Origin of the sequence: Metasolibacillus sp. FSL K6-0083 (genome assembly GCF_038630865.1) — a bacterium.
GTDB classification, from domain to species: Bacteria; Bacillota; Bacilli; order Bacillales_A; family Planococcaceae; genus Metasolibacillus; species Metasolibacillus fluoroglycofenilyticus.
This window is the reverse complement of record NZ_CP152046.1, coordinates 2,485,343-2,600,685: the sequence shown is the minus strand read 5'-3', so window position 1 is coordinate 2,600,685 and position 115,343 is coordinate 2,485,343. Positions and strand designations below refer to the sequence as shown.

Below are 115,343 nucleotides of genomic sequence, written 5' to 3'. Positions count from 1 at the left end.
GCTTCTCGTTCATTGATGACAAGCCCTGTATTTTTGCGTTTTTTATTCTCCCCTTCGATCTCAACTACATCATAACCAAGCACATGACCACCATTCCACCTCCCTTCTTTGGCACGAGCTAACATACCCATTTTCACATTTTCTGCTATGTTATTGCGCTCATATTCAGCGATGGCTGCCAGCATTTGAAATTGTAATTTTCCAGCAGGTGTTTCTGTTTCATAGTTCTCTGTATATGAACGAAAGACGATGTTTTTGCGGTTAAACACCTCGACCATATTCATGAGGTCTACACTGTTTCTTGCTAAACGATTCATTTTCCATACAAGAACAAGGTCAAACTTCTTTTCGTCTGCATCCTGTAACAATTGTTGTATGGCTGGTCTACCTTTAATGTTTTTACCACTGATACCTCTATCTACGTATTCATCAAAAATAACGTAGCCTTCTCGCTTACAATATTCACGTAACACTCGAATTTGTTCATCAATACTGTATCCCTCATCTGCTTGTTCAGTTGTTGAAACACGGGCGTAAATTGCAGCATATTTAGTTTGAGTCATTATCATTTGAACTCCCTTCTTTTCCATCTAAAATATAGGCTTCACACATTTCTGCAAGTATTAATACGACTTCGTTTGTAGCTTCCATCATTGCCACTCCTTTTATTTTGAAAGTAATGGATTGGATAGGCTACACTAAGTTAGACAGAAGAAATGAGGGGTTGTAAACTTAGACTATTAAATAAAGGGAGCGTGCTTTTATGACACGTCAACGTCGAACATTTACACCTGAATTTAAACTGCAAATGGTGAAGCTTTATGAAAACGGAAAGTCACGTGCAGATATTGTCCGTGAATACGATTTAACTGCGTCAGCCTTAGATAAATGGATTAAAAATCACCAAGCAACCGGTTCTTTCGCTGCAAAGGATAACCGTACAGAAGAAGAAAATGAACTGGATCGCTTACGAAAAGAAAATCAACGCTTACTGATGGAAAACGATATTTTAAAGCAAGCGGCGCTGATCATGGGACGAAAATAAATGTGATTCGTCATAACGCTCACAAGTATTCGGTATCAGCAATGTGTGCCGTCCTCGAGATTAAAAGAAGCACGTATTACTACCATGCAGATTTATCGGGTGAACGTGCGAAAAAAGCAGAAGATGCGGCTCTTTCAAAAGAAATTGAACGTATTTTCAAAGCCAGTCGAAATAACTATGGTACACGCAAAATCAAAAAAGAACTAATGAAATTAGCAGAGCCAAAACAAGTTTCAAAACGCCGAATTGGCCGTTTAATGCGTGAAATCGGCTTGGTTTCAAACTACACAGTAGCGCAATTTAAGCCACATAAATCAAACTGTAATGAAGCACCAGTAAAGAATGAATTACAACGAAAATTCAAACAGGACAAGCAATTAGCTGTCGTTGTTAGTGATTTAACATACGTCCGTGTCGGAAAAAAGTGGCACTATGTATGCTTATTTATTGATCTTTTCAATCGAGAAATCATTGGTCATAGTGTTGGAGAAAACAAAACAGCAGACCTTGTGTATAAAGCATTAGCAAGTATGAAAACGAACCTAAATGAAGTGAACATGTTTCACACCGATCGAGGGAAGGAATTCGATAACAAGCTGATTTCTGAAGCACTTGAAACGTTTGGTATCCAGCGTTCGTTAAGTATGAAGGGTTGCCCTTATGATAACGCCGTGGCCGAAGCGACATTTAAGGTATTTAAAACTGAATTCGCCAACCAAGCCCACTTCTCTTCCCTTAAACAGCTCGCTCTTGAACTGGATGATTATGTTCACTGGTTTAATAACATCCGTATCCATGGAACTTTGGGCTATTTAACGCCGATGGAATTCAAGCTACAGCCCACATAATTTTTGTCTAGTTTAGTGTTGACATTCCAACTTAATTCATTGGTTGGCTGACCAAGATTGTATTGTAACATTGTAAATTCCTCCTACATTTCTTCATTTGTTTTAATCATTGAAATAATAGCAACTCTACTTGTTCCTTCACCTTGATACTGCACTTGGTAAAATGTTTGTGATACATTGCCCTCAAATTTAAGGTCATAAAGCACAGTAATCTCGTTTACAAGTTCACTTGAATAAATAACAGATTTGGCCTTCTGTGTTTTCAATGTAAAGAAATTGTCATTATCAGGGATGTCTGCACCAATTGCAATTGCATCTGAACCATATGAAATTTGTACTTCCTCTGGTTCATTCAACTCCGCCATTAATTCTTTGGAGAGAACGACACGTTTGCCATTTCTTTTAGAATTTACAATGGTTAGTACACCTGCTGTAGAAGTGGCTTTACTTATCCCTTTACAGTTTGAAGGAATAAAATCAGCTAAGTTTACTTGTTGCTCTTGTTTTTCAGCATCTACTTGATTCATTGAACTAACTCCCTTCTTTTTTCATATCCATAAAAATAATAGTTAAATATGGATATACAAAATTCATTGCTACGAAGCAAATTATCTAAGTGCAATTATTTTGATAGATTGTATAATACAAATTAGATTCCTATTTGTCCAAACAGTAATTATTACTATTAATAATGCAAAATGATTGAAAAATATTAATTAATGAACAAATAAGCGAATTTATATCATTTTTAATGTTACTGCTATAGCAGGGGCGATTTTAGGTGTCAGGCTACGCTCATTCCAAAAAACCAAAAATGAATGTGGAAAAATATCACAATAGGTAAAAAGTAACAATTTTAAAATTTAAATAGAATATTTTTTGCACACAATCAATTAATCCCCCTTATCCCCCAATAATTAAAGAGTAAGAAGGTTTTTTACGGTGTTTTTGATTGGAAAACAAACTGACTTTCTACAAAAAAAATTGATTCAGAGATGTTTTTGTTTCTCACAAAAAACATTGGGGGACTTGGTGGATTTTCAAATACTCATTTGTTTTCAGTACAGAATCAGGGTGTTTTCCCCACCATTTCTATTCAAAAAAATAGAGGGAACGGCAATCACCACTCCCTCTACTTGTTAGTATCCTAGCACTTCATTTTGCTTTTCAATTAATAAATAATCAATTACTGCTGTTACTATTGCAATAATTATTACTTTCAATAACTCCCCTAGCATTTTTCCACCTCCTTCACCATTGAAATATTATATTTTCATGATGATGATTTAAAATAGCTGCACATGCGTTTTATGTTTTCTACTTCACTAGCAGTCATTTATACTCTCGTACCATACATTGCATAATCATAAAAATCCCTCATTAATTGGCGGTCGAGGTGATTTGGAATGCCATTGATAATAGTCTTGATACGTTGACTTTGAAATACATACTCTTTCTCTATGATTTCGTTTACTATTTTCTCCATTAGGATTTCATAAAATACATCATTGCTAATTGGCTTTCCTAATTCGTTATTTACTCCAACTTCTCTGTAATAGATATTGTTATCTATACTAACTTCCACATATCGCTTATTAAATACACTCATAGCTCTATCCCTTCTAAAAAGTTTGTCATCAGCTTGTCATTGACCAACCATACTTCATATGGTGTTTCATCTCCTGTTTCTACTAACATCAAGGTGTAATAATTTCCTTCAATATCCGTATAGTTAGCACTATGACAAAGAATTGGTGCTTCTACAAAGGCTATCATGTATGGTGGTACAAGTTCCTCATCTATTTCCTCATGTGTAAAGCTCATTGTTTCGTAGCCTACTTCTTGAAGTGGAATCTCCTTCCCTAGCTTTTGTTGTAATACCCCTGTTAATCGTTGAATGGCTTTCATTATCATTTTCCTCCTTATTTTTGCGAATATAAAAAGCCCTAACATCCATTTCAGATGTTAGAGCCTATTTATCACTAAAAGCTTTATTCATTTTCAAAATATCCACTCTCTTTCATTGAAACATAGCTATCATCGCCCAGCACAATATGATCGAGCATTTCCACACCAACAATTAAACCAGCCTCAATTAAACGTTTGGTAACGTCAACATCCTCTGGACTCGGTGTTGGGTCACCTGACGGATGTGGATGGCAACAGATGATGGAAGCCGCATTGCTTAAGATGGCTGTTTTCAGTACCTCCCTTGGATGAACGATGGAAAGATTCAAACTCCCTATATGTGCAACAGTAATGTTCGTTGGCTGATTTTTTACATCAAGGCACATGACGATAAAATACTCTCGGTCTACTTCACCTAAAAATTCCTTAAACAACTCGTAGCAATCTTGTGGACTACGAATGCGCCGATTTTTGTACAACATACTTGCTTCCTTCACTAATTTGACAGATACAATATCTACTCGCTTTGCTGGTGACATATTATTTCCTCCTAAAATGTATTCAAGGAAATAATATATGTCCATATTTTCAATTGAAACGCTTAATCTGTTTGTTCTACAGGTGGTACTTCATACGGGACTAACTTCCAGCCATTTTTTACTGCTGGGTAGAGGGGATGAAAGCCCCTTCTACCCTTAGGGCATTCAATTTGAAGAATATTCGCTTTCTTATCAAGCAAAATAGCCACAATCATATGCAGTCGCTTTTGTGCGCCTTTGTTGGTTTCAATGCCTGTGCCAGTTGCAATAATGACATCCTCTATTTTCGTCAGCTCTTCTTGAATACATTTCAAATTTTCAGTAGCTGATTCATTTGTATCCTTACCTTCGATAGATGGGAATAAATTCATAATAATGACTGAACCATAATCTAATTTGGCAAGGTTGTTCAAGACATACATGGTTGTCTGGTCTTGAACAACCTCATCTGCCTGCCCTGCATTTTTCATCAAGATAAGAGCTTTTCTTTTGGCTTTGTCCCACTCTTTCTTCACAATGTACTTATTCTTCATTTCGTCATCATATGTGATTTCTGTTTTTAAGATACCTTTTATCATTTTCATTTTGCCATACTCCCTTTTTTGTATTATTTACTGCATTAAAAAACACATGGAAAATCAATCCCATGTGTAAAACTTTATTTGCTTGTCCAAATATTATTCTTAGCTGATAAATCCCATCCATATCTTTCTTTATATTCATCATTTAAAATTTGTACCTCTAAAAGGTCTCCTATTTTAAAGTAATCATATAAATTACTAATAAATATATCATCCACTTCAGAAATATGAATCGAACCATTCTTTCTAATATCTTCCGTTTTTAGTTCAACATTAACAAAACTCTTAGATATACTTTTAATCACACATTGCACAATATTTCCACTTTGCAAAAAATAACTTTCATTTTTAGTATTGCTATATTTAGATGAAATGTCTAATAATACTTGAGTAAATTCTTTCGTTCTATGCAATGTTTGCACATCTAAATTATTATTTGTTCTTAATCCTTCATCTAAACAAGAAATTGCAGTTTGAATTAGATCATTTAATTTGTTATTATCTGTAATATATTCATCATAAAGTTTCTTTGCTTTAAGTTTAATTTGTTTACTTTTTCCATCATCAATCATTTGACCTACTACAATATTTTTCATAATACAAGCTATATGAAACTTAAAGCGTGAATATTTAGTTGGAAGATTTGAAGCTTTAATGTAATTGGTAATAGCATATGAAAAATATGCTGATATATAGTAAGGCTCAGAATGTGAACCTTGGATAAATAGCTTACTTTTATAAGCTCCTAAAAGTTCACCATAATATCTGTGTGTACTATGTGGTTCATTTAAGAATACAGCAATATAAGCATGTATCAATGATGGTAAACTTACAACTTTATTTTTATTTATTGTATCTGTTAATTCATATTGTTTAGAACGTCGTTCGTAGTAGAGCCTATAATCGATATCAATTGCATTGAAGTAATCCTCTAATGTTTTATGAAATGGCTTAGAAGATTCAAATGCTTCCGATTTTACTTCTGTTTGCCTATTAGTTGTATAGATTATCCTGTTCAAAATAGCCTCATTATTAACTTCAATTAACTTGGCTAAGATATACACATTCTCATTTAAGACTTGTTGATTATCAAATAGAACAAAACTTGTTTGACATCCATTAACTATCTGATAATCGAAAATTTCAATTTGGTCTCCTATAGGTTCAAGTTTTTTAGCTATTATCGTTATTCCATTATTTAAAACAGCAAAACATTCCTGTTCATTAGTATCTCCTACAGTAGTTTGTATTTCTAAATTAACAGCATTGTATCCTTGAAAAGACCTAACATTATCTTCAAAAATATTAGTAAGCATATTTCCATCATTATCTTTTAGAACTTCTATAAAGTCTCTTGCTTTAATTAATCCTGAATATGCTTGTTTAATCCCTTTCATACTAGGAAAGGAAAACTTTCTTTCCATATTAAATTTTTTAGAGATTTTCTTTTTTAGTTCTTTATATGAAGTTATTATATTATCAGAATCATATGGACGTAGCTTTACAAAATCAAAGTCTTGTGTTCGTTTAAATGAAGCCTCTTCACTTTCAATTCTATTTGTAAGATTATTCCCTTCATTCCACTTTCCACAACAAACATAAAACATCTCTAAACTTGGTTTTGAATAAAAATCTATACTTTTTTCATAGATTAAATCCTTAATCTTTATTAATGCCTCAATCTTTTCATTTGTTTTAGGGCGTTCATCAATAGGTTGAAAAAACGTCCGTACACCATAACAAAAATTTCCTATTTCGCCACCGTCAAACTTCTCACTTGTTTTTGATTGAATAAAAATAAATTTTACAGAAATATTAGTTGAAAGTTTTAAAGCTTCATTCAAGGAATCTTCATCAACTACAAGCATATTATTAACAATAATCCCTATCCCATCTAAACCAATTTCTGGTACTGTCAATATTATTGTGTAAATGACTTTTCAACTTCTCAAGGTAGATGATCACCTTCGTATTCAAATAGATTTGTTCGAAGTTTGGATTTGGGTGTCTAGGAAAGGGCTAGCCCTTTCCTAGACACCCAAATTTCGCGCTGGCACGTCCCGGTTAGTTTGTCGGTTCATGCAGCTGTTCAAACATTTCTTCTAGCTTGGCACGGGCCTGATTAAAGCCGATGTGGCAGCGTGTGGCGAAACGTTGATTGTAGTCCTCGAACTGCGTCACTAAAAAGCGTTCCAGTGATTCTTCATTCGGGAACTGTTCCTTGCGCTTTGTATATTTTTTGATTTGCTTATTGAACGACTCAATTAAATTGGTCGAGTAGATGCTTCGCCAAATTGCTTTTGGAAACTGATAAAACGTGAGTAAATACGGATTATCAAGTAAGCTCTGTGTAACTTTTTTATACGATTTGCTCCATTTCTCGCAGAACTGCCCAAGTGCTAGCGCAGCTGCTTCGGCGTCCTTGGCCTGGTGAATCGTTTTAAAATCTTCGCAGACTTCCTTGCGATCCTCTACGCGTACTTTATGCATGATATTGCGACCGACATGAACTAAACAGACTTGATATTTTGCCTTTGGAAACACATTGAAAACAGCGTCAGCCATGCCTTTTAAGCCGTCTGATACGAATAATAAGACGTCTTCTACACCACGGTCTTTCAGCTCTTCTAGTAGCTCTTGCCAGTTGTAAGCAGACTCGGTTGGGGCAATCGTGTAAGCGAGTACCTCTTTAGAGCCGTCTTCGCGAATACCAACAGCGATATAGACGGCTTCTTTAGACACCGTATCACGACGTACGGCAATATACGTCGCATCTAAATACACGCATACGTAACGATTATGCAACGAACGGTTGTTAAATGCATCGACTGTTTCTGAAACCGCTTTTGTCATATTCGAAATCGTTTGAGGCGTATAGTGATGGCCATACATTTTTTCGATTAACTGGGCAATTTCAGCCATCGTAATGCCTTTTTTAAACAGGTGAATCACCGTATCTTCAAGCGTATCATTCGAACGCTTATACGGAGCCACGGTCTGTTGTTTGAACTCACCATTGCGATCACGTGGAATTTGAATGGCTAAATCGCCGTACTCTGTGTGAAGCGTACGCGAATAAGACCCATTGCGTGAGTTGCCTGAATTAAAGCCCATACGGTCATATTTTTCATAATCTAGAAATTCCGTTAACTCTGTCACAAGTAGCGAGTTGATCGCCATTTCCAAGTGCGAACGAAAAACCTCGGTAATATCTTGTTTTTTTACTAGTGCATCGATAATTTCTGTTGTAAACTGATTCATAGGGAAGACCTCTTTTCTAGGATTGGTTGTGGTGACTTAATTCTACCAAGAAAAGGTCTTCCTTTTTACATGGAATTTTTCATTTACACAAAATATTTTATACTCTCCAATTTCTCCATCACCAGTCATTATATCATCTGGATTAAAACGTTCTAATGAATATTTATTAATTATTAATCTATTAACAAAGTGCTCGAATCGAGTTTCTTTTTTCATGTTTTCTAAGCCATATTCTTGTGTATGTGTATCCAAAAAACTTTCGATAATTTTATTCACAAAATCACCTCGACTATTTTATATAAATATAACACAAACTTAGATAAATTTACTTTAAAGAATAGTAGTAGTCATTTACTACTTTATCTTGTAATGCTTACTAATTAAAATATAAACCTCACTTACTTATGATAAGGTTCCCCGTGGCGATTTAAAGGTAATGGTTATAAAGAGAGATGTTTAATTTGATATTACATTTACAATATGGACAAGGGGCGAAATACCCTTGTCCATATTGGGATTAGTATAAAAACTATCTTAACCCTTTGGTGAGATCGTCAATTAATTTTTTATTATTTGCTTCTATAGCATCCGCTATACCATCCGAAATCAAATCGACTAATTCCTCTATATATTCATCCTCTATATAATAAAAAATATCGGGGTTGTTGTTTATTCTTTGTTTAATTATTCTTTTCACTTCATTACGTCTTAATCCATATCTCATGTAAGCACCTCGTTAATATTTCTCACTATGCTTCTCATACTTTATACTAATTAATTTGATTAGAGTCCTTAAAGTAGTAATCAATTCATCCTGCTTATCAAGCCATTTATTATAGGAAACTATTAGTCTTTTCACAGATTCCAACCGATGGCATTCTTCATAAACTAAATCATCAAGTTCTAATAGTTCATCATCTGTTATACTTTTTCTGGATTCTAATGCATACGGATCTATATAATCTTTTAAAAGCGTGCCTCTTGGTTTCTTTTTCAAAATAATATCCGAAATTACTGCACTGCCTAAGTTCTGTATTGTACATTTAGTGTTATGTTTTTCGAACAGTATTTCGTTAATTTTATCTTGAATATCTGTACAGGCATCTGAAAACCCATTAAGGTATTCATAAACGGCTTCATAAAGCTTTTCAAATCCATCTGCTAAATATTGAGGGGTTTGTATTAATCTACTATCATTTTTAATTCTTCCCCACGCCGAAAATTGCGGATGCGGTGTTAGGGTTTGCTGACCTTTTGAAAAGGTAACGTAGGTAGGATAGGGGTTCTTTTCTTTTAATATGTTTTTTATTTCGATTAATTCATCATATAAGGGTTTATATATAACATTTTTTCTAAAGATTGCTGACTTAGATTTCATTTGATTATTATGAACGTAAATAGAACCAAAAAGAGCTAAAACGCCAGCCACTATTGCACCTATAACTGCTCCAATGACACCTACCATAGATGGACTAACTTTTAAATTGACTCCTTTAAACAAGAAATATCCATAAATAATTAAGGAAACAAACAGCAGAATTGAAACTGTGTAAAATATAATCTTATGTCTTTCAAAAAAGTAATCAAACTTTACTTTCATCGGTTTTCTCAAAGGTGGCCCCCCTTTTTTTCAATTAATATTTGAAGTTAGTCACTGCATTTAACATTTTTATGAAATCTCACTTTTCAACTTGTAGTATGCATAAATAACACTTGTGTAATAATGCATCATCCACTCGTACCAAATACTTTTGTTATACTCTGTTAGCTGTTTCTCATTGTTGTGTCGAATATTAAAATCATTCACTATCCCGAAAATGATTTTGTCATGCTTATTTTTGTTAATTTCATATTCATTATTAAGTAGATTTTTTAACTCTTCTCGAAGAGGTTCTAATACATCCGCTAATATATTGATAGCCTTCTTCTGAGATTCTCCATTTGCATCATACCTATAAAACATTCGCATAGCTGTTTTTAATTGTTCAATTACTCCAGCCCCCATCTCTTTCGGAGGCTCTTCTTTTAATAAGGCAAACAATGAATCGTTTGGCTGTTCCATAATAAAACCATGCTTAACATCCAAGTAGTAGCCCCCTTTATAAAATCTTAATAGATTGTTCATATGGGTAGCGAACTCTTCTTTGGGATTGTTTTTATCGGATATTTTTTGCTTATAATCATATACACAAATATGATCGTACAAAATTTCAATAACAGTAAATAACTGTTCCTCATTGTAACTTTCATGATGATCCCAGATTGGGTACACCTCGTCACTTCTTAAATGATTAATAAAAAAAATGTCTGGCGAGGGTGACATTGACGGAGGAAGGATTTGAATTTCTTTAAAGTTTTCATATATCCATACTCCTTTATAAGCCACTTCGAAATAACTCTTTTCCTCAAAATATCTATAAGTCTGGTAAAAATACCTTTTTAAGTCTTCTAAGTCTATGGAAAAATTATCCGAAAGCTGGTTATTTCTCTCCGCAAAATATTTCATTTGCCGTTCCCCCTTTTAATATTCTTTAATAATGAGGTATTACAATGATTTTAGTTATAAACAATAAACACACAACTATAATAATAAAAACAAGGAGGTGTACCGATGAACAACAACAATTTTCCTACAATAAGTAGCAAGCAACGGGTAAAAATCGTCAATGACCTACTCAAAAAGGAAGGTTTTGATTTACAAAAGGTGGCGGATCATCTTGGCATGAAATACTCCACGTTTACTAAACTGATGCAGGAAGATGATTATGTTTATATCAAACGTGACAATCAATACTACAAGTTCGTTCGTGATGAGGGATTATTGACCGCTATGCCACAATCGGATGATGAAGAGATAACTTATATAAAATCCAACTTTGCTCTCTTAAAGTCATTGATTGAGCGACATAAAGACAATAATGACTTCATACTGGACAAGCGTATTTTTCACTCTTCCTCCAAAATTGCCACGAAAAACTTCCGTATTTCAGACGATCTCTACAAGCAGTTTGTAAAAACATGTGATGAGCATTTTCCCCACCTTAAAATCCAAGATATTATTGCCCAACTCCTGCTGGGTTTTGTAGACCAATATCCTTCCCAAACTAAATAACTATACAAAAAAGGCAGTCCTGTATTACAAAAATACATGTAGGAACTGCCTTTTGTTGTGTTTATCTGGTTGTTTTGACTCGGCTGCCTATAGCTCTTTTACAATCTCTTCGTCCAAAATCGCCTTTCGTTTTTCCCAGTCAGGCATAAGGGCATAGAGCATGTTGTAGAAGCTGTCGCTGTGGTTGTTGTATTTAAAGTGTATCATTTCGTGCAAGATGACGTATTCAATACAGTGTTTTGGAGCTTTAATTAGCTCCGAATTAAGTAAAATGGTGTTTGATTCGACTAAGGCGGAACCCCAACGTGCCTTCATAACTCGCATATCAATCATTGGCTTTTCAACGCCATACTTTTCAACAAGCGGGTACAACTTATCCAATAGTTGCTGAAATGTACGATTTGCCTTTTCACGATACCACTCGTCCATTAGTTTCGCTTTCCTGCTGACGTTATGTCGGTCTTTCACAATTAAGTAAATAAAACCCCTAAAATATTTTACTGCTTCCTCTTCTGCTTCCTGTACCTTTAAACGATACTGCTTGCCAAGATACTTAAATGACTCACCACTTACATATTCACGTTCACTTTGCTTGTATGGTTGAACCTCTTCAAATTGCTTTACCTGTTTCGTAATCCAAGGTCCCTTTCCTTTTACAAAATCATAGATAAAAGTAAGGGGAACAGCATCATTTGCAGATACAGTTATGGTCATATCTGGCTTGATATTAAGATTGACGTTCTTGACGTTTTTTCTTTCCAGTTCGAATTCTATCCACTTTGAACCATATTGGACTTGGTGCATTTCCATTAGTTGTTCACGTCCTTAATAACGTCTAAGTGCTACCGTTTTAATTTGCTCAATGATCTTATCTGCCTGATCCAAGTTAATATCTACTTGGTGTTCCTTGGAAAAGTCATACAATAAGTCGTCTAATTCCTGAGCAATCCGATTATGCACTTCTAAATTATCGTGCCAATCCCTCTTTGTATATTCACGAATGATCTCATCCATTTTCAAAGCCAGCTCACCCATTGTGTCATAGCTGACGGTATTTTCATGTACTTCACTGAGAATATCCTTTGTCACGCCATAAAACGCTTGTGCATTGCCATTTTCTTTAATAACACCAGGAAAATCATCAACAGGTTCCCCACGACGATATTCTTCCATAATAGCTTTCATCGAATTCAAATACTCAGCCTCAGAAATTCGCTGTTCCTTATAAGCTTGAATCGCTTCTTGAATTCGTTCAGAAAAACGTTTATAGTAAGCAGGGTTTTCATCCCATTTCGTATTGACACTTTTCGTCAAGCGTGTCCGAATGGCATCTGCTTTTGCACGTTTTGATCCAAGGCGTTCAATTTCTTCTTCAAACTGTTTTTCATTGAGAATATCAACGGGATTCGTAATACGGATAACCTCTTCTGCTGAAATATAGTTATCCATCAACTTTTGCATTTTCGCTTCGTATTCCTTATGGTCAATCGTATCGGAGTAACGAAGCTTGACACTTTTGCGAAGCTCTTGATAGAACTTCAAATCCTTTTTGTATGTTTGAAGCTCTTCAGGTGGAAGGGCGTTGTACACTTTCTCCGACTCCAATGCAATACCGACATTTCGTCCGAATTTACTAAGGACATCATAAAATGCATTTCGACGTTCTTCGTCCTCAAGGGATACTTCATATTCTTCAATATCCCTCTTGTTTCGAATAGACGTAAACATTTGTACTAAATCAGAATGTGTTTGACGGAGCTGACCGATGATACTAATTACATCATAAATTGCCCCTTTTAAATCATTCGGATCAAAGTTTTCAAGCCCCGCCCCCGAATACATTTCAAGTGCTTCATCCAACTTTTCAAGCAATCCACGATAGTCAATAATTAACCCGTAATCTTTTCCTTCATACAGGCGATTGACCCTTGCAATAGCTTGTAGAAGCGTGTGTTCCTTCATGGGCTTATCTATATACAAAACCGTGGCTCTTGGTGCGTCAAAGCCTGTTAGGAGCTTATCAACGACAATTAAAAGATCAATGTCATCTCCATGAATGAATTCTTCTTTAATGGCATCTTCATACGCTTCAGGTGTACCGTAACGATCCATCATCTTTTTCCAATAGGCCTGAATTTTGTCTTTCGACTCCCCGTCAACGGAATCATGTCCTTCCCGCTGATCGGGTGGTGAAATGACTACGGCACAGTTCAAGTCTTCGAGGTCTTCAAAAGCTTCTAAGTATCGTATGGCTTCAATTTTACTATTCGTTGCCAACATTCCTTTGAACTGGCTGCCTTGGGTCTTATAGTTATTCAAGAAGTGCTGATTGATATCAAAAGCAATCATGGTAATCCGCTGATTTGACGAGGCAATTCGCTCAAAATGGCTCCACTTTTTCATCACTTCTTGCTTTTGCTCATCATTCAAATGACGAGTAATCATTTCCAACCGATTATCAATTGCCTTTTGATTAACCGTTTGATCGACCATTTTCCCTTCATAAAGAAGCGGAACAATTGCTTTATCTTTAACGCCATCCGCAATTGTATAGGTATGGATAAGTTTTCCAAATTTGATCATCGTACTTTTTTCTTTTTTCATGAGAGGTGTCCCTGTAAATCCTAAATAGCATGCATTCGGGAACACTTTTTTCATTTTGATGTGAAGCTCACCGTACTGTGAGCGGTGCGATTCATCAACGAGAATGAAAATATCTTTTGATTCAATTGGTTTCTGTATCGTTGCGGCCATATCAAATTTGTGGACAAGCGTTGTGACAATATCAACATTTCCATCATTAATCAGTTCAACAAGGTGACTTCCCTTTGTCGCACGGCTTGCTTTAAGCCTTGTATGATTAAACGTACTATGGATTTGCTTGTCCAGCTCCACACGGTCAGTGACAACGATTACTTGAGGGTTAAATTCCTTTAACTCCGAAAGCACATACTTCGCAAGCATAACCATCGTTAAACTTTTCCCCGAACCTTGTGTATGCCAAATAACACCTGACTGCCGATTGCCATTTTCATCTCGGATCTCAATTGTTTTCAAAATTTCCTTTATAGCAAAGTATTGCTGGTAGCGTGTTACTTTCTTCACATCTTTATCAAATAGCGTGAAAAACTGTGTAAGTTCAAGCAAACGTTCAGGATGGAATAACGAGATAATGTTTTTATCCTGCATCGTCGGCAGGCGATCGTGAACCGTTTTATCCAACCATCCCTGCAACCAGTCTTCCTGTTCTTCTTTCCAAATTGACCAGAATTTTTTCGGCGTGTTGCATGTTGCATACTGGGTTGCATTTTTATTCGTTGACATGACAATCTGTACATACTTGAATAGCTGGGGGGCATAGTCTTTCCCTTGATTGCGGATCATTTGGCTAATGCCCTGTTGCATGGAGATAGAAGCCTTTTTGCACTCAATCACGCCAAAAGGAATCCCATTCACAAATAAAACAATATCAGGACGGATTGTTCCCTTCCCATCTTGCCTTTCGATCGAAAACTCCTCAACTATATTAAAATCATTGTTTTCGATGTTATCCCAATCGACAAACTGTATCGTAAACGATTTCTTAGAGCCATCAGGCAAAAATTCCGTATAGCTACGCCCTAACAGCAGTGTTTCAAAGATCTTCTCATTCGTCTTTACAAGCCCATCTGTTAATGCCTCATCTAAATCACGAATGGCTTGCTGGATATTCGTCTCACTAAATTGATAAGAGATTCCTTTATATTCGTAGCTGTTTAACTCTCGAAGTTTCTGTTCCAATACTGTTTTCAGCAGAACTTCATAGAGATTCCCCCGCATCGCTTCTGCTTGGACGGTATTCATGTATTGATAGCCTAACCCTTGCAAAACATCAATTGCTGGCTGTTGGCTTATCGTACGTTCATCAAATAACGTTTCCCTTGGCATTTCCCCACCTCCGTATCTGCCCTGAAAAAAGAAAAAATAGATTAGATATTTACTCGTACTTTTCCTGTTAATAAGTTCTGCATAAGACCCTTTTTCTGTACTTTTAGTAATTGCATCTCTTGTCTCAATAGCACAATTTCCTCATCCATCTTCGTGAGTATTTGTGCTATTTCTTTCTGTATTTGATAACTTGGAACTAAAACTCGAATACTTCCAATGGTTGATGCACTTAGACTCGGAACACCAGAAGCTTCATTATATTTTTTCCATGGTATCCGAGTAAACAGATAATAAATATATTTCGGATGAAACCCATCGTTAATCTCTGTATAAAATAATGTATCCACAGTCCAGAATGGTTTGTCCATATAGAAGGGTCTATCAATAGTACCTTTTCTCCCAATTAGCACGGATTCTTTATTATAAAGAAATTGATCAGTTCTTCCTATTTGCCCACCCGTGCCAAGAATTGGATAGCGACCATTTTCATTTTCTACCTTCTTCTGGTCTTTTCCATGACGTATCTTTAATATTTGATTTAGTTTAAAAAGGTTAAAGTCTTCATCAAACCCAGACAACCGCACTTCACCTGTCAGCAACTTCTGCATAAGCCCTTTTTTCTGCTCTTTCTTCTGCTCAATTAACTTTTCCTTCAGCCCAATTGCCTTGTCCCAGGTAGAGAGGATGGAGGCGATTTTTTGTTGCTCTTTAATATCATCTGGTATCGAGACCATTAAGTCATGGACATCGTTTCTATTTAAAGTTGGCACGCCTGTCCCAGCGTTATATTTCTTCAAATCCAAATGCTGATAGAAATAATAAACAAATTTCTCGTCATTACCATTAAAATCGGTGACCCAAAGTGTTGTATTATGTGGCCAAAAATCCTCGTTTACGAAAAAAACATTTCCAATAGTTCCAGACCTACCAGTAAAAACTCCTGGTCCCTTAACTTTAAATTCATTATGAAAATTTACTATCCCATTTGAATAGCATACGGGGTGTTTTCCATTTTGAAGTTTAGTTGCTGGCAAATCGAACCCCCTTTGTAAAGGAGCAATATCTTTAACTTTTTTTTGTGACCACATAGTTTGTTTTCCCTGTAATAATTCACCCAATTCGTTTATCCCTCCTACTATTCGACTAATTTATCCTTGTGAGTTTCTTAGACTGATAATTGCTTTCTTCGTTTTTCATTCCTCAATTCTCTTCTGTTCTTGCTTCTCAATCTGCTTAATACTCTTCTCAGGAGTAGGCAAGTCCTCTGGCATAGTCCCGCCAAGTTCTTCTATCGTTTGTCGTACTTTTGCTCCGACTTCGAAATGCGTTTTGTATGCATTTGTTTTGCCTTGAACATTGTCCCGTCGTAGTTTTTCATCTGTCTGTGTAGCACGGAACAAATTCGCGGCCAATTCTGTACTTCCCATATAATCCAAGATTTGATGACTCTTTTTCAAACCCTTTTTGGCATGGATCGCATTTCGATCTAAACCACCGTATAATCCTTTATAGCCATGATTTTGAAAGATAGCATATTCTACAGGTGTTTCCACTCCAGCATTTTGGGCCGCTTCTGCCAGCGATTTGTTATGTTCCTTTAATTCATTTCGAATGGCTAATCGCTTTTTATCTTCATCGAGCGATTCAAACTCCTCTTGCAACTCTTGCTTGCGTGTTTGCACTGCGAAGTAAGTTTGTCCTAACGCAACCACTTCTTTCTTTGGATCGCCATTTTGGACGATTAGGTAACATGCGTAACGTGAAAGCATGATATCCTCCACTTCCCTCTGTGATCCTGAACCGAGATGGACCATTTTGTTGACGTCAACAAAATGGTCTGAAACATCATTACCACTGGTTTTACAAGCAGATTTTGCTTTATCAATAACCTTAATAAAGTTTCTCCATTCTGTGTACTGGAGAACGACTTGCAAATCCCTTGCAAACCAAAAATCCTCTCCAAACTCATTGACATGCTTGTATTCCTCAAAGGTATGTTCACTATATTTTTCAATGTCTGCCATTTAAAATCCCCCTTTACACTTAATTCCCAATGAACTTGTAAGTAATTCTTACAAGTTCAAGTTGGAAACTGAAAAAACCATCTGTTGAACACTTCGGTTATCCCGAATAGTTAAATGCAAGACTTTTTTGTCGTCAAGTGATACTTGACAACCGCCTTGCAATCAAAGTCCCAATTCCTGCAAATACTTCTCCATCTGTTCTTCCACTTCCGTAAGCTCTTGCTTGATATTTTGAATATTTTCCTTTACTTGTGCCATATCAACAGGCTCTTCTTCTTCGAATGTATCGACATAGCGTGGGATGTTCAGGTTGTAGTCGTTTTCTTTGATTTCTTCAAGTGTAGCCACATAGGAATACTTATCTTCCGCTTTATAGTTCTCATATGTCTCTACAATTTTTACAAGATCTTGTTCACGCAACTTGTTCTGGTTTTTGCCCTTTTCGTAATGTTCTTCTCCCGATGCATCAATAAAAAGAACATCTTTTCGTTTACGATCTCTCTTCATCACAAGGATACAAGCAGGAATACTTGTTCCATAAAATAGACCTTCAGGCAAGCCAATCACAGCGTCCAACAAGTTCATGTCGATAATTTGCTTACGAATTTTTGCTTCGCTGGAACCTCGGAATAATACCCCGTGTGGAAGGATTGTTGCCATTCGACCATTTTCCGCCAACGAATAAAGCATATGCTGCACAAAGGCTAAGTCGCCCCTTGAAGTTGGCGGTACACCCCATTCAAAGCGGCGGTGTGGGTCAAGACTTGCCTCCATTTTGAATTTGCTGTCCGTATTGCCTTCCCCCGCAAAGCCCATTGCCCATTTATCTAATGAAAATGGGGGATTAGCGACGATTGCCTGGAACTTCATGAGTTTTCCGTCTTCTAAGTGAAGTGGATTCGCCAATGTGTCCCCCCACTCAATTTTGGCATCGTCAATACCATGAAGATACATATTCATTAGAGCCAGTGAATGCGTTGCACCATTTCGTTCTTGTCCATAGATAGCAACCTTCTTATTCGGCACTTGATTGGCTACCTTTATCAATAAAGACCCAGACCCACAAGTTGGGTCGTAAATACGATCGTTTTCTTGTGGCTTTACAAGGCGGGCAAGTAGTTCAGATGCCATTGTTGGTGTGTAAAATTCGCCGCCCTTTTTCCCAGCGTCAGACGCAAAACGCTCAATCATAAATTGATAGGCATCACCAATGACATCTTCGTTGCCGACGACGGATGGCTTCAATGTCAGCTTATTGAAATCCTCCAATAATGCCCGCAGCATTGCATTACGTTCTTTCGTTTTCCCAAATGTCGCCTCGCTGTTAAAATCAATATTGCGGAATACCCCCCGAAGCTTGGCTGTATTCTCATCCTCCAAATGCTCCAATGCTTTGTTTATGATTTGTCCAATTTCTGCATCATTTCGGTTACTGTAAAGGTAATCGAATGTAGAATGTTCATCCAATACGAAACGTTCCCTTGATAAAGCCCGCTTGATACGTTGCTCATCGCCTTCATAACGTTTCGTATATTCTTCCAAATGCTCTTTGTATGCATCACTTAAATATTTGATGAAAAGCATCGTCAAAATATAATCCTTATATGTACTGGAGTCTATTTTCCCCCGAAACGTATCGGCGGCTTCCCATAAAACCTGGTTAATCTGTTGTTGTGTCACTTGTTCACTCATACTGTTTCCTCCTCTAATGTCCCATTAATAATGAAATTCGATATTCCTTTAAACCATTGTTCTTTTTCTTTTATTAACTGCTGATACAATGTTTTCTCCCGCAAATGAAGTTTCCACATGTCAACCAATGCCTTTTGTTTATCTAACGATAATTTAGCAATAGGCAATCCATTCATTACGTTTTGGTTCATACTTGGTATACGACTTCCCGCTTGGGAACGTTCCAATTCTTTCTTCACTTTATCTGAATTCAAATACCAAGCAACATATTGAGGTAGGAAATCACTGTGGTGAACCTTTAGTATTGCAAAGTAAGAGGGAATTAATAGTCCACTCTTTTCTTCGTCAATGTATACTGCCATATTCGGCTGACTAAGACGCATCAGTACATCGCCTTTACTGGTGAAGTAATGATCATCTAAAATGTCATTACTTTTGAACTGGTCAAAGGAATCAGTTTGAATAACGCCATCTTCTGTTATGTTTTTTAACGTTAGAAGATCGTATGTTGCTTGTACTTCATAATCTACTTCCGCTTTCTTTCGGCTTAACACGAGCCCTGTTTTTACCTCTGCAATTTCACCAAGTAACATTTTACACCTCCGATTGAAATTTAAATATGATATTTGAATTAATTATGTTAAATACATCATATGACTTTCAAACACCTGCGTCAACTAATAATATTGCTTTTAGTGAAAAAAGATAATCGACATTGAATAAAAATAAAATGAAAAACTAACTACGATACTCTTGATATAATTTAATTGCTTCAAATACTGTCTTATAGCACAGGGAGGTGGAGGAAGAAATCTCCTCTGCCTTTCCGTACGTCAGACTTTATTTCCCCAAAAGAAAAAAGCCCCCACTTAATTTAAGTGAAGAGCCTACATACCTCATGCTCCCTTTTGGTTGTAGATCATTGGAGCTGTTATCGTAATAATTTCTCCAAACAACTGAACAGTTGCTTGAATCTTTTCAATCATATTCAAGGAGTTTGGCAAAAATAATATTACTTCATTTTTCTTACTTACAATTGAATCGCACTTAACCTTTTGGACAATTGCTTTTTTCATTTTATCGTAAAGTGACCAATGCTTATCATTTGAAATTCTCAACTTAATGAAGCAGTTACCTTGCAAATCATCTAAACATACTACAAAGTCCAGTCCTGCCCGCCCTGCCCCGAAAACAATTTGGCGATTCGTTAAGTTCGCTTTTGAACGATGTACATTCAAGTAAAAAGGGACTTTATGTTTTAAACACTGCAAAAAGTATTTGTTGGCCCCTTTAATCGTTGTTACAGCATCCGCTGCATCACTCTCGTTTACGCCTTGATAGGTAGGCGGTATGATTTCAATTGCACGGTGCAGATCCATGACGGGTAGTAGAATTTGCTGTGTACTTATTTTGTTCCAAATTTCTATTTGAGGTCTCTGGTCTAACTGGTCGATATAAGGCAGGTAACTTTCATTAAAAGTGACAGTGAGCAAGTTAATTGGTTTTGCCATACGGAAATGAAGCAGATTATAAAGTTTCTCTACATGTTCTTCATTAAATTCTGGTGCAATCCAAATGACAATCCCTTCATTAATCGTTTCAATAATTCTTTTCACCTTTTCTAAATGTGATGGATCTGAAGAAGTTAGCTGGGTTTCAACATAAATAGGTACGTTGTTTTTCTCTTGCCATCCGTACATATCAATGTACATTTGCTGGTAGTATTGTTCTAATTCAATAAATTGATATTCACCATTGATATAGAGTGACAGTAAGGATGGGTTTTTCATTAATATCAAGTTGAAGATAAATTCCTTTATCGAACCATTTTTACTCACATTAAATTCCCCCTATATAGATAAGAAAGGAAGAGGCTGTTCACGCCCCTTCCTTTAACCTTTCCTCTTCCAGAATCTCATGAAATCTCCGAATCATTTCTGCCACCTGCAACAAATCCTTAAAATCACAATTCTTGTCCATTTTATTTACGATGTAGTCAACGATGTCTATAAAACAGGCTCTTGCATCTATTGACACTTCTTTTACATCCTTGAGGGAGTAATTACTTTGAATAAGAACATTTTCAACAGGTTTAATATCCGAATTTTCCCCTTGAATTGCTACTTGTAACATGTCCCAAATATTGATTTCCAATGCCTCAGCGAGCAACACGAATAGAGAAATAGATGGATTTCTTTTCTCATACTTTTCAAGCCGATGAATATAACTTGCCGACGAGTCAATCATTTCCGCAAGCTGAGCATAACTATAGCCTTTTTTCAGTCGTTCTTGTCTGATCAAAACAGCAAACTTGGATGAAACAGCCCGCTCTTTTTTATTGACTGGTAATCCTTCTTTTTCTTTCTTCAAATACCCTCACCCTTTCTTTCTACATCGACATTGCGACCCCTGTTTTTTTGTTGACTACAGTATTGTAGATTTTTCCCTGCCTTGTTATAACTTTGTTGGCGGTCGTCACTATACTGCGTGTACTTTTAGATTACAAACCGTCAATCATTGCCTTTATGCTAACAAACATTCGTTCCAATAAATTCAATTTGCTTTTAGTGTGGAATTATATTTATTTCCCTTTAAGCAATGGCTAAATATTATTTTGCATTCATTTTCCAAGGGAATTTATCAAGAGGGTTTTTCATTGCAGAAGGAGCGTTCGGATAGTTTTTGGGAATTGAAACGGGGTTTATGCCAAGTTCTTTCAGAAGTTCTAATCGTCGCTTTCTTGTAGATTTAGTCATCGTTTTAAGGGGAGTATCCAGGTCAAATGATGATACCGATTTAAGGAAGTTGATTAGTTTTTCTTTATTTGATGAGGATAAAGCGGATTGACGGATAATACTTCTTGATTCGTCTAATTTATAAAAGTCGCAAGGATGATAAATGGAGGAGAAGTATTTTGTAAAGTATTCAATGAATATATCTTCTTTCAGATAAGCCCACAATTTCTTTGGACGGTTATTTTGGGTGGTTTCTTTAGACATATAATTCAAGTGTCCATTCAGCACTCTCGCTTCATATCTAACTACGTTTTTTTCGTGTTCTTCTGGCTCAATGCCTTTTGCTTCCCTCTCTTCATCCTTTAGGTATACCACAGCCTGGGTTGACTTAGAAGAATGGTAGACAGTTGTTTCGTAGGCATTGAACTTTTCACCTTTTTTTGCTATCCCCAGATACCTCTTTTGATGACGATGAGATCTTGTCAGTTTTCTGTATAGGGCTATAAGCAAATGTCGCTCCGCTGCATTTGCCATAACTACATCGTATCGGTAATCAATTCTTGTTAGGATATGCTCCTTGTAATAAGCGGAGTGCCCAAGTATTTGAAACATAATTTCTTTAAGTTCTTGTTCAAGCATAGGATAGTCAGCTTCAGTAATATTCGACTTCTCCAATAACTTGATAGCATCGACGACAAATGATAAACGCCAATCACCACTTCCCGCATTAATAATAACAATAGACACGCCTGGATAAGCTCCTTCAAAATATTCACTGACAGTGTTATACGTTATTCCAAATCGTCGTTGGATATTTTGTACTTCGCTGTGGTGAATCGGTACATACATTTTAAATGTGTGAATCATTTTTCATACCTCCTGTTTTTCTCTATCTAAGAGGGAAAGAGGTTGGGGAGAGACAAAACCTGTTGCACCAATACTTCATGGTAAGTTTCCTGTTCCCAACCCAAGTCATATTTATTCCCTTTCTTACCCCTACTATAATGATTGATCAACAGGTTGAAAACCGCTTTTTAGTTCGAGCATGTTCGAGCAAAAGAAAAACAGCTTCCCATTGTTGGAAAACTGTTCACACATTAGGCAAAGAGTGACTCATTCGCATCAACCACTTTATTTAATGCTTCTTCAATTTTGATCATATCGGTAATCCCCAAATTCAAACAGGCAAAAATGATTTTATCTTTGAGAGTTTTATTGAATTTATAACCCATTGTTTCTAAAAATTCGACTGTTTCATCCACATCTAATTTCATCGCAATCGCTATTTTCACCATTTTGTATTTCGATGGATTATGTCGCCCATTAATGATATTACTGATAACGCCTTTAGTTAGACCTGACCTATTTGCCACATCACTTTGGGTCATCTGCAATTCATAAAGCTTCTCATTAAGAAACTGTCCAATTGTTTTCGTACGACCCTCATCACTTTTCACCAATTCTTCTATTTGAAGTAACTCTTCTTTCTCCAATCCATACTTAAAGCCATCTTTTTCATTTTTTGTTGCATATAATTCGTCAATCCAAATATCTACCAAACCAATTTTAAGGTATTCCATAACCAACCCAATATCGTTCTCTTTCATAATTTTCCCTCCCTAAAAGAGTATTAAAATTTAATACCACTATCGAATCTTTGCTTCGTATACTATAGGCAACAAGGTCATTCACCCGCAGTATATCCTATACGTTATATGATAGGCGTGGACTTAGGAACTTTCAAATGTTCTTGAAACTTCGAGGTGAGTGCCCATAGTAAATTATTCAAGGAGGATTTCCACATGAAGTACACCACAACAATTCAAAACACAGATTATACCTTGATAAGCCGTCATCAAAATGGCAAAAGACCTGAATGGTCCCCTCATCCAGATCCATTGGATACAATTGCAAAACATATTTTTCAAGCGATTATTCGCAAAAACAATCAAAAACAATACAAGGAAGGTGCTTAATTATGAAAAACAACAAAATGACAATTGGAATTTATATTCGGGTTTCGACAGACAAGCAGGCTCAGGAAGGATATTCTTTGGATGCTCAACGTGAGGAAGGTACAAAAGAGGCATATAGATTGTTTGGAGAGAATATTGACATCAAATATTATGTTGATGAGGGTATCAGTGCGAAAAAAATTGCTGGTAGGAAAGACTTACTTCGAATGATGCAAGATGTTGAAAACGGGCATATTCAAGTTGTTATCACATATAAAGTTAGCAGATTAAGTCGGTCACTCCATGATTCATTGAAACTTGCTGATAAGATTACAAAAGCAAATGTCCGTTTCATTAGCATCAAAGAAGGCGAATACGGTACTGCACATTTAAACCTTCAATTTAATATCTTAGCCTCCGTAGCCCAATACCAACGGGAGGAATTAGCAGAGAACGTTCAATTGGGCATGTCGCAACGTGCAAGAGAAGGACATTGGAACGGTGGAATAGTCTTGGGCTATAAAAATGTTGAAAAGAAATTAGTTGTTGTTCCAGAAGAAGCAGAAATTATTCAATTGATCTTTGACAAATATGCCAATCAAGGTTGGGGGACAAAGAAAATAGCAAACTACCTTAACCAAATCGGTAAACGGACTAAAAAGGGAAAACATTTTTCTATTGTTTCAGTATCAACAATTTTGGACAACCCAGTTTATAAGGGATATATTCGATTCAATCAAGTCATTGACTGGGAAAACAAGAGGAGAAAGGGGAAGAACCCTGATTATATTCTTGCAAAAGGAATTCACGAAGCGATTGTCGACGAAGACACTTGGGAAAGAGCGAAAGCACTTCGCAAAATGCGTGCAACAGGCACACCACGACAATACTCAGGTAAATTCCCGCTCACAAGCCTTGCTAAATGTCCTGATTGTGGTTCCTACATGACCAGCGTATATGGAGCAAAAAGAAAAAATGGAACTAAAGCACGATATTATGCATGCGGCCAATACCACAACAAAGGTAAAACAGTATGCAATCCAAATCTAATCAATGCAGATTGGCTTGAAAAGGCTGTTTTTGAAAGACTTAAAAATGTACTATCATCGGATGTTATGATTGAACAAATCACTGAACGGATTAATGCACAAATGAAAAAACACCCTAACTTCACTGAACAATCAAAAGAAATGGAAACGTTCAAAAAACGCCTTGCGGAGCTTGAACTCCGTAAAAAGAGAATTCAAGAAGCATTTGAAATGGGGTCTGACCTTTTCACCCCCGAAGAAGCAAAGGAACGTATGGATGAAATTCGAACAGAAATTTCCGAGGCACAAAATGAATTATTCAAGCTTCAGCAGAATGAAACGAACAATCATACAGCAATGAAGCCCGTTTCACCTGAATTTATTAAAAATCAACTTGGGGAGTTTCTCGAATTAGCTGACCACTTAGAACCATTGGAGTTTCGTGATTTACTTGTAGCTTCCATCAAGAAGATTGAAGCAACTAAAAAGGAACTGAAGAATATACATTTCTCCTTCATAGCACACTTACCTGAAAATGCAAAGAATCCATTAACGGATTCTGCATTACATACCGCCTCGAAGTCACAATCGCTGTTACTTCGAGGCTTATATTTCACCTCAAACCATTACCTATTTATGATACGGTTCCCCCTTAATAATCCTAAAACTCCGATAAATCTGCTCAACTAGTACGAGCTTCATTAGCTGGTGGGGTAGGGTCATTTTGCCGAAGCAGAGCTTTTCGTCTGCGCGCTTTAGCACATCTGTGTGCAAGCCGAGTGACCCGCCAATTACAAAAGCGACCTTGCTTTTGCCGTATGTCATCAAAGCGTCGAGGTCGGTGGCCATTTCTTCGCTTGTTTTCATTTTGCCGTCGAGGGCGAGGGCGATTACGTGAGTGCCGTCTTGAATTTTTGAGAGGATGCGTTCGCCTTCCTTTTTTTTGACGAGCCCCATTTCGGCGTCTGATAGCTGTTCGGGGGCTTTTTCGTCAGGTACTTCGATGAAGTCGATTTTTGCGTAGCTGCTTAGGCGTTTAGCGTATTCGTCTATGCCCATTTTTAAGTATTTTTCTTTTAGCTTGCCTACAGAAATGATTGTTATATTCACAGCTTATCCACCTTTACAATTCATTTACAAACATCTTATCCACAAAAGTTATCCACATATCAACAAGTCATTTCAATATATTGTGTAAAGTTATTTACTTGATACAATATATATAGCTTGCTCTTCACAGTAGTCACATTTTGTGGATAACTTTTCGTTATTATTTAGTTTATCCATAATGGGAAAATCTTCACACTCTGCTACAAACATGTCTAAGGCATGATCTATATGAGTTTCACAGCTAAATTTTTTCATTTTTTGTCGCCTCCAATAATCTGAAATTTCCACAAACTTATACACATTCTCCACAATGTTATCCACAATCTATTGTAGCAAAGAAAAAACAAGTAGGAAAGAACGCACTTTCTTTCCTACTTGTTGTGTATGACGATGCTTGTAGTTATCCACAGTTATAGCGTTGCACTGTTGTTTAATGTTAATTGTAATTCTACAATTTCTCCTTGGCGATATACCTTTAGCTGTAATGTATCGCCAACTTCTTTTTCATTGTATAAATGCTTGCGTAGCTCGATGGCATTTTCAATTTTTTTGCCGTCCATTTCTACGATGACATCATATTGCTGCACACCTGCTGTTTCTGCTGCTGAGCCGCGCACTACGTCTGTTACAACTACACCAGTTGTGATTTCTTCTGGTATTTTTAATGTTTGTTGTTGATAGAAGGCTGGCACTTCCGTTAAATCAAGAAGTGATACCCCCATCGCTGGACGCTTTACTTCGCCATGTTGCTCTAATTCTTCGATAATTGGAATGGCTGAATTAATCGGAATTGAAAAGCCTAAGCCTTCGACAGAAGATTGTGCAATTTTCATTGAGTTAATGCCGACTAACTCACCCGCAATATTAATTAGAGCACCACCACTATTACCGGGATTGATAGCTGCGTCTGTTTGCAATACTTCCGTTTGCCAGTCTTCCTGACCGTCGTTGTTTAAATCAACTGGTACCGAGCGGTCTTTTCCGGATACGATTCCTCTCGTTACAGAGCCGTAAAATTCTAAGCCTAGTGGATTGCCGATTGCGATAACTGTTTCACCTTGCTTTAATGCGTCAGAGTCGCCGAATTTAGCAGTAGCAGTAACATTTTTGCTATCAATCGCAACAACTGCTAAATCTGTCCAAATATCGCTACCGACAAGCTGTGCCTCCTCTTTAGTACCGTCCGCTAAAGTTACTTCTAATTGCTGAGCGCCCTCAATGACATGATAATTCGTTACAATAAAGGCTTTATCTTCAGCAATTTTATAAATAACACCAGAGCCACTTCCTGCTTCTTGTGAAGAAACGGATTGGTTCCAAAAACTAGATACTTCTTGGATGTTTGTTATACCGACAACTGCTTCAGATACTTGCTCTACTGCGGTCGTCACATCCGATGATACTTCCGTTACAGTTTGCTGAATCTTTGTGTTACTTGAATCAGCTGTTTGATTTGCTGATTCTGTGCCAGGCAGTTGCCCTACAAGTGAGGGCAACATAAGCCATACGAGTAGCGCCCCGACAATAATACCGGATAGTCCACTCATAAAATAGCCTACTTTGCTTCCCCCATTGTTCTTTTTATTGCGCTTTTTCTGCGCCTCTAATTCTTCTCGACGTAAACGCTCTTGTAGCGGTGTTAGTTGTTCTTGTTCCGTGTTATGCTCATCGAAATTCGTCATCGAAATCTTCCTTTCGTTCATTTGTTATTATTAGCATACACATGAAACATTAAAATTAGATGAAAATTAATTAAAACTGCAATAAAAATGTTGCGTATAAAATGTCGTGCAGTGGCCGGCATTTTATACGCTTTCGGTGGTGTTTTTTTAAAATTTTACTTTGTGGAGAAGGGTTAGTGGATTTTTTTATAGTTTTAAACATTGACTTTAGCAGTATTATCTTTCAGCAAATGGGGTTTTTCGAAAGTTCAAAACATTGAATTCGGCGGTATCCTTTCCCTCTTACACCAAACAAAAACGTCAAAAAGGTCCGCTACTGCACGGCTTTTTGACGCTTCTCTTTATACAGTTACTAATTTCGTTGGCTCCTCTGCATCGGTGTCATGTAAGTGGACAAATTCACCTGTAATAATGCCACATGATTGCAATGTTTGTGAAACGCTCATGCGCGCTAAATCCTTCATATTATTGTCTTTACTTAAATGAGATAAATAAATTTGCGTTGGCTTTTCGAAAACAACCTCGCTCATTGCAACAGCTGCATCCTCATTTGAAACATGTCCCACATCGCTTAAAATCCGCCGTTTAATGCTCCATGGATAACGTCCCATTTGAAGCATACCGATATCATGATTGCTTTCAAAAACGAAAGCATCTGCTCCGCGAATATAGCCTTTCATACGGTCGCTCACATAGCCTGTATCTGTCATAACAGCTAGCTTGCGCCCTTCCTCATGGAAGACATAAAACATCGGGTCAGCGGCATCATGAGACACAGCAAATGACTGAATATCCAGTGTGCCGAATGATTTCATCGTCTCCATATCAAATTGGAAGCGTAAATCGGTTGGAATATTGCCTATGCTCATATCCATTGCTGCCCATGTTTTTTCATTGGCATAAATCGGCACATTATATTTTCGTGCGACAACCCCCAAACCTTTAATATGGTCGCTATGCTCATGAGTTACTAAAATACCTGATAGCTTTTTCATATCACGGTCAATTTTAGCGAAAAGCTGCTCCATTTTTTTGCCGCTTAGGCCGACATCTACTAAAAAGGCATGCTCATCATTTTCTACATAAATAGCATTACCTGTACTGCCGCTAGCTAAAACACTAAATCGCATCGTCAAAACCCCTTATTCTTCTTCCTCTACTGCTTTTACATCGAGCTGCATATCAACCACTTTTCCTTCAACCGCATTGACGAAAAATTCTTCACTTGTTCCTTCCTGCGTTTGAACACGTACTTCCCATGTCGGTGCGAATACTTGTGTTTGCGTAAATTGGAACAATGTTGAATAGCCTAGCTTCATGCTCGTAATATGTGAATTCGGCTTAATAAAATTGCGCGCATACAATACTTGAATAATTTGAATTGGTGGCAGCAAATTTTTTTGTTGCTCTAATTCTCCTAGCTGCTCAAGCATTGTTTGCTCATATTTATAAACCTCGCCTTGCTCGGTGAAATAAACTTTCACAAGACCTTTTAATGAATAGTAAAGGGTCCGGTCATTCATACGTTGAAAGTAAATTGCAGTTCCTTCCTCACGATTAATATCCCACAAGGTATAGGAAGCACCTGCATTTATATACTGTTGGATAAACTCTTGAAATCCTGATTGTTCCATATTACGTAGCTTAATAGGCTTTTGGAACGTCACAATGAGCGTATCCTCATCTTCTACTCGGTACATTTCATTTATTCCTTGCAGTGCATCTGCGGTGTTAAAAAGCTTTACTTTGCCAGATATATAGGCCGCTTTTTCGACGTTATTAGGCAAAGCTGCATACGTAATATTGTCATCCTTTAATTTCGCCTCTATATTTTTTTCCCCGAGTACCTCTACATTTTGATTTTCCTTGTAGTTCTTTACATACTGCGAATAGAGGAAAATATTCAAAATCAAAAAGACAAAGATGAATATAGATTTTGTTTTATTCCAATCCATATTCACTACCTCCTACTCGCTCCAACGTGAGACGTCCCCAGCCATTTGTCGTCAGCATAAACCAGCTTGGTTCTAACGTAAATAGTTGCGCGCCTGCATCATGCACTAAATAATAACCAATTACTAAATCCTCTATTTCCTTCAAATCCTTTTTTAAATTGGTTTGAATATGTTCAATCGTCCGTGGCCCCGATGCTAATTCTTTTGCAGCTTTGTCATCAGGAATAATCATATCAAGCACATAATAAGGTCTGCGATAACGGAAAATACGATTATCTCCCCATGTTGTAGAAATACGTGTTGTAGTCGTATCACTATAAACAGGAAGGTCTTTGAAAAACATTTGATAGTCGATTATATGCTTTTGATAATTCATTGCTGCAAAACGGTAATCGGCAGTAATTCCACCATGCTCATTAAGAAAATCTAAGCTGTCCTTTAGTAAAACAGATGCTGCAATTGGTGAGATGCTTTCAGCTGCAGGATAAACATAGTGAACTGATTGCGTTAGTGTATCTAATGTCATAAGTGACATGGCATCCGTATATTTTTCAGAGTATGCACTTTCTATATTGCGTTGCACGATATTTGGGTCTGTAAATAATATCTTTTTTAATCGCTCGGATGAAATTGATTCTACCAAATACGTGTATGGAACAATCTCTGTCGGATTCATTAAAACATATAATGATGTTGCGCCAGGGCGCTCTATTTCCATGTAGCTGTCCAATATTACTGCACGATCAATAATATTTCTCTTAAAGTTTATTTTATCAGGTACCCTCACAAAAGAGCGATGCAATGTACGATTGTCTGTGTTGATAAATAAAAACTGCAATTGATCTGTTATCGCAAGACTGCTCCAATCAATAATGACACGGTCAAAGGTCATTTCAGGTATGTCTTCTTTATCATGGAATGGCAAAATAGAAGCGAATGTAGGCATAGGTATATCCGCTTGGAAAAATAATGTCATGCGATTTGGAGCTCTTAGCATTTCATTTAGTTTTTCTTCTGCTAAATTATGATTAATTAACGTTAAATCATTTGCTTCCATCTGAGAAAGCTCGCTCATCAACGTATCAATCACTGCACTAGATGTAGTTCCTGTGAAATTTTCCTCACCTTTAAATAGTAAACGATATGGCTTTACTACTTTATTAAGTGCTTTTTGTTCTCCAAGAGTTACATGCTCAACCTGTATATCCTCTATTGTTTGATACTTCGGTTTATAGCTCCATGTTAAAAAAGTTAATGTCATACTAAGTGCGATGAGTAGGAATAGGATAACTGATTTTATATGCTCAATATATTTCACTCCCATTCCTCCTCTTCATTTAATTCACATGGTAGTGTGAAGAAAATAGTTGTACCCTTGCCTTCCTCGCTCTCTGCCCAAATTCTCCCGCCGTGTGCCGCTATCATATCCTTCGCAATAGCAAGCCCCAAGCCTGTGCCCCCCATTGAGCGAGCACGTGCACGGTCTACACGATAGAAGCGTTCAAAAATGCGCGTTAAATTTTCTTTGGGAATACCCATTCCATCGTCGGAAACCATAACTGTAAGTATATTATCATGCACGGTAAAACCAAAACGAATATTTCCGCCATCTGGAGAATACTTCAAAGCATTGGAAATAATATTATCAATTACTTGTGTTAATTTATCGGTGTCAATTTCTACAAAATAGCTTGTTTTCGGCAATAGGCGCACAAATGTAACGTTTTGAGATTTTGACATTTCAAAACGATCGATAATGCGATGTAAAAACTTATTAAACTCTACAAATTCCTTTTTTAAATCATAGTCTTGACTATCCATTCTAGAAAGCTGCAATAAATCATTGACTAAACGAATCATACGCTCTGTTTCCGTTTGCGTTACATTTAAAAATGTTGGTGCGATATTTTCATCGCGCCATGCACCGTCTGCAAGCGCCTCTAAATAGCTTCGCATCGTCGTCAATGGCGTGCGTAGTTCATGCGAAACATTCGATACAAATTCGCGTCGCTCCATATCTATTTTTTCTTGCTCCGTAATATCGTGTAATACGGTAATTAACCCGTTGACAAAGCCCGTTTCCTTTTGAATAACCGAGAAATTAGCACGCAAAATATAAGGTGCCTCCTGTGTGCTAAAATTTAGATTCAACGGCTCCTTCATATGAATTAAATCTTCAAAGCTGTAATTTTGGTCTAAGCCCAGCACTGACGCAATCGGTCGATTCAACATCGCCTCACTCGTAACATGTAATAAATTCAATGCCGGTTCATTAATTAAAATTACTTTCCCCTTACGATCTGTGGCAATAACACCATCTGTCATATTACTAAGTACGGTTGCAAGCTTACGACGTTCTGCCTCAGTTGTAGATTGCGCCTCCTGCAAGCGATTCGTTAAGTGATTGAAGGCAATAGCGAGCTGACCAATTTCATCCGTACCGTAAACACGAACTTTGCGCGAGAAATTCCCCTTCGCCATCGCCTGTGCCTGCTTACGCATATCAGAAATCGGGCGCGTAATTGTACGAGCAATTAAAATTCCCAATATAACTGTAATAATAAGGGACATTGCCGTTCCCGCTGCAAAAATACGATTAATATCACTCATTTGTTCAAACACTTTTTCAATATTTGATTCAATATAAATCATACCGATTACTTCGCCATCAGGTCCTACCGTATCTAAAACAGGCTTGGCTAACACCCAAATACGCTTACTTGTTTTGTTATCATAGTAAATCATATCTATCAATGTTTCGGCAGCCATTGCTTTACGTACAAGCTCGTCAGTGGAGGGTTGCCCAACAATCGATTGGTTATTGCTTTCAGATGTTGCTAATATTCGATTGCGATGGTCAATTACGCGAATTTCCTTAATATCGCGTGATGAAATATCACCAGTGGAAAATTCACGCAATAAGGAGCTTAAGCTTTCCTCTAATTGTGGTGATGTATCATTGCGTTCACGTAAAATTTCTTCACGAATGCTATATTGAACAAGGTCAATACGCTGAAAAATTGATTCCTGAAAGCTTGTTTTTAAGTTTTGCTCTAGCTCTCTTGAAAAGTACAGCCCGATAATTTGCAAAGCAATAATAATTAATAAAATATAAATTAAAACAAGCTTTACGTGAATAGATTTAAAAAAACCTACTTTTTGCATTTTTTTTACTCCTGTTCAGGATTTCGTAAATAATAGCCTACCCCTCGACGTGTCACAATCCATGTAGGATGGCTAGGATTGTCCTCAATTTTCTCACGTAGTCGGCGAATCGTTACATCCACTGTTCGCACATCTCCAAAATAATCATAGCCCCATACCGTTTGCAATAAATGCTCACGTGTCATTACTTGCCCAATATGCTTCGCTAAATAGTGAAGCAATTCAAATTCACGATGTGTTAACTCAATTGCTTCATCGCGCTTCAATACTAAGTAAGCATCTGGCTGAATCGTTAAAGAACCTACAACGATGTTGTTCGTTTCCTCTACAGATTCCTCCGCTTGTGCAATTACATTTAGACGTCGCATATTCGCTTTTACACGTGCAATTAGCTCTCTTGTGCTAAATGGCTTCGTCACATAATCATCCGCACCCATCTCAAGACCAAGCACTTTATCAATTTCCGAGCCTTTTGCTGTTAACATAATGATAGGGAAATTATATTTCTTTCGCACCTCTCGGCAAACTTCCATCCCATCACGCTTTGGTAGCATAATATCTAAAAGCATTAAATCCGGCTGCTCTTCCTCGACCTTTTGCAGCGCCTCATCACCATCATAGGCACAAATAACGCGGTACCCCTCTTTAATTAAGTTAAATTGCAAAATATCTGCAATCGGCTTTTCATCATCTACAACTAAAATTGTCTTTTCCATCTATATCGTCCTTTCACTTTTGGAATGTTCATTTATCCCGTATTAACAGGCTGTAAGACCCCCACTTCAAAACAGCAGGTAAAACCAAGGTGTTAAAGTGGGGAATCCAACAGCCTGTAAAAACCCGACTGGTGAAACTACCAATCAGTGGGGATAAGGCCCCCACTGATTGAAGACTCACTTTATCTATATTTACGATTCTAATATTCAAAATAGTATATAGGAAGGTTTCTAAAAAACTCCTTCATTTTACTGTACCATGCTTTGCGATTTCGCGCATTAAACAGATATTTCATTTTGAAAATTGCCCAAAATTATTTCCCGAGAAATAATTGATTTTGTCGAAAAATAATAGCATTGTAACTATAATAAAAAAACTGTAGGAATTTGATTTCCTACAGTTTTTTATTATTTTAAATATGATAATGGATTGACTACTGAGCCATTTTGATGCACTTCAAAATGCAAATGTGTGCCTGTTGAGTTACCTGTTGAGCCCATAATACCAATTGATGAGCCTTGTGCAACAACTTGTCCAACTGTTACATCAATTTGTGAAAGATGTGCATAAACTGTTTCATAGCCATTATTATGATTAATCACAATTTTATTGCCATATGTGCCGTCCCAGCCTGTAAATGTTACAACACCATTATCAGATGCTTTTATTGTATAGTTAGATGGGCGTGCGATATCAATACCACGGTGGAATTCCCCCCAACGACTGCCCATATGACTTGAAATATAGCCGCCGTTTGTAGGCCATGCAAATGTGCCTGTACCGCGTGATGGGATTACCTTTGTACCTACAACTACAACGCGACTCGAAGGCTCCGAAATAACGTTTTCATCTTTAACAGCGCGCTCTGTGCGTCTACCATTTTCCGTAGTAATTAAGTAGGTTACCTCTTTTTTACCATCTGCACCTTCTTGCTTCACTACTTTTTCACCTTTAAGCATTGTTTCATCTTCTTCAACAATTTTAGCATGGTCGATTGCTTCTACTTTGAATTTTTCTTCAACAATTTTTACTGTAACAAATGGCTTATTAACCGTCACATTTAATTCTTGACCAATTTGTAAAACAGTCGATGTATCAATTCCTGGATTAAGCTCCATTAGCTCAGCAATTGTTAGGCTGTGCTCCTTTGCAATAGAGCCTAATACATCACCCGACTCAATGACATATTTTTGTTCTTCAAGCATTCCTGTTTGTAAAAGCTGAACTGCTTCATCAACATTTAAAATTTCATTTGGTGTTACTTTCGTTTCCTCACCATTTATTTCAGCAGATAAAGAAATTTCTACTATACGTGTTTCATCATCCTGTAAAGCGGGTAATTGAGCAGTAGTAGGCTGATTAAGTGCTTCTAGCTCCCCTTCAGATACATATTGAAGCTTTAATTGCTTCTGTACTTGTTCAAGAGCTTCTGCACTTTCTACGTAAGCGATTGTTTCTCCATCAACAACCAATGAATGAGCGTCTGCTTCTACAACTAAAGCAGCCTCTAGCTTTGCTAATGTTTCTCCATCATTAGCATTTGCTTCAAACACCTGCTCTGGGATGATTTCAATATTGGAATGTGCATCAATCGCTATTCCAACATATTGTCTACTTGCTTGCTGTTCTTTTTTAGCAAGCAGCTCTTCAACTGCTTGAGGATTTGAGACAGCGCCTATGTAATCTTTATTTGCATATATATGATATATCTTACTAAATGTAGCATTTGCCTCTGCTTCTTTAATAAAACCAAAGGGTATCACTAATGTAGAAAGCAATAAAGCGGTTACTGCTACTTTTTTAATTTTTGTAGATGGTTTTTTTACTAGGCTATTTAGCTGTCTATGAGCGTCTTTTGCTGTATTCCATTTCGAACTCATCGTAAAGCCCCTTCCAAAATCTCTCCTAAATACATATAGGACTATTTTCAGTGTAAAATCACACTTTTACACTTTAACATACTTTTTAGTCCATTTGAACTGTTTAGTTATTTTGTAATGAAACTGTATTATTTCGAAAACTTTGTTACATTCCAATTATACGGAGTTGCCCCAAAATCAGGGCTCTACCTATTTTTTGGGGACATTATTAATAATGTTCGAGCAAAGATATCATTAGATAAAATAAGAGGAAGGAGTTGTCCGAAAAGTCCATTTTGTTTTGACACCGCATTGAAATAAATGTTTTTATCGCTTCCCTTTTACAGAGGGATAACACTGATAAAACCAATGTTTATCCCATTTTTAAAAGAGGCGTTTTCTGTTTATATGAATCAACATTTTGTGAAACATCATCGCTACTGTCCAAAATGCGGGCTATACACGGCTTTTTGGACAGCCCCATTGACTTTAGCAGACTTTATTTGAAGTTAAAGTAAGAAGTGAAAATCAAATTTTCAATGCACTTGTAGAGCGAGGTTGCTCTTGGAATAGGGCACAGAAAAAGCCGATTTGCTACAAAACTTTTGTGATACAAATCGACTTTTTAAATTGCTAAACTTTATAAAAAAGTAGGAGTTTCATAATATAAATTAGCAGGTGTATTGATTATCCTTTATTTTACAAAAACAACCTAGGAAATTTGTTGATTTCCGTTGTGGGGGACGCTTTCTGTAGGCACGGCTTCAACTAATTTATTTCGGTTGTCACCAAAATAAATGGATTTTCAGCGTGAGGCCAACAGGATGTTGGTCATAGAGGCGTTGCCGCAGGACGAGGCGGTTTTAGCCTCCCTATACTTTGTCCTGCTGGAAGGCTTTGCTTTGCGACGAGTAATCGCAGGAGCACTCGCCCTCTTCACTCCAATCAACAAGTAAATCCTTTATTAACAGTGTATTCTCTACCTTAAAACACACGCATTAATATTCAATATTTTCATAATCAACACGCCTGATAAATTAGTATTCTGGAGGTGCTTCATATTGCGACCAGTCCACATTGAGGAATTTATTGAATTCCTTTTTAAATGCTAGTGTCACCGTTCCAGTTGGACCGTTACGTTGCTTTGCGATAATAATTTCAATCATATTTTTACTTTCAGATTCTCGGTCATAGTAGTCGTCACGATAAAGGAATGCGACAATATCAGCGTCTTGCTCAATCGAACCAGATTCACGTAAGTCACTCATCATTGGTCGCTTATCTTGACGTTGCTCTACACCACGAGATAGCTGTGATAATGCAATGACAGGAACCTTTAATTCACGCGCAAGCCCCTTTAAAGAACGTGATATCTCCGATACTTCCTGTTGACGGTTTTCTCCTGGACGCCCACTACCTTGGATAAGCTGTAAATAGTCGATTAAAATCATACCAAGCCCATGCTCCTGAGCTAAACGGCGACATTTCGCACGAATTTCATTAATGCGTACACCCGGTGTATCATCAATAAAAATACCAGAGCTTGAAAGGCTACCCATCGCCATTGTAAGCTTACCCCAATCCTCTGCTGAAAGTGCACCTGTACGCAATGCCTGTGCATCGATATTTCCCTCTGCACAAAGCATACGCATAACGAGCTGATCTGCCCCCATCTCTAAGGAGAAGATTGCTACATTTTCGCGTGCCTGTACCGCGACACTTTGTGCGACATTTAATGCAAAGGCAGTTTTCCCTACAGATGGACGTGCCGCTACGATAATTAAGTCATTACGTTGGAATCCGGCTGTAATATTATCTAAATCACGGAAGCCTGTTGGGATACCTGTTACATCGCCTTGTCTTGACTGCAATTTCTCTATATTATCAAATGTGTCGACAAGAACGTCCTTTACATGTTTAAAGTCACCCGCATTTTTTCGGTTGGCTACTTCCATCATTTTTTTCTCAGCTTCAGCTAATAATGCTTCTACCTCATCTTCACGCGTATAGCCATCCTGCACGATTTTCGTTGCCACACTAATTAAACGACGCAACAATGCCTTCTCTTCTACGATTTTTGCATAATGTGCGATATTCGCAGCAGTTGGTACGGCATTCGCTAGCTCAGAAATATACGATAGACCACCGACATCCTCTAGCTCTTTTTTTACGGAAAGTTCCTCTGTAACAGTAACGACATCTATCGCCTTTCCTTGATCGCTTAATGTCAGCATTGTTTGGAAAATAATTTGATGTGCACGACGATAAAAATCTTCCGGTATTAAAATTTCGGATGCTGTAATCAGTGCTTGCGGCTCGAGAAATATCGCACCAATAACCGATTGCTCTGCCTCATGATTATGCGGCGGTACACGGTCTATCATAGATTCGTTCATCTAACTGCTCTCCTTATTCAGCAATAACATGTACTTTCAATGTAGCCTTTACTTCTTGGTGAAGCTTTACTGGTATATTCGTATAACCTAAAGAGCGAATACCGTCGTTGCACTCCATTTTTCGTTTATCAATTTTAATATTATGTGCTTTCTGCAATTCATCTGCAATTTGCTTTGTTGATACAGAACCGAAAAGGCGTCCGCCTTCTCCTGACTTCGCTTTAATTACTACTTCCAATGCTTCGATTTTATCTTTCAAATCTTTTGCTGCTTGTAGCTCCGCAGCTGCATTTTTTTCTTCCAATCTTTTTTGACCTTCTAATTGGCTTAATGCTTGATTGTTAGCCTCTACTGCATAACCATTTTTAATTAAAAAGTTTTGTGCATAGCCATCTGCTACATTTTTAATTTCACCTTTTTTTCCTTTACCTTTTACATCCTTTAAAAATACAACTTTCATTATTCATTACTCCCTTCCATTACTTCTGCAATAGCATCCATTAAATAATTTCTTACTTCATCTATTGAATGTGCCTCCACTTGCGCTGCCGCATTCGTTAAATGTCCTCCGCCACCAAGCTTTTCCATAACGAGCTGGACATTCGTTTCACCTAATGACCTAGCACTTATTCCGATTAAGCCATCTGCTCGGTGTGCAATCACAAAGGAAGCTGATACATCTTTCATTGTCAATAAAATATCTGCTGTTTGAGCGATAATTACCGAATCATAAACACGCCCATCTTCCCCGTTAGCAATTGCAATGCCTGGAAAGGCGAATTTAACTGTTTGCACGATTTTTGAGCGTTCGATATAGGTATCGACGTCCTCTTTTAATAGCTGCTGCACTAAAATAGTATCGGCTCCATGTGTCCTTAAATAAGAGGCCGCCTCAAATGTTCGTGCACCCGTTCGTAGCGTAAAGCTTTTCGTATCAACAATAATGCCAGATAATAACGCCGTTGCCTCTAATGGGGTAATCTTCTCGTTTTTTGGCTGGTACTCTAGCAGCTCTGTTACAAGCTCGGCTGTCGAAGATGCATATGGCTCCATGTAAACAAGTGTCGGATTCGTCACAAACTCCTCTCCTCGACGGTGATGGTCTATGACAATGACTTTATCTACTTTATTAAATAGGCGTTCATCAATAGTTAAGCTCGGCTTATGTGTGTCAACAATAACTAATAATGATTTTGGGGTCATTTTAGCTAATGCTTCCTCTGGCGAAATAAAATGTTGATAAAAATCAGACTTATCAGCGATTTCCGTCATGAGTCGCTGCACACTGCCATATAAATCATCAAAATTAACGACAATATAGCCATCAATTTTATTCATTTGCGCCATTTTACGTACACCAATTGCCGCACCAATTGCATCCATATCAGGTTGCTTATGTCCCATAATGAATACTTGGTCACTTTCTTGGATTAAATCCCTTAGCGCATGTGAAATAACACGAGCTCTTACACGTGTGCGCTTTTCAACAGGGTTCGTTTTCCCTCCATAGAAACGCAATTTTCCACTTGGCTGTTTGATTGCTACTTGGTCGCCACCTCGCCCTAATACTAAGTCTAAGCTAGATTGTGCTAGCTCTCCTAATTCGACCAATGAGGAGGAACCTGCACCAACACCAATACTAAGTGTTAGCGACATGTTTTTTTGCAAGGTACGCTCTCTAATCGTATCTAAAATCGCAAATTTCTTTACTTCAAGCTCAGATAAAATAGATTCATTTAGCACGGCTAAAAAACGATCAGAAGATACCCGTTTCACATAAATTCCATAGTTTGCTGCCCATTCATTAACAATCGATGTAACCATTGTATTTGTTAAGCTACGCGTTTGGTCATCCATTGCCTGTGTTAGCTCATCATAGTTGTCGATAAATAAAACAGCAATAACTGTGCGATCCGCAAAATATTGTGTTTCAATCTCTACTTGCTCTGTCACATCAAAGAAATACAATAGTTTTTCTGTTTCTTTATAGTAGGTTCGATATTTACGTTCATCAATTGTCACCGTCAGCTCTCGCTTCTCCTCTGGCTGCATAATGCTATACAGCTCCTCAGAAATCGTAAACAGCTCTTCCCCAATTAATGAATCTCTGTTCAAAATATTTAGCATAAATGGATTTGCCCATTCGATATTGTAATCCTTATTGATAAGTACAATCCCTATCGGCAATTCCAAAAAGGCTTCCTCTCCCACCTTTTTCATTCGAAAGGAAAGCTTTTCAATATGCTTTTCTGTCTCAATATACGCTGTCTTTTCCATTTTCCAAACGTAAAATAGTCCGCCTAGTGCTACTAAAATATAGGCAAGCGCTACCCACACATTCCATAAAAATAATAAGATAGCTGCCACTAGCACTAACAAAGATATAAGAAAAAGCGGATAGCGAATTAATCGTTTTCTAAACATATCCATTGTCAACAGCTCCTTATTTTTTCTGGATTTTGTCCTTCATATACTCACGTATATTAAAGCCCAAATCGATAATACCGAGCAAAATAATAAATGAATAGAGCGGCAATGCAATCAGCACAACTAGACCTTTTAAAAAGCCCGGCGATTTGTATTCATCTAATAGGAAAAAGATAAACGATAAACCTTGCAGCGTTAATAGTAACCACAGTACAACAGAGGCATTAAGTACAGCAACATATAAAAATGTTCCTACTTCTGGTTGCACAAATAAATTAATAGAAAGAACGATTAAGTAATACCACAGCACAGCTCTTGGCAAACGCATCATTTTAAAGGATGCAAATTTCGGTACATCAATCCCAAAGCGCTTTAATAGCGGCAGGTTGATGGAAATGAGTACAAAAGTTAAAGCAAAAACAGAAATGGTAATCGTAGATGGCATAGCCACCTCCATCATGCGGAACATTTCATCTAAACTTTCACGTGTAAATGCCTCCTGCATTGGAAATTGCTCAGCAACTTTAAGTGATTGTTCATAACTTGTTTTTGCAATGTCTAAGCCAAGCTTCACAAAATCTAGATTAAAAAAATTAACAAGTGCTACATATAAAAAGGCAAATGTAAATAAGAGTGCTATACCAGTTGACATAAATAGGAATAGTTTACTTTTATTCGTTCGTATTGCATCACCAACTACTACACCTACCACTGCAAAAATGACCGATGTCAACAACATAATAATGCCACCGTAAATAAATGTAATAGCGCTGGCAATAATAGCGATAGTAATTGCATTTGCCCTATTATGCGTTGCAGCAAGCCATGCAATTGGCAGAGGTGCAAACCCCATTGCTACTATACTGACAATCGGTACATAAAAGGCAATCAGCATAATAATTGTAAATAGAACAATTGCAATGCTACTTTGCACTAATTTTTTCGTTTGATTATTCGGCATGAAGAACCTTCCTTCTATCATCAAAACTTTTGCATATTAACTAAGTATGTAAGTAAAGACGCTAACTATTAGCGTTCCACTTTCTCATTATTCTATTGTATCATTTTTTTATGCTACAAACAAAGTACGAAAACGAACGTGTGATTGGTTTAAAAAGAAATATTAATGGAATATTCTAATTTTTATACACTAAATAGAGATGTGAAACTCCGTAATTAGAAGTAATAAAATGGCTAATTCTTTCGGAGATTTGTTGGTTGTTGTGAAGCAATACAAGCAGCGATTTGAAGTTATCTAGAAGATTTTATAAAGAATCAAAAGCATGTATAAACAGCAGCTGCCATTCTAATATAAAGTGGATTAACAAGTAGAGTTGAACCAAAAAACTCCGTCTCTTTTTGAGGCGAAGTTCTTTAATTTTTACATAGGGAGATTTAATCAAATGAAAGTCGAAAAAAATATGTACAAAATAGGAAAATTTACTTTATTAAATATCAGCTATATTAACAGCGATAAGCCAAGCATTCTATGCAAATTGTGTACAAGTAATCCACCCATTTTTATTTACAGACATTAGTTTTTTATAACGTCTGTATACTTTCAATGCTTTGCCTTTTAGCAAAATGTTACCTCTCAATGGCGACATGCATACAATGTAGCCATTGCTTCTATCATGATGGAAAAACACAGCCCACTTCCAACACCTATTGCTGCGGATAGCCTTTTCTCTCTTTTTGTTGTTCATTTTTGAAGCATCTGTAAAGCCTCCTTCATGGTTAATTACGATAAATCATACGCATATTCGTCATCGGCTTCGCTTCCACCGTGTCGTGCTTTGTAAAATAGTCCGCAAGTAACTCCGTCATATCCGTTTGGATATCTTTGACAACCGGACACGTTTTAAAATAATCAAAATTTCCTGCACCTGTCGCTCGGTAACTATTCATCACAACATGATAGTGTTGACTCAATTGCAGTGGCTGACCTTGGAAAAACACAGAAACAACACGTTGACCAGCAGGCTTTGTTAAATCAATTGTGTAGTCGATGCCACTCCACAAATCATAATTATATGGCTGCTCCTTAGGATATTTAAATGCTTCACTAATAGTAGGCTTGTCATTTTTCATTGTAAAATAAGTAGCGGATTGCTCTAATGCCGCGACGATATACCTGCCTTCAACGGATAATACCTTCAACGTATTTGGATAAATATAGTTTGTGACAATATCGCGCATCGTTACATCATTTTGAAAGCCTGCACATGTATCATTAAAAATCGAGGCGCAAGAAATCGAAGCACCCGTTACTTCCATTTGCACCCGATTAACCAATTCCACATAAGAGTGTCCCTTAAGACGCGCTTCAAATGTGTCATGGATAGCTAAACTCCCTGTGATTTTGCCAATGCGCTGATCCAGCCATTTCTCCGTTTTTTCATATAAAGGGGTAATGATATTTTCAATCTCTACATTTAATGGAATCGTTTCATCCAAATAAATTAGGCTAGGTGATGTGCGCTGTAAAATGCCTTCATTATTGAATAGCAACTCCACTTTGCCAAGGCAAATCCCTTTCGTTCCTGATTGTACAACAGCTTTTCCAAATAAATGTAACGCTAACTCCCTGTGCTGGTGTCCAGTAATGACAACATCTACTCCTTCTATTTCTTGACAAAGCTGATAGCCAACATTTTCTCGTGATTCCTCTAACCGTTCACCTGTCTGTAAATCTGCTTCAAAGCCACCATGATACGCGACAATCATCACATCTATTGCAAATTTTTCACGTAGATTAGCTATCTCCTGTTGAGCCGACGTAAAAGCATCCTCAAAAAGAAGCCCTGCAATATGTGCTGGTGCTTCCCAATAAGGCACAAATTGTGTCGTAATTCCAACAACAGCAATCTTTATCCCTTCAATCTCCTTAATCATAGAAGGCTGTGTAAAGTAATGTCCCCTCTCATCTTTAATATTTGCTGCAAGCCACGGAAATTGGGATTGCTCGATGATGGTCTTAACCGTATGTAAACCATAATTAAATTCATGATTGCCAAAAATTGCGGCATCATATTGCATTGCATTTGCTACTTTTATCATTTGGTTATGGTAATGTGGATCAACTTTTTGTTCATAATAAGTCATTGGACTGCCTTGTATAAAATCACCGTTATCAATTAATAATACCGCACTCCGTTTACGCTCCTCTTCGATAATTGTCATGAGCTTCCCTAGTCCCATTGGTAACACCGACTTGTTTGAAAAGTCTGTCGGCATCACATAACCATGAATATCACTTGTCACCAAAACAGAAATCTTTTTCATACAAACACCTCATTTCTTAATTAGCTACATTTTAATCTTATCTTCCACTTTTTGAAAATTTAAATCTTTGTAATTCCTTAATATCTTATTTACATTCATCTTTTATAATCGAGTGGCACAACAATTTTAGGAGGAAAATTTATGAAAAAAATGTTTTGGTTGGTATGTTTGCTCGCAATCAGTATGATACTTGTTGCTTGTAATGGCAATGAAGGGGATGAATCGTCTACAACAGATGATGCCAATACAAATGCTTCTTCAACAGATAATACACAGGCAACAGAAGCAACTGCAACAAAATTGGAAAAGCTATCAATTGCTTTCGTACCATCACGTGACCCACAAGAAATTATTACTGCTACAGAGCCGTTAAAAGAATTGTTAACAGCAGAGCTTGCTACATTAGGCTATGACGTTGATAAGGTAGACATTACAGTAGGTACAAATTATGAAGCTGTCGGAGAGGCATTATCTGCAGGTACAACAGATATTGGCTTAATTCCTGGTGGTACATATGTGCTGTATGATGATGGCGCTGAAGTCATTTTAACTGCAACACGCTCTGGCTTAAACAATAATTCGGACGATCCAACAGAGTGGAACAATAATAAGCCAACAACAGCAACAGCCGATCAAGCAACATCTTATCGCGCATTATTAATAGCTGGTCCATCAGCTAAAGGTCGAGAGCTAGCTACTAAAGTCAACAATGGTGAGGACTTAACATTCGAGGACTTAAATGGTGCAAATTGGAATGTCATGTCTTCCTCATCACCTGCTGGCTATATCTATCCAGCGCTATGGTTAAATGAAAAGTTTGAAAAGACCATTACGGATTTATCCAAAGTTGTACAAGCGGATTCTTATGGTAATGCCTTTGGTCGTCTAGCTGCTGGTCAAACAGATGTACTTGTCACATATGCAGATGCCCGTCGTGATTTTGAGGATGTATGGACAACGGACTTTGAACGTTCTACAAGCATTTGGGATGAGACAGATGTACTGGGTGTTATGCCGGCAATTTATAACGATACGATTAGCGTGAGTAAACATTCCAAAATTATGGATGACAAATTAAAGGCTGCGTTGCAACAAGCATTTATTAATATTGCTAACTCAGATGCTGGTAAAGAAGTTATCTCTATTTACAGTCATGAAGGCTATCAAATCGCAAAAGACACTGACTATGATAATGAACGTAAAGCACAGCAATTAGTCCAACAATTAAGCAATTAATGATGTCACAATAGCGGAGTTGTCCGAAAAGTCTATTTTTTTTGACACCGCATTGAAATAAATATTTTTATCGCTTCCCTTTTACTGAAGGATAACGCTGCTAAAGCCAATGTTCATCCCATTTTTAAAAGAGGCGTTCTCTGTTTATATGAATATTTTGCGAAACATCATCGCTACTGTCCAAAATGCTGGCTATGCACGGCTTTTTGGACAGCCCCATTTTTATATAAAGGTAGGTGTAACACAATGATTGAATTTCAATGTGTACATAAAAGTTATAATAACGGATTTGTCGCATTAAAAGATATTAATCTTAAAATTGAGCAAGGAGAATACGTAGCTGTCATTGGCTTATCTGGTGCTGGTAAATCGACACTGATTCGCTGCATTAATCGAATGCACGACATTACGGATGGTTCATTACAAGTCAATGGTGTAGAAGTATCCACATTGAAAGGACAAGAAATACGTACATTGCGCAGAGGCATCGGCATGATTTTTCAATCTTTTAATCTCGTATCGCGCATGTCGGCACTAAACAATGTCCTCGTATCATTTGTGCCAGACATGCCATTCTGGCGAAAAGCGCTTGGCATATTTACAAAGCAGCAAAAAATAGAAGCACTTGAAGCACTTGATCAAATGAAGATTTTAGATAAGTCATTTACGCGTGTTGATCAATTATCAGGTGGACAGCAGCAGCGTGTCGCCTTAGCACGTACGCTTGCACAGAAACCACAGATTATTTTGGCAGATGAACCTGTTGCCTCACTTGACCCAGTCACAGCGCAACAAGTGATGTCTGATTTTCAACGAATTAATGAAGAACTGAATATGACGATAATTATGAACATTCATCATGTAGAGTTAGCACTCGAATATGCAACAAGAGTTATTGGTATTCGCAATGGAGAAATTGTCTATGACGGCCCTGCAAGCGCTGTAACAGAAAACGTATTGAACCTCATTTATAACGGCAAATTGAAAGAGGAGCTGACGATGGTTTGAACATCATAAAGACAAAATCAATGACATTAGGCAATGGGAAAACAGTCACATTTAAACGCTCCAAAGCGCCATGGATTGTGCTTCTATTGCTTTTTTCCTTGTATTTTTCAATCCAAATTACAGGCTTTAGTATCATTGTTCTGATTGAACGTATCTATCAATTTTGGAAAATTGTTGGGGAGATGATACCACCGAACTGGTCTTATTTAGACCGATTATGGCAACCGTTATTTGACACCATTAAAATGTCCTTGCTTGGCTCACTTCTCGGAGCAGTCTGTGCATTACCAATCGCTTTTTTAGCCTCTTCCAATATGATAAAAAGCACATGGCTTGTCGTAGCCAGCAAGTTATTCTTAAGTCTATTACGCACCCTACCTACATTAGTAGCCGCTTTAATCGCCACATTCATTTTTGGTATTGGTACGATGGCAGGTACGGTCGCGATTTTTTTATTCACCGTCGCTTATGTTGGCAAACTTTTATATGAACAAATTGAAAATACAGATTTAAAGGCTTTTGAAGCAATGCATTCAATGGGGCACTCTACGTTTTCAGCATTCCGTTATGCAATATTACCTCAAATTTTGCCTAACTATATTTCAACCGCGCTGTTTTGCTTTGAAGGAAATGTACGCTATGCTGCCATTTTAGGTTATGTTGGGGCTGGTGGTATCGGCTTACTGCTAAATGAAAGCTTAGGCTGGCGCAACTATGCAAATGTCGGAATGATTTTGCTGCTGCTCGCAGTAACAGTCTTTTGTATTGAAACACTTAGTGAACATTTCAGAAAGAAATTAATGTAGGAGGTGACTGCTTTGCATGCAATTGAAAAACAGCTCATCAATGAACCAAAATATACAACGAAAAGCATCATCTCTATTATGATTTTAGCCGCGTTTCTACTATGGTCTTTATCCGCTATTAACTTTTCAAATATGACAGAAAACGGATTCTCGATTGCCAAAAATATTATGCTTGGAATTTTATCACCGAATACCGAGCTATTATTTACATGGAGCACAAACGGCATACCGTACTTGCTATTAGAAACAGTGGCGATTGCCTTTCTAGGAACAATTGTCGGTGCGATTTTAGCTATACCGCTTGCTTTTTTATCAGCATCCAACATCGTAGTAAAGCCAATTGCTTTTCTTGTTCGATTAATACTAATTGTTATCCGAACAGTCCCTGCAATTGTTTATGGTTTAATGTTTATTCGTGTAACAGGGCCTGGTCCTTTCGCAGGTGTGCTGACAATGGCTTTGGTATCAGTTGGTATGCTGTCTAAGTTATATGTCGATGTTATCGAGAATTTAGAAACTAGTATTTTAGAATCACTGGAATCAATGGGCTGCACTACTTATGAAAAAATTCGTTATGGTATTATTCCGCAGCTATCCGCTATGTTTATATCCATTGTCATTTATCGATTTGATATGAATTTACGAGATGCTGCCGTTTTAGGATTAGTTGGTGCTGGTGGCATTGGAGCGCCGCTTATTTTCGCTATGAATGGCTACAAATGGTCAGAAGTTGGTTCGATTTTAATTGGTTTGATGATACTCATCTTATTTATTGAGTTTTTATCAAATAAAATTCGCAACAAGCTTGTAAGGGGGTGATGCCGTACTTAGTATAGCTTTTTCGCAGTATCCATCTATAGCTAACAAGGAGGAGAAAAATGAAAAATTTTGTAAAGTCTTTACTCATTTTTACTGGATTGATTGTCTTTCTTTACGCAGATTTGAGCTATGTAACAGCAGAGGGACCAAATGACCCCGCCCCCATTATTTACCCAGCAAATCCAAATGGCATGAAAGTGCTATTTGACAACAGTCACGGACAAACGGCTGGGCAATCGGATTGGGTAATTGACGGCGCTTTTTCAGATTTTGCGAATGCGCTAGCGAATGAAGGGTATGTTGTAAAAGAGCATAGAAGCACGTCGCCATTAACATTGGCTGATTTAGATGATTACGATGTCTTCGTTATACCAGAGGCACAAATTCCATTTAAAGCAGCAGAACAACAAGCGATTGTCGATTTTGTTGAAGCAGGTGGTGGCGTATTCTTTATCTCCGATCACTATAATGCTGACCGCAATTTAAATCGTTGGGATTCAAGTGAAATCATGAATGGTTGGCGCCGTGGTGCATATAATACCCCTACATTAAATATGTCTCCATCTGAGATTAGTGCAATGGCTGGTGTCACAAGTTCACAATGGCTAAGCAATGAGTTCGGTGTAGAGTTTCGCTATAACGCGTTAGACCATACAAAAGCTAATGTAGTTGTTCCGTCATATGAATCATTCGATATTACGACAGGTGTATCGGCCGTATCAATTCATGCTGGCTCTACATTAGCGATTACCAATCCATCGCTTGCCAAAGGTATCGTTTATTTACCTACTGGCTTAACACCAACAGCAAATAGATGGAATAACGCGATTGACCAAGGCGTTTATGCCAACGGAGGCATTGCAGAAGGACCATTTGTTGCCATCAGTAAAAAATTAAATGGTAAAGCTGCATTTATTGGTGATTCTTCACCTGTGGAAGATATTACACCTAAATATCGCAATGAAGAAACAGGTGCTCTAAAAAGAACATATGACGGTTTTATCGCAGACGATAATGCTACATTACTTGTTAATATTATTCATTGGCTTGCTACCCAAGAAAGCTATCACACATTAGCAAATACAACTGTTACGCTTGATGCTGTCACACCATTATTACCAATGGAATTGCCAGCAAATTCTATAGAACCGGCTTTTGAGCCTTGGCGCTTACCAACATCGGGTTATCTATGGTACGACCAATCAACATTTGCTGCTGGTTCGTACGGCTCATCGATTAGTCCACCAGCAACTTTAACATATACTTTAGTTACACCTACTGTATTAGATACTACTGGCAATCCATTTGATGTAACGGTGGCTATCAGCGGCTTAGCACCTAATGAAACAGTAACAGGTTTAAGAATGCAAGTGTATCTAGCAGGCGGGACAGCTATTTCTCAAATTCAAAATCAAAATGGTTCTTGGCCTTCAGGCTACGGCTATCAGGAGATTGGAACGATTACGGCTAATCATAATGGCATCGCAACTACAACTGTCCATATGCGTCTCAATCCAAATGTTACAGAAACAAATGCAACTATTCGTTTACGAGCAACAGATGGAACGAATTTAATTACACAATCTGTATTACTTGGCACACCTGAAACACCTGTAGAACCTGAGCCATCAACTGGTGAAACACAAACACTGACAAATGGTAACTATAAATTCATTTTGCCAGCCATACTTCCGAAAAATGGTGAAGCATTTCCAGTACAAGTAGTGATACAGAAATTGGCAGCTAATACTACAATTACAAACGCACAAGTTCAATTTTATTTGAGCAATGGGACAGGCATTTCTCAAATTCAAAATGCCGATGGTTCTTGGCCATCTTCCTATGGCTACTTTAATGTAGCTAATTTAACGGCTGATAGCAGTGGGACAGCTACTAAAAAAATAATGATGCGGATTAATCCGACTGTCACAGCCTCAACAGCAAATATCAGATTACGTTTAGGTTCAGGCAATAATGTGTTAACAGCAACTATCCAGCTCCCTTAATCACTATCAGAAGCACAAGTTTTCTACATTGTTGAAAACACTTCTACCAATGAAATCCCTGTGAATTTCTGCAGGGGTTTTTTTGAATTATTCCAAAAGACCTTCTAGAATTATATATGAAATGAAGTTCAATCCACTTCTTACAACTTTGGAAGCATAAAAAAAGTACAACAAAGGCTTTGCAACCAATGCTGTACTTTTCATAATCTTATTTATCTTCTGCTACGAATGGAAGTAAAGCCATAATACGTGATACTTTGATAGCTGAAGTCAATTTACGTTGATACTTCGCGCTTGTACCAGTTACGCGACGTGGTAAAATTTTACCGCGCTCAGAGATGAATTTCTTTAAAAGATCAACATCTTTATAGTCGATGTGCGTAATATTATTAGCAGTGAAGTAACAAACTTTACGGCGTTTGCGGCCTCCGCGACGTTGTGCTGCCATTAGCGTTGTCCTCCTTTAGTTTATTTTTCTATTGGACGTGAAGCATTAGAACGGTAAATCGTCCTCTGAAACTTCGATTGGCCCTTTGCTATTTGCAAATGGGTCCTCATCCATACGTGTATAATTTTGCTGATTTTGTGGTGGCTGCTGCTGTTGATAAGAACCAAATGGATCTTGTGCAGGAGCACCGCCATATTGCTGGTTATTATAGTTTTGTTGCCCTCCACCATAATTGTTACCGCCATATGGCTGATTTTGCATACCTTGTGATGCGCCACCGCTACGTGGTTCTAAGAACTGTACTGCATCTGCTACAACATCTGTTGTATAAACACGTTTTCCGTCTTGTCCTTCATAGCTACCTGTTTGAATGCGACCTTCAACGCCAATTAAGCTCCCTTTACGCATAAAGTTTGCTAAATTTTCGGCTTGTTTACGCCACGCAATACAGCCAATGAAGTCAGCTTCACGCTCACCTTGTTGGTTCGAAAATGTTCGGTTTACAGCGACTGTAAAGCGAGCCATAGGAACTCCACTTGGCGTATAACGAAGCTCTGGATCTTTTGTCAGTCTGCCTACTAGTACGACACGGTTAATCATCGGTACACAGCCTCCTTTTCAGCATTATGGTTAAAAATTATTTATCTTCTTCGCGAACAGCGATATGACGGATAATGTCTTCGCTAATGTTAGCTAAACGAGTGTACTCATCGATTGCTTGAGAACCAGCGTTTACTTTCACGATTTGGTAGAAACCTTCGCGGAAGTCGTTGATTTCGTAAGCAAGACGGCGTTTACCCCAGTCTTTTGCTTCGATGATTTCAGCACCGTTTGAAGTTAAGATTTCGTTGAAACGCTCTACTAAAGCTTTCTTCGCTTCTTCTTCAATGTTTGGGCGTACGATGTACATTAATTCATACTTTCTCATCTTTGTTTTGCACCTCCTTATGGACTTGGGCTCTCCTACTAAATAGGGAGCAAGGAGCAAGTAACTTGTATTACTCACATCTGTGAATTATAGCATGTTTTAAATTTATGTGCAATATATTTTCAAACAACGATTGAGTCAAGTATTAGATGAGCTACTAGAATATACAATAAACTGAGAGTAGCGTATAGCTGCTCTTTTATTTTCAAAAAAATAAAAGTGACTTATAATAAGAGGGGTGGAAATTGTTTGTACGATTTATGCAGAGTTTGATATGACAAGCGTGTCAGTGGCAACCGAGTATTACCAAAAGTCAGATTACTAGGTAAGACGCTGACTGAAGTTCGACTACAAACTATTTAAAGGGGTTTATGCTGATGATGATACCAGATTCAATACAGCCATCAATTTTTTATGTTACATTTGCTTATTTTATTTTTTTATGCCTATTTGTTTTCTTTAGAGTTGTCGTTTTTAATTTCGCTTTAAAAACGATTAAACGCCCTCTAAGTATTGTTTACGATATTTCTCTTTTCGTTATTACAACAATTTGGTTCTTTTATCTACATTCACAAGACTTTATTTATTACAGTTATGATTCGCCGATATTATTATTTGTTAGTTTTGCTTATTTCGTTTCAATATTCGATTTCATATATAATTATTTTTTGTATAAAAAGGCAAACTCCACGAGTCACTGTTAATGTTGCCTCGTAAGGTAGAGTAGCTGACCACTGAATTTGTAATTTACGAGTCCCTGTTCCAAACCCTACTTGTATTGCTGTTAAACCGTAGTTTGCCATTTTATATTCCTCTTGTCTTTTTTATTTATTTTCAAAAGCAATTAAATTACCTAGGATGATTGCTTTCTATAATCTAAAGGGAGATAAATAATTGTTTTGACAACCTTAGTGAAAAATATTTTTATGTTTGATTTAAAGCTCGTTTTGAGCTAGTTTTTCAGTTTCTACTAATTCAAAGAACGAAGGTGCTTCTTTGAATTTTTTTGTTTGGATGGTTTGAATAATCATTAAGCAAATTTCTTGTTTGAGGTCATCACGTTCTTGTGGACGAGTATGACGTAAAACGGCATGAATTTTAGGTTGTAACATGTCTAAAATCTCTTGTTGGAATGATGTGTTATTAACTTTTGTATTGGGCAATTAGTTCCCTCCTTATAATCTGCTTCCCAGAATTGCCTAAGTTATATGTATACCAAGCGCGGCTATATGTTAGAATTTGATAAAACGAAAGGGGGCGTAACATGAAAAAAATACTGATTACTTTTATTATATTATTTATTTTAGTAGGGTGTTCAAATAAAGAGAACACTAGTCAACAATCAAGCAGTGACAATGAGGATAAATTGAATGTATTAACTAAACAAAATGAAGAGCTAAAAAAGCAGCTTGAAGAAAGACCGAATCTTACTTCCGACCAATTAAGAGAAACGATGAATCTTTCTTTGAAAATCATTCGAGCGATGGTGAATTCAGATTATAGTTATCTTGAAACAATTATAGATTCTAATGTGACAATTGATTTTGAGAAAAAAATTTTTATATTCGAAAATGGGCATGAACAAAATTTTTTGCAGTCTATTGATTACAACATTTTAGAATACCGATTCCATCATTTAGAAAATAATATTATAACAATCGGTTTTGGCCAAAATAATGCCGCCATTTATTTTGATTTTTCACAAAAAAATGGGGAGTATTTATTAAATTCATTTATCACCAATTAAATTCTAAATAATTATCAATATAGGAGTGGTCCTGTGACAGAGAAGCAACCTGTAATAATTGAATTAAATATGAAGAAAATTGCGAGGCTTAACTTTTGGCTAACGATTGGCTTTATCGTTTTCTTTACTATCATATATAAATTAATTTATGGACAAACGAATTTTTCACTTTTAGCAATGCTGGCAATGGCTGTTTTATATATTATTTTTATCGTTTTACACGAGGTATTTCATTTAATAGGCTTTATGATTTTTGGCGGAGCAAAGTTTAAGGAGCTTGATTACGGTATTAATTTAAAGCTTGGTATTGCCTATGCGACAACAATTAAGCCAATGACAAATAGTGCAATGAAAAAGGCTTTGCTTCTCCCTTTTTGGACAACGGGCATTTTGCCGACTGTTGCTGGTCTTTATATAGGAAGCTTCACACTCGTGATAACTGGTGTATTATTAATCGCGGGAGCTGTTGGCGATTTCGCCATGTACAAAGAGTTACGTCCATTTCCAAACGATGCACTTGTCAAGGATGACCCCGAGTTACCAAAGCTATATGTGTATGAAACGAGAGTATAATGGAGGGCTGTGAATGACTGCTGTTGTCTTTTGCTTTATATTATTTATTCCGATATATATTATTTTAATTTGGCAATATAAAAATCCGAAAGAAGCCATTTTATGGGGAAGAAGATGGATGTATAAAGAGCAAAATGAAGTCAGTGAGGCGGCTGTTAAATATTCAAGAATAGCTGCATTAATTGGCATCATATTTATTACCTTTCTGTTCTTTTTCCTTTTTCTCAATCAAATTTAACTATCATTTGGATTGCTTTTTATAAAAATAACAGCCCCACCATATTAAAATATACAGATACCCTAAAATAACATATACAGTCCAAATATCACCTTGTTGTAGTCTACTAATAAAATAATGAAGTTCATCTTCACCTAATTTACGTTCGATACTATGAATAAAAGATATTATTGGAACAGTTATCGCAAAAAATATTGTTAAGACAGATAAAACTATAAGTTTTCTTTGTTTAATACATAGTCGAGCAGTTATTATTGTTATAAATAAGAATAGGTAATAAATTATCCAAAACCAATTAGGAAGTGTTCCATACTGCATATTTTTCAATCTCCCTTCTAATTTTATTCATTATCAAAGTCAAAAAAGCGTTTAAAAAGCCGGTAGCTGCACGGCCTTTTGAACGCTTCTCTCAATTAAACATTAAAACGGAACAACATAATATCGCCATCTTGTACGATATATTCCTTACCTTCTAAACGTACTTTGCCTGCTTCTTTTGCTGCTGTCATTGAGCCTAGCTCAACTAAGTCGTCGTAGGCAACCGTCTCGGCACGGATGAAGCCGCGCTCAAAGTCGGTGTGAATCACACCCGCACATTGCGGTGCTTTCATGCCTTTGCGGAACGTCCACGCACGTACTTCTTGTACGCCAGCCGTAAAGTATGTAGCAAGTCCTAATAAGTCATATGAAGCACGGATTAATTGGTCTAAGCCCGACTCTTTAATGCCTAGTTCTTCTAAAAACATTGCTTTTTCCTCGTCGTCAAAGCCCGAAATTTCTTCTTCAATTTTCGCACAAATTGTAATGACCTGAGCACCTTCTGCTGCGGCGAATTCGCGTACCATCTGCACATATTTATTGCTATCTGCATCTGCTACTTCGTCCTCAGATACGTTAGCAACATAAAGCATCGGCTTGATTGTTAATAAGTGAAGCCCTTTAATAACCTTTAGCTCATCGTCTGAAAGCTCTGCTGCACGTGCGGGCTTTTCAGCTTCTAGCGCCTCTTTTATCTTCACTAAGATTGGCTCTTCGATAAGTGCTTCTTTATCTTTTTGCTTCGCCATTTTTGCAACGCGCTGCAAGCGTTTTTCAACAGATTCCATATCAGCTAAAATAAGCTCTAAATTGATGACTTCGATATCATCGATTGGATTGACTGTACCTGCTACGTGCGTAATGTTTTCGTCCTCAAAGCAGCGTACCACTTGGCAAATTGCATCTACTTCACGAATATGTGCTAAAAATTTGTTACCAAGCCCTTCACCTTTTGAAGCACCTTTTACGATCCCTGCAATGTCCGTAAATTCAAATGCTGTTGGTACAGTTTTTTTAGGCTCTACTAATTCTGTTAATTTATTTAAACGTGCGTCTGGTACTTCCACGATTCCTACGTTTGGGTCAATTGTTGCGAATGGGTAGTTAGCAGCAAGTGCGCCAGCCTTCGTAATCGCATTAAATAATGTTGATTTGCCGACGTTTGGTAAACCGACAATTCCAGCCGTTAATGCCATATAGGACACAACCTTTCTATGCTCAGTTCATTTTACTTATGTTAATAGCCTTTTCTATTATATTGATAATACGCCTAAAAGTCTAACCGCATTATTGTTCATCGACTTTTTTAATTACTTTTTTCATCTTCTTTTCAAATTCACGTCTAGGAATCATAACGCTATGCCCACAACCTTCACATTTAATGCGAATATCTGCACCTAAGCGAATAATTTTCCATGCATTTGTTCCACATGGATGCTGCTTTTTCATTTCTACAATATCATTTAATTCAAATGCCTTACCTTCCAATTTTATTCTCTCCCTTCAATTTCTCGTCCCATTACACGGTCATACAGCATCATTTTTGGGAATGGAGTGACTATACCATTTTGCTCTAGTAGCTCCTTCACGTCTTGACGAATTGTTCGAGCAATTGTCCATTGCTGTAATGGTAATGTTTCAGCTATAATGCGCACAGTTACTTCATTATCGGTCGCATTTTGAACGCCTAAAAAGGCAGGTATATTTGTTAATGCTGGATGCTGCTGTGGTAGCTTTTCTAAATAGGCAGTAATGAGTTTTTCTGCCTTTTCAATATCAGCATCTATATTTAACTCCATGTCAATCATAAACTTCGAGTGATTGATGGAATAGTTCGTTACATTCGTAATAGAACCGTTTGGAATAATAAATTGCTCACCTGTATTGCCCTTTACCTTCGTTGTACGTAAACCAATTTCCAGGACAGTTCCCTCTGCCCCGTTTATTTTTATATAATCGCCTACACCAAACTGATCCTCAAAAATAATAAAAAATCCTGTAATCACATCTTTTACTAAGCTTTGGGCACCAAAGCCAATTGCTAAGCCTGCAATACCAGCCCCCGCAAGTAGCCCTGCAATTTGAATATCAAGGGCAGATAAAACGCCCATAATGGCAGAAAAGTACACTAAATAAGATAAAACACTTTGCAATAATTTTAATATTGTTTTTTGACGACGTTCGGAGTGATTTAATGGAGAACGCATGCGTACAACAAAAATTTTCTCAATAATCTTCCTTCCAACACGAACAGCAATATAGGAAGCAGCCAAAATTGCAATCACTTTTATAGAGGCTATTAAAATAAAATCCCATAACGCTTCACTCGTAAGATAATCCCAAGTTTTTTGACTAATTCGTGTGAGCCCCCTTAGATTGACTGTTGCTGCTGCCGAATAATATAATTCCATTTTTTCACTCCCTGTATAAGAAATTAACAAATTGAGTATACTGCACAAATATAACGTACTTTTACTATTTTTAGAAAGTGAGTGAAACAAATGAATAATCATTCTATTCATTATGAAGCATCAAGTGCAGTATGGAAACTAAGCGATATTTTTTTACAAATGATTCCCTTTGAGCATAGCCAGCTAGTCTTTTGTTGTATTGGTACAGACCGCTCAACAGGCGATGCACTCGGTCCATTAATCGGTAGCCAGCTATTGAAAAGCTATGCATTTCCCTTTGATGTTATCGGGACGTTAGAGGAGCCGTTACATGCATTAAATTTACTAGAAACATTTAATAATTTACAAGCACAAGCCGAGCCACCATTTATTGTTGCAATCGATGCCTGCTTGAGTGAGAAAAACCGCATAGGAAATATTATAGTAGAGAATGGTCCACTGTTCCCTGGCAAGGCTGTAAAAAAACAACTACCCCCAATTGGTGACATTTCCATTAAAGGAATCGTCAATATTGGAGGTTTTATGGAAGCACAAGTATTGCAAAACACTCGTCTTCATTTGACATATAATATGAGTGAAAAAATTGCTCGTTCCTTACAGCTAGCTTGGCAACGCCATCTATTGAACAATAAACATAATAGCTACAATAATCGCCACACACAAAATACTTGGCAGCAAATTGGCTACTCGAATTTTCGTTAAACCGGTAATATTCAAACCAATTGCTAATATCATAATACCACCTGTAGCTGTCATTTCTTGAATAAATAAATCGAGCGCTTCCTGCGGAATATATTTGCTAATTGCCCCTGAACAAATGGCGATAAGTCCCTGATAGATAAAAACGGGTATAGCCGATAATAAAACTCCAATACCTAAAGTAGATGCTAAAATTATGGACGTAAAGCCATCAATAATACCTTTTGTAATTAAAATATTATGATCATTACGCAGACCACTATCAAGTGCACCAAGTATCGCCATAGAGCCAATAACAAATATCAGCGTTGCTGTTACAAAGCCTTCAGCAATCGAGCCACTACTATTTTTACCGAATAATGATTCTACCCATTTTCCCAAGCGGTTAAACCATTTGTCTAAATCGAGCCATTCACCAATCATCGTACCAACAACGAGGCTAACTATGACGATAATGAAATTACCACTCTCAAAGCCCATTGAAATTCCTAGGACAGCCACGGCTAACCCGATAATAGACATAACTGTTTCTTTCATTTTTTCTGGAATATTACGAAACAGTCTACCAATAAACGCACCAGCTATTATTAGCGCGGCATTTATTAATGAACCTAATAAAATCATATTTACCTTCTCTCTATTCAGTGCGCTCTAATTGTAAAATTTCTAAAATACGCTCTAAATCCTCATCTGAGTAAAATTCGATTTCTATTTTCCCTTTATCTTTCTGTTTTTTAATTTGTACGCTCGTTCCAAAATAATCTCGGAGCTGCGCCTCTGTAGCCTGTACAAAAATATCACGTGCGGGTGTTTTTGTTTCACGTGAAACATTTTCATTTAATGATTGAACGAGCGCTTCTAATTGGCGTACATTCAATTGCTGTGCAATTACCTTTTTTGCTACTTCTGCAATTTGTCTTTTATTTTTCAAACCGAGTAATGTACGACCATGTCCCATTGTTAATGAGCCGTCGTTTACTAATGCACGCACTTCCTCAGGTAGCTGTAGTAGGCGAATATGGTTGGCGATATGTGGTCTACTTTTTCCAAGACGATTTGCTAAGTCTTCCTGTGTGAAATTCAATTGCTCAATTAAACTACTATATGCCTCTGCTTCTTCAATTGGTGTTAAATCCTCGCGCTGTAGGTTTTCCAAAATAGCTACTTCCATCATTTGCTGCTCTGTCATTTCTTTGACAAGCACAGGTATTTCATCTAAACCAGCTAATTTTGCAGCACGCCAGCGACGTTCTCCAGCGATAATTTCAAACTTACGTCCCTTTTTACGTGCAAGTATAGGCTGAATAATGCCATGCTCTTTAATCGATTGTGCAAGCTCATCTAACGCTTCATCTTGAAAAAGCTTGCGTGGCTGAAATGGGTTTGCTACAAATTTGTCAATTGCCACCTGCTGCACATTGCCCTCCTGCTGTACTGCCTCCTCTGGAAATAGTGCGCCAATACCTTTTCCCAAACCTTTAACCATTTTTAATCACTTCCCTTGCTAGCTCTACATACATTTCTGCACCTCTTGATTTTGCATCATATAAAATAATTGGCTTACCATGGCTCGGTGCTTCTCCTAGGCGAATATTGCGAGGAATAATCGTTTTATATACTTTATCCTGAAAATACTTTTTTACTTCCTCTATTACTTGTAAACCTAAATTTGTCCGCGCATCAAGCATTGTTAAAAGAACACCTTCTATCATTAGCTGTGGGTTTAAATGCTTTTGCACAAGTCGAACTGTCGATAGTAACTGACTTAAGCCCTCTAATGCGTAATATTCGCATTGTACAGGAATAATAATTGAATCTGCCGCCGTTAATGCATTAATTGTTAATAAACCGAGTGATGGTGGACAATCAATAATTATGTAATCATAATCTTGTCTTATTGGTTGTAGTGCATTTTTTAATTTTCCTTCACGTGAAATAGCTGACACGAGCTCTATTTCTGCACCAGCTAACGAAATTGTTGCAGGCACAACAAATAAATTTTCTATTTTTGCTGGTAAAATTGTTGTTGTAATATCCTCGTCGTCAATAATGACATCATAAATACAGCCATGTACATCTGCTTTATTTATCCCAGTACCACTTGTTGCATTGCCTTGTGGATCAATATCAATTAACAGTACCTTTTTCCCTAAATAAGCTAAACAGGCGCTTAAATTTACAGAGGTTGTCGTTTTGCCGACTCCCCCCTTTTGATTAGCAATTGCGATAACTTTCCCCATAATCCCACCTACTTCCTACAATTCATTATCTTATATCGTAAATACGCTTTAAAGGTATTCTATCAAAATTTACGCGTAGTTCCTAAAGTTATCCTACTATTCTAATAAAAAAAGCTGTCTAAAAAGTTGGTTATCGTACCACTTTCCAGACAGCATTGTTATTTTTTTGAAGTATTGACCATAAAAAATGAAAGCTTTCTTTGAAAAGGGCGTGTCTGAAGGGCTTTTTTAGATATGACCTTTACGACAAGAATAGTTAACACTTTATTATAACTACCTTTCCTATACCTAAAGCGAGGCGACAGCTCCTGTTCTTCAATATCAAGCTTTATATAAATTTTTTAAATAGCTCTATATATTAAATGGTTTACTTCTTCTTCGGTATTTTAACAGTGATTTGGTAATATTCCTCTGTATCCTCTTCCTCTGTTTTCAATTGAATACCGCTTTTCGTTACCATTGTTAACGAGTGCTTAATTGTATTTAGGGCGATGCGCACATCTTTGCTAATTGCTTTGCGCTTTGGTTTTTCTTTCTTTACAGGCTCTTCCTCGGTAGATGGTGATAGCAACTGTTGAATTTGCTCTTCAAGCTGACGTACGTTCCAGTCGTATTCTTTAGCTGCTGTAATTAGCTGTAATTGTAATTGCTCATCTTTCACAGCGATCAGCGCACGTGCATGTCGCTCGGTAATTTCGCGCTTTAAAATGGCCTCTTGTATAAATTGAGGCAATTTCAATAAACGTAGCTTATTTGCTACAGTTGATTGGCTTTTTCCAAGACGCTGTGCAAGCGCCTCTTGCGTTAATGAATGTAATTCAAGTAATTGCTGATAGGCAAGTGCTTCTTCAATTGCTGTCAATTCTTCACGTTGTAGGTTTTCAATTAATGCAATTGATGCTGTTTCTTTATCACTTAGCTGTCGTACAATCGCCGGCACTTCCGCCCATTGTAGCTTTTTCATCGCACGATAGCGTCGCTCACCTGCAATGATTTCATAGCCATCATCGCTGCTACTCCTACGCACGACGATTGGCTGAATGACACCATGTATATGAATCGTTCTAGATAATTCTTCAATTTTTTCATCGTCAAATATAGTACGCGGTTGAAAACGATTCGGTATGATTTTTTCAATAGGAATTTTCACTACTTCTTCTGTAGCCTTTTTTTCTTCTATAGCTGCTACTTCACTTTTTACTTCAGACTCTTTTCCGCCTCCGAAAAAACGTGAAAAAGGACTTTTCATCCGAGTGGCACCACCTTTAAGAAACTTCTTACTCACTATAAATATTATTGATTATTCAAGCAGAAATGTACATAGTTTGGAATCAATCAATTATGAAACTTAGCATCTACGTATTCTATCATTAATTAATGCCTACTATCATTATGTATGCTTGAAAACGATAAAATATCTATCAAACATACAAATTACTTGTGAGATTTCAGTAGAACATACCAACCAATTATTACTAACTAGCTCTTGACCTGCTTTTATTGAATAGGTGTTTTGTTTGGAACACCAGGTTTACGTGGGTATTTCTTAGGTGTTGGCTTTACTTTATTAAATATATATAAAGTACGCTCACTTTCCTCTACTGGCAATTCAAATAAAAATTCCTCTTTCAGTGTTATACCAAGTGTTGTAATTGCTTTTTTCGCATCTGCTAATTCCTGCTTTCCAGCCGCTGCTTTTAATGCCACAAACTGACCACCTTCTTTGACAAGTGGCACACATAGCTCTGATAGAACAGAGAGTCTAGCTACTGCTCGAGCTGTTACAACATCGAATTTCTCGCGATATTTAGCATTTTGACCAAATTCCTCTGCTCTTGCATGAACAAATTCTACATTTTCTAAATGTAGCTCCTCGCTTAAATGATTTAAAAATGTAATTCGCTTATTTAATGAGTCGACAATCGTTATTTTTAAATGAGGGAAGCAGATTTTAATTGGTAAACTTGGGAAGCCTGCTCCTGCGCCAACATCACAAACAGATGTTATCTTTGTAAAATCGAAATAAAAGCTAGCGCTAATGGAATCATAAAAATGCTTTAAATAAACACCTTCTAGGTCAGTAATAGCCGTTAAATTCATTTTTTCATTCCACTCTACAAGTAGCTCAAAATATTTTTTAAATTGGGCAATTTGGGCAGCTGTCAGCTCAATGCCCTTCGCCTTTAATGCTTCAATAAATTGTTGCTCGTTCACTACAATCCTCCTTTAATTAAGGGGCTGTCCGAAAAGGATATATTTTCCGGACAGCCTCAGCTCTTTATCTACTTATTCATTTGATAAAACATCACCGAAAGTGTCTAAAAGCAGACAATGCACTACGCTCCCTTTTCAGACGGCTCTTATAATCTCGATGCGTCGATATGCTATTAACTAATCATTGGCTACACGGGCAATTTTCCCCTGCTCAATATAAACAAGTAAAATTGAAATATCTGCTGGATTTACCCCAGAAATACGAGAGGCTTGTGCAATTGATAACGGGCAAACAGATTTTAATTTTTGACGCGCCTCTGTCGCTAAGCCCGAAATAGCATCATAATCGATATTATCTGGAATTTTTTTATCTTCCATTTTGCGTAAACGCTCAACCTGCTGTAACGCCTTTTGAATATAGCCCTCATATTTTAATTGGATTTCAATTTGCTCTTTTACTTCCTCTGAAAATTCCTTTTCCGGAGGTGTTAAAGTTGCAACTAAGTCATAATGCATTTCAGGACGCTTTAATAAATCTGCTCCCCGAATACCGTCTTTTAATTCAGTTCCACCTACAGAGCGAATAGCCTCCTGTGTCTCTGCATTGGGCTTAACAATCACTTCGCGTAAACGCGCAATTTCTTGTTCAATTTGCTCACGCTTCGCTGTGAATTTAGCATAACGTTCCTCAGAAACCATTCCCACTTTATAGCCGACATCCATTAAGCGCATATCTGCATTATCGTGACGCAATAATAAACGATATTCAGCGCGTGACGTTAATAAACGATATGGCTCGCTTGTGCCCTTCGTTACTAAATCGTCGATTAGTACACCAATATACGCTTCTGAACGGCTTAAAATTGTTTCTTCTTTACCGAAAATTCTAGAGGCAGCATTAATACCTGCCATTAATCCCTGTGCCGCTGCTTCCTCATAACCTGATGTACCGTTAATTTGACCTGCTGTATATAGATTTTTAATACGCTTCGTTTCTAGCGTTGGCCATAATTGCGTTGGAATAACCGCATCATATTCAATCGCATAGCCAGCACGCATCATTTCTGCATTTTCCAATCCCGGCACAGATGCGATTAATCTTTTTTGCACATGCTCAGGTAGGCTTGTTGATAAGCCTTGAACATAAACCTCACGCGTATTACGTCCTTCTGGCTCTAAGAAGATTTGATGGCGTGGCTTATCGTTAAAGCGCACTACCTTGTCCTCAATCGATGGACAATAACGCGGACCTGTTCCTTTAATCATACCAGAGTACATCGGAGATAAATGCAAATTTTCTTCGATGATTTGGTGTGTCAACGGGCTTGTATATGTTAGCCAGCATGGTAGCTGATCCAAAATAAACTCTGTCGTTTCAAAGCTAAATGCACGTGGCACATCATCCCCCGGCTGAATTTCCGTTTTTGAATAATCGATTGTACGATTATTTACTCGAGGTGGTGTCCCCGTTTTAAAGCGAATAATATCAAAGCCAAGCTCCTTCAAATTGTCAGCTAGCTTAATAGACGGCTGCTGATTGTTTGGGCCACTTGAATATTTTAAATCGCCAAGAATAATTTCACCGCGCAGGAATGTCCCTGTCGTGATAATGACTGTTTTCGCACGATAAATCCCGCCGATTTGTGTGATGACACCCTTCACTTCATCATCTTCTACGATTAATTCTTCCACCATCGCTTGGTGAATTTGGAGATTTTCTTGTTCCTCTAATAAGCGTTTCATTTCTTGCTGGTAAAGCACTTTATCTGCCTGTGCACGCAATGCACGAACAGCCGGCCCTTTACCTGTATTTAACATACGCATTTGAATATGCGTTTTATCGATTACTTTTCCCATTAATCCGCCTAATGCATCAATTTCACGTACAACAATTCCCTTTGCTGGTCCACCAATTGATGGGTTGCATGGCATAAAGGCAATCATATCAAGATTAATTGTCAGCATTAGCGTTTTAGCGCCTAATTTTGCGGCAGCATAAGCTGCTTCAGCTCCTGCGTGTCCAGCACCGATAACAATGACGTCAAATGTACCTGCTTCATATTGTGTAGGCATGCTGTAACTTCCTTTCGTTTTTTATTTTCCTAAACAAAACTGTGAAAATAATTGATTGATTAAACTTTCCTGTACTGTATCACCGACAATTTCACCAAGAATCTCCCATGTACGTGTAACATCTATTTGTACCATATCAACAGGCACACCCATCTCTGCGGCGTTCAGTGCATCTTCGACTGTTTGCCTTGCTTGATGTAATAATGCAATATGACGTGCATTTGAAACATATGTCATATCTCCACCTTCAACTTGTCCCGCAAAGAAAATTGCAGCAATCGCCTCTTCAAGCTCAGCTACTCCTTCTTCCTTTAATAATGAAGTTGTAACGATGCGACGTTCGCCAGCTAATTCTTTGACACGCTGCAAGTCAATTTGTTGTTGTAAATCCGTTTTATTAACAACAACGATGTAATCCATATGTTTAATTGTTTCAAATAGGCGCTCATCTTCAACTGATAAGCTTTCTGCCCCATTTAATACGAGTAAAATTAAGTCTGCTCCTTTTAAAGCCTCTCTCGACCTTTCTACCCCTATGCGCTCAACGATATCTTCTGTTTCACGAATACCCGCTGTATCTACTAAACGTAGTGGTACGCCGCGCACATTGACATACTCCTCTATAATATCACGCGTTGTCCCAGCAATATTTGTTACAATTGCCTTGTTTTCATGCACTAAACTATTCAATAAAGAAGACTTTCCTACGTTTGGTCTTCCTAAAATAACCGTCGATAAACCTTCACGCAAAATTTTCCCTTGCGCAGATGTCGTTAGTAATTTATCTATTTCGTCACGTACCCAGCTACATTTTTCAAGCAAGACAGGTACTGTCATTTCTTCTACATCATCGTATTCTGGATAATCGATATTGACCTCTACTTGTGCTAATGTTTCGAGTAGTGCTTGTCTTAATTCGCCAATTAAGCGTGACAGCTTACCGTCCATTTGTGTTAATGCCATATTCATGGCACGGTCTGTTTTGGCACGAATCAAATCCATTACAGCCTCGGCCTGCGATAAGTCGATTCGTCCATTTAAAAAGGCACGCTTCGTAAATTCCCCCGGCTCCGCCAATCGAGCTCCATAGCGTAACACAAGCTGTAATACGCGATTAACAGAAACTAGCCCACCGTGACAGTTAATTTCTACAACATCCTCGCGTGTAAATGTTTTCGGCCCACGCATCAACGATAGCATAACCTCTTCCACTACTTCCTCTGTCTTCGGATCAATTAAATGCCCGTAGTGAATCGTATGTGTCACTTGCTCGGCTAATTTTTTTCTATTTGGCGCTTGAAATATTTTATCTGCTATCGCTATTGCTTCATCACCACTCAAACGAACGATTGCAATAGCTCCCTCTCCCATTGGTGTGGATATCGCAGCAATTGTATCAAAATCCATCAAAAAGCCTCCTGACTTCATGTTTATAAAAATCAATTACGCCTCAGCATAATTGCGACTAGATTTTCTTCAAAATCAATTTATCCACATGTGGATAACGTAACCGAACGATATTTCCTAACAACTTAGATTAACATATTTTCAGCAAAATCTAAAGTAATTGTTGTTAAACAAGCCATGCAGTTGCCGGCTTGTTTAATATTAGCGATTATGTTTTGGCAAAATGTTTATACAAGAATGTAAACACTAAAACAAACTGGTTCTTACGTACTTTTGGTGAAAGTGAATTAGATGGGGATTTCGTATATACTTTATTTAGATTTATTTGGTACATGGCACTCCTGTGGAAGTGTCTTTAATGGACTTAAATTTATATTTTCGAAAGCAGGGAAGAAAAATGATTGAATTAAGAAAGATTACCCACGATAATTTTGAGGCAGTGTTGAAATTAAGCATAACAGATGAGCAGAAAGGAAATGTGGATTCCAGCATATATTGTTTGGCTAAAGCCTATGTAAAGATACTCAACGACGAAAAACCTCCCATGATCTTCGCTATATGCAACAATGATGAAGTCATAGGATATGTCGATATTGGATTTTACGAACTGGCGGAAAGCTCAATTTTATGTGAAAAATATGGAGATAAATCTACTTATGGACTTAATCGTTTTATGATTGATAAAAAGCATCAAGGCAAAGGATTTGGTAAACAAGCAATGATGAAAGTTATTGATTACATAAAGTCGTTTCCACAAGGAAAAGCAGATGCAGTTGCTACATCATATTGGATGGTAAACGAAGCCGTTCGGAAGTTGTTTGCGTCTGTCGGTTTCGTTGAGACAGGAGCGATATGGGACGGACAAACAGGGGACAATTGGAATGCAGAAAGAAAAGATATAGAGTACGCAGAAGTTGGTGCCAGACTCGGATTATAAAGCTAATAAGTTAGGTGTCTGGCTCTGGACTTCTTTGATAAATCACTCGCACTTTGTTCCCTGATTCTATCCTGCCACTGAACTTTTTCCATGTTTCGATGTTTTCAGAGTTATCAAATTATCATCTCCCTACTGCTCTAATGTTGACAAAGTGTGTTGCCAACATTATTTGCCGTAATAGGGCGCAGTTGTAGCATAACTGTCTATAGCAAGTCAGATTGTTCAATCACTTAGTTAGCGCGGAAGGTGAAATTTATGACAATTGAAAAAAGAAAAAATGTTAGACCGCAATCTAATTAGTCTAACATTTTTTTGATTTAAGAAGGAATATTCAACCCCTTGAAACGAAAAAATAATTATCTTTTTTCATCATTTTTCGAAATAATAGAGTTATGTCCCAGCCTCTTTTACTATTTTACAAGCTCATTCAAAACACTAAAAAAGTCATTGTCCCCTTTAATAACATAAGCTACTCTCTTATTTTCAGGAACTATTATTTTCTTATTAGAATCAAGATAAAGAACATATCCCTTATTCAAAGTAATATTAATACGATAATCCCATTCAGAAGAATAATTTGTTTTTTGAAATTTTGCTTTTGAAAAAGTATCTATTAACTTTTTTTGTTGAACTTCTGAAATTTCAATTACTTTGAACATGTCCTCTGTTTTTATATCAATACTTTCAACACTTAAAGATTGCTCTTCTACATCAAAATCGACACCTTCAAGTATATCAGTCACAGAATAAATAGTTTTTTTCATCATAAAATTACCACCAACAATAATAACTAAAGCTAAAAAAGCGATTATTACAATCTTTTTTTTACCATAATATTCCCTTCCCTAGTTTTGAGCACTTTCGTACCTGTTCGAAGAAATTCCCTTGCCTCAAAAATGCTCCTAATCCCAGTTCTTTTTTACAGAAGTTTTATCTCTACCAATCTTTACTTATAATATAAGTTTATCAAACTTCAATAAGGAATTTCCAGTAATTTAAAACAAAAACTGCCTCCCCCAATGTTCACCATATTTTCAAAAAAGGACATCTACTATCTTCTACAAGATAATACTTTTAAATAGCAACAAATAAAGCGTCAATCAAGCCGGCAACTGCACGGTTTGATTGACGCTCTCTATCCATTTGTCGGTTCGATAACTAAATAGCGATTTGGCTCTACACCTTCAGAATACGTTTCAATATCTAATCGATTTGTTAAAGCGTGGTGGATAATTTTTCGTTCATATGATGGCATTGGCTCTAACATCACTTGCTTGCCAGTGCGAACTGCTTTGTCTGCCATACGCTCTGCTAATTGCTCCAAAGCAATGCGACGACGCTCACGATAATCCTCAACATCAAGCTTAACGAGCATAAAAGATTTTGCACTTTTGTTTAACACAAGCTGTGTTAATTGCTGTAAAGCGTTTAATGTTTGTCCACGTTTTCCAATTAAAAGTGCGGCCTTCTCACTTTCTAACTTAAATGTTGTATACTTGCCTTCTGTTTCGTGCTCTATCTGTAAATCATTAATGCCCATACTTTCAGCTACACTTTCAATATAAGCTTTCGCCTCTTGTATAGGGTCTACATTTAGTTGCCCTTCTGCTGGTTGAATCAGCTCTTCATTCACGTCATCAGTTTGAACTTGTTCCCCGAAAACTTCCTCTACTAGCGTTTCTACTAGCGGTTCTTGAACTTGTACTTCTTCTACAGCTACTTGATCAACTTCTTCTTTCATTGTTACACGCACCTCAGCAGGACGTGCACCAAAGCCTAAAAATCCTTTTTTACCTTCTTGTAAAACTTCAACATCTACTTGTTCGCGGGTTTTGCCAAGCTGTTGTAACGCTAATGAGATCGCTTCTTGTACCGTTGCGCCTATTTGCGTAATTTGCTTCACTTTTTCGCTCCTCCTGTAGTAGCTTCTTGTTTATTTTTATTCCAAGGCTTATAAATCACAAGGTTTTGAGACACAGAGAAAATGTTCCCGATTACCCAATATAATGATAGTGCCGCTGGTAAAAACATACCAAAGCCCATAATCATTACTGGCATAATGTACATCATCATCTTCATTTGCGGGTTGTCAATTGCAGGACCTGTCATTAATACGACAAACTGGAATAACCCTGCAATAATTGCTAATACCACGCTAGGTTCAGCTAATGGGAAAATTAGAAATGTACCTAAATCAATTGTCGGTGTTGCATTCATACGGCTAATCGCATGGTAGAAACCGATTAAAATTGGCATTTGAATTAACACAGGTAAGCAGCCCATTAAAGGATTTGCACCTGATGATTGCATTAATGCCATCATTTCTTGCTGATATTGCTGCTGTGTTGCCGCATCTTTAGAGCTGTACTTTTGTTGTAGCTCCTTTAGCTTCGGCTGTAATTCTTGCATCTTTTTAGAGCTTTTAATTTGCTTGATTGTCAGTGGTAAAATAGCAGTTCGAATAATAATCGTTACAACGATAATACCTAAGCCATATGTACCAAGCAATTCTGCAAAATATTGAATAACTGAAACTAACGGCCAAACAATGAACTCATTCCAAAAGCCTTTACTTTCAGCTGAGATCGGTTGGTTAAATTCTGAACAACCTGATAGCAATAATGTAGTAGCAACCAGTGTCAGAACGATCCAAAGTCTTTTTTTCAACTTTCTTCCCCCTAGATGAATTCCTCTATTTATTCATTTGTGTTTGAAGATATTCTATCATGTGAAGGCATTTGCACTCCACTATTTTGTAGTGTCATTTCGATTACTTCAATACTTTCGCAATTTTTAAGACATGCTGTAAACTTTTTTTTGTTTCATGAAAATTTAAAATGGCCGCCTGATGCCGGGCGATAATAACATAATCCATATCCTGCCTAACTTCATCTTTTAATTCAAGAAATGTTTGACGGATATAGCGCTTTATTTGGTTACGTGTTACGGCTTTTCCTACTTTTTTGCTCACTGATAAGCCTATACGAAACTCCTCTTGTGCCTCTTTTGTCAAGCAGTAAACGACAAATTGGCGATTTGCAAAGGATCTTCCTTTCTTAAACACCTTTTGAAAGTCTTCATTTTTTTTAATTCTTTGGCGTTTATTCATTCCTTCACCATCTCCATCTACTCATTTCATCAATTATATAGAAAAAAAAGACCACTGATGTGGCTCAGTGGACTTATGCTGATAATACTTTTCTTCCTTTACGACGACGAGCAGCTAATACTTTACGACCGTTTTTCGTGCTCATACGTGCGCGGAAACCGTGTACTTTGCTGTGCTTACGTTTTTTTGGTTGATATGTGCGTTTCATTATATTACACCTCCTATAAGAATGAGAGTTTGCTATTTATCTATTTCGACATACAGACTTGGATATTATATATATAAACCGTACTATTTGTCAATCCTTTAATGAGAAAAGCGCTAAAGAATCTGTTTAGCCCTGACAGACATTGGAGTGCACAAGTGCAAAAATAAACGCTTCACCACTTCTCAAAATAAATGAGCAGCGCATGTTTAACCTAGACGCTGTTTAAAAACCAAAAACTTATACTTCTTATTTTTTAAAATATGTCCTCTTTTATTTCTCTCTTAGTTATCCACAAGATAAACAGCTTTAGCAAAAATAACTATGTGCATAATTTTTTTCACTTTCAAAATTATCCACATACGTTATTGACAGCTTTTTCACAAACTAATAGCATGTGGACAACTGCTTTGTGAACAGTTTGCACTATGTGGATAAGTTTGTTAGAGTATTGTAATTGCTCGCTTTTTTTGATACGATAAATGTGTTTTCTTTTGTGGACGATTTTCTTGGGAAATATTTTATCCACAGTTGTTGATAATCTGTGGACAATATTATACATAGGCTTAGGATATCATTTATCCACAGGCTGTGATTATGTGTATGTCTATTTCATATTTACGTAAATGAAATAAAAAAATAGAGGTATTATCTTTAATTCAGCAAAATAATTAGTTACCGGCTGAACAAAAAGCATTCATCTTAAAATAGAGCAGGAAAGTGAATGCCACTTTAAATAAAATTAAATTTCGAACGAAAGGACGAGTCCGCTTGGAGCATTTAGAAGAATTATGGAATAATGTCCTTGCTCAAGTAGAACGAAAGATTGCAAAGCCAAGCTTCGATACATGGCTAAAACCTACAAAAATTTTAACTTTTGATGGCTCGACGATAACAATTGCTGCGCCAAATACTTTTGCAAGTGAATGGCTAGAAAAGCATTATATGCATCTTTTAACAGGTAGTTTAAACGAATTAGTAGGACAAGATTTAGTCATTAAATTTGAAGTTCAAAATGAGCAGGATGAGGATGATTTTGAGCTACCAGCACCTAGAATTAATGGGCATAATCAAGATCACCAAGAAATTTCACCCGGAATGTTAAATCCAAAATACACATTCGATACATTCGTTATTGGCTCTGGTAACCGCTTTGCACATGCTGCCTCGCTTGCAGTCGCAGAAGCACCAGCGAAAGCATACAACCCATTTTTCATCTATGGAGGCGTAGGGCTTGGCAAAACACATTTAATGCATGCAATTGGTCACTATGTGTTAGAGCATAACCCTTCGGCAAAGGTTGTATACTTATCATCTGAAAAATTCACAAATGAATTTATTAACTCCATTCGCGATAATAAAGCCATTGATTTCCGCAATAAATATCGAAATGTAGATGTTTTATTAATCGACGATATTCAGTTTTTAGCTGGAAAAGAGTCTACACAAGAGGAATTCTTCCATACATTTAACACATTACATGAGGAATCAAAGCAAATTGTGATTTCGAGTGACAGGCCGCCTAAGGAAATTCCAACACTGGAAGATCGCTTACGCTCGCGTTTTGAATGGGGCTTAATTACCGATATTGCACCACCTGATTTAGAAACAAGAATTGCAATTTTACGCAAAAAAGCGAAGGCTGATCATTTGGATATTCCTAATGAGGTAATGCTTTATATTGCCAATCAAATTGATTCCAATATTCGTGAATTAGAGGGCGCTTTAATTCGTGTTGTAGCCTACTCCTCACTTGTTAAAGAGGATGTAACACCAGAACTTGCAGCAGCCGCATTAAAAGATATTATTCCAAATGCGAAGCCACGCATGATTTCAATTTTAGATATTCAAAATGCAGTTGGAGAGCATTTCAATATTCGCTTGGAGGACTTTTCTGCTAAAAAGCGTACAAAATCAATTGCGTTTCCAAGACAAGTTGCCATGTATTTATCGCGTGAACTGACAGACTTCTCACTGCCAAAAATTGGTGAGGAATTTGGTGGAAGAGACCATACAACCGTTATTCATGCACACGAAAAAATTTCAAATCAGCTTAAAAATGATCAAGGACTTCAACAAGATATTAAACAAATTCGTAGCATGCTAGGCAAGTAAGCCTTCTTTTTTGTTCAGCATGGATGTGGATAACTTATTAATTTCTGTACAAATTTATACACAGTCTATCTACATGTGGATAGACTGATTTTACTTGTTAAAAGGCACTTATCCACAAATCCACAGCGCCTATTACTATATCTATTTATTCTTTTATTATTTTAATAATATTATATATGGGGGTACGACATGAAATTTGATATTATGCGTGACCGGCTTTTAGCAGGATTAAATGATGTCATGAAAGCAGTTAGTTCAAAAACAACGATTCCAATTTTAACTGGTATTAAAATTGACGTAACACACGAAGGTTTACATTTAACAGGCAGTGATGCAGATATTACAATCCAAACATTTATTCCGGTTGAAGAAGATGGAGAACAATTAATAAATGTTAGTACAACGGGCTCAATCGTTTTACAAGCGCGTATGTTTAACGAAATTGTAAGAAAGCTTCCGACAAATGATGTAGAAATTGAAGTATCAGCAGGCTTTGCAACAAATATTCGCTCAGGTAAATCTGAATTCCATTTAATTGGCCTAGATGCTTCAGAATATCCATTGCTACCTGAAGTCGCAGAAGACCGCCAGTTCTCAATGCCTGCAGATTTATTAAAATCTGTTATACGTGAAACAGTATTTGCTGTTGCAACGTCTGAAAGCAGGCCTGTGTTGACAGGTGTAAACTGGAGAATACTAGAAAATGAATTAATATGCGTTGCAACGGATAGTCATCGTTTAGCACGTCGCAAAATTCAGCTTGAGCAATTACCTGCTGAAATTAATAGTGTTGTTATTCCTGGAAAAAGCTTAAATGAATTAAACAAAATTTTAGAAGATTCAACAGACCCTGTACAAATTGCATTAACAAACTATCATGTATTATTTAAAACGGAGGATGTATTATTCTTCTCTCGTTTATTAGAAGGCAACTACCCTGATACATCACGTTTAATTCCAGAGGACTATAAAACAAATGTAACGATTAATGGGAAGGCGTTACTACAAGCGATTGACCGTGCATCCTTATTAGCACGTGAAGACCGCAATAATGTTGTACGTTTTGAAACATTAGAAAATAATACAGTAGAAATTTCCTCAAACTCACCAGAAATCGGGAAAGTAGAGGAACAAATTACGGTAGAAAACCTTGAGGGCGAGTCACTTAAAATTTCCTTCAGTGCTAAATATATGATGGAAGCACTACGAGCAATCGATGGACAAGATGTAGTGATTCAATTTACTGGTACGATGCGCCCGTTTATTTTACGTTCAATACATGACGACGCCATTTTACAGCTTATTTTACCGGTTCGTACTTACTAGTTTTTCTCGAAAAAGCTGTCTGAAAAGCATGCTGCTGCATGTCTTTCCAGACAGCTTTTCATGTTTAAATGAATTTTTCTGTCAAATTAGTCTTTCGCAAATGGCATATTTTTTAAAACGAGGCTTGCATAATGTAGGTCAGTTAACCGTTGTTACAGGACGTGACGATTTTAGGTTAACTAGCTTGAAGAAATCTGGATACAATTACGCTTCTGCGTAATTGATAAGAAATACAAGTGTTTTAATTTGCTATTCATCTAGAAAAATTTGCTTCACTTACGCACAAGCCGATTTTTTGGTATGATAGAAAGATAGATTTCGTTTAGCGGAGGATGACAATCGTGCAAGATATTTTTATTGATACAGAGTTTGTAACGTTAGGGCAAGTGTTAAAAATGACGGATGCAATTAGCTCCGGTGGAATGGCAAAATGGTTTTTAAGTGAGCACGTTGTTTATGTCAATGGCGATGTCGATGATCGTCGCGGGCGCAAATTACGTAACGGTGATGTAATCAATATCCCAGGCGTCGGTCGCTTCCGTATTGTGGAGAACGGTGCAAGTGAATGAATATTGAGCAATTAAAGCTGATAAATTATCGAAATTATGAGTCGTTAACGCTGGATTTTTCTCCTAAAATCAATGTTTTTATCGGGGAGAATGCACAGGGTAAAACAAATGTGATGGAATCCATCTATGTTTTGGCTATGGCTAAGTCCCACCGTACATCGAATGATAAAGAATTGATACGCTGGGATGCAGACTATGGTAAAATAGAAGGTGTTGTGCAAAAGCGTTATGGCGGTTTTCCTATTGAGCTGACAATCTCAAAAAAAGGCAAAAAGGGAAAAATAAATCATCTTGAACAAACACGCCTTAGCGATTACATCGGGCAAATGAATGTCGTGATGTTTGCACCAGAGGATTTATATGTTGTCAAAGGAAGCCCTCAACTACGGCGACGCTTTATTGATATGGAAATTGGGCAAATATCTCCTGTTTATTTACATGATTTATTAACATTCCAAAAAATACTAAAGCAACGTAACCATATTTTGAAAAGCAATCAAGGTCGCCATACATTAAACGATGTCATGTTTGATGTTTATACAGAGCAGTACATACAGGCTGCTGTTCAAATTATTCGCAAAAGATTTCAATTCATGGAGCTTTTACAGGCATGGGCTGAACCAATACATGCCGGTATTTCGCGTGGCTTGGAAAAGCTAGTTATAAAATATCGACCAATTTCAGGGCTAGTGGCAGATCAAAGTGCTGAGCAAATGGCTGCTCATTTAGAGCAAAAGCTTTTAGAGGCACGAAAAAGGGAGCTAGAGCGCGGTGTTACATTAGTAGGACCACATCGTGATGATTTGCAGTTTTTTGTCAATGACTATGATGTTCAAACATATGGTTCGCAAGGGCAACAGCGCACGACAGCTTTATCTTTAAAGCTTGCTGAAATTGAATTAATTAAACAAGAAACGAAAGAAACACCCATCTTATTGTTAGATGATGTGTTATCAGAGCTAGATGATTATAGACAATCACATTTATTAAATACAATTCAAGGTGAGGTTCAAACATTTGTTACAACGACAAGTGTTGAAGGAATTCATCATGAAACGATTGAACAGGCCAGTTTGTTCCATGTGAAACAAGGGTCTATTGTAAAATAGCAAGACCTTTAGGGAATAATGGTTGTACACAGTGTGAAGAAAGAGTGGGTGAACATAGTGTCTTTAGAAGAAAAAGACGTTCAGCAGCAGACATATGATGCTGACCAAATACAAGTATTAGAGGGCTTGGAAGCAGTTCGTAAACGCCCTGGTATGTATATCGGTTCTACAAGTTCAAAGGGGCTACATCATTTAGTATGGGAAATCGTTGATAATAGTATTGACGAGGCGCTTGCTGGTTTTTGTACGGATATTACAGTAGCAATTGAGAAGGATAACTGGATTCGCGTAGAAGATAATGGCCGTGGTATTCCTGTAAGCATTCAGGAGAAAATGGGTTTACCAGCTGTTGAAGTTATTATGACTGTGCTACATGCTGGAGGGAAATTTGGCGGTGGCGGTTATAAAGTATCAGGTGGTCTACACGGTGTAGGTGCTTCTGTTGTGAACGCATTATCTATTGAAACTGAGGTTTATGTAAAGCGTGACGGTCATATACACAGCATTAAATTTTCTCGTGGACGTACTGTGCAGCCACTAACGGTTGTCGGTGATACGACTGAAACAGGAACAATGACACGCTTCAAGGCGGACGCCGATATTTTTACTGAAACGACTGTTTATGAATTTGATATTTTAGCTACACGTGTGCGTGAATTAGCGTACTTAAATCGTGGAATTCGTTTAACAATTGCGGATGAGCGTGAGGATGAAGTACGTTCAACTACATATCACTATGAAGGTGGTATACGCTCATATGTTGAGCATCTAAATGCCAATAAAGAGCCACTTCATGAGCCGATTGATGTACATGGAGAAAAGGACGGAATTGCCGTTGAAATTGCTATGCAATATAATGCAGGCTTCTCTTCTACGATTATGTCGTTCGCCAATAATATTAATACGTATGAGGGCGGTACACATGAATCCGGCTTTAAAATGGCTTTGACGCGTGTTATTAATGATTATGCACGTAAAAACGGTCTACTAAAAGAGGCTGACACTAATTTAACAGGTGAGGATGTGCGAGAAGGTTTAACGGCCATCGTATCTATTAAGCACCCAGATCCTCAGTTTGAAGGACAAACGAAAACAAAATTAGGTAACTCAGAAGTAAGCCAAATTACGAATGCTTTATTCTCAGATGGTTTTGAGCGCTTTATGCTAGAAAATCCAACTGTTGCACGTCAAATTGTTGAAAAAGGCTTAATGGCAGCTCGGGCTCGTGTTGCAGCGAAGAAAGCCCGTGAATTTACACGTCGTAAATCAGCTTTAGAAGTATCCAGCTTGCCCGGGAAACTGGCAGACTGTTCTTCTACAAATCCTGCTGAATGTGAAATTTATATCGTTGAGGGTGATTCTGCTGGTGGTTCAGCGAAAAGTGGTCGCGACCGTCATTTCCAAGCGATATTGCCTTTGCGCGGGAAAATTTTAAACGTAGAAAAAGCACGCTTGGATCGAATTCTTTCGAACGCTGAAATTCGCGCAATGATTACTGCCTTTGGTACAGGAATCGGAGAAGAATTTAATTTAGAAAAAGCGCGTTATCATAAAATTATTATTATGACAGATGCCGATGTTGATGGCGCACATATCCGTGTACTGTTATTAACATTTTTCTTCCGCTTTATGCGCCCGCTGATTGAGGCTGGTTATGTCTATGCAGCTAAGCCACCACTATATCAGGTGAAGCAAGGGAAGCATGTAGAGTATTGCTATTCAGATGCAGAGCTAGAAGAAATTTTAAATCGATTATCAAGTGTACCAAAACCAAACGTACAGCGTTATAAAGGTTTAGGTGAAATGAATGCGGAGCAATTATGGGAAACGACAATGGACCCAGAGCATCGTACATTAATTCGTGTTGAATTGGATGATGCGATTGAGGCGGATCGAATTTTTGATCAATTGATGGGTGATGACGTTGAACCACGCCGTCATTTCATTGAAGAAAATGCTGTTTATGCAGATTTAGATATTTAATCGTTTGGAAGGGAGGTCTATATTTTGTCTGAGATCGAACATGGGAATATTCAAGGAAGAAATATTACGACTGAAATTAAAACATCATTTTTAAGCTATGCTATGAGTGTTATCGTGGCACGTGCTTTACCTGACGTACGAGATGGTTTAAAGCCGGTGCATCGCCGAATTTTATATGGGATGCAAGAGCTAGGAAATACGTCAGATAAGCCATACAAGAAAAGTGCCCGTATCGTAGGGGATGTAATGGGTAAATATCACCCGCATGGAGACTCATCTATTTACGATGCAATGGTTCGTATGGCACAGGACTTCAGCTATCGCTACATGCTGGTGGATGGGCATGGAAACTTCGGCTCAGTTGATGGTGATGGTGCAGCAGCGATGCGATATACGGAATCGCGTATGTCAAAAATTGCAATGGAAATGCTACGTGATATTAATAAAGACACAATTGATTATGATCCAAACTATGATGGTAGTGAGCAAGAGCCAAGGGTATTACCATCTCGCTATCCAAACTTACTTGTCAATGGTGCTTCTGGTATCGCTGTAGGTATGGCGACAAACATCCCACCACATCAGCTTGGTGAAACGATTGATGCAGTGCTTGCTTTGTCTGAAAACCCAGCTATTACGACAGAAGAGCTAATGGAGATTATACCAGGACCGGACTTTCCAACAGGAGGTTTAATTATTGGTCGCTCTGGTATTCGCCGTGCTTATGAAACAGGTAGAGGCTCAATTATTATTCGGGCTAAAGTAGAAATTGAGCAAAGTAGCAATGGCAAGGAAACAATTTTAATTCATGAGCTACCATATCAAGTAAATAAAGCGAAGCTCATTGAAAAAATCGCCGAGCTTGTACGCGATAAAAAAATCGATGGTATTACGAATTTACGTGACGAATCAGACCGTCGTGGTATGCGTGTTGTTATTGAAGTACGTCGTGATGCAAATGCCAATGTCGTTCTGAACAATTTATATAAACAAACAGCTATGCAATCCAGCTTTGGTGTAAATATGCTTGCGTTAGTAGATGGACAACCGAAAATTTTAAGTTTAAAAGAAGCGTTACACCATTATTTAGAGCATCAAAAAGTAGTAATTACACGTCGTACAAAATTTGAGTTACGCAAGGCAGAAGAGCGTGCGCATATTTTAGAAGGTTTACGTATTGCACTTGATCATATTGATGAAATTATTTCGATTATTCGCGGCTCTCGTAGCGGTGATGAGGCGAAGCCAGTATTAATGGAGCGCTTTACATTGAGTGAGCGACAAGCGCAAGCAATTCTTGATATGCGTCTTGTTCGTTTAAGCGGCTTAGAGCGTGAAAAAATTGAAGCGGAATATCAGGAGCTACAAAGATTAATCGCTGATTTAAAAGCAATTTTAGCAGATGAAGCAAAAGTGCTTGAGATTATTCGTAAGGAAATGCTTGAAATTAAGGAGCGTTATAATGACATACGCCGTACAGAAATTACTGCTGGCGGTTTAGAAATGATTGAGGACGAGGATTTAATTCCGCGTGAAAACTCTGTATTAACATTAACGCATAATGGTTATATTAAGCGTTTAGCTGCGAATACATATCGTTCACAAAAACGAGGTGGTCGTGGCGTGCAAGGTATGGGCACAAATGAGGACGATTTTGTAGAGCATTTATTATTTACATCGACTCATGATACGATTTTATTTTTCACATCTAAAGGGAAAGTGTTCCGAGCGAAAGGCTATGAAATACCTGAATTCGGTCGTACAGCAAAAGGTTTACCGATTGTAAACTTATTAAACATCGAAAAAGATGAGAAAGTAACAGCGATGATTCGCGTAGAATCTTTTGACGAGGATGCGTACTTTATCTTTACAACGAAAACAGGTATTACAAAACGTACACCAGTATCGCAATTTTCCAATATACGGACAAACGGCTTAATTGCGATTAGCTTACGTGAGGATGATGATTTAATTTCTGTCCGTTTAACAGATGGACAGAAGCAAATTATTATTGGAACACAGGACGGTATGCTAGTCCGGTTCAAAGAAGAAGATATTCGCTCAATGGGACGTTCGGCTGCCGGAGTCCGAGGAATTAAACTGCGTGAAGGTGACTATGTAGTCGGTATGGAAATTATCGAACAAGGTCAGGAAATTTTAGTTGTTACAGAAAAAGGCTATGGAAAACGTACACCTGAGCACGAATACCGTTTACAAAGTCGTGGTGGTGTTGGTTTAAAAACAATGCAAATTACTGAGAAAAACGGTAAGATGTGTGCGGTAAAAGCAGTTGATGGTACTGAGGATATTATGCTCATTACAATTAACGGAATGCTTATTCGAATGGACGTACAGGATATCTCCATTATCGGCCGTAGCACGCAAGGTGTCCGCTTAATTCGTTTAGCGGAAGAAGAATATGTGGCAACTGTAGCGAAGGTTGAAAAAGACAATGCAGATGAAGTGACAGATGATGAGGACGATGAAAATCTAGAGTAAAAGAAAAAATCTTTTACACGGAGCTATAGAAAAGCAGAGGAATATTTGCTTTTCTATAGCTCCTTTCTTTTATAAATACTACTATATTTATACAAATTGTTACGATACAATGGAAGAAAAGTACGTACACAAAGGTGGTTTTTAAATTGGAGGCTACTCACATAAATGTTAAGGAAATAAAGGTTGGACAGACTATAGCGGATCATATATTTGCAAATACACAATATCCTATTATTTATAAAGATACGAAAATCACTTATGAGCATATACATTTACTAAATGTCTTTAATATTAAAGCTATTCCAATTTATCAGCAGTTGGCAGGAAGTAATAAAACGGTAGATGTTGTTGAAAGTAAGCCTGTTCAGCATATTGAGCAAGCTGTTTCATTCGAAAAATCCTATGCTAGTGCAATCCAACAATTCAAAAAGGAATTTTTCAATTGGGAATCTGGCGCAAAAATTGATATGACAAAAATACGTGGGATGGCTATTCCGCTAATCGAACAAGTGCTTGAAAATCGCTCTTATATATTTGATTTAAACAGCTATTCAAACCCACAAGACTATTTATACCATCATTGTATAGCAACAGGATTAATTTCCTCTATTATGGCGCAGAAGCTTGGCTATGAAAAAGGTATTTGTATCCAAATGGCAATTGCCGGTGCATTGGCAGACTCTGGAATGGCAAAAATTCCTGCAAAAATCCGTGACAAGACGAGTAAGTTAACTGCACAAGAGTTTGCTGAAATACGGCAACACCCTGTTCATAGCTATGTAATGGTAAAAGATTTAGCAGCATTAAAAAGTGAAATGAAGAAAGCCATATTCCAACACCATGAACGATTAAATGGCAGTGGGTATCCAAAAGGAATAAAAAGTGAGGACATTTTAATTTTCTCTCAAATTATTGCTGTAGCAGACGTTTATCACGCTATGACAAGCGAACGACTATACAGTGAACAAAAAGCAACTTTCCAAGTAATAGAGATGATTAAGGAGTCGGAGTTTGGAAAGTTTGATATTAAAGTTGTGAATGCTTTAATCGCTATTGTCGCTGATTTGCCAATCGGCACTAAAGTCGAGCTATCAAATAAAGAGCGGGCAGAAGTTATGTTTATTAATAAATATGCACCAACAAGACCGCTAGTGAAAATAACGAGAACTGGCGAAATTATCGATTTAGCAACAGTGCGTTCCTTCTATATATCACGAGTTATTACAAAAAGTGATGATTAATTGCTCATTAATAAAGCTGAAGGATGGGAAAGTAGGAGAGCCCCTATAGCCTCATTCGTTTTATTTTTATTTAGATTCAGCAAAGGATTCGTCTGAAAAGTCATTTTGAGGCGGATCCTTTGTACCGAAAATGAAGCAGCAGAAAAAAACGCCTATTTCTAAATACTTCATTCAATATTTAAGGCATATAAACACTCACTAATTTTAAATGAAAATTATTTTTAAAAAGTATTGACCTTAGATTAGACATCTGATAATATTTAAAAAGTCGCTATGATGTATGAGCAATATTTTCAAGAAAAAGTTTTTTTAGAAAAGTAGTTGACTTAAAAAACATAGCGTGCTATTATATAAAAGTTGCGTCTGACAGATGCAACAATAACATGAACCTTGAAAACTGAACAAGCAAGACGTGAATGAATAAAGTTTCATTGAATAGATGAAACACAATTTTGGACATCGAATGAAGATGCCAGCAAATGTTTTAATGTATCGAAAGCGAAGCGACAGATACAAATTTGAGCTTACTCAAATTCTTTTTATGGAGAGTTTGATCCTGGCTCAGGACGAACGCTGGCGGCGTGCCTAATACATGCAAGTCGAGCGAGTGTTACTTTGGTGCTTGCACCGAAGTAACGCTAGCGGCGGACGGGTGAGTAACACGTGGGCAACCTGCCCTGTAGATGGGGATAACTCCGGGAAACCGGGGCTAATACCGAATGATACTTTGAAACCCATGTTTTAAAGTTGAAAGATGGTTCTGCTATCGCTACAGGATGGGCCCGCGGCGCATTAGCTAGTTGGTGAGGTAATGGCTCACCAAGGCAACGATGCGTAGCCGACCTGAGAGGGTGATCGGCCACACTGGGACTGAGACACGGCCCAGACTCCTACGGGAGGCAGCAGTAGGGAATCTTCCACAATGGGCGAAAGCCTGATGGAGCAACGCCGCGTGAGTGAAGAAGGTTTTCGGATCGTAAAACTCTGTTGTAAGGGAAGAACAAGTGCCGTAGTAACTGGCGGCACCTTGACGGTACCTTATTAGAAAGCCACGGCTAACTACGTGCCAGCAGCCGCGGTAATACGTAGGTGGCAAGCGTTGTCCGGAATTATTGGGCGTAAAGCGCGCGCAGGCGGTTTCTTAAGTCTGATGTGAAAGCCCCCGGCTCAACCGGGGAAGGTCATTGGAAACTGGGGAACTTGAGTGCAGAAGAGGAAAGTGGAATTCCAAGTGTAGCGGTGAAATGCGTAGAGATTTGGAGGAACACCAGTGGCGAAGGCGACTTTCTGGTCTGTAACTGACGCTGAGGCGCGAAAGCGTGGGGAGCAAACAGGATTAGATACCCTGGTAGTCCACGCCGTAAACGATGAGTGCTAAGTGTTAGGGGGTTTCCGCCCCTTAGTGCTGCAGCTAACGCATTAAGCACTCCGCCTGGGGAGTACGGTCGCAAGACTGAAACTCAAAGGAATTGACGGGGGCCCGCACAAGCGGTGGAGCATGTGGTTTAATTCGAAGCAACGCGAAGAACCTTACCAGGTCTTGACATCCCGTTGCCCACTATGGAGACATGGTTTTCCCTTCGGGGACAACGGTGACAGGTGGTGCATGGTTGTCGTCAGCTCGTGTCGTGAGATGTTGGGTTAAGTCCCGCAACGAGCGCAACCCTTGATCTTAGTTGCCATCATTCAGTTGGGCACTCTAAGGTGACTGCCGGTGACAAACCGGAGGAAGGTGGGGATGACGTCAAATCATCATGCCCCTTATGACCTGGGCTACACACGTGCTACAATGGACGGTACAACCGGTTGCCAACCCGCGAGGGGGAGCTAATCCGATAAAACCGTTCTCAGTTCGGATTGTAGGCTGCAACTCGCCTACATGAAGCCGGAATCGCTAGTAATCGCGGATCAGCATGCCGCGGTGAATACGTTCCCGGGCCTTGTACACACCGCCCGTCACACCACGAGAGTTTGTAACACCCGAAGTCGGTGAGGTAACCTTTTGGAGCCAGCCGCCGAAGGTGGGATAGATGATTGGGGTGAAGTCGTAACAAGGTAGCCGTATCGGAAGGTGCGGCTGGATCACCTCCTTTCTAAGGATATTTTCGGAATATCTCCTACGGAGATAGCATTCACGGATTGCTGTTCAGTTTTGAAGGTTCATCAATGGATGAATACTTCTTATTGTGCTCCTGCGGTTACTCGTCGCAAATACGCGAGGAAGCAAATACAGGTAGCCTATTTGTTCTTTGAAAACTGGATAAAACGACATTGAAAGTAACAAGTTTTAAATAGATCAAGTAATTGATCGTGTAAGTTCTTAAATCTTATTTCTTTTATGAGATAAGTTGTAACTAACATGAAGGTTTCAAGACACGAGTAGGACAAGGAAGCGATTGAGCGATGGAAGGAGCGTACCTAAGTACGTGACTGACAGAGTGAATGAAGCTGACGCAGTCATACGATGTGTATTGAAAGCTGAAAATGAAGGTTTCGAGATACGAGCAAGCCAAGGAAGCAGCTTGAGAGAATGAAGGAGCGTACCTCTGTACGTGACTGAATGAGCGAAAGTAGCTGACGCAGGATGGCGATGTATATCGAAAGCTGAAGGTTAAGTTATTAAGGGCGCACGGTGGATGCCTTGGCACTAGGAGTCGATGAAGGACGGCACTAACACCGATATGCCTCGGGGAGCTGTAAGTAAGCTTTGATCCGGGGATTTCCGAATGGGGAAACCCACTATGTTTAATAGCATAGTATCCATACGTGAATTCATAGCGTATGGAAGACAGACGCAGGGAACTGAAACATCTAAGTACCTGCAGGAAGAGAAAGAAAATTCGATTCCCTGAGTAGCGGCGAGCGAAACGGGAAAAGCCCAAACCAAAGAGCTTGCTCTTTGGGGTTGTAGGACACTCTATACGGAGTTACAAAGGAATGAAGTAGACGAAGCGACTTGGAAAGGTCCGCCAGAGCAGGTAAAAGCCCTGTAGTCGAAAGTTCATTCCCTCCAGAGTGGATCCTGAGTACGGCGGAACACGTGAAATTCCGTCGGAATCCGGGAGGACCATCTCCCAAGGCTAAATACTCCCTAGTGACCGATAGTGAACCAGTACCGTGAGGGAAAGGTGAAAAGCACCCCGGGAGGGGAGTGAAAGAGAACCTGAAACCGTGTGCCTACAAGTAGTTAGAGCCCGTTAATGGGTGATAGCGTGCCTTTTGTAGAATGAACCGGCGAGTTACGATAACGTGCAAGGTTAAGCTGAGAAAGCGGAGCCGCAGCGAAAGCGAGTCTGAATAGGGCGAAGGAGTACGTTGTCGTAGACCCGAAACCAGGTGATCTACCCATGGCCAGGGTGAAGGTAAGGTAACACTTACTGGAGGCCCGAACCCACGTACGTTGAAAAGTGCGGGGATGAGCTGTGGGTAGCGGAGAAATTCCAATCGAACCTGGAGATAGCTGGTTCTCTCCGAAATAGCTTTAGGGCTAGCCTCGTGATGGAGAATACCGGAGGTAGAGCACTGTTTGGACTAGGGGGGCATCTCGCTTTACCGAATTCAGACAAACTCCGAATGCCGGATATTTATACACGGGAGTCAGACTGCGAGTGATAAGATCCGTAGTCAAGAGGGAAACAGCCCAGACCACCAGCTAAGGTCCCAAAGTAATCGTTAAGTGGAAAAGGATGTGGCGTTGCTTAGACAACCAGGATGTTGGCTTAGAAGCAGCCATCATTTAAAGAGTGCGTAATAGCTCACTGGTCGAGTGACACTGCGCCGAAAATGTATCGGGGCTAAACGATTCACCGAAGCTGTGGATTGACATCTACGATGTCAGTGGTAGGAGAGCGTTCTAAGTGCGTTGAAGTCAGACCGGAAGGACTGGTGGAGCGCTTAGAAGTGAGAATGCCGGTATGAGTAGCGAAAGACAGGTGAGAATCCTGTCCACCGTATGACTAAGGTTTCCTGAGGAAGGCTCGTCCGCTCAGGGTTAGTCGGGACCTAAGCCGAGGCCGATAGGCGTAGGCGATGGATAACAGGTTGATATTCCTGTACTACCTCCCCACCGTTTGAGCAATGGGGGGACGCAGGAGGGTAGGGTAAGCAGAGCGTTGGTTGTCTCTGTTCAAGCAGTAAGGCGTGTGTGTAGGCAAATCCGCACACTCTAACGCCAAGCTGTGATGACGAGTCCGTATGGACGAAGTTCCTGATCTCACACTGCCAAGAAAAGCCTCTAGCGAGGTGGGAGGTACCCGTACCGCAAACCGACACAGGTAGTCGAGGAGAGAATCCTAAGGTGTGCGAGAGAACTCTCGTTAAGGAACTCGGCAAAATGACCCCGTAACTTCGGGAGAAGGGGTGCTCTTGAGCGTGCAAGCGCATGAGAGCCGCAGTGAATAGGCCCAGGCGACTGTTTAGCAAAAACACAGGTCTCTGCAAAACCGTAAGGTGACGTATAGGGGCTGACGCCTGCCCGGTGCTGGAAGGTTAAGAGGAGTGGTTAGCGCAAGCGAAGCTATGAATTGAAGCCCCAGTAAACGGCGGCCGTAACTATAACGGTCCTAAGGTAGCGAAATTCCTTGTCGGGTAAGTTCCGACCCGCACGAAAGGCGTAACGATCTGGGCACTGTCTCAACGAGAGACTCGGTGAAATTATAGTACCTGTGAAGATGCAGGTTACCCGCGACAGGACGGAAAGACCCCGTGGAGCTTTACTGTAGCTTGATATTGAATTTTGGTACAACTTGTACAGGATAGGTAGGAGCCAGAGATCTCGGAGCGCCAGCTTCGAAGGAGGCGTCGGTGGGATACTACCCTGGTTGTATTGAAATTCTAACCCGTGCCCCTTAGCGGGGTAGGAGACAGTGTCAGGCGGACAGTTTGACTGGGGCGGTCGCCTCCTAAAAGGTAACGGAGGCGCCCAAAGGTTCCCTCAGAATGGTTGGAAATCATTCGTAGAGTGTAAAGGCACAAGGGAGCTTGACTGCGAGACCTACAAGTCGAGCAGGGTCGAAAGACGGGCTTAGTGATCCGGTGGTTCCGCATGGAAGGGCCATCGCTCAACGGATAAAAGCTACCCCGGGGATAACAGGCTTATCTCCCCCAAGAGTCCACATCGACGGGGAGGTTTGGCACCTCGATGTCGGCTCATCGCATCCTGGGGCTGTAGTCGGTCCCAAGGGTTGGGCTGTTCGCCCATTAAAGCGGTACGCGAGCTGGGTTCAGAACGTCGTGAGACAGTTCGGTCCCTATCCGTCGTGGGCGTAGGAAATTTGAGAGGAGCTGTCCTTAGTACGAGAGGACCGGGATGGACATACCGCTGGTGTACCAGTTGTCGTGCCAACGGCATCGCTGGGTAGCTATGTATGGACGGGATAAGTGCTGAAAGCATCTAAGCATGAAGCCCCCCTCAAGATGAGATTTCCCATTACGCAAGTAAGTAAGATCCCTCAAAGACGATGAGGTAGATAGGTTCGAGGTGGAAGTGTGGCGACACATGGAGCTGACGAATACTAATCGATCGAGGACTTAACCACAATTAAAACTTGTTTCAATGTTCGTTTATCCAGTTTTGAAAGAACAAACTCTTTCAAGGAACGTCTACTAAAAGCACCACATCCTGTGGTAACGTAGACGCCAGCACATCCATGTGCAAGTGAAGTAATGATGGCAAAGAGGTCACACCCGTTCCCATACCGAACACGGAAGTTAAGCTCTTTAGCGCCGATGGTAGTTGGGGGCTTCCCCCTGTGAGAGTAGGACATTGCTTCGCAATCAAAACCACTGAGGAATCAGTGGTTTTTTTATATGGAAAAGAAGCCTCCAACTACCAAAGACCGAAGGTCAGCTCGGCGCGTGATTGGAGGCAAACAATGGCTTAATTTTTCAATCGAATGTCAACTTGAAGCAGTGCAGAAGAGCAAGGAGTCCGAGGCGCTAAGGAGCGCGGAGCGGAATGTGCATGGCACATGAGCACCGCAAGCGACGCGGGCAACGAAGGAATCCGCGGCTCAGCTGTACTGCGTTGAAGTGCCGCTGGTAGTTGGGGGCGCCCCCTGTGAGAGTAGGACATTGCTTCGCAATCAAAACCACTGAGAAATCAGTGGTTTTTTTATATGGAAAAGAAGCCCCCAACTACCAAAGACCGAAGGTCAGCTCGGCGCGTAATCGGAGGCAAACAATGGCTTAATTTTTCAATCGAATGTCAACTTGAAGCAGTGCAGAAGAGCAAGGAGTCCGAGGCGTCAAGGAGCGCGGAGCGGAATGTGCATCGCACATGAGCACCGCAAGCGACGTGGGCAACGAAGGAATCGGCGGCTCAGCTGTGCTGCGTTGAAGTGCCGCTGGTAGTTGGGGGCGCCCCTGTGAGAGTAGGGCATTGCTTCATCTGTAAGGGATAGGAGGGATGTAACTAATCTTGGCTAGGGTTAACTAAGGCATAATTATATACTTCATTTTGAATATACTTTTTTAAACCGTTCACATACAACTAACATATTTGGTGAAAATTCTTTATCGTATTCCTTTAATAATTCGGTAAAGAATTTTTCATGTGCATTCCACCAAAACTGATAATCTCCTTCCCCTTCAGCTAAAGCAAATTCTTCTGTTACCTCATTCATCGGAATAACCTCAACCGATTGGATTTGAATTACTGCTACGGGCTCTTCTAGCCCATTTAGAACGATATAATATTCACCTGTTTGGGGTATAGCTTCGTTTTCAAACTCATAAAACATATAACCTGAAGTTGTCGCTGTTTTCTTTCCCTCGACAACTAAATCAGCTAACCAATCAGCGGAAGTTCCAAATTGAAATGCATCTTTATATTCGATTCCTTCTTTATGAGTTACTATACAAAAATCACTCCAAAATTGTTGTATCTTATTCATATATAATCAACCTCTAATAATATTATTTTCTTAATCGTTCTGCTAGTTAAATAAGAATTGATATGTATAACGTAAATTTAGTTAATGTAAGTGTATCATTTATTTCCAAATTTTATACTGAATTATTTTAATAATGCAAGAAATACCCTGTATGCTCTTTTGAAAATTTCAAAGCAAGAAAAATATAAATAAAATATAAAAGTGTTATGATAGGAATGAACAAAGCTCTTTTCTTTATATTTAAAATTGGATAATCAATAGTCGGAATTATTTTTCTTTTTATAATATCTTGACACCGCAGGAGCACGTTGATAACCTTACAATAATATTCTTTTACCTAGGAGGAATTTTCGAAATGTGGGAAACAAAATTTGCTAAAGAAGGATTAACATTTGATGATGTACTACTAGTCCCAGCTCATTCAGAAGTATTACCAAAAGACGTGGATTTATCAGTACAATTAACACCGAAAATCAAATTAAATATCCCTTTAATAAGCGCTGGTATGGATACAGTAACAGAAGCAAAAATGGCAATTGCAATGGCACGTCAAGGTGGAATTGGTATTATTCATAAAAACATGACGATTGATGAGCAAGCTGAGGAAGTAGAAAAAGTAAAACGCTCTGAAAATGGCGTTATTACAAACCCATTCTTCTTAACACCAGAGCACCAAGTGTTTGATGCTGAGCACTTGATGGGGAAATACCGCATTTCGGGCGTTCCGATTGTAAACAATATGGACGACCAAAAACTAGTAGGTATTATTACAAATCGTGATTTACGTTTTATTTCAGACTACTCATTAAAAATTGATGATGTAATGACGAAGGAAGATTTAATCACAGCACCTGAAGGTACAACATTAGAAGATGCTGAGAAAATTTTACAACAATATAAAATCGAAAAATTACCGATTGTTGACGAGAACGGTAAGTTAACGGGCTTAATTACAATTAAAGATATAGAAAAGGTAATTGAGTTCCCAAATGCGGCAAAGGATGTTCATGGTCGTTTATTAGTAGGGGCAGCAGTTGGTGTTTCAAGTGATACAATGACGCGTATTGCCAAGCTTGTAGAAGCACAAGTTGACATTATTGTTATTGATACAGCACATGGTCATTCACAAGGTGTTTTAAATACCATTAAATCAATCCGTGCTGCTTATCCAGAATTAGAAATTATCGCGGGAAATGTAGCTACAGGAGAAGGTACACGCGCATTATTTGATGCTGGTGCAGATGTAGTAAAAGTAGGTATTGGACCAGGTTCAATTTGTACGACTCGTGTTGTCGCTGGTGTAGGCGTACCACAAATTACAGCTGTATATGATGCTGCTTCAGTAGCACGTGAGTATGGTAAAACGATTATTGCAGATGGTGGTATTAAATATTCTGGTGATATTGTTAAAGCATTAGCGGCTGGTGGAAATGTAGTTATGCTAGGCTCATTATTAGCAGGTACCTCGGAATCACCAGGGGAAACGGAAATTTTCCAAGGACGTCGCTTTAAAGTATATCGTGGAATGGGATCACTTGGTGCGATGGAAAAAGGTTCGAAAGACCGCTATTTCCAAGAAGATGCGAAAAAATTAGTGCCAGAAGGAATTGAGGGACGACTTCCATACAAAGGACCACTTGCTGATACGATTCACCAATTAATTGGCGGTATTCGTGCAGGTATGGGTTACTGTGGTTCAGCCAATTTACAAGCTTTACGTGAAGAAGCGCAATTTGTTCGTATGACGGGGGCTGGTCTTCGTGAATCACACCCACATAATGTACAAATTACAAAAGAGGCACCAAACTATTCTTATCAATAAATCAATTACACTTTAGTGTAATTGTGTCTAGATTTTATTCGAGCTAATTGATAAAAGTGTCAAGTCCTATGACATCCGTCAATGGTCTATCACTTTTTGAGCAAGTGTGTTACACCATCTGGGTTAAAGTAAAATAAATCATTCATCTTATCGCCTAAAGATGTGGCATTTGCTGAATAAAAAAAATGCAACTAATCCACTCTGTTAACGTCAATACTATTGTTAACAGAGTGTTTTTTATTAATTAAGCTTGAAATATCTATGACATTCGTCGGAGCTTTATCTTGATTTTTCTAATAATTGAACTACATACAATCTATAAAAGGTAATTTTTTGTAGCATCGAGATAAATCCTACATTTATTGACGTTCTATGATAAAATGGCGAAGGAGAAACTATTTAGTGGAGGTAGCTTTGTGAAAAAGGCAAGTATGAAAATGATCAGTTTGCTAATGCTTCCGATTTTATTACTAAGCATGCTAGTAACAGCACCGGTGGCAAATGCAGAAACTGATTTAGGTTTGACAGTAGACGCAGCGATTTTAATTGACGCAGATTCAGGGAAAATTTTGTATGAACAAAATGCAGATACACCATTAGGTATTGCAAGTATGACAAAAATGATGACAGAATATTTATTGCTTGATGCAATAAAAGCGGGAACAATTACTTGGGAACAGGAATATCGTGTAACAGACTATACGTATAAAATGTCTCAAAATCGTGCATTAAGTAATGTACCGTTACGAGCAGATGGTGTTTATACAATACGAGAATTGTATGAAGCGATGGCAATTTATTCAGCAAATGCTGCGACAGTTGCGATTGCAGAAACAATTGCAGGGACGGAAACAGAATTTTTAAAGTTAATGAACGCAAAGGCGGAAGAACTTGGACTTGAGGGGTATAAATTTGTTAACTCAACAGGTTTAAACAATATTGATTTATTTGGTATGCATCCATCAGGCACTGGTGCAGAGGATGAAAATGTGATGTCGGCTAAATCGACAGCCAAATTAGCCTATCTTCTACTAAAGCAGCACCCAGAGGTTTTGGAAACATCTAAAATTGCTAAAAAGACTTTCCGAGAAGGGACAAGCGATGCAATTAAGATGGAAAACTGGAACTTCATGTTACCAGAACTTGTTTACTCCTATGAGGGGGTAGATGGCTTAAAAACAGGTACAACAACATTTGCAGGGTATTGCTTCACAGGAACGGCTGAGCGTAATGGAACACGACTTATTGCAGTGGTAATGAAGGCTGTTGATGCAAATGGTGTAGGCTCTTATGAAGCGCGTTTTGATGCAACAGCAAAGCTATTTGATTATGGGTTTGGTCAATTCACAAAACAAGAGTTATTACCTACTAACTATGTATTTGAAGAGCAAAAGTCAGTGAAAGTGACGAAAGGGAAAGAAGATAATGTTGCAATTGCAACGAAAGAGCCTATCTCTGTCATGATTAAAACAAATGAAAAAGATTTATATAAGCCTGTTTTGAATTTATCGAACGAGGAATTAGAGGCTGCAGTTGAGGAAGGTGTCGTAGTGGGACAAGCCTCATTAGAGCGCTCAGAAGGCACAGATTACGGCTTTATTGACGGCAAGCAACTAACAGTAGATATTATAACAACAGCGTCTGTAGAGCGTGCTAGCGGCATCTCATTATTTTTCCAAGGTATCGGCAAATTTTTCAGTAACTTATGGGGAAGTGTAACAGGCTTATTTAGCTAATAATTTTAAATGAAGTTGTCCGAAAGCACGTTAGTACGTCGCTTTCAGACAACTTTTTGTGTTTTAGAAGGTTGTAAACAGTCAATTTAGCGGCTTCTCTTTGAATAAGTAAAAAGTGATTTTAATTATAGTAAAGCAACCACAGTTTTTTGGACTATGTGTAACTCCATATTTTATTGAGATTAAAAACACGGATTTTAAAATCTCCTTTTAACATGTATTAACGGTCTGTAAAAGCTCGATTATTGCTGTTCTACTAAAATGGAGAGGTGCATATACATAATACGTGAAGGAGCGTGAAAAAATGTGTGGAATTGCGGGTATCGTGAGCTTTGCTAAAGTATTAACTGATACGCAGCAAATACAGCAGATGACGGATATTTTAGCGCATAGAGGCCCTGATGCACAGGCTATTTGGACTGAACAGCATGTACAGCTTGGTCATCGTAGATTGGCGGTAATTGATGTGGTAGGCGGGGCGCAGCCAATGACAAGAACTCATCGAGATAAACTTTATACCATTGTGTATAACGGTGAGCTTTATAATACTGAGGAATTGCGTCAGGCGTTAATCACACAAGGCTATACATTTACAACAACATCAGATACGGAAGTTTTACTGTATGCATTTATAGAATGGAAAGAGCACTGTGTAGAGCGTATAAACGGCATTTTTGCCTTTGCTGTATGGGATGATAGCCAGCAATCAATTTATTTATTCCGCGACCGATTAGGTGTAAAGCCTCTATTTTACACACAAAACGCTGAGGGACTATTATTTGCTTCTGAAATAAAGGCCTTATTAGCACATCATACAATCCGTCCAATTGTTACCTATGAAGGATTAACAGCATTGTTAAGCATCGGCCCTTCTAGAAAACCAGGCACAACAGTTTTCAAAAATATTTTTGAATTACCACCTGCACACGCTTTACAATTCAATCAAAATAAGATGACGACTTGGTGTTATTGGGATGTGGAGAGCAAGGAGCATAAAGATTCATTAGAGCAAACGATTGAGCATGTACGAGAATTGACAATCGATGCAATTCAACGTCAATTAGTTAGCGATATGCCGCTTTGTACATTACTATCTGGAGGGCTTGATTCAAGCATTATTACTGCAATTGCCGCGAACACATTAAAAGAGCATGGTGAAAAGCTTCACACTTATTCAATAGATTATGAAGATAATGCCCAATTTTTTAAAAAAAATGATTTTCAAACGACACGGGATGGTTATTGGATAGACATAATGAGCAAGCAATTTAATACAGTGCATCATGAAATTATTATAGAGCAGGAGCAGCTCGTTGCGTATTTAAAACAGGCACTACGGGGGAAGGATTATCCGAGTATGGTGGATATTGATAGTTCCCTTATATTATTTGGCCAAGAAATTAAGAAAAATTTCACTGTTGCCTTATCGGGTGAATGCGCAGATGAATTATTTGGTGGCTACCCTTGGTTTTATAATGAAACACCATTCTTTCCTTGGATTCGCTCTATCGACGAACGAGCGCAATTACTTCAAGGTAGCTGGCAGCAAAGACTACCATTAAAGGATTATTTACAGCAAGCTTATCAAGATGAAATTACACAGATACCTACAAATGATAAGAGACAGCAGCTCTTTTATTTGAATCGCCAATACTTTATGCAAACCTTATTGGAGCGTAAAGATCGTATGACGATGGCAGCAGGCTTAGAAGTTCGCGTCCCTTTTGCAGACCATCGCCTTGTTGAATATGCTTGGAATATTCCCTGGGAAATGAAAACAATTGGCGGCTTGGAAAAAGGTATATTAAGAAAATCCTTTGAGGGCATTTTACCTAAAGAAGTAGTATATCGGAAAAAGAATCCATATCCTAAAACCTACCACCCTAAATATACAAATGGGGTTCAGAAAATATTGCAGCAGCGACTAGAAAATGAAAATTCAATTTTATACGAGCTGTTCAATCATGAAAAAATCAATGAGCTGATGCAATCGGGAGGTTCATCTTTCCGAGTGCCTTGGTTTGGCCAGCTAATGGCAGGACCACAGCTGCTAGCATTTTTAATTCAGATAGATATGTGGTTTGAGGAATATGCTATTGAGCTGGTGGAGCATTAGTGTTTACTAATGCTCCATGCTTTTATTAAAGTATTGATTGTACTTTAGTACGTAAAATGATAATTATATCACTCTTCAAATTGATGTTTTTTCATTGTAGAAGATGGACTTCACTTTCTAACAAAAAGACAAACACCCAAAATTCACTTGAGCGTTTGTATTGTAACATTAAACTTGATTATTTAGGTGGGAGTATCTAATCAGTAATTAATATTGTGCTTCAGCTACTTTTTTGACACGTTCTAAAAATTCAACAACTATTTTATCTGAAGCAAATAATAAAAATAATTTTCCGAACCATTTTAATGAATTATTCGTTACAGTATACGTGAAAGAAGTTTCTGTTTCATTTATTTTATTTAATTCATAGTAAGCTGTAATTTCAAACATATTAGCGAGTGTAAAGCCTACTTTCAATATTTTTTTATCAAGCTCATTCGTATAGTTAAGTGTCTTTACATCATACTCTTCGATACGTTTTCCTTCTTTATATTTTTGGCGATAAACGCTGCCAACTACTTCCTCCGTTATTTTTATAGGTTTGTTTTCAATTACTTGTGGCATAATCTTTTGCAAATCAGATAAAGAGCCATTAAGTAGTTGCCAAATGCTTTCTATGGGGGCATTTATGTTAATGGTCTTTGTCCATGTTTTCATTAAATCGCCTCTACTTTCAATAATAAAATGATTGATTTTTTGGAGCTGTTTGGTGGAAGTTAATCGAAAACCATCACGTCCTATTACAACGGTTAACTGACGCCTCCCTTCAAAATATGTGACATACTGGAATCTAATTGTACAAGATATTTTTAAAAGATTGCATCTATTAGGACAATCTTTATTTTCCTTACACTCATTTTGTATTAATGTTTGTCAATGCTCCATACTGCCATAAGTGCGTCAAGATGGGGCTCGATTTTATCGATTGGGATGCCGCCGAAACCTAATAGAAATGTTGGGCGCTTGAGCTGTACTGGAGTTAATAAATAATTCGAAATAGGTAAGATGGAGATATCATTTTCGATAGCAATTTGCTGTAATTCATGCTCCTGTTTTTCGTGTGGAACTTGAATTAATACGTGCATGCCAGCGACATCTCCCGATACTTTAATTGCTGGATAATGCCTCGTGAGTATGGATAATAGCTTATCGTGCTTTTTACGATAAATTTTACGCATGCGATTGAGATGCTTTGAAAAATGCCCATCCTTCATAAAGTGGGCTAAAATATGCTGATCAAAGCGTGGAACAGTCGCAGAATAATAGCCGAATACTTCATTATAACGAGCCAGTAAAGTTGGTGGAAGCACAAAATATGCAACACGTAACGAAGGCATCAGCGATTTTGTAAATGTACTCATATAAATAACTTTATCATTTTGGTCCAAACTATGAAGTGCAGGGATTGGTTTTCCAATATAACGAAATTCGCTATCATAATCATCTTCAATAATATATCGTGATTCTTTTTGGGCAGCCCATTTTAATAATTGAGCCCGGCGCGCAGCAGATAAAACAGCGCCTGTTGGGAATTGATGTGAGGGCGTAATATATACTAAATTCGCCTCTGTTTTTTCTAGCTGGTCAACGAGCAAGCCATCTGCATCGACATCAACAGGAATCGCCACATGCTCTAAATGATTGCGAGGAATTGCCGAATAGCCGGGGTTTTCTAACGCAATATTTGTATCATCGAATAAGCGTAAAATAAAGGGCATGAGCTGCTCTGTACCAGAGCCAATAACGATTTGCTCTGCTGTGCAATTGATGCCACGCGATTGATATAAATAGCTGGCGATTTGCGTACGCAATTCATACTCCCCTTGGCGGTCGCCAATTTGTAGTAGCTCTTTGGAGTGCAAATCAATAAGCTCTTTTGCATATTTTCTCCAAACAGTGAAAGGAAAGGAATCCTCGTCAATTTTCCCAGGAGAAAAATCAATTTTATATGTCCGTTTTTTTTGAACAGTTGGTGTACTATTAATCGGCTTTTCAATAAAGGGTAGCTCATCAATATCCTCAACAAAATAACCTACGCGTGGCTTTGAGGCGATATAGCCCTCCGCCAAAAGCTGTGCATAGGCTAGCTCAATGGTTGTTTGGCTAATATTTAAAAAATCACTAAGCTTTCTTTTAGAGGGCAATTTTTCACCGACGGCAATTTTCTGCTGAATGATTGCGTCCTTAATGCCCTCATATAACTGCTCATACAATGGCGTGCTCGTATCGCGGTCCAATGAGAATAGCAGCATATCCATTGTTCGTCACTCCTTCAAATATAATATTGAGTGTTTGAAAAGCAAACGAACGCACTGCTTTTCAGACATGATTTTTGATGAAAGGGTAAAGTCTTTTCTTTCAAATATTAAATGAACTTCAGTTGCGTGCTTTTTTTACTATTAGCCCTCAATTGTAATAATAATACCACTTTGATTGTCACCGGATATAGTATATGTTTTATCCTTTGGAAGTACAGCTTTTGAAAAAAGTACACTGTCATAGTACTCAATTGTATAATCTTGACCATTAACAGATGTATGAACGATTTGTTCATCTTTTAAAAATTCAATATACTCTTCAAGTGCTAAATCTTTTTCTTGCATTAGTACACTATGTGGCAAGCCAACATAGCGAATATGCCAAGGCTCATATTTAATTTTTGTAATATGCGTTTTATTTTTCGGGTAACGCATGATGAAGCCATGCTGCCATACATTTTCAGCGAGCCATTGTCCTTCAAATGTATCTTCCATACGACCTTGTGTAGAGCCAATATCTAATGATAAACCTAAATTATGCTCACTATAGCCAGCAGGAAGAGCACTGTCCTTGCCATATTCATCATATAATCTTTTCTGCTCCTCAAAGCTTCTGAAGCCACTGCTTATCATAAAATTGGAGATGCCTTCATGATAGGCCTGCTCCATTAAAGCTTCGAATGGTGCTTTTATATGTTCAGAAATTAAAATATCGTTATATAAAACGACGTAGTAATTGTTGTAATTTGTTTTCGAAGCATTAACAAGATCCTTTGGGATGTATTTCTTTTTAATCGGAAAATCATGATTTACGATTAATAAATCACCCTGATATACTTGTTCTTTGGCTGATGTATGTCCATCAATATTTGATTTTTGATTATTGAAAGTAAACCATGCGCCGATACTAAAAATAAGTAAAATAACAATGATTTTTTTCATTTTTTCTCCTCCCTGCTATTACTTTCATAATAAAGAGGAGAGCTTAAATAATTTGTACGGAAATACTTAAATCTTTCTTAAATTAATAATAAAGCATGTTTCCTTCAATGAGCTTGTAGCAGAAATTGTGCCTTCGTGCTGCTCAACAATGTTTTTAGCGATAAATAAGCCTAATCCAGTACTGTTATGTTCAGAAGAACGCGATTTATCAGCTGTATAGAACATATCAAATAGATAGGGTAAATCTTTCTCGGGAATCATGCTCCCGTAATTACAAATTCGTATTTCAAGCGAATCGTCTACAGTCTTAGCTGTAATATCAATATATTGACCATCTACACCATAGCGACATGCATTGGTAATTAGATTTTCAAAGACACGTGCTAATAGCTCTCCATCTGCGTAAACCATTAAATTATCTTCAATTTCGGTGCGAGTAATCAAATTCGCTTGCTCAACAATCGGATACATTTCCTCAGCAAGTTGTAATAAAAGATGTCCGATATCGAATGCAGTTTGCTTTAGTGGAAGCATGCCGTAGTTTAATCGAGTCACTTCAAATAATGTATCGATTAAACCTTCTAATCGACCTGCTTTCGTATAGGCAATCGTTAAAAAATGCTTTTTTTGCTCCTCTGTTAAATTTTCATCATGTAAAATTAAATATAAATAACCGAGTACAGAGGTAAGAGGTGTGCGTAAATCATGTGCTAAATTTACGATTAATTCATTTTTACTTGATTCTGAAAAATCACCTCGTTCAATTGCCTCTTGTAGCATTTTGGCAGCTATATTTATATGCTCGGCTACCTCGCCAAATTCATTGCGACTTTGGATATGAATTTTTTGAGAAAAATCACCATCTGCGAGATGGCGAATGCCAGTAGAAATCGTTTGAAAATAGCCCGTATATTTTTTAGTTAACAGCATAAAAATGAGAAACGATAAGAGGGCAAATACAACTAAAAAGGCATTAGTATCACCAAAGGCTCGCAAATTTTGGCGTAAATCAGCTAAGCTGGTGTCAGCATAAACATTTTGCTTGTAATACCAGCGCAATATCGAGAAAATCACGCCTGTAATAGCCCCTGAAAAAGCCATACTAACGGCAAATAAAAAAGCCATTTGAACACGGAAATTGTGAAATCGCTTAATCATTAAATGTATAACCTACTCCCCACACAGTTTTGATAAACTGATTTTTTTTATTCTCTTTTAATTTTTTGCGCAAATTACGGATATGTACCATCACTGTATTGGCACCTTCAAAATACGCCTCATTCCATACTTCCTCAAAAATATTTTCTGTGCTAAATATTTTTTTAGGATGGCTGGCAAGTAAATATAAAATATCGAATTCCTTACGGGTTAAATCAAGCACCTCATCATACAGCTTGACCTCACGCTTCTCTGGCAAAATGATTAATCCACCATATTGCAGTATCGGTGCTGTAGTAGAAAAGGCTGTATTTAATGTTTTAAAGCGTCGAAGCTGTGCATTGACACGAGCTGCTAATTCAATTGGCGTAAATGGTTTTGTTATATAATCATCAGCGCCGAGTGCAAGTCCATGAACCTTATCAAAATCGGAAGTTTTGGCGCTAACAAAAATGATGGGCATATTGAAATTTTTGCGAATTTGTGTAGCTAATGTATAGCCGTCCATATTAGGCATCATAATGTCTAATATAATAAGGTCAATTATTTGATTTTGTAATATAGACAATACTTTTGTGCTATCGTAGCATGTAATGACATCATAAAATTCCTTTTCTAAATGTAAGGAAATTAAGTCAGCAATCTCTTTTTCATCATCAACAACAATAATTTTTGCTTGTTGCATAGGCAAATCACCTCACCGTCATTATACGTAAAAATAAGTAGCAATGCTTGTTACGAGTTGCGAAAAAAAATAACCTATAGTACAATGAATGCAAATTATAAGATAATGCGATGATAGGAAGTAGTAACAAGCACGTTTTTTTATAGAGAGTTAGCGGTTGGTGCAAGCTAATAAAAACACTTGTGAATCCGTCCTTGAGTTGTCTTGCTGAAAATGATAGTAGGCAAAGACCGGTGACTAAAGCCGTTATGAACGAAGTGGAATAAGCAGTATTTGTTTATTCAATTAGGGTGGCAACGCGGGTAGCTCTCGTCCCTTTTTAGGGGATGGGGGCTTTTTTGTCGTTTCAGCGAATTAGTGTACTAAAGAATGGAGGAAGAAATATGTTAGATATTAAACGTATTCGGGAAAATTATGAAGAAGTAAAAAAAGTGTTGCTTACACGCAATGAGGATTTAGGAACTTTTGACCAATTTGAAGCATTGGATGCAGAGCGTCGTGATTTAATTGCCAAAACAGAGGTATTAAAGGCAGATCGTAATAAAGTATCTGAGCAAATTTCAATGATGAAGCGCAATAAAGAAAACGCAGACGATGTCATTGCACGTATGCGTGAGGTAGGGGAAGAAATCAAAACGCTTGATGAAACATTACGTGCAGTAGAAGAAAAATTTGAAGATATGATGATGCGTTTGCCAAACATTCCACATCCATCTGTGCCTGTGGGTGAAACAGAGGATGACAATGTGGAAGTGTATACATGGGGCGAAAAGACAGCGTTCGATTTTGAACCAAAGCCACATTGGGATGTAGCGACAGACTTACGTGTTGTTGATTTCGAGCGCGCGGGTAAAGTAACAGGCAGCCGCTTCTTATTTTACCGCGGTTTAGGCGCACGTTTAGAGCGTGCATTAATGAGCTTTATGATGGATTTACATGCCGAAGAGCATGGCTATGAGGAAATGATGCCTCCAGTTATTATTAATCGTGATGCGTTAACAGGTACAGGGCAATTACCAAAATTCGCAGAGGATGTCTTTAAGCTAGAGGAGTTAGATTATTTCTTAGCACCAACCGCAGAAGTACCTGTAACAAACTTCTATCGCGATGAAATTTTAGATGGAGAAATGCTACCAAAAGGCTTTGCAGCATATAGTGCTTGCTTCCGTTCTGAGGCAGGTTCAGCGGGGCGCGATACGCGCGGGCTTATTCGTCAGCACCAATTCAACAAAGTAGAGCTTGTGCGCTTTGTAAAACCAGAGGAATCTTACGAGCAATTGGAGCTATTAACAGGTCATGCTGAAAAGGTATTGCAATTATTAGAGCTACCATATCGTAAACTATTAATGAACACATCTGACTTAGGCTTTACAGCAGCAAAAAAATATGACTTAGAAGTATGGTTCCCAACGCAAGATATGTATCGTGAAATTTCTTCTATTTCAAATTTTGAAGATTTCCAAGCGCGTCGTGCCAACATCCGTTTCCGTCGTGAGCAAGGAGCAAAGCCAGAATACGTGCATACATTAAATGGTTCAGGCTTAGCGATTGGACGTACAGTCGCTGCAATTTTAGAAAACTATCAGCAAGCGGACGGCAGCGTAAAAGTTCCTGAAGTGCTAGTACCTTATATGGGGGGGAAAGCAGTAATTGCAGTGCCAGAAAAATAATATCAAAAAGGCTATAAACTCAGTATTTATAACTGTAGCTTTGAAAAAGCCCGATAGTAATGTTACACAATACATTACATTAGATAACTAAAGAGGTTATTTTTACGGTATCATGCTAGTGACAATAAAATAGAAGAAGTAATGCTACTTACACTTTGCTGCGGGGGTATTTATGAAAACTCACTATTATTTAGGCTGGTTTAATAATTTTTTTCCAGAGAATTTAAGCAAGGTGTTACAGGAAGATATTACTGACAGAAAATCGCTTGCTATGATTAGCTCCAATCCATTGTTTTATGAAGATGACGGTGCGATTGAACGCACGTGGCTTGAGCAGGCAGGCATTATATTTGATGAATACCATATAATTAATTATCGCGTACAGAAGGAAGATGCCCAAACCTTAATTCAAAATGCTTCAGTCATTTTCTTGTTAGGTGGAAATACTCTTAAACAAAATGAGTTTTTGATGGAATATGAATTGTCAGGCTTGATTAAAGAAAGCAGAGCCGTTGTAATGGGAGCAAGCGCTGGTGCAATCAATATGTCCGCTAAATGGTTATGCTCGAAAAACTTTGGTTATAAAGTTGAAATAAGCTCTGTTTACGATGGAATCGGCCTTAGCAATTTTTCCGTCCTGTCTCATTTTGACCTTGAAAATAATATTGCGCTTGTTCAAGATGAACTATCTCCCTTATCGAAAGAAATGAATGTTTATGCTTCGAACAAAGATTGCGCTGTACGTGTAAAGGGAGACAAAATCGATATTTTAGGCAATGTCTATTTAATTTCCCACTCACAGATTCAGAAATTGGGTGAGACACTTTAGTCATCATGACCTAACTGAATTAATTTCTTTATGCAAAGCTCCTATTTTAAATCAACAACTGTGCAGCAACAAAAATAATGAGCTAACTAAAAATATTTAGAGCGTGTTTTGGTAAATCCTTTTTTCTAAAACACGCTCTTTTCTTTGATATTCATTATCTATTTCATCAAACTTATCCCACATTAACGAGCAGTAAGAAGCCCACTTCAAAACTTAAGTGAAAATACACAAAGGATAAATGGGAAATCAACTGCCCGTAAAACCCCACTGATTGTAGTTCCGCTCTATTTGCAATCTTTCAAAAATTGTACACCTCTTTCAAACTTTAATAAGAAAAAAGTGTCTGAAAAGCAGTGCGTGCGCACGTTTTCAGACACTTATTTATTGTATTAACTAATGCGAACACGATTTTTCACTTGGAAATTATGTTCTTTTTGTACTAAGTAAATAATTCCTTCGATGAAGCCGATAAAGCCTGGAATATAAGTCCAACAGAAGATTAAATAAAGAAATCCCATTCCAGGACGCCCTAAATAAAACTTATGGATACCTAGTGAGCCAAATAAGATAGCGAGTACAGCAGCAAGCAGTTTTGATTTAATTGGCCATGAAGGGTCTATACCAGGAGCAAGACTAGTATTTACAGGTGCTTGGTAAGCCTGCTGTTGAAAAGCAGGTTGAGCTTGTGCTGTTGTTTGAGGGGGAAGGTCTAATTTCCCACCACAATATTTGCAATGTGCTGTATTTTCTTCAACAGGTGCACCACATTGAGAACATTTTAAATTACTCATTTATAGAAACCTCCTAAAATTACACGATTATAATGTAAAAGTTATGTTATTGCTTTATTACGAATAAGTTAGTTTGCTTTTTCGCCGCAATTATGACAGAAGCGGGCATCGAAATCGAGTATTGTCCCACAGGAACAAGTAGATTTTTTAAAGCTCTTACCACAGTTGCCACAAAAGTTCGCATTTTCATTATTTTCAAAGTTACATGAAGGGCAAGCAAATACCTTTTTCTCCATATTAGCTCCGCATGAATTACAAAATTTGCTATTCGGCTTAACCTTTTCATTACATGAAGGGCAAACGGAATGCTTGTCTATACTTTTTAACGGTGGAAGTTGTTGCTGCATGCTCGTAATAATTTCAGAGGCTGTATTTAAGCCAAAATTACTTAATAGCACCGAGCTTGTCACGTTATTTTGATTATTTGCCGCACCTTCATAAACATCAAAGCTTCGCTGTGTTGTATAGCGGTCATCGCCCATAATCTCAAATTTAGCGCGAGCTGTTAAAATTTTATTAATCTCCTCAAAGTCTTCATCTGGGAAATTAATTGATTTTATATGGAAGCTTAAAAGTGAGAAGCCATACCCCTCAAATTTTTCTTTTACGATTTCTTCCATTGATTGAGAAAGGTTTGCTAATTCTGTTGAGATTTCTAAGGCAGAAATTTTTTCACGAATAATCTTATTTGCTAGCTCTGTTTTTATATGTGTAATTAATAAGCCTCGGAAATATTCTTGTACTTTTTCATATTGCACAATCTCATCTGAAGTCATGCTGCCAATAAGCTCTGAGAAGAATAGCATATAATTATCAATACGAAGAGCCATTTGACCAAATGCACGAATTCGTAATTTAACAAAATATTTAGGGTCAATCAATTGGATTGGATTAGATGTTCCCCAATATAAATCAAGCTTGCTAGCTAAGTTAATATAATAAATTTCAGCCGTAAATGGTGTTTTTCCACCATATGCAAAATTCACAATAGAGCCGATGATTGGTAAATTGTTTGTGGAAAGTACATATGAACCAGAAGGAAAAGCGTCACATACTTGTCCTCCCTTTACAAATAATGCTACTTGTCCTTCATTTACAATTAAAGTACTACCCAGTTTTATATTTTCCGTTGGGTATTTGTAAATAACCCAATCTCTTGAGCGCAGTCCATCAAATTTAATACGATCAAATAATGCCATAATGATTCATCCTTTCAATTATTTCAAATATTGTAAAAGGCGTATATTCTATTTATTATTGTCCTTCGGAATGAAATATGTGTCAACTGCTATTTCATTTAAGTATAGATATTTTCCAATACTTTACTGACTCAGTACTATGATAAAAACAAATGATTAGTGGAAATTCACCAAGTAATATTTTACTAGAATATATAGGTACTATTGTTTTGGCAAATTTATTAGAATGTGATTATTATGGCTTGTAGATGTATAATAAACTATTACAAAAGGCTGACAAATAGCTAGGTTATCAGTCCTTATTAAGGAAATAAAAGCAAGATGGCGGGAGAAAGTATGATTGCATTACAAATATTCGGAGTGAAATAATAGGGTAGTTAGATTCCCTGTACATTGTAAATGAAAACGAACTTATAAAAGCTTTAATAACTTTGATTTTTTATCTTTAAAGTTGAGGGAAAAACGGTATTAATGAATAAATTAATTGCGTAAACGAGAGAAAATATAATAGACAGAAAATAAAAAATATTTTAAAAAGGTATTGCAAATTTAATTATCGGTATGCTAAAGTATGGATAAGAATTTTATGAATTCGAATTCAAAAAAGAAAGGGGATATTTTTTGAGCCAGAGACCAAATGCATATGACGTAGCTAAACTTGCAGGTGTGTCTCAAACAACTGTTTCGAGAGTGCTTAATGATTTTCCTTATGTTCGACCTGCGACTAGAATGAAAGTATTAAATGCGATTGAAGAGTTAGGTTTTAAGCCTGATGAGATTGCTAGAAGTTTAGTGAAGAAAAAAACGAATACAATTGGCTTGATTGTTGGGAATTTAGCGAATCCATTCTATGCTGAAACGGCGCAGGTGATTCTAAATGAAGCCAGTAAATTGAATTATGATGTAATTATGATGGATGGGGATTCCAAAAACGAATCGCTTTCAGAGGTACTAAGTAAATTATTAAATCGTAGGGTAGATGGTGTCATTGTTGCAACTGTGAAGCGACGAGAAGAACTAACAGTCAATATAGTTGATAGTACAATCCCAATTCTGTTTTTTAATAGGTCTATGGATAACTTAGAGCAAGCGAATTATGTAATAGTTGATGATTTAAAAGGTTCGAAAATAGCAATGCAATATTTGATTGAAAATGGACATAAAAGCATTGCTTATATAACTATAACTGGTTATCAAGAGTACTCAACATTTAATGATCGATTTTTAGGGTACAAACAAGCATTACAAGATAATGGTATTGCTTATAATGAAGAATTAGTTTTTGAAGCGAATAATCATAATAGTGCATTAGACTTTTCCATGAATTTATTACAGACAAATCCAAATGTGACAGCTATCTTTGCTTCGACAGATAGCATCGCATTAGAAGTATTGGAAGCGATTTCTCGTTGTAATAAAAAAGTACCTGAAGAGATTTCAATAATGGGGTTTGATGATATCAACATAGCTGGGAATCCATATGTAAAATTAACAACAATTTCTCAACGAAAAGAAGAAATGAGTAAATTAGCACTTACTAATTTGTTGGCATTAATAAGTGGAGAATCGAGTTCCCCTGTTCAAATTGTATTAGAGCCAAAACTTATTGTACGTGGAACAACTAAAAGTACAAAAGGATAATAGAGGATGTTAAATAAATTATTTGATATTAACGATAAAGTTGTCATTGTCACTGGAGCAAGTGAAGGAATTGGAAAAGAAATAGCATTATTTTTATCAGAGCAAGGGGCTCATGTTGTGCTGATTGCACGCAATGAAGCCAAATTGAAATTAGTGGAAGATGAAATAAACAAGAAAAATGGAAAGGTAACAATAAAGCCTTTCGATTTAGAAAATGTTCATCAAATTGAAGGTTTAGTTTCTGATATTTATTCAGAATGTAAAAGAATTGATGTTTTAATCAACAACGCAGGTATTAATATTCCAGAGGCTATTGAAGATGTAACAGTAGAAAATTGGGAAAAGATTATGAGGCTGAATGTAACGAGCGTTGCCTTCCTATGTAAAACTGTAGGAAAATACATGAAGCTAAATAACTATGGGAAAATTATTAACATGTCTTCTCAAATGGGGTTTGTTGGATACTATAAACGTAGTGCATATTCTGCAAGTAAAGGAGCTCTAAACCAATTAACAAAAGCCCTAGCCATTGAATGGGCAGAATATAAAATTAATGTTAATGGTATTGCTCCTACTTTTATTGCAACAAACTTTACGGAAAAGATGTTCCAAGAACCTACCTTTAAGCAAAATGTTTTAGACAGAATACCTTTAGGAAGATTAGCAACAAGTGAAGATATTTTGGGGGCAGTTTTATTATTAAGTACAAAGAGTTCGGATATGATAACAGGTCACACATTATTAGTGGATGGTGGCTGGACAGTTTGGTAAATTTTGAATTCGAATTCAAAGGGAGATTTTAACAATGAATAATGGACTTTCTGTAGAAGTGAAAGATTTCAAAAGCCCGAAATGTATTAGATTCGGTTACGATTCACTTCAATCTGTGAAAGGTTTGTTAAATGAATTAAATGTTAGCAAAGTCTTGATTATTAGTGATAAAGGGATTGAAAAAACAGGTCTTGTTAGCCAGCTTGTATCATTGATTGCTGATGAATCTCTACAAATCACAACATTTACTGATATTGTAGGTGAGCCAACATTCGGATTAGTGAATGCAGTATACGATAGCATAAAAAATAAAGGCATTGAAGCGGTTATCGGAATTGGTGGTGGTAGCTCTTTAGATGTAGCGAAAATTACTGCTGCACTAGCTGATAAGGAAGATATTCAACCTTATTTAAGCAGTGAAAAAATAATCGAAGCAAGAGCTGTCAAATCCATTTTAATTCCTACAACTTCGGGAACAGGTTCAGAAGTAACAATGAATGCAATTTTTGGTGATGAGGTACAACAAGTTAAACGCGGTATTATTAGTGATGTTTTACTTCCAGACATTGCAATTATTGATCCCAATTTAACGCTTACTTGCCCGCCAAGAGTCACAGCAGCTTCTGGCGTAGATGCATTTACACATGCAATCGAATCATACTTAGCGAAAAGAGCAACTATGTTAACAAAAATATATGCCGAAAAAGCAATGGCATTGTTCCCTAAAAACATTAAGAAGGCTGTACATGACGGGGAAAATAAAATTGCTCGAGAAAATATGAGCTGGGTTAGTTTATTAGGTGGCGTTTCCTTAGCAAATGCAGGTGTAGGAGCAATTCATGCCTTAGCTTATCCATTAGGGGGGTATTACCATATCGAGCATGGTGTGGCCAATGCTTTACTACTGCCCTATGTATTTAAAATGATAGGGAAAGCCAACACAGAAGAATTATTAGAAGTGATGAAGATTATGGATTTATACGAAGAAGACATTAATTCTAGCAATGTTGTTGAGCATTTTGTAGCATATTTATTTAAGTTACTTGAAGACTTAAATTTACCATCTACATTAAAAGAATTGAATGTTAAATTTGAAGATTTAGAGATGATGGCGACAGCTGCAAGTCAAATTCACCGTTTATTAGATAATACACCATATAAATTAACTGAAGATTCCATTAAAAAGATTTATGAGGATGCCTACTACGGCAATATCAAATAACTAAGGAGAGATTATTTATGACAGTTCAACCAAAATTCAAAACAAATTATTCAAATGAAGAAATGGAAAACAATTTCGTTATCCGTTTTGATGAGCTTAAGAAAGATGGTATTCCTTTAATGTTCATTGATAGCATTTTACCAGGGCATAATCGTATAAATTACGCGCTAATCGGAGATACAGCGAGTGAAAATGATAAATTCTCCCCAAAAATTACATCTCCACATGGCTTCCAAATCGGTATGGTAAAAGCACCAAAAGGAAATGGACCAGCCTACCATACACATGATTATATTGAAGCGTTTTTACCTCTAACAGGTCAGTGGCGCTTCTATTGGGGAAATAGCGAAGATGAAATTCAAGGCGAAACAATAATTGGTCCATGGGATTTAATTTCTTTACCACCAGGCTTATGGCGAGGCTTTGAAAATATTAGTGAGGAAGAATCTTGGATTTTTGCTGTATTAGAGCAGCATGAAGTATTTGAAGGAAAGGATCCATACTGGCCAAAAGAATTAATTAAAAAGGCAGAAGAGTATGGCTTTAAAGCAGATCAATTTGGAAAAATGATTAAGCCAGATAATTTTGAAGAGCTGGAAAAGAAAATAGCTGAGAATTTAAAAATGGGAGAAAAATAATGTCACTTCCTATCGTATATTTGTCTGGTACGCTTTGTACAGAAAAATTATGGTCAGAGATGACTGAATATTTAGGCTATTCAGGAGAAACTATAATTTTTAATTTGAATGAAAAAAATACGATTAAAGATATGGCACAAGATGTTTTACAGCATATAGAAGGACCATTTATATTGGCAGGTCTCTCTTTAGGAGGAATTGTAGCACTCCAAGTAGCTGCAATTGCTCCAAAGAGAGTCGAAAAACTAATTTTATTTAATACCAATCCTTTTCCACCAACGGAAAATCAATTTAAAAGCTGGGCTAATAATCGACATTTTATTGAAACACAAGGCTTTGAAAATTTTGTAACAGAGTGCTGGGCACCTGCACTGGCTCCAACTAATCCTTCTTTATTTTCTGCTGTTCAAGATATGGCGTTAGAAGTTGGACAACAAGTTTATTTGCAACAATTGGATGCTGTACAAACGAGGCAAAATCAAACTACTATTTTAAGCTCTATCCCTTGCAATACATTAGTTGTTGTAGGCGAAGAAGATCAAGTTTGCCCAGTTGCCATGTCGCGTTATCTGTCTGAGAAAATTGCTAATGCAAAGCTAGTCATTCTACCTGAAACAGGACATTTATCAACCTTAGAACAGCCCAAAAAAATCGCAAATATCGTAAAAGATTGGTTAGCAAATTCTTAAAAGTTCAGGAGGGTTTAAATGGCTGATTTAACATTAAAAAATATTTATAAAACATATAGTGACGGCACAAATGCAGTTGAGAATTTTAATTTAGAAGTAAAAGACCATGAATTTATTGTGCTTGTTGGACCATCAGGCTGTGGGAAATCTACTACTCTACGTATGATAGCAGGGTTAGAGGAAATTTCATCGGGTGATTTTCTCATTGGCAATGACCGCGTAAACGATGTTGAGCCAAAAGACCGCGATATCGCGATGGTGTTTCAAAACTATGCCTTGTATCCTCATATGACTACTTATGACAATATGGCATTTGGGTTGAAATTAAGAAAAATGGATAAAGCAGAAATTCGCCAAAGAGTAGAAAATGCTTCTGAAATACTAGATTTAACAAAATACTTGGATAAAAAGCCGAAAGCCTTATCTGGAGGACAACGACAACGAGTTGCATTAGGCAGAGCCATCGTTCGAGATGCCAAAGTTTTTTTAATGGATGAGCCTTTATCAAATTTAGATGCGAAACTACGAATGCATATGCGAGCGGAAATTATTAAGCTACATAAACGATTACAAACAACAACGATTTATGTTACGCATGACCAAACGGAAGCACTGACAATGGCATCACGCATTGTAGTGATGAAAAGTGGACGCATTATGCAGATTGGTACGCCAACGGAAGTTTATGAAAAACCGCAAAATACATTTGTTGCTAGCTTTATTGGATCTCCACCAATGAATTTTTTGACGGGGGTCGTAACAAATGACGGTTTAAAGGTAGACAACATTATGTTAAAAGCTTCTGCTCAAAGTATAAAAACTTTAATTGACAAAGGTTATTTAGATAAAAAAATTATCATTGGCATTCGTCCTGAAGACATCTCCAAAAGCCTTGAGGCTGTACAAGATGAAAAAACATATAAGGCTCGAATTACAGTACCTGAAATGCTTGGCTCTGAAACGATTCTTTATTTTGATTTAGATGGGCATGACATGATTGCCAAGTTGCGTACTGCTGAGACATTTAACATTGATGATAATATCTTTATCCAAATTAATATGGATAATGCCCATTATTTTGATGAGGAAACAGAACAAAGAATTTTTTAAGGAGTGTTATAGATGCAATCAAAAAATGATTTAACCTCTACAGATAAAATTTCAAATGGGATGTTTCTTGGCACATATGCTCCAGCGTTAGTTGAGATGTGTGGTTTAGGGGGCTTCGATTTTATTGTTTTGGATAATGAGCACGGTGCTTTTAGTGACAGAGATTTAGAGGAGCTCATTCGAACAGCAGATGCGGTAGATTTATTATCAATCGTCCGTGTTTCATACGATGAATCAAGTATTCAAAAAGCGCTTGACCGAGGTGCTCGCGGGATTCAAGTACCGATGGTTAATACGAAAGAGGATGCATTAAAAATTGTGCAGCAAGCGAAATACCCTCCTTTAGGTAAAAGAGGGGTCGCTTATTCACATAGAGCAGCAAAATATGGCTTATTGAGTGGTCAGCGTTATTTAGATGAATGCAACAATGAGACATTTATAGCAATTCATATTGAAACATATGAGTCATTTGAAAATTTGGATGAAATTTTACAGGTGGAAGGAATTGACCTTATCTTTATTGGTTTAACAGATTTATCTGTAGATATGGGATATACGGACAATTCAAATCATCCAGATGTTATGAATGTGGTGCAAGAAATTTATAAAAAGGCAAATGCAGCGAATGTTGCAGTTGGAGAAGTTGCAGGAAATGTAGAGGCAGCCCAAAAAGCAGTAGCTAGAGGGGCTAGCTATGTAGTTTTAGTAGGAACAAATTACTTAATGAAATCATTGCAGGGATATATTGCAAGTATGGAGTAACATTGTAATGACAATTCAAACTTTATTAAATGGATATAAGAGCAAACGATTTAAGCCACGGGAAATCATTCAATCCTATTTTCAAAAAATTCATGACTTGCAACCAAATGCCAATAGCTTTATTCAAATAACAGAAGAGTTAGCATTCGAAGAAATAGAATCCTTGCAGGACAATCAACCATTGTATGGTGTACCGTTTTCTGTGAAAGATTGTATTGATGTAAGAGGGTACATAACAACAAATGGTGTACTTGAAACAAATGCTGTGAAAAAAACTGAGCATGCCTCTATTTTCGATAAACTTGAACGGGCAGGGGCAATCTGTCTAGGAAAAACCAATTTATCGGAATATGCAACAAGTGTGCTTTTACCAAGTACCTCGTTTGGTGCAGTGACGAATGCACAGCATCCAACCTTTATTCCAGGCGGTTCAAGCAGTGGTTCAGCAGTAGCAGTTGCCCAAGGTGTATCTTTATTTTCAATAGGAACAGATACATCAGGCTCCACGCGTATTCCTGCTGCATGTAATGAAATTGTAGGGTTTAAGGCTCCATATAAAAAGGCGCTTTTACATGGGGTAACACCACTATCTGTGACTCAAGATCATATTGGCATATTGACGAAAAACATAGCCGATTTGAAAAAGGTATTACAGAGCCTTGATATGGTTAGCACGGATACTATAAAAACTGTGAAAAAAATCGGCATTCCTAAAGGGTATTTTGATACATGCTTAGATGCAGAGGTTGCCAACTCACTAGAGAAAGTTTATCAACAATTTCTGCAATTAGGATTTGAACTAGTTGAGCTAGATACATCTTTTTTGCAAGACACATTAGCTGTAACTAGAACAATTGGTACAAAGGAATTTGGCAGGGAACATATGAAGGATTTAGGGAATAATTCACATCTTTCCCAAACAATCAAGAACACATTACAACGGAGCTTAGAAATTACAGATAATCTGTACAATGAAGCTTTAGAAATAAAGGAAGCATGGACACAGAAATTTATTCAGTATTTTAAACAAGTTGACATGATTGTAACACCGACATTACCGATTGTTCCACCTATGCTAGACATTACAACGATTACATTAAATCAAAAGCAACACGATGTAGAAGAATTACTTGTTAGGTGTACAAGCCCATTTAATGTCATGGGGTTTCCAACAGTGTCTCTACCATCCAATATAGTTCATCGAGACTTGAAATTTTCTATACAGCTCACAGTTTTAGAAGAAGATATTAATTTATTATTAGATTTTGCAAATGACGTTTTCGAAAAATGATAAATTAGGGGGCAATTAGATGAAGAAATTTATGAAAAAAAGTAAGTTCTTATTGGTTTTTGTTAGTGTCTTAGTCTTAGTTCTTAGCGGCTGTTCAGGTGGAAGCTCGGGTGAGGTTGATACATCAAAGCCTGTCAAAGTGCTATTATCTGCTGGTGATATTGGTCAGTTTAATGCTTGGAAAGCGCGTAGTGAGGAATTCACAAAAGAGACAGGTATTAAAGTTGAATTTTTAGAAACACCGTATGACAACTTACTAGAAAATATTACGACTGATGGTATTTCTAACGGTGGTGCATATGATTTAGTTGTATTTTTAGATTCAATGGGACCAGCCCTTACACAATTTTTAGAGCCTTTAGACAGCTATATTCAAAAGGATAATTTTGATGTAGGAAGATGGCCGAAATCGTTAGTTGATTTATCTACGTTTGATGGTAGCATCTATAGCTTCCCAGTGCGTGGACATGTACAGATGATGTTTTACCGTGATGATATTTTTAAGAAATACAATTTAGAAGTGCCAACGACTTGGGATGAATTTGATGTAGTAGCACAAACGATTAAAGAAAATGAAGGCATGGATGCCATTGTTCCATACTATAAAACGGGTAACAATGGACAAAACCTGTTCATGTGGACATCTTATTTATGGGGCAATAAAGGCGACATCTTTGATGAGAACTACAAGCCAATCTTCAATAACCAAGAAGGAATTGAAGCAACTCAAAGATACGTAGATTTATTAGTAAAAGATAAAGTAGCTGCTGCTAGCTCTGTTTCTTATGGAGAGCAGGATTCTCGTACACATTTTAAACAAGGCGACGGTGCTATTTGGATTGGCTGGTGGTGGGTGTACTCAGAATTTAACAGTGCTGAAGCATCCGCTCCTGAAGTTGTAGGAAATGTAAAGTATGCACCAGTACCAACATGGGATGGTCAAGGTACATCAACAAATATTAGCTCATTCCCATTAGCCATCACAAAAGGCTCTAAAAATAAGGATGCTGCTTGGGAAGTTTTAAAATGGATTTCGTCTACTGAAGAAGAACTAGATATTGTAACGCAAACTTGGGAAAACACAATTGACCCATCGCAGGCATCAACAGTTGTAACACAGCTTGATAATTTAAAGGATGCAAAATTAAATGAGCTTTCAAACAACTTCTATCAAGTTGGAGCTGAAGGATTCGAAAACTCGAAAGCATTACCAAACATTCCAGAATGGTCACAGATTGCAGATACATTGAGCTCTGCTATTTCCAATATGGCTACAGGTGCATCTGTAGAAAGTGAATTAAATAAAGCTGCATCTCAAGTTGAAGCCATTTTACAAAGCGCTGGTTATTACGAATAGTAAAATTGTACAAGTGTGTTAAGTAGCTTAAAAATATATTAGCACACTTGTCTATTTTCATCTCATTCAAACGATTTCTTATGAATCTGTAGATGTTCATATGAAATAAGAAAAGAGGTACAAGATGAATAAAAATCTTTTTAAATATTTACTGTTGGCTCCAGCACTATTACTTATCTTATTAATTACAATTTATCCGTTATTTAATTCATTTTGGATTAGTCTTCATGAATGGGATTTGAAAAAATCCGTTGAAATGGGTAACTTTGTTGGATTGGATAACTATATGAGGGCGTTTACAGATAAATATTTTTGGAATAGTGTCATCATCACACTAATTTTTGTAATTAGTACCGTTGTAATTACATTGACGTTAAGCTTTATTGTTGCTCTGTTACTAAGCACTGATGGTAAGTTTATGCAGTTTGTACGTGCGATTATTATTATTCCATTTGCAATCAGCCCGGCATTAGTAGGTTATTCATGGAGATTTATGTTAAACCCGGAATATGGCCTATTCCATAAAATTATGGGGACATTTTTCCCCTTCTTAGGTGATGTTGTTTGGCTAGGCAGTAGTGTCACTTCTTTGTTGGCTTTAATATCGGTGACAGTATGGATTTGGCTACCATTTATGAGCTTAATGTTTATTAGTGGATTAATCGGTATTTCAACAGAGGTATATGAGGCAGCAAAAGTAGATGGAGCAACGTGGGTACAAACGATTTTCAAAATTACACTACCATTAATGAAGCCTATTATTTTAATTGCTTCTATTTTAATGACAATGTTCACACTAAAAGTATTTGATCCTGTTGTCACTTTAACGCAAGGAGGACCAGGTAACTCAACAGAGGTATTGAATTTCTTCATTTATAAAAATGCTTTCAGATACTTTGATATGGGGTATTCGTCAGCGCTAGGCTATATATTAGCAATGATTACAATTATTTTTGTAGTCATTTATATGAGAAAGCTAAGCAAAGGAGATGATTGGAGTTGACAGTTGTAAAATCGACAAATCAAAAAAAGTTCAACATGAAGAATTTCCTTAGATATATTGGTGTATGCCTTGTGCTTATTTTCTTGTTCTTACCTATATTATGGATTGTGATGACAGCTTTTAAGACAGAAAATGATTCATATAATTTTACGATATTTTTTCAGCCAGTTTTAGATAATTTTAAGTTTTTATTTAGCCAACAATTTAATTTAGGAAAGTACTATTTCAACAGTATATGGATTGTCTTTGCTACATTGATTATTACGATTCCAGTAAGTGTTTTAGCGGCATATAGTTTGTCTCGCTTTGAAATTAAAGGAAAACAATTAATTATGTTTGCTATTTTAGCTACACAATTTATTCCGCTAGTGGTGAATTTAATTCCATTATTCTTGATTTTCAGAAACCTAAATTTAATTGATACGACAGTCGCGCTTATCATTGTTAATCTGGGACATACAATCCCGTATGCTATTTGGTTAATCAAAGGCTTTATTGATCGCGTTCCCATTGATACGGAGGAGGCAGCATCGATTGATGGCGCGAATAGATTTCAGATTATTACTAAAATTCTGATACCTACCGCGCTACCTGGAATTATTACCGCCACAGTTTTCTGCTTTGTTATTACATGGAATGAGTTTATGTTTGCATTGATTTTAACACAAAGAGAGGCTGTTACTTTACCAATCGCATTATCATTCTTCAATGGAGAAAAAGGTGTTGTTTGGAATCAAATGGCGGCTGCAGGAATTGTCTTTATGCTACCAACAGTTATTTTCATGTTATTAGTGAGAAAACAGTTTGTACAAGGTATGACTTCAGGAAGTGTTAAATAAATAAAAAGGTGTGGTATGCAAATGGAAAAAGAAAATAAACAGCTAGAAAAACAAATGGAAAAAGAAGAGGTGTCGAATGTGAAAGAAACTATGCCTGCAACGAAGAAAAAATATGACCATATCATTCATTATGCGAATACGGCAGATGTTAATATGATTGACCATCGAGATGATGAAGACTATATATCACTAGAAAGCCATCAAATCAAGAAACAGAGTATGAAAGGTTTTAATAGTGAGTACAACAATATCGTTGATTATATTGTTAAAATTACAAGACAAATCTGGAAAGAGAAGGATATTGGTCTTATTTATGACACATACAGTACTAGTATATCTGTCCATAAAGGTTTAGTTAATTCACATGGAATTAATGAAGTTATTTCAGGTACATTGCAAACGCTGCAAGCATTCCCAGACCGTAAAGGATTAGGCTGGAGCGTATTGTGGTCTGGCAATGATGAAGATGGCTTTTTCACATCGCATCGAGGAAAATCCTATGCAACGAATGCTGGAGATAGTGCCTATGGCAAGGCTACAGGAAAAAAGGTGATATTTAGAACGAGCGCGGATTGCTTAATTAAGGATAATAAAATTTATGAAGAATGGCTCGTAATGGATACATATCATTTAGTGCAACAATTAGGTATTGATCCTGTAGAAGTAGCCAAGAAATTTGCAAAAAGCTCAGTTAATCTAGCACCTCCAATTCAATTTGGTTTACCGGAAACAGCAGAAATGGGATTGCCACCAAAATTATTAGATATAGATTTGAAAAATTGGGAAGTAGGCAATTTCATGCTTTACATGTTTAATCGAATTTGGGAGCGACGCTCAATTAATTTTGTACGTGAATGTTATGAGGAAAATGCAGTTGTGCACTATGTATGTAATAAAGATGTAGTAGGATTCAATGAAATCCAAGGTATGTATATTAGCCTATTTGCATCTGTACCAAATGCCAAACTAATTTTAGAACGCATCACATGTAATAAACGCGATAACGACTTTAATTGGGATGTGGCAGTACGCTGGCGCTTACAAGGTGTACATGAAGGATTAGGTTATTTTGGTGCACCATCTGGAAAGTTTATCGAAATTTGTGGCATCAACCATTATAAAATCCGCAATAAAAAAATTGTAGAAGAGCATTTTTTATTTGATGGAATCGAAGTTTTACGACAAATTCATACTGAAGTAGTGAATGAAGATAGCGGCATTATTATTGAAGATGGCAATTTTTCTGGGGTATCTTAAGCAATTTTAAACTTTCATATTCAAAGGAGAACAGCATGAAAAAGACACAGTTGTGGATTAATGGTCAATGGGAGCCGACAGACCAAACATATGAACTTTATGCACCATTTTCTGGTGAATTACTTGCACATGTAGCTAAAGCAACTGTTTCAGATGTTAATCGTGCAATAGAAGGAGCACAAGAAGCATATCAAGCATTTAAGCAAACAAGTGCATATGAACGTTCAGAAATATTGTATAAAGTAGTGGAACTACTGAAGATGCGTAAACAAGAAATGGTTGATATTTTAGTGAAGGAAGCTGGTAAACCTGCGAAAGCGGCAATAACGGAAGTAGAGCGTACCATTTCAACTTATTTATTTGCCGCTGAAGGTGCTAAACAGCCTAGCGGTGAAACTGTCCCTTTGGATGCTGCACCAACGGGAGTTGGCTATATGGGCTATACAAAAAGAGTTCCTTTAGGCGTTGTTTCAGCCATTACGCCATTTAATTTTCCGTTTAATTTAGTAGCACATAAATTAGGACCTGCCTTTGCTGCGGGGAATACAGTTGTGTTAAAACCAGCAAATCAAACACCTATGAGCGCACTATTTATGGCGGAAATATTTAAAGAAGCTGGATTACCAGATGGGGCATTACAAATTGTTACTGGTTCAGGTGGAGAGTTGAGCGAAGCTTTGACTACTCATAGATACATTAAAAAGGTCACATTTACTGGTAGTGAAAAAGTCGGGTTGGAGATTAAAGAAAAAGTAGGCTTACGGAAGCTGACGTTAGAGTTAGGTTCAAATTCTGCATTAATTATAGAGCCCAGTACCCCAATTCAACAGATTATTCAGCGAGCAGTAAATGGCGCATTTAATTTCGCAGGACAAGTATGCATTTCGTTACAAAGGATATATGTACATCAATCTATTTATTCACAATTTGTAGAAGCTTTCGTAGAAGAAACAAAAAAATTAGTTATTGGCAATCCGGCAGATGGGACTACTGATATATCAGCTATGATTAACCCAAAAGAAGTACAACGTTTGCAAAGTTGGTTAGAGGAAGCGAAGGAATCAGGGGCACAAATTATTGCTGGAGGGACTTTTACAGAGCGTATTATGACACCTACAGTCGTCGTTAATACTTCTCCAAACATGAAAA

At 37.6% G+C, this 115,343-nt stretch carries 105 protein-coding genes, 3 rRNA genes and 1 other annotated feature (2 of these 109 running past the window's edge); of the genes, 44 read left to right on the top strand and 64 right to left on the bottom strand.

Features of this window, described 5'->3' with window-relative positions; all coding sequences use genetic code 11:
* Positions 1-563: the beginning of a recombinase family protein gene (locus tag MHB51_RS12130; protein WP_342558251.1), read on the bottom strand. The gene continues 1,069 nt to the left of window position 1, outside the view; only the first 563 of its 1,632 coding nucleotides appear in the window; it begins with the start codon at positions 561-563; its stop codon lies beyond the left edge, outside the window.
* 200 nt (positions 564-763) lie between these two features.
* Here MHB51_RS12130 and MHB51_RS12125 point away from each other — a divergent pair.
* Positions 764-1,893 (top strand): IS3 family transposase gene (locus MHB51_RS12125; RefSeq protein ID WP_342558250.1). Its coding sequence is split into 2 segments (ribosomal slippage): positions 764-1,010 and positions 1,010-1,893, totalling 1,131 coding nucleotides; the frame shifts between segments, so codons are not numbered across the junction.
* A gap of 83 nt (positions 1,894-1,976) precedes the next feature.
* On the opposite strand, the gene MHB51_RS12120 is transcribed toward MHB51_RS12125, so the two are convergent.
* From MHB51_RS12120 to MHB51_RS12070, 11 genes are all read right to left on the bottom strand, one after another.
* On the bottom strand, positions 1,977-2,420 hold the full coding sequence (locus tag MHB51_RS12120) for a hypothetical protein (protein WP_342558249.1): 444 nt from the start codon (positions 2,418-2,420) through the stop codon (positions 1,977-1,979).
* Between the two features lie 809 nt (positions 2,421-3,229).
* Entirely contained in the window at positions 3,230-3,502 is a 273-nt protein-coding gene (locus tag MHB51_RS12115; protein ID WP_342558248.1) for a hypothetical protein, read from the bottom strand.
* Positions 3,499-3,801, bottom strand: a complete 303-nt coding sequence (locus MHB51_RS12110) for a hypothetical protein (RefSeq protein WP_342558247.1) — start codon at positions 3,799-3,801, stop codon at positions 3,499-3,501. Before MHB51_RS12110 ends, MHB51_RS12115 begins: the two co-directional genes overlap by 4 nt.
* Before the next feature lie 83 nt (positions 3,802-3,884).
* Positions 3,885-4,340: a JAB domain-containing protein gene (locus tag MHB51_RS12105; RefSeq protein ID WP_342558246.1), complete on the bottom strand. Its 456-nt coding sequence runs from the start codon at positions 4,338-4,340 to the stop codon at positions 3,885-3,887.
* A gap of 62 nt (positions 4,341-4,402) precedes the next feature.
* The gene (locus tag MHB51_RS12100; protein WP_342558245.1) at positions 4,403-4,924 is read right to left on the bottom strand and encodes a DUF1643 domain-containing protein; all 522 of its coding nucleotides are present in this window, start codon (positions 4,922-4,924) and stop codon (positions 4,403-4,405) included.
* Positions 4,925-4,998: 74 nt separating this feature from the next.
* Complete coding sequence (locus MHB51_RS12095; RefSeq protein ID WP_342558244.1) at positions 4,999-6,840, bottom strand: AIPR family protein; 1,842 nt, start codon at positions 6,838-6,840, stop codon at positions 4,999-5,001.
* 145 nt (positions 6,841-6,985) lie between these two features.
* The gene (locus MHB51_RS12090; protein WP_342558243.1) at positions 6,986-8,182 is read right to left on the bottom strand and encodes an IS256 family transposase; all 1,197 of its coding nucleotides are present in this window, start codon (positions 8,180-8,182) and stop codon (positions 6,986-6,988) included.
* Between the two features lie 42 nt (positions 8,183-8,224).
* Positions 8,225-8,458 carry a hypothetical protein gene (locus tag MHB51_RS12085; RefSeq protein ID WP_342558242.1) on the bottom strand — a complete coding sequence of 78 codons (234 nt, stop codon included), beginning with the start codon at positions 8,456-8,458 and terminating at the stop codon, positions 8,225-8,227.
* Between the two features lie 253 nt (positions 8,459-8,711).
* Positions 8,712-8,906, bottom strand: coding sequence for a hypothetical protein (locus MHB51_RS12080; protein ID WP_342558241.1), 195 nt, complete (start codon positions 8,904-8,906; stop codon positions 8,712-8,714).
* A gap of 12 nt (positions 8,907-8,918) precedes the next feature.
* Positions 8,919-9,794: a hypothetical protein gene (locus MHB51_RS12075; protein WP_342558240.1), complete on the bottom strand. Its 876-nt coding sequence runs from the start codon at positions 9,792-9,794 to the stop codon at positions 8,919-8,921.
* Positions 9,795-9,851: 57 nt separating this feature from the next.
* Complete coding sequence (locus tag MHB51_RS12070; protein ID WP_342558239.1) at positions 9,852-10,688, bottom strand: hypothetical protein; 837 nt, start codon at positions 10,686-10,688, stop codon at positions 9,852-9,854.
* Between the two features lie 105 nt (positions 10,689-10,793).
* Between MHB51_RS12070 and MHB51_RS12065 the strand changes: the two genes are divergently transcribed.
* Positions 10,794-11,294, top strand: a complete 501-nt coding sequence (locus MHB51_RS12065; RefSeq protein WP_342558238.1) for a hypothetical protein — start codon at positions 10,794-10,796, stop codon at positions 11,292-11,294.
* 87 nt (positions 11,295-11,381) lie between these two features.
* Here MHB51_RS12065 and MHB51_RS12060 read toward each other — a convergent pair whose 3' ends face one another.
* From MHB51_RS12060 to MHB51_RS12015, 10 genes are all read right to left on the bottom strand, one after another.
* Positions 11,382-12,104, bottom strand: coding sequence for a SprT family zinc-dependent metalloprotease (locus tag MHB51_RS12060; protein ID WP_342558237.1), 723 nt, complete (start codon positions 12,102-12,104; stop codon positions 11,382-11,384).
* 15 nt (positions 12,105-12,119) lie between these two features.
* Positions 12,120-15,221 carry a type I restriction endonuclease subunit R gene (locus tag MHB51_RS12055; protein ID WP_342558236.1) on the bottom strand — a complete coding sequence of 1,034 codons (3,102 nt, stop codon included), beginning with the start codon at positions 15,219-15,221 and terminating at the stop codon, positions 12,120-12,122.
* A gap of 41 nt (positions 15,222-15,262) precedes the next feature.
* Positions 15,263-16,339: a restriction endonuclease subunit S gene (locus tag MHB51_RS12050; RefSeq protein WP_342558235.1), complete on the bottom strand. Its 1,077-nt coding sequence runs from the start codon at positions 16,337-16,339 to the stop codon at positions 15,263-15,265.
* Between the two features lie 75 nt (positions 16,340-16,414).
* On the bottom strand, positions 16,415-17,245 hold the full coding sequence (gene dinD / locus MHB51_RS12045; protein WP_342558234.1) for a DNA damage-inducible protein D: 831 nt from the start codon (positions 17,243-17,245) through the stop codon (positions 16,415-16,417).
* Positions 17,246-17,407: 162 nt separating this feature from the next.
* The gene (locus MHB51_RS12040) at positions 17,408-18,937 is read right to left on the bottom strand and encodes a type I restriction-modification system subunit M (RefSeq protein ID WP_342558233.1); all 1,530 of its coding nucleotides are present in this window, start codon (positions 18,935-18,937) and stop codon (positions 17,408-17,410) included.
* Complete coding sequence (locus MHB51_RS12035) at positions 18,934-19,530, bottom strand: restriction endonuclease subunit S (RefSeq protein ID WP_342558232.1); 597 nt, start codon at positions 19,528-19,530, stop codon at positions 18,934-18,936. Before MHB51_RS12035 ends, MHB51_RS12040 begins: the two co-directional genes overlap by 4 nt.
* 303 nt (positions 19,531-19,833) lie before the next feature.
* The gene (locus MHB51_RS12030; RefSeq protein ID WP_342558231.1) at positions 19,834-20,775 is read right to left on the bottom strand and encodes a hypothetical protein; all 942 of its coding nucleotides are present in this window, start codon (positions 20,773-20,775) and stop codon (positions 19,834-19,836) included.
* 40 nt (positions 20,776-20,815) lie between these two features.
* Positions 20,816-21,307, bottom strand: a complete 492-nt coding sequence (locus tag MHB51_RS12025) for a helix-turn-helix transcriptional regulator (protein WP_342558230.1) — start codon at positions 21,305-21,307, stop codon at positions 20,816-20,818.
* Between the two features lie 239 nt (positions 21,308-21,546).
* The gene (locus tag MHB51_RS12020; RefSeq protein ID WP_342558229.1) at positions 21,547-22,539 is read right to left on the bottom strand and encodes a hypothetical protein; all 993 of its coding nucleotides are present in this window, start codon (positions 22,537-22,539) and stop codon (positions 21,547-21,549) included.
* A 230-nt stretch (positions 22,540-22,769) separates the two neighbouring features.
* Positions 22,770-23,279, bottom strand: coding sequence for a helix-turn-helix transcriptional regulator (locus tag MHB51_RS12015; protein WP_342558228.1), 510 nt, complete (start codon positions 23,277-23,279; stop codon positions 22,770-22,772).
* A 195-nt stretch (positions 23,280-23,474) separates the two neighbouring features.
* Between MHB51_RS12015 and MHB51_RS12010 the strand changes: the two genes are divergently transcribed.
* Complete coding sequence (locus MHB51_RS12010; protein ID WP_342558227.1) at positions 23,475-23,648, top strand: hypothetical protein; 174 nt, start codon at positions 23,475-23,477, stop codon at positions 23,646-23,648.
* A gap of 2 nt (positions 23,649-23,650) precedes the next feature.
* Positions 23,651-25,345 (top strand): recombinase family protein, encoded by a 1,695-nt coding sequence (locus tag MHB51_RS12005; RefSeq protein ID WP_342558226.1) that lies wholly within the window; start codon positions 23,651-23,653, stop codon positions 25,343-25,345.
* Here the strand turns inward: MHB51_RS12005 and rlmH are convergent.
* The 9 genes from rlmH to MHB51_RS11960 all read right to left on the bottom strand — a co-directional run bounded on the left by rlmH (position 25,286) and on the right by MHB51_RS11960 (position 35,164).
* Positions 25,286-25,765: a 23S rRNA (pseudouridine(1915)-N(3))-methyltransferase RlmH gene (gene rlmH, locus MHB51_RS12000; protein ID WP_342558225.1), complete on the bottom strand. Its 480-nt coding sequence runs from the start codon at positions 25,763-25,765 to the stop codon at positions 25,286-25,288. The genes MHB51_RS12005 and rlmH overlap by 60 nt on opposite strands.
* 90 nt (positions 25,766-25,855) lie before the next feature.
* Positions 25,856-26,020, bottom strand: a complete 165-nt coding sequence (locus tag MHB51_RS11995; RefSeq protein WP_107943550.1) for a CxxH/CxxC protein — start codon at positions 26,018-26,020, stop codon at positions 25,856-25,858.
* A gap of 155 nt (positions 26,021-26,175) precedes the next feature.
* On the bottom strand, positions 26,176-27,447 hold the full coding sequence (locus MHB51_RS11990; protein WP_107943551.1) for a trypsin-like peptidase domain-containing protein: 1,272 nt from the start codon (positions 27,445-27,447) through the stop codon (positions 26,176-26,178).
* A 341-nt stretch (positions 27,448-27,788) separates the two neighbouring features.
* A complete protein-coding gene (locus tag MHB51_RS11985; protein WP_342558224.1) occupies positions 27,789-28,577 on the bottom strand; it encodes an MBL fold metallo-hydrolase in 789 nt (262 codons plus the stop codon).
* 12 nt (positions 28,578-28,589) lie between these two features.
* Positions 28,590-29,402 carry a two-component system regulatory protein YycI gene (gene yycI / locus MHB51_RS11980; RefSeq protein ID WP_342558223.1) on the bottom strand — a complete coding sequence of 271 codons (813 nt, stop codon included), beginning with the start codon at positions 29,400-29,402 and terminating at the stop codon, positions 28,590-28,592.
* Positions 29,389-30,720, bottom strand: a complete 1,332-nt coding sequence (yycH, locus tag MHB51_RS11975) for a two-component system activity regulator YycH (RefSeq protein ID WP_066168577.1) — start codon at positions 30,718-30,720, stop codon at positions 29,389-29,391. Before yycH ends, yycI begins: the two co-directional genes overlap by 14 nt.
* The gene (gene walK, locus MHB51_RS11970) at positions 30,717-32,567 is read right to left on the bottom strand and encodes a cell wall metabolism sensor histidine kinase WalK (RefSeq protein ID WP_066168574.1); all 1,851 of its coding nucleotides are present in this window, start codon (positions 32,565-32,567) and stop codon (positions 30,717-30,719) included. Before walK ends, yycH begins: the two co-directional genes overlap by 4 nt.
* Positions 32,568-32,572: 5 nt before the next feature.
* Complete coding sequence (gene yycF / locus MHB51_RS11965) at positions 32,573-33,283, bottom strand: response regulator YycF (RefSeq protein WP_107943553.1); 711 nt, start codon at positions 33,281-33,283, stop codon at positions 32,573-32,575.
* Positions 33,284-33,691: 408 nt separating this feature from the next.
* Entirely contained in the window at positions 33,692-35,164 is a 1,473-nt protein-coding gene (locus MHB51_RS11960) for a M23 family metallopeptidase (RefSeq protein WP_066168568.1), read from the bottom strand.
* 348 nt (positions 35,165-35,512) lie between these two features.
* On the opposite strand from MHB51_RS11960, the gene MHB51_RS11955 reads away from it, so the two are divergent.
* Positions 35,513-35,650, top strand: a complete 138-nt coding sequence (locus MHB51_RS11955; RefSeq protein WP_342558222.1) for a hypothetical protein — start codon at positions 35,513-35,515, stop codon at positions 35,648-35,650.
* Between the two features lie 530 nt (positions 35,651-36,180).
* On the opposite strand, the gene dnaB is transcribed toward MHB51_RS11955, so the two are convergent.
* From dnaB to MHB51_RS11930, 5 genes are all read right to left on the bottom strand, one after another.
* Positions 36,181-37,539: a replicative DNA helicase gene (dnaB, locus tag MHB51_RS11950; protein WP_107943555.1), complete on the bottom strand. Its 1,359-nt coding sequence runs from the start codon at positions 37,537-37,539 to the stop codon at positions 36,181-36,183.
* A gap of 13 nt (positions 37,540-37,552) precedes the next feature.
* A complete protein-coding gene (gene rplI, locus MHB51_RS11945; RefSeq protein WP_107943556.1) occupies positions 37,553-37,999 on the bottom strand; it encodes a 50S ribosomal protein L9 in 447 nt (148 codons plus the stop codon).
* A complete protein-coding gene (locus tag MHB51_RS11940) occupies positions 37,999-39,969 on the bottom strand; it encodes a DHH family phosphoesterase (protein WP_066168561.1) in 1,971 nt (656 codons plus the stop codon). The genes rplI and MHB51_RS11940 overlap by 1 nt, the downstream gene beginning before the upstream one ends.
* A gap of 13 nt (positions 39,970-39,982) precedes the next feature.
* The gene (locus tag MHB51_RS11935; protein WP_342558221.1) at positions 39,983-40,927 is read right to left on the bottom strand and encodes a DUF2232 domain-containing protein; all 945 of its coding nucleotides are present in this window, start codon (positions 40,925-40,927) and stop codon (positions 39,983-39,985) included.
* Positions 40,928-41,703: 776 nt separating this feature from the next.
* Complete coding sequence (locus MHB51_RS11930) at positions 41,704-43,251, bottom strand: bifunctional UDP-sugar hydrolase/5'-nucleotidase (protein ID WP_342558220.1); 1,548 nt, start codon at positions 43,249-43,251, stop codon at positions 41,704-41,706.
* A gap of 141 nt (positions 43,252-43,392) precedes the next feature.
* Between MHB51_RS11930 and MHB51_RS11925 the strand changes: the two genes are divergently transcribed.
* From MHB51_RS11925 to MHB51_RS11900, 6 genes are all read left to right on the top strand, one after another.
* Positions 43,393-44,487 (top strand): PhnD/SsuA/transferrin family substrate-binding protein, encoded by a 1,095-nt coding sequence (locus tag MHB51_RS11925; RefSeq protein WP_342471544.1) that lies wholly within the window; start codon positions 43,393-43,395, stop codon positions 44,485-44,487.
* Between the two features lie 109 nt (positions 44,488-44,596).
* A complete protein-coding gene (locus MHB51_RS11920; protein WP_342558219.1) occupies positions 44,597-44,737 on the top strand; it encodes a hypothetical protein in 141 nt (46 codons plus the stop codon).
* On the top strand, positions 44,734-45,495 hold the full coding sequence (phnC, locus tag MHB51_RS11915; protein ID WP_107943560.1) for a phosphonate ABC transporter ATP-binding protein: 762 nt from the start codon (positions 44,734-44,736) through the stop codon (positions 45,493-45,495). The genes MHB51_RS11920 and phnC overlap by 4 nt, the downstream gene beginning before the upstream one ends.
* A 20-nt stretch (positions 45,496-45,515) precedes the next feature.
* Positions 45,516-46,301 carry a phosphonate ABC transporter, permease protein PhnE gene (phnE, locus tag MHB51_RS11910; RefSeq protein ID WP_107943582.1) on the top strand — a complete coding sequence of 262 codons (786 nt, stop codon included), beginning with the start codon at positions 45,516-45,518 and terminating at the stop codon, positions 46,299-46,301.
* A 12-nt stretch (positions 46,302-46,313) separates the two neighbouring features.
* Complete coding sequence (gene phnE / locus MHB51_RS11905) at positions 46,314-47,120, top strand: phosphonate ABC transporter, permease protein PhnE (protein WP_342558218.1); 807 nt, start codon at positions 46,314-46,316, stop codon at positions 47,118-47,120.
* Between the two features lie 59 nt (positions 47,121-47,179).
* Entirely contained in the window at positions 47,180-49,126 is a 1,947-nt protein-coding gene (locus MHB51_RS11900) for a DNA-binding protein (RefSeq protein WP_342558217.1), read from the top strand.
* A 208-nt stretch (positions 49,127-49,334) separates the two neighbouring features.
* Here MHB51_RS11900 and rpsR read toward each other — a convergent pair whose 3' ends face one another.
* From rpsR to MHB51_RS11875, 5 genes are all read right to left on the bottom strand, one after another.
* Positions 49,335-49,574, bottom strand: coding sequence for a 30S ribosomal protein S18 (gene rpsR / locus MHB51_RS11895; RefSeq protein ID WP_066168550.1), 240 nt, complete (start codon positions 49,572-49,574; stop codon positions 49,335-49,337).
* 45 nt (positions 49,575-49,619) lie between these two features.
* Entirely contained in the window at positions 49,620-50,174 is a 555-nt protein-coding gene (gene ssb, locus MHB51_RS11890; RefSeq protein ID WP_066168546.1) for a single-stranded DNA-binding protein, read from the bottom strand.
* Positions 50,175-50,211: 37 nt separating this feature from the next.
* Positions 50,212-50,502, bottom strand: a complete 291-nt coding sequence (gene rpsF, locus MHB51_RS11885) for a 30S ribosomal protein S6 (protein ID WP_066168544.1) — start codon at positions 50,500-50,502, stop codon at positions 50,212-50,214.
* 638 nt (positions 50,503-51,140) lie between these two features.
* Positions 51,141-51,305 (bottom strand): hypothetical protein, encoded by a 165-nt coding sequence (locus tag MHB51_RS11880; RefSeq protein ID WP_342558216.1) that lies wholly within the window; start codon positions 51,303-51,305, stop codon positions 51,141-51,143.
* Positions 51,306-51,437: 132 nt separating this feature from the next.
* Positions 51,438-51,665, bottom strand: coding sequence for a hypothetical protein (locus MHB51_RS11875; protein ID WP_342471541.1), 228 nt, complete (start codon positions 51,663-51,665; stop codon positions 51,438-51,440).
* A 101-nt stretch (positions 51,666-51,766) separates the two neighbouring features.
* On the opposite strand from MHB51_RS11875, the gene MHB51_RS11870 reads away from it, so the two are divergent.
* Genes MHB51_RS11870 through MHB51_RS11860 form a run of 3 tightly spaced genes read left to right on the top strand, consistent with a single transcriptional unit; the run spans position 51,767 to position 53,060 of the window.
* Complete coding sequence (locus MHB51_RS11870) at positions 51,767-52,249, top strand: hypothetical protein (protein ID WP_342558215.1); 483 nt, start codon at positions 51,767-51,769, stop codon at positions 52,247-52,249.
* Positions 52,250-52,282: 33 nt separating this feature from the next.
* Positions 52,283-52,822 (top strand): DUF3267 domain-containing protein, encoded by a 540-nt coding sequence (locus MHB51_RS11865; RefSeq protein ID WP_342558214.1) that lies wholly within the window; start codon positions 52,283-52,285, stop codon positions 52,820-52,822.
* 13 nt (positions 52,823-52,835) lie between these two features.
* Positions 52,836-53,060 (top strand): hypothetical protein, encoded by a 225-nt coding sequence (locus MHB51_RS11860; protein ID WP_107943565.1) that lies wholly within the window; start codon positions 52,836-52,838, stop codon positions 53,058-53,060.
* 413 nt (positions 53,061-53,473) lie between these two features.
* On the opposite strand, the gene ychF is transcribed toward MHB51_RS11860, so the two are convergent.
* From ychF to MHB51_RS11845, 3 genes are all read right to left on the bottom strand, one after another.
* The gene (gene ychF, locus MHB51_RS11855; protein WP_107943566.1) at positions 53,474-54,574 is read right to left on the bottom strand and encodes a redox-regulated ATPase YchF; all 1,101 of its coding nucleotides are present in this window, start codon (positions 54,572-54,574) and stop codon (positions 53,474-53,476) included.
* Between the two features lie 91 nt (positions 54,575-54,665).
* The gene (locus tag MHB51_RS11850) at positions 54,666-54,866 is read right to left on the bottom strand and encodes a DUF951 domain-containing protein (protein ID WP_066168531.1); all 201 of its coding nucleotides are present in this window, start codon (positions 54,864-54,866) and stop codon (positions 54,666-54,668) included.
* A gap of 2 nt (positions 54,867-54,868) precedes the next feature.
* Positions 54,869-55,789: a mechanosensitive ion channel family protein gene (locus tag MHB51_RS11845; protein WP_107943567.1), complete on the bottom strand. Its 921-nt coding sequence runs from the start codon at positions 55,787-55,789 to the stop codon at positions 54,869-54,871.
* 90 nt (positions 55,790-55,879) lie between these two features.
* On the opposite strand from MHB51_RS11845, the gene yyaC reads away from it, so the two are divergent.
* On the top strand, positions 55,880-56,491 hold the full coding sequence (gene yyaC / locus MHB51_RS11840) for a spore protease YyaC (protein WP_082799071.1): 612 nt from the start codon (positions 55,880-55,882) through the stop codon (positions 56,489-56,491).
* Here the strand turns inward: yyaC and MHB51_RS11835 are convergent.
* The 7 genes from MHB51_RS11835 to mnmE all read right to left on the bottom strand — a co-directional run bounded on the left by MHB51_RS11835 (position 56,408) and on the right by mnmE (position 64,422).
* Positions 56,408-57,112: a DUF554 domain-containing protein gene (locus MHB51_RS11835; RefSeq protein WP_066168525.1), complete on the bottom strand. Its 705-nt coding sequence runs from the start codon at positions 57,110-57,112 to the stop codon at positions 56,408-56,410. The genes yyaC and MHB51_RS11835 overlap by 84 nt on opposite strands.
* Positions 57,113-57,125: 13 nt before the next feature.
* The gene (locus MHB51_RS11830; RefSeq protein ID WP_066168522.1) at positions 57,126-57,974 is read right to left on the bottom strand and encodes a ParB/RepB/Spo0J family partition protein; all 849 of its coding nucleotides are present in this window, start codon (positions 57,972-57,974) and stop codon (positions 57,126-57,128) included.
* On the bottom strand, positions 57,967-58,728 hold the full coding sequence (locus tag MHB51_RS11825) for an AAA family ATPase (protein WP_066168520.1): 762 nt from the start codon (positions 58,726-58,728) through the stop codon (positions 57,967-57,969). Before MHB51_RS11825 ends, MHB51_RS11830 begins: the two co-directional genes overlap by 8 nt.
* Positions 58,729-59,095: 367 nt before the next feature.
* The gene (gene noc, locus MHB51_RS11820) at positions 59,096-59,977 is read right to left on the bottom strand and encodes a nucleoid occlusion protein (protein WP_066168518.1); all 882 of its coding nucleotides are present in this window, start codon (positions 59,975-59,977) and stop codon (positions 59,096-59,098) included.
* Positions 59,978-60,225: 248 nt separating this feature from the next.
* Complete coding sequence (gene rsmG, locus MHB51_RS11815; RefSeq protein WP_107943568.1) at positions 60,226-60,942, bottom strand: 16S rRNA (guanine(527)-N(7))-methyltransferase RsmG; 717 nt, start codon at positions 60,940-60,942, stop codon at positions 60,226-60,228.
* Between the two features lie 177 nt (positions 60,943-61,119).
* Positions 61,120-63,015 carry a tRNA uridine-5-carboxymethylaminomethyl(34) synthesis enzyme MnmG gene (mnmG, locus tag MHB51_RS11810; RefSeq protein WP_342558213.1) on the bottom strand — a complete coding sequence of 632 codons (1,896 nt, stop codon included), beginning with the start codon at positions 63,013-63,015 and terminating at the stop codon, positions 61,120-61,122.
* Between the two features lie 21 nt (positions 63,016-63,036).
* A complete protein-coding gene (mnmE, locus tag MHB51_RS11805; protein WP_342558212.1) occupies positions 63,037-64,422 on the bottom strand; it encodes a tRNA uridine-5-carboxymethylaminomethyl(34) synthesis GTPase MnmE in 1,386 nt (461 codons plus the stop codon).
* 358 nt (positions 64,423-64,780) lie between these two features.
* Here mnmE and MHB51_RS11800 point away from each other — a divergent pair, with 358 nt between their 5' ends.
* The gene (locus MHB51_RS11800; RefSeq protein WP_342558211.1) at positions 64,781-65,359 is read left to right on the top strand and encodes a GNAT family N-acetyltransferase; all 579 of its coding nucleotides are present in this window, start codon (positions 64,781-64,783) and stop codon (positions 65,357-65,359) included.
* Between the two features lie 410 nt (positions 65,360-65,769).
* On the opposite strand, the gene MHB51_RS11795 is transcribed toward MHB51_RS11800, so the two are convergent.
* The 5 genes from MHB51_RS11795 to rpmH form a co-directional block, all read right to left on the bottom strand.
* Positions 65,770-66,126, bottom strand: coding sequence for a hypothetical protein (locus tag MHB51_RS11795; RefSeq protein ID WP_342558210.1), 357 nt, complete (start codon positions 66,124-66,126; stop codon positions 65,770-65,772).
* A gap of 368 nt (positions 66,127-66,494) precedes the next feature.
* Positions 66,495-67,262, bottom strand: coding sequence for an RNA-binding cell elongation regulator Jag/EloR (jag, locus tag MHB51_RS11790; RefSeq protein ID WP_342558209.1), 768 nt, complete (start codon positions 67,260-67,262; stop codon positions 66,495-66,497).
* Positions 67,259-68,026 (bottom strand): membrane protein insertase YidC, encoded by a 768-nt coding sequence (yidC, locus tag MHB51_RS11785; RefSeq protein ID WP_066168502.1) that lies wholly within the window; start codon positions 68,024-68,026, stop codon positions 67,259-67,261. The genes jag and yidC overlap by 4 nt, the downstream gene beginning before the upstream one ends.
* 103 nt (positions 68,027-68,129) lie before the next feature.
* Positions 68,130-68,468, bottom strand: coding sequence for a ribonuclease P protein component (gene rnpA, locus MHB51_RS11780; protein ID WP_066168499.1), 339 nt, complete (start codon positions 68,466-68,468; stop codon positions 68,130-68,132).
* 73 nt (positions 68,469-68,541) lie between these two features.
* Positions 68,542-68,676, bottom strand: a complete 135-nt coding sequence (gene rpmH, locus MHB51_RS11775; RefSeq protein WP_004233310.1) for a 50S ribosomal protein L34 — start codon at positions 68,674-68,676, stop codon at positions 68,542-68,544.
* Positions 68,677-69,444: 768 nt separating this feature from the next.
* Between rpmH and dnaA the strand changes: the two genes are divergently transcribed.
* From dnaA to rrf, 10 genes are all read left to right on the top strand, one after another.
* On the top strand, positions 69,445-70,788 hold the full coding sequence (gene dnaA / locus MHB51_RS11770) for a chromosomal replication initiator protein DnaA (protein WP_066168495.1): 1,344 nt from the start codon (positions 69,445-69,447) through the stop codon (positions 70,786-70,788).
* Between the two features lie 189 nt (positions 70,789-70,977).
* On the top strand, positions 70,978-72,114 hold the full coding sequence (dnaN, locus tag MHB51_RS11765) for a DNA polymerase III subunit beta (protein WP_066168493.1): 1,137 nt from the start codon (positions 70,978-70,980) through the stop codon (positions 72,112-72,114).
* Between the two features lie 341 nt (positions 72,115-72,455).
* The gene (yaaA, locus tag MHB51_RS11760; RefSeq protein ID WP_342559485.1) at positions 72,456-72,683 is read left to right on the top strand and encodes a S4 domain-containing protein YaaA; all 228 of its coding nucleotides are present in this window, start codon (positions 72,456-72,458) and stop codon (positions 72,681-72,683) included.
* On the top strand, positions 72,680-73,792 hold the full coding sequence (gene recF / locus MHB51_RS11755) for a DNA replication/repair protein RecF (protein WP_107943573.1): 1,113 nt from the start codon (positions 72,680-72,682) through the stop codon (positions 73,790-73,792). Before yaaA ends, recF begins: the two co-directional genes overlap by 4 nt.
* Before the next feature lie 57 nt (positions 73,793-73,849).
* On the top strand, positions 73,850-75,775 hold the full coding sequence (gene gyrB, locus MHB51_RS11750; protein ID WP_235616090.1) for a DNA topoisomerase (ATP-hydrolyzing) subunit B: 1,926 nt from the start codon (positions 73,850-73,852) through the stop codon (positions 75,773-75,775).
* Positions 75,776-75,799: 24 nt separating this feature from the next.
* On the top strand, positions 75,800-78,274 hold the full coding sequence (gene gyrA, locus MHB51_RS11745) for a DNA gyrase subunit A (RefSeq protein WP_107943575.1): 2,475 nt from the start codon (positions 75,800-75,802) through the stop codon (positions 78,272-78,274).
* Between the two features lie 146 nt (positions 78,275-78,420).
* Positions 78,421-79,515, top strand: a complete 1,095-nt coding sequence (locus tag MHB51_RS11740; RefSeq protein WP_066168480.1) for an HD-GYP domain-containing protein — start codon at positions 78,421-78,423, stop codon at positions 79,513-79,515.
* Positions 79,516-80,053: 538 nt separating this feature from the next.
* Positions 80,054-81,608: ribosomal RNA gene (locus MHB51_RS11735) — 16S ribosomal RNA — on the top strand.
* A 516-nt stretch (positions 81,609-82,124) separates the two neighbouring features.
* Positions 82,125-85,052: ribosomal RNA gene (locus MHB51_RS11730) — 23S ribosomal RNA — on the top strand.
* Between the two features lie 120 nt (positions 85,053-85,172).
* Positions 85,173-85,288 (top strand): 5S ribosomal RNA (rrf, locus tag MHB51_RS11725).
* The 16S, 23S and 5S rRNA genes sit together here, the layout of an rRNA operon.
* A gap of 679 nt (positions 85,289-85,967) precedes the next feature.
* Here the strand turns inward: rrf and MHB51_RS11720 are convergent.
* Positions 85,968-86,408: an ASCH domain-containing protein gene (locus MHB51_RS11720; protein ID WP_066165871.1), complete on the bottom strand. Its 441-nt coding sequence runs from the start codon at positions 86,406-86,408 to the stop codon at positions 85,968-85,970.
* A gap of 355 nt (positions 86,409-86,763) precedes the next feature.
* On the opposite strand from MHB51_RS11720, the gene guaB reads away from it, so the two are divergent.
* From guaB to asnB, 3 genes are all read left to right on the top strand, one after another.
* Positions 86,764-88,230: an IMP dehydrogenase gene (guaB, locus tag MHB51_RS11715; RefSeq protein ID WP_066165874.1), complete on the top strand. Its 1,467-nt coding sequence runs from the start codon at positions 86,764-86,766 to the stop codon at positions 88,228-88,230.
* A gap of 380 nt (positions 88,231-88,610) precedes the next feature.
* Positions 88,611-89,966 (top strand): D-alanyl-D-alanine carboxypeptidase family protein, encoded by a 1,356-nt coding sequence (locus MHB51_RS11710; protein ID WP_342558208.1) that lies wholly within the window; start codon positions 88,611-88,613, stop codon positions 89,964-89,966.
* A gap of 304 nt (positions 89,967-90,270) precedes the next feature.
* Positions 90,271-92,082, top strand: a complete 1,812-nt coding sequence (gene asnB, locus MHB51_RS11705) for an asparagine synthase (glutamine-hydrolyzing) (RefSeq protein WP_342558207.1) — start codon at positions 90,271-90,273, stop codon at positions 92,080-92,082.
* A gap of 207 nt (positions 92,083-92,289) precedes the next feature.
* On the opposite strand, the gene MHB51_RS11700 is transcribed toward asnB, so the two are convergent.
* From MHB51_RS11700 to MHB51_RS11680, 5 genes are all read right to left on the bottom strand, one after another.
* Positions 92,290-92,739, bottom strand: a complete 450-nt coding sequence (locus MHB51_RS11700) for an SRPBCC family protein (protein ID WP_342558206.1) — start codon at positions 92,737-92,739, stop codon at positions 92,290-92,292.
* 206 nt (positions 92,740-92,945) lie between these two features.
* Positions 92,946-94,340, bottom strand: coding sequence for a PLP-dependent aminotransferase family protein (locus tag MHB51_RS11695; protein WP_342558205.1), 1,395 nt, complete (start codon positions 94,338-94,340; stop codon positions 92,946-92,948).
* 141 nt (positions 94,341-94,481) lie between these two features.
* Positions 94,482-95,282 (bottom strand): M15 family metallopeptidase, encoded by an 801-nt coding sequence (locus MHB51_RS11690; protein ID WP_066165886.1) that lies wholly within the window; start codon positions 95,280-95,282, stop codon positions 94,482-94,484.
* 66 nt (positions 95,283-95,348) lie between these two features.
* Positions 95,349-96,440, bottom strand: a complete 1,092-nt coding sequence (locus MHB51_RS11685; protein WP_066165889.1) for a HAMP domain-containing sensor histidine kinase — start codon at positions 96,438-96,440, stop codon at positions 95,349-95,351.
* Positions 96,433-97,125 carry a response regulator transcription factor gene (locus tag MHB51_RS11680; RefSeq protein ID WP_107943786.1) on the bottom strand — a complete coding sequence of 231 codons (693 nt, stop codon included), beginning with the start codon at positions 97,123-97,125 and terminating at the stop codon, positions 96,433-96,435. The genes MHB51_RS11685 and MHB51_RS11680 overlap by 8 nt, the downstream gene beginning before the upstream one ends.
* A 101-nt stretch (positions 97,126-97,226) precedes the next feature.
* Positions 97,227-97,445: a binding site (T-box leader), on the top strand.
* A gap of 63 nt (positions 97,446-97,508) precedes the next feature.
* On the opposite strand from MHB51_RS11680, the gene serS reads away from it, so the two are divergent.
* Both serS and MHB51_RS11670 read left to right on the top strand, forming a co-directional pair.
* The gene (gene serS / locus MHB51_RS11675) at positions 97,509-98,795 is read left to right on the top strand and encodes a serine--tRNA ligase (RefSeq protein ID WP_342558204.1); all 1,287 of its coding nucleotides are present in this window, start codon (positions 97,509-97,511) and stop codon (positions 98,793-98,795) included.
* 172 nt (positions 98,796-98,967) lie between these two features.
* Positions 98,968-99,624, top strand: coding sequence for a Type 1 glutamine amidotransferase-like domain-containing protein (locus MHB51_RS11670; RefSeq protein ID WP_066165897.1), 657 nt, complete (start codon positions 98,968-98,970; stop codon positions 99,622-99,624).
* A 389-nt stretch (positions 99,625-100,013) separates the two neighbouring features.
* Here MHB51_RS11670 and MHB51_RS11665 read toward each other — a convergent pair whose 3' ends face one another.
* Together MHB51_RS11665 and MHB51_RS11660 are read right to left on the bottom strand one after the other, a co-directional pair.
* Positions 100,014-100,226: a TM2 domain-containing protein gene (locus MHB51_RS11665; protein ID WP_235616103.1), complete on the bottom strand. Its 213-nt coding sequence runs from the start codon at positions 100,224-100,226 to the stop codon at positions 100,014-100,016.
* A gap of 257 nt (positions 100,227-100,483) precedes the next feature.
* Positions 100,484-101,614, bottom strand: a complete 1,131-nt coding sequence (locus tag MHB51_RS11660; protein ID WP_066165903.1) for an SPFH domain-containing protein — start codon at positions 101,612-101,614, stop codon at positions 100,484-100,486.
* Positions 101,615-102,235: 621 nt separating this feature from the next.
* Here MHB51_RS11660 and MHB51_RS11655 point away from each other — a divergent pair.
* The 13 genes from MHB51_RS11655 to MHB51_RS11595 form a co-directional block, all read left to right on the top strand.
* Complete coding sequence (locus MHB51_RS11655) at positions 102,236-103,255, top strand: LacI family DNA-binding transcriptional regulator (protein WP_066165907.1); 1,020 nt, start codon at positions 102,236-102,238, stop codon at positions 103,253-103,255.
* A gap of 6 nt (positions 103,256-103,261) precedes the next feature.
* Positions 103,262-104,026 (top strand): glucose 1-dehydrogenase, encoded by a 765-nt coding sequence (locus MHB51_RS11650; RefSeq protein ID WP_066165911.1) that lies wholly within the window; start codon positions 103,262-103,264, stop codon positions 104,024-104,026.
* A gap of 34 nt (positions 104,027-104,060) precedes the next feature.
* Positions 104,061-105,248, top strand: a complete 1,188-nt coding sequence (locus MHB51_RS11645) for an iron-containing alcohol dehydrogenase (protein WP_066165913.1) — start codon at positions 104,061-104,063, stop codon at positions 105,246-105,248.
* A 17-nt stretch (positions 105,249-105,265) separates the two neighbouring features.
* On the top strand, positions 105,266-105,886 hold the full coding sequence (locus MHB51_RS11640) for a hypothetical protein (RefSeq protein ID WP_066165916.1): 621 nt from the start codon (positions 105,266-105,268) through the stop codon (positions 105,884-105,886).
* Entirely contained in the window at positions 105,886-106,575 is a 690-nt protein-coding gene (locus MHB51_RS11635; protein WP_342558203.1) for an alpha/beta hydrolase, read from the top strand. Before MHB51_RS11640 ends, MHB51_RS11635 begins: the two co-directional genes overlap by 1 nt.
* An 18-nt stretch (positions 106,576-106,593) precedes the next feature.
* Positions 106,594-107,685 carry a sn-glycerol-3-phosphate ABC transporter ATP-binding protein UgpC gene (gene ugpC, locus MHB51_RS11630; protein ID WP_066165926.1) on the top strand — a complete coding sequence of 364 codons (1,092 nt, stop codon included), beginning with the start codon at positions 106,594-106,596 and terminating at the stop codon, positions 107,683-107,685.
* Positions 107,686-107,697: 12 nt separating this feature from the next.
* A complete protein-coding gene (locus MHB51_RS11625) occupies positions 107,698-108,447 on the top strand; it encodes an aldolase/citrate lyase family protein (RefSeq protein WP_107943779.1) in 750 nt (249 codons plus the stop codon).
* A 7-nt stretch (positions 108,448-108,454) separates the two neighbouring features.
* Positions 108,455-109,738, top strand: coding sequence for an amidase (locus MHB51_RS11620; RefSeq protein ID WP_066165932.1), 1,284 nt, complete (start codon positions 108,455-108,457; stop codon positions 109,736-109,738).
* 19 nt (positions 109,739-109,757) lie between these two features.
* Positions 109,758-111,095: a sugar ABC transporter substrate-binding protein gene (locus MHB51_RS11615; RefSeq protein WP_235616102.1), complete on the top strand. Its 1,338-nt coding sequence runs from the start codon at positions 109,758-109,760 to the stop codon at positions 111,093-111,095.
* A gap of 124 nt (positions 111,096-111,219) precedes the next feature.
* Positions 111,220-112,098, top strand: coding sequence for a sugar ABC transporter permease (locus MHB51_RS11610; RefSeq protein ID WP_066165935.1), 879 nt, complete (start codon positions 111,220-111,222; stop codon positions 112,096-112,098).
* Positions 112,099-112,208: 110 nt separating this feature from the next.
* Positions 112,209-112,937, top strand: a complete 729-nt coding sequence (locus MHB51_RS11605) for a carbohydrate ABC transporter permease (RefSeq protein WP_342558202.1) — start codon at positions 112,209-112,211, stop codon at positions 112,935-112,937.
* Positions 112,938-112,958: 21 nt separating this feature from the next.
* Entirely contained in the window at positions 112,959-114,194 is a 1,236-nt protein-coding gene (locus MHB51_RS11600) for an ester cyclase (protein ID WP_342558201.1), read from the top strand.
* 35 nt (positions 114,195-114,229) lie between these two features.
* On the top strand, positions 114,230-115,343 hold the 5' portion of the coding sequence (locus MHB51_RS11595) for an aldehyde dehydrogenase family protein (protein ID WP_066165941.1). 314 nt of this gene lie beyond the right edge of the window; the window shows 1,114 of its 1,428 coding nt (coding positions 1-1,114); its start codon is at positions 114,230-114,232; its stop codon lies off the right edge, out of view.

Excerpts from the sequence above, each read along its gene's own strand:
- MHB51_RS12120 (WP_342558249.1), bottom strand. The coding sequence starts at position 2,420 with ATGAATCAAGTAGATGCTGAAAAACAAGAGCAACAAGTAAACTTAGCT.
- MHB51_RS12115 (WP_342558248.1), bottom strand. The coding sequence starts at position 3,502 with ATGAGTGTATTTAATAAGCGATATGTGGAAGTTAGTATAGATAACAAT.
- MHB51_RS12110 (WP_342558247.1), bottom strand. The coding sequence starts at position 3,801 with ATGAAAGCCATTCAACGATTAACAGGGGTATTACAACAAAAGCTAGGG.
- MHB51_RS12105 (WP_342558246.1), bottom strand. The coding sequence starts at position 4,340 with ATGTCACCAGCAAAGCGAGTAGATATTGTATCTGTCAAATTAGTGAAG.
- MHB51_RS12100 (WP_342558245.1), bottom strand. The coding sequence starts at position 4,924 with ATGAAAATGATAAAAGGTATCTTAAAAACAGAAATCACATATGATGAC.
- MHB51_RS12090 (WP_342558243.1), bottom strand. The coding sequence starts at position 8,182 with ATGAATCAGTTTACAACAGAAATTATCGATGCACTAGTAAAAAAACAA.
- MHB51_RS12080 (WP_342558241.1), bottom strand. The coding sequence starts at position 8,906 with ATGAGATATGGATTAAGACGTAATGAAGTGAAAAGAATAATTAAACAA.
- MHB51_RS12070 (WP_342558239.1), bottom strand. The coding sequence starts at position 10,688 with ATGAAATATTTTGCGGAGAGAAATAACCAGCTTTCGGATAATTTTTCC.
- MHB51_RS12065 (WP_342558238.1), top strand. The coding sequence starts at position 10,794 with ATGAACAACAACAATTTTCCTACAATAAGTAGCAAGCAACGGGTAAAA.
- MHB51_RS12060 (WP_342558237.1), bottom strand. The coding sequence starts at position 12,104 with ATGGAAATGCACCAAGTCCAATATGGTTCAAAGTGGATAGAATTCGAA.
- MHB51_RS12055 (WP_342558236.1), bottom strand. The coding sequence starts at position 15,221 with ATGCCAAGGGAAACGTTATTTGATGAACGTACGATAAGCCAACAGCCA.
- dinD (WP_342558234.1), bottom strand. The coding sequence starts at position 17,245 with ATGGCAGACATTGAAAAATATAGTGAACATACCTTTGAGGAATACAAG.
- MHB51_RS12040 (WP_342558233.1), bottom strand. The coding sequence starts at position 18,937 with ATGAGTGAACAAGTGACACAACAACAGATTAACCAGGTTTTATGGGAA.
- MHB51_RS12035 (WP_342558232.1), bottom strand. The coding sequence starts at position 19,530 with ATGTTACTTGGTGAAATTGCAGAGGTAAAAACAGGGCTCGTGTTAAGC.
- MHB51_RS12020 (WP_342558229.1), bottom strand. The coding sequence starts at position 22,539 with ATGATTCACACATTTAAAATGTATGTACCGATTCACCACAGCGAAGTA.
- MHB51_RS12015 (WP_342558228.1), bottom strand. The coding sequence starts at position 23,279 with ATGAAAGAGAACGATATTGGGTTGGTTATGGAATACCTTAAAATTGGT.
- MHB51_RS12010 (WP_342558227.1), top strand. The coding sequence starts at position 23,475 with ATGAAGTACACCACAACAATTCAAAACACAGATTATACCTTGATAAGC.
- MHB51_RS12005 (WP_342558226.1), top strand. The coding sequence starts at position 23,651 with ATGAAAAACAACAAAATGACAATTGGAATTTATATTCGGGTTTCGACA.
- MHB51_RS11995 (WP_107943550.1), bottom strand. The coding sequence starts at position 26,020 with ATGAAAAAATTTAGCTGTGAAACTCATATAGATCATGCCTTAGACATG.
- MHB51_RS11990 (WP_107943551.1), bottom strand. The coding sequence starts at position 27,447 with ATGACGAATTTCGATGAGCATAACACGGAACAAGAACAACTAACACCG.
- MHB51_RS11985 (WP_342558224.1), bottom strand. The coding sequence starts at position 28,577 with ATGCGATTTAGTGTTTTAGCTAGCGGCAGTACAGGTAATGCTATTTAT.
- yycI (WP_342558223.1), bottom strand. The coding sequence starts at position 29,402 with ATGGATTGGAATAAAACAAAATCTATATTCATCTTTGTCTTTTTGATT.
- walK (WP_066168574.1), bottom strand. The coding sequence starts at position 32,567 with ATGCAAAAAGTAGGTTTTTTTAAATCTATTCACGTAAAGCTTGTTTTA.
- yycF (WP_107943553.1), bottom strand. The coding sequence starts at position 33,283 with ATGGAAAAGACAATTTTAGTTGTAGATGATGAAAAGCCGATTGCAGAT.
- MHB51_RS11960 (WP_066168568.1), bottom strand. The coding sequence starts at position 35,164 with ATGAGTTCGAAATGGAATACAGCAAAAGACGCTCATAGACAGCTAAAT.
- MHB51_RS11955 (WP_342558222.1), top strand. The coding sequence starts at position 35,513 with ATGTTTATCCCATTTTTAAAAGAGGCGTTTTCTGTTTATATGAATCAA.
- dnaB (WP_107943555.1), bottom strand. The coding sequence starts at position 37,539 with ATGAACGAATCTATGATAGACCGTGTACCGCCGCATAATCATGAGGCA.
- rplI (WP_107943556.1), bottom strand. The coding sequence starts at position 37,999 with ATGAAAGTTGTATTTTTAAAGGATGTAAAAGGTAAAGGAAAAAAAGGT.
- MHB51_RS11940 (WP_066168561.1), bottom strand. The coding sequence starts at position 39,969 with ATGGATATGTTTAGAAAACGATTAATTCGCTATCCGCTTTTTCTTATA.
- MHB51_RS11935 (WP_342558221.1), bottom strand. The coding sequence starts at position 40,927 with ATGCCGAATAATCAAACGAAAAAATTAGTGCAAAGTAGCATTGCAATT.
- MHB51_RS11930 (WP_342558220.1), bottom strand. The coding sequence starts at position 43,251 with ATGAAAAAGATTTCTGTTTTGGTGACAAGTGATATTCATGGTTATGTG.
- MHB51_RS11925 (WP_342471544.1), top strand. The coding sequence starts at position 43,393 with ATGAAAAAAATGTTTTGGTTGGTATGTTTGCTCGCAATCAGTATGATA.
- MHB51_RS11920 (WP_342558219.1), top strand. The coding sequence starts at position 44,597 with ATGTTCATCCCATTTTTAAAAGAGGCGTTCTCTGTTTATATGAATATT.
- phnC (WP_107943560.1), top strand. The coding sequence starts at position 44,734 with ATGATTGAATTTCAATGTGTACATAAAAGTTATAATAACGGATTTGTC.
- phnE (WP_107943582.1), top strand. The coding sequence starts at position 45,516 with ATGACATTAGGCAATGGGAAAACAGTCACATTTAAACGCTCCAAAGCG.
- MHB51_RS11900 (WP_342558217.1), top strand. The coding sequence starts at position 47,180 with ATGAAAAATTTTGTAAAGTCTTTACTCATTTTTACTGGATTGATTGTC.
- rpsR (WP_066168550.1), bottom strand. The coding sequence starts at position 49,574 with ATGGCAGCACAACGTCGCGGAGGCCGCAAACGCCGTAAAGTTTGTTAC.
- ssb (WP_066168546.1), bottom strand. The coding sequence starts at position 50,174 with ATGATTAACCGTGTCGTACTAGTAGGCAGACTGACAAAAGATCCAGAG.
- rpsF (WP_066168544.1), bottom strand. The coding sequence starts at position 50,502 with ATGAGAAAGTATGAATTAATGTACATCGTACGCCCAAACATTGAAGAA.
- MHB51_RS11880 (WP_342558216.1), bottom strand. The coding sequence starts at position 51,305 with ATGGCAAACTACGGTTTAACAGCAATACAAGTAGGGTTTGGAACAGGG.
- MHB51_RS11870 (WP_342558215.1), top strand. The coding sequence starts at position 51,767 with ATGAAAAAAATACTGATTACTTTTATTATATTATTTATTTTAGTAGGG.
- MHB51_RS11860 (WP_107943565.1), top strand. The coding sequence starts at position 52,836 with ATGACTGCTGTTGTCTTTTGCTTTATATTATTTATTCCGATATATATT.
- ychF (WP_107943566.1), bottom strand. The coding sequence starts at position 54,574 with ATGGCATTAACGGCTGGAATTGTCGGTTTACCAAACGTCGGCAAATCA.
- MHB51_RS11845 (WP_107943567.1), bottom strand. The coding sequence starts at position 55,789 with ATGGAATTATATTATTCGGCAGCAGCAACAGTCAATCTAAGGGGGCTC.
- yyaC (WP_082799071.1), top strand. The coding sequence starts at position 55,880 with ATGAATAATCATTCTATTCATTATGAAGCATCAAGTGCAGTATGGAAA.
- MHB51_RS11835 (WP_066168525.1), bottom strand. The coding sequence starts at position 57,112 with ATGATTTTATTAGGTTCATTAATAAATGCCGCGCTAATAATAGCTGGT.
- MHB51_RS11830 (WP_066168522.1), bottom strand. The coding sequence starts at position 57,974 with ATGGTTAAAGGTTTGGGAAAAGGTATTGGCGCACTATTTCCAGAGGAG.
- MHB51_RS11825 (WP_066168520.1), bottom strand. The coding sequence starts at position 58,728 with ATGGGGAAAGTTATCGCAATTGCTAATCAAAAGGGGGGAGTCGGCAAA.
- noc (WP_066168518.1), bottom strand. The coding sequence starts at position 59,977 with ATGAAAAGTCCTTTTTCACGTTTTTTCGGAGGCGGAAAAGAGTCTGAA.
- mnmG (WP_342558213.1), bottom strand. The coding sequence starts at position 63,015 with ATGCCTACACAATATGAAGCAGGTACATTTGACGTCATTGTTATCGGT.
- mnmE (WP_342558212.1), bottom strand. The coding sequence starts at position 64,422 with ATGGATTTTGATACAATTGCTGCGATATCCACACCAATGGGAGAGGGA.
- MHB51_RS11800 (WP_342558211.1), top strand. The coding sequence starts at position 64,781 with ATGGACTTAAATTTATATTTTCGAAAGCAGGGAAGAAAAATGATTGAA.
- MHB51_RS11795 (WP_342558210.1), bottom strand. The coding sequence starts at position 66,126 with ATGATGAAAAAAACTATTTATTCTGTGACTGATATACTTGAAGGTGTC.
- rnpA (WP_066168499.1), bottom strand. The coding sequence starts at position 68,468 with ATGAATAAACGCCAAAGAATTAAAAAAAATGAAGACTTTCAAAAGGTG.
- rpmH (WP_004233310.1), bottom strand. The coding sequence starts at position 68,676 with ATGAAACGCACATATCAACCAAAAAAACGTAAGCACAGCAAAGTACAC.
- dnaN (WP_066168493.1), top strand. The coding sequence starts at position 70,978 with ATGAAATTTGATATTATGCGTGACCGGCTTTTAGCAGGATTAAATGAT.
- recF (WP_107943573.1), top strand. The coding sequence starts at position 72,680 with ATGAATATTGAGCAATTAAAGCTGATAAATTATCGAAATTATGAGTCG.
- MHB51_RS11720 (WP_066165871.1), bottom strand. The coding sequence starts at position 86,408 with ATGAATAAGATACAACAATTTTGGAGTGATTTTTGTATAGTAACTCAT.
- guaB (WP_066165874.1), top strand. The coding sequence starts at position 86,764 with ATGTGGGAAACAAAATTTGCTAAAGAAGGATTAACATTTGATGATGTA.
- MHB51_RS11710 (WP_342558208.1), top strand. The coding sequence starts at position 88,611 with ATGGCGAAGGAGAAACTATTTAGTGGAGGTAGCTTTGTGAAAAAGGCA.
- asnB (WP_342558207.1), top strand. The coding sequence starts at position 90,271 with ATGTGTGGAATTGCGGGTATCGTGAGCTTTGCTAAAGTATTAACTGAT.
- MHB51_RS11700 (WP_342558206.1), bottom strand. The coding sequence starts at position 92,739 with ATGAAAACATGGACAAAGACCATTAACATAAATGCCCCCATAGAAAGC.
- MHB51_RS11695 (WP_342558205.1), bottom strand. The coding sequence starts at position 94,340 with ATGGATATGCTGCTATTCTCATTGGACCGCGATACGAGCACGCCATTG.
- MHB51_RS11690 (WP_066165886.1), bottom strand. The coding sequence starts at position 95,282 with ATGAAAAAAATCATTGTTATTTTACTTATTTTTAGTATCGGCGCATGG.
- MHB51_RS11685 (WP_066165889.1), bottom strand. The coding sequence starts at position 96,440 with ATGATTAAGCGATTTCACAATTTCCGTGTTCAAATGGCTTTTTTATTT.
- MHB51_RS11680 (WP_107943786.1), bottom strand. The coding sequence starts at position 97,125 with ATGCAACAAGCAAAAATTATTGTTGTTGATGATGAAAAAGAGATTGCT.
- serS (WP_342558204.1), top strand. The coding sequence starts at position 97,509 with ATGTTAGATATTAAACGTATTCGGGAAAATTATGAAGAAGTAAAAAAA.
- MHB51_RS11670 (WP_066165897.1), top strand. The coding sequence starts at position 98,968 with ATGAAAACTCACTATTATTTAGGCTGGTTTAATAATTTTTTTCCAGAG.
- MHB51_RS11660 (WP_066165903.1), bottom strand. The coding sequence starts at position 101,614 with ATGGCATTATTTGATCGTATTAAATTTGATGGACTGCGCTCAAGAGAT.
- MHB51_RS11650 (WP_066165911.1), top strand. The coding sequence starts at position 103,262 with ATGTTAAATAAATTATTTGATATTAACGATAAAGTTGTCATTGTCACT.
- MHB51_RS11645 (WP_066165913.1), top strand. The coding sequence starts at position 104,061 with ATGAATAATGGACTTTCTGTAGAAGTGAAAGATTTCAAAAGCCCGAAA.
- MHB51_RS11640 (WP_066165916.1), top strand. The coding sequence starts at position 105,266 with ATGACAGTTCAACCAAAATTCAAAACAAATTATTCAAATGAAGAAATG.
- MHB51_RS11635 (WP_342558203.1), top strand. The coding sequence starts at position 105,886 with ATGTCACTTCCTATCGTATATTTGTCTGGTACGCTTTGTACAGAAAAA.
- ugpC (WP_066165926.1), top strand. The coding sequence starts at position 106,594 with ATGGCTGATTTAACATTAAAAAATATTTATAAAACATATAGTGACGGC.
- MHB51_RS11625 (WP_107943779.1), top strand. The coding sequence starts at position 107,698 with ATGCAATCAAAAAATGATTTAACCTCTACAGATAAAATTTCAAATGGG.
- MHB51_RS11620 (WP_066165932.1), top strand. The coding sequence starts at position 108,455 with ATGACAATTCAAACTTTATTAAATGGATATAAGAGCAAACGATTTAAG.
- MHB51_RS11615 (WP_235616102.1), top strand. The coding sequence starts at position 109,758 with ATGAAGAAATTTATGAAAAAAAGTAAGTTCTTATTGGTTTTTGTTAGT.
- MHB51_RS11610 (WP_066165935.1), top strand. The coding sequence starts at position 111,220 with ATGAATAAAAATCTTTTTAAATATTTACTGTTGGCTCCAGCACTATTA.
- MHB51_RS11605 (WP_342558202.1), top strand. The coding sequence starts at position 112,209 with ATGACAGCTTTTAAGACAGAAAATGATTCATATAATTTTACGATATTT.
- MHB51_RS11600 (WP_342558201.1), top strand. The coding sequence starts at position 112,959 with ATGGAAAAAGAAAATAAACAGCTAGAAAAACAAATGGAAAAAGAAGAG.